The following is a 115343-nucleotide window of genomic DNA, read 5'->3' as shown; positions in this document are numbered from 1 at the left end:
TCTGTGGAACATACCGCACAGAAGTTAAAAGAACTCTGCCAGAGGGCAGGGGAACGTATCATCGGCGTGGAACCAATGCCTTACAGCGGGATTCCTGATTTAAAAAAGGCTTGGGAAGTGGTTAAGATGTGCGGCTGTAACAATGCTAAAATCATACTGGACACCTGGCACTGGGTCCGGGCGAACCAGCCCTTTGATCTTTGCGGTGTTCCGGGAGATGCCATTGTTTCCATACAGATCAACGATGTCCATGACAGAGCATATGCGCCTTCCGTCTTAAGGGACGAATCCATGCATGACAGACTGGCACCCGGAACCGGTTTTGGCGATACAGCCGGCTTTATAAAAATGGTAAAGGATGCCGGGGTATTGCCAAAGGTTGTAGGTGTGGAAGTTATTTCCGATTTCTATATTGCAAAGGGAGCAAAAGCTGCCGCTGAGGAGACATATGCCGGTGCAGTCAACGTTTTAAAAGAGGTATGGCCGGAACTACTTGACAACTAAAGGGGAGAGATACAGTGAAATTTGAGAATATGTTCACACCGGTTACCATCGGTCCTGTTACGGTTAAAAACCGTTTTGTGGTCCCGCCCATGGGAAATAATTTTGCAAATGGGGCTGGAACCCTCAGTGACCGCTCCAGAGATTATTATGAAGCCCGTGCAAAAGGAGGGTTTGGCCTTGTTACCGTAGAGGCAACCGTGATTGACAGGACAGCAAAAGGGGGACCAAGAAAGCCCTGTCTTTATGACGACAGTGTGATACCCAGTTTTAAACTGGTGGCAGATGCCGTTCACGCCTGGGGGGCAAAAATATCCGTTCAGCTTCAGCATGCAGGTCCGGAAGGGAATGCAAAGCTGGCAGGATATCCCATAAAAGCGCCAACTTCCATCGCCAGCCATACAGGAAAGGATGTTCCAAAGGAGATAACCACTAAGGAACTCTACGCTCTTATTGAAGAGTACGGAGATGCAGCCCTTCGTGCTAAAAAGGCAGGCTTTGACTGTGTGGAAGTACATATGGCACACGGCTATCTGGTCAGCAGCTTTATATCCCAGAGAACCAATAAACGGGTGGATGAATTCGGAGGCAATTTTGAGAACCGCATGCGTCTGTCCCGGCTGATTCTGGAAAATATCAGGAAAAAGACAGGGGACAGCCTGGGCATTATCTGCAGAATTAACTGCAGCGATGATATACTTGGCGGAATATCCTTACAGGATGCGGCAACAGTAGCCGCGTATTTAGAAAACTGCGGAGCCGATGCCATTCATGTATCCAGGGCAGTCCATATCCGTGATGAGTTTATGTGGGCACCAACCTGCATCCATGGAGGATTTAATGCGGATTATGTTACTGAAATTAAAAAGGCAGTTCAGGTTCCGGTTATTATGGTAGGACGGTTTACAGAGCCTTATTATGCAGAACTCATGGTGAAAGAGGGAAGAACCGATCTTGTGGCATTCGGGCGCCAGAGCATTGCTGATCCGGAGCTGCCGGTAAAAGCATTTAAGGGAGAAATGGAAAGTCTGACACCGTGTATTGCCTGTCTTCAGGGCTGTGTAGCCAATATGTTTCAGGGAAAACCCATCGAATGTCTGGTAAATCCCAGAACAGGCAGGGAAGCAGAACTGGAAGCTGCGGCAGTTAAGAAAAAGGTTCTGGTGATTGGCGGAGGTGTTGGGGGTCTCTATGCTGCTTACATTGCCGCACTAAGAGGCCATGAGGTGACTCTTTGCGAAAAGAAAGAGGTGTTAGGAGGCAATATGCGCCTTGCAGCCTATCCACCGGGAAAAGGTGACATCGTGGGTATGGTGCGAAATTACATCGTACTTTGTCAAAAGGCAAATGTAACGCTTCTAACCGGCATGGAGGTGACAAAGGAGTATATAGAGGAAAATGCTCCCGACGCTGTCATTGTTGCAACTGGTGCCAGCCCTCTCATTCTTCCAATACCGGGAATCAGGGATTCTTCCATTCTCTCAGGAGATGATGTGCTTTCAGGGGAAGCGCAGTGCGGACAGAAGGTACTGGTTGTAGGTGGTGGAATGGTTGGATCGGAGCTGGCAGCGTTCCTTGGAGAAGCAGAGCATGAGGTCACCGTGATTGAACTGAGGGATAAGATAGGAGCGGATGTAATCAGTGAACACCGGAAATATTTAATGAAGGATTTCAGTGATTACAGTATTACTACCATAACCGGTGCAAAAGTCAGTGAATTTCATAAAGACGGAGTGTCCTATACACTGGAAGACGGCACCCAGAATTGCATAAACGGATTTGACTCGGTCGTTCTTGCCATGGGATATCGGAATTATAATCCATTTGGAGAAGATGTTGACAAGCTGGCAAAAGAAGTGTATGTTATCGGTGATGCAGTGAAAGCAAGAAGAGCGCTGGATGCCACAAGAGAAGCATACGAGGCAGCAAAAAATATCTGATAATAAGGAGAGCAAAGATGGAAAAGAGAATTTCTGGAAGAACAGGTTTAATGGGATTAATTGGCTCACCGGTAGGACATTCCGGTTCCCCCGCTATGTACAATTACAGCTTTGAAAAGCTGGGACTGGACTATGCATATCTTGCTTTTGATATCAAGGTAGAAGAGGTAGAACAGGCAGTTGAGGCCGTAAAAACCTTAAAGATGAGAGGCTGCAACGTAACCATGCCCTGCAAAACAGAAGCATTAAAATACATGGATGAGCTGTCTGATGCAGCTCGTATTATTGGCGCTGTCAACACCATTGTAAATGAAGACGGAAAACTGATCGGGCATATAACAGACGGACAGGGATTTGTAGATAATTTAAGAGATCACGGCGTTGAAATAAAAGATAAGAAGATTACCATATGCGGAGGCGGAGGCGCAGCGACTGCCATACAGGTGCAGTGCGCCTTAGAAGGAGCAAGGGAAATCTCCATTTTTAATATTAAGGATGCATTTTTTGAGAGAACTCTGGAAACAGCAGAAAAAATCAGACAGGAAAGACCTGGCTGTACAGTCAGCGTATTTGACATTTCTGATATGGAAACCATGAGAGAAGAAATGAAAACCAGTGACATTTTTGCCAATGCTACAATTGTAGGCATGAAACCCATGGACAATGAGAGCGTGGTAAAAGATGTTACCATGTTTTACCCGGGTCTGGTAGTGACAGATGCGGTTTATAATCCAAAAGAAACGAAAATGCTTAGAGAAGCCAGAGAAGCAGGCTGTACCTGCATTGACGGGCAGGGAATGCTTGTCTGGCAGGGGGCAGCAGCCTTTAAGCTTTATACAGGACAGGAAATGCCTGTGGAAGGTGTAAAGGATCTGCTCTTTCGCTAACGGAAAGAGAGTTATAAATGAATAACAAAAGATACTATCCGACTGCATTTGCCTTATACTTTTCATTTTTTATCCATGGAATCGGAGCTTCCATACTGAGTCAGTATAAGACGAATTTTGCCAAAGCCTGGGGTGCCGGACAGCTGGCTGACGGAAGCTATGATGTAAGCAGGGTTGTTACCGTTATTGCAGCTCTCGGACTTGGAAGGCTGCTGGCACATTTTGTGGCCGGACCATTTTCAGACCGCTATGGAAGAAAGTTAAGCGGACTGATCGGGGTAGGGTTATATGTCATATTCTTTGCAGGAATTATTCTGTCACCCAATATGGCAGCAGCCTACTGCTTTGCCATTCTTGGAGGAGCGGCAAACTCCTTTTTAGATACCTGTGTCAGTCCGACCTGCATGGAGATCTTTGTCAATAACGGTTCCATAGCCAACATGTTTACAAAATTTTCTATGTGTGTCAGCCAGTTTCTCCTACCTTTTTTCATTCTTTTTGTAGGGAATGCAGGACTTCCGTACACCACACTGTTTATCATCTGCGGTGCAGCGATTCTGGCAGACGGCTTATTAATCCTGTTACTCCCATTCCCGGAAAGGGAGAAGAAAGGGGGAAATGGTGTAAAAACGAAACAGGAGCGGATGAAATTTACGCCTGTTTCCATCGCTGCAATCTTAATCGGTTTTACCAGCTCCTCCACATTTATGCTGTGGTTAAACTGCAATAAAGAACTGGGGCAGCTGTATGGAATGACCAGTCCATCTCTGATTCAGTCCTATTATGCGGCCGGCACGGCTGTTGCAATTATCGTAACGGCATTCCTGATTAAAAAGGGGTTAGGCGAGAAGACGGTTCTGATTTTATATCCCGCTGTTTCTACCGTCATGCTGCTTTTATGCTATTGGATCAGAACACCCCAGATTTGTATTATCGGAGGTTTTGTAATAGGATATGCAGGAGCAGGCGGTGTTCTTCAGCTGGCTGTGGCAACTACCATTCAGTTCTTCCCTGAGAATAAGGCAACTGCAACCTCCTTTGTGATGATAGCCTCTTCCGTGGCTAATTACACCATCTTGTCTCTGGCAGGATATTTGACCAGAATCGGAGGAAGCGAAGGACCCAGAATGATTCTTCTGCTGAATGCAGGTGTTACATTCCTGGGCGTTATGCTTGCGGTTTTTATAAAGGGAATGGAAAAAAGACAGAAAGCAAGATAGAGATAATAAAGACTCTGTCAGGAGCAGCAGTGCAGCAGTTCCTGACAGAACCTGAAAAATGAAAAGTATGTGTTCAATTTCAGACACATTCTTTTTTTAACCTTGAATGTTAAAAAAATAACAAAATACGGGAGGTAATATGAATTCGGAGAAGAAAGAACTGGCATTTATTCCAATGGGGATTTTTAAACTAAGAATTCCTTTTATCCATTATAAACTGGAAAAGGTAGAATTCATTCAGGGATTGATCGTAGGAGCGACCGCTCTTAGCGCGATCCCATATATGACAGAATATTTAGGGCTTCCATATGAACTGGCGTGGAGCTGCATTATTTTGGAGGCATTTTTATACATACTTCATGCAAACCTGGGCGATCCCGTGATTCCTGGCTGGATAACAGCAACATTGCCTCTCACACTGGCTTATTTAACTTCATACGAAATGGGGGCGGAGAGGATTCAGGCGATGATTGCCCTGCAGCTGCTGGTTGGGCTGGTATTTATATTTATGGGAGTGACAAAACTGGCTGAAGGCTTTATTAAAAATATTCCTCCGTCTATCAAAGGAGGAATCCTAATGGCAACTCCCATCACAGTTTTACAGGGGCAGCTATCTCCTAAGGGGCAGCTTAGAAATTTTCCGATAGCGGTTGGTGCTGGTGCTTTACTTCTTGCAATTATCAGCTTCTCCTCCTCTTATCAGGAGAAACGGAAAAAATACAAAGTCCTTGATATCATTGCCCAGTACGGAAACTTATTTCCCTATCTGATCGCCATGGTAATCGGAATCGCAGCAGGTGAGCTTGCCATGCCTCATGTGGAAATCGGCACATTTATCAAAATACCCATGTTTAAGGAAATGCTTCAACAGGTAGGGGTGTTTGGAGTGGGTTTTCCGGGAATCCGGATGTTTTTAAGTGCACTTCCTCTTGCACTGATCTGCTATGTAATCGCGTTCGGAGACTTTGTAACGTCTGAGAGTCTGATTAAAGAGGCAAAAGCAGAACGGGACGATGAAATCATTGATTTTAATTCCAGCAGATCCAATTTAATCAGCGGAATCAGAAATATAATTCTTGCCATCTTTGCCCCGTTTCCCCCACTGGCAGGACCTTTGTGGGTGGGAATGACGGTTTCTGTGAGCATCCGTTATAAGGAGGGAAAAGAGGCAATGAAATCTCTTCTTGGTGCAATGGGCTCCTTCCGACTTGGAACGTTAATCAGTGTTATCTGCATTCCTGTAGTTACACTATTAAAACCGGTATTTCCGGTTGGTGCAGGAATCACCCTGATCTTTCAGGCATTTGTCTGCGGAAGAATTGGCATGGAATACTGTGAGACGGATCTTGATAAAAGCATCGCAGCCATTATGGCAGTGGTTCTCGCCATGCAGGGCTCTGCCTGGGCGCTTTTAGTGGGATTTGGGCTTAACATTGTCCTTAGCAACTGGAGCGTTCCGGGAGTGAAAAAAAGAACAGCAATCGAATAGAGAAAACAGAGATGCCGGTTGGTTTTTCCCAACCGGCATCTCTGTTTTCTACAGGAACTCTTTGCGCTCCAGTGTATTTAATAAATTGCGTCCTTCCTGAATTCCGTCTATGATTCTTCGCGCCCGGACGCTGTCTCCGATGTTGATGATCTCTGCATCGGTATCATCAAAGGCCTGATGAAGATCATTGATGACCGGCGTGTTGGCTCTCATGCCAAGGCAGACAAAGCCATAGTCAAAGGGAAGCTCTGTTTCCGTCCCGTTCTGGCTGATGAGGAAAGAAGACTCCCGGACTTCAGTCAGTGTGGCTCCTGTTAACTGGACTACTTTATATTTTTTCATCATTGCATTGATTCCGCTTTTTGAAACAGGATCTAAGTCTTTTCCGATATCCGGCATCATTTCCACGATGAACACCTTTGCACCTCTGGGTGCCATATATTCCACCACATCAAGACCAACGGCACCTCCCCCAACAACCACTACCTGTTTCCCAGTCAGATCATGGGGATAATCAGGAATGTGTCCGATCATACCGGTTATGGAAGAAATGCGGCTGTCATCTTTGTCTATGTAATCAAAGAGTCCCTTAATGGGTGGTAGAAGAGGATTGGAGCCGGTGGCGTTTACGATAATATCCGGATTCAGACGTTTCACCCGATCCACAATGGCATCTTCTCCAGTAAAAAGATACAGGTTATGAAGATTTTTGGCACGGTTAATTAAGTAAGTTGGGAAATCATTCAGTCTTACCTTATCGGGAATTTTGGAGATCTCGGCTGCCAGTCCACCCAGATAATTCTTTTTTTCTATAAGAAAAACATTACACCCTACCTCTGCTGCAGTGCAGGCTGCCTCAAGACCTGCCGTCCCTCCTCCGATTACAACTACATTGCAGGGTTTCTTTACTTTGTTTTTCTCATAGGATTCCCCTTCATTCACACTGGGATTAACAGTACAGCGGATGGGGCGGTTGATGCCGATGCGGTTTCCTGCACAGCCGATGTTACAGGAGATACATTTATTAATAAACTCTTCTCTGCCGGTATAGGCTTTGTTTGCCCAGGAGGGATCTGCAATCAGACCTCTTCCAATTCCAATTAAATCGGCATCTCCTTTTAGAAGAATTTCTTCCGCTATCTGGGGATTTCGTATGTTTCCCATGGTGATACATGGCTTGTGATACCGGGCTTTTACTGCTCTTGCCATATAGGAGCGCCATCCATCCTTTAGGTAATTGGCATCAATCTGAAACTGAATGGAACCGTTTAAACCGCAGGATACATCATATACATCTACAAATTCATCAAAGTACTGTAAATATTCCAGTGTGTCTTCCAACGTGTTTCCACCCTCTAAAAGTTCATCAGCACTGATTCTTGCAAAGATAGGATACATAGATCCCACTTGTCTGCGCACTTCCTCAAATACCATCCGTGGAAGGCGTGCCCGGTTTTCAGCAGTGCCGCCGAATTCATCTGTCCGGTCATTGGTGAGAGGGGAGAGAAACTGACTGAGTAAGTAGGAGTGGCCTGCGTGGATTTCAACCGCATCAAATCCGGCAATCTGAGCCCGTCTGGCTGCCTGTCCGAATTTGATCACGATATCATCAATTTCTTCCCTGTTTAAGGGGCGGGGTAATTCACCGCCTGTTTTAGAAGGGATATCAGATGCAGACACTGGCTGCATATTGGTTCTTGCAGACTGTGCAGAAGCTCCCGCATGATTGATCTGTATGGCAGCACAGGCTCCCTGCTTATGAAGTTCTTCACAGAGCTTATAATAACGGGGGATATAATTGTCATGATCAATTCTGATCTGAGTGGTTCCATTGGAGCCTGACGGGTAATCTACGTTAGCATTTTCTACGATAATCAGCCCCGTTCCGCCCATTGCTCTCTGCCTGTAATAATTGATATGCAGAAAACTCATTTCTCCATTCTGCTCTCCATAGTTGGTTCCCATAGGCATCATGGCAATCCGGTTTTTGATTGTCATATTTTTAACAGTTAAAGGACTAAAAAGCTGTGAATATTTGGATTTCATATAATTTCTCCCTTTTCCTATAAATAAAAGTGATCTTAGATTCTCCTTCTATTATAAGCGTTGGGGAATGAAAAAACTAATTGATGAATTTGTAAGTATATATAAAAAATATTTATGGATTCTTCATGGAATTTTCCCTGTTTTCCTCTATAAATTGGATAAAGCGTGAGACAATGGGTGTCTGATACTGATTTTTTAAATAGGCCATATAAAAGCGGCGCTCCCAACTGGGATTTTTAATGGATATTTTTTTAACAGACAACTGGTTTAATTCAAACATATCCGGAACAATGGCAATTCCAAATCCTGCGGCAACAAATCCTGCAATTACCTGATCTTCCTCGATCTCCAATGCGATATTGGGAGTCGCGTTTATTTTTTGAAACAGGCTGTCCACAATGGAACGAAGTCCGCTTCTTGAGTGGAAAAAAATCTGGGGATAGGGCAGTGTTTCTGAAAGATCTGCTTCGGTCCGGTCTGCCAAAGGGTGGTCTGTGGGAACGATAAGAACCAGATCCTGGGCAGCCACTGGAACGAATTCAATATCTGGTTCATCCTTTGCATAAGAACTAAAAACCACGTCACAGGTTTTATCTTTCAGCATGGGGATTAAATCTGCAGTGATGCCGTCATGAAAATGAAAGGTGGCATTTGACCCAGCCTCCGTCTTTAAGTAACTGGAAAGGGTGAGGGGAATGTAATTGATTCCCAGAGTTCTTAAAAATCCGATCTCAATCAGACCCTCTCCCCGCCCGATCAGCTGCATTTTTAATATTCCGGAATCCAGAATGGATAAGGAGTGTTCCACATCAGATAAAAAATCCTTTCCGCATTTTGTAAGGACAATATTCCGTCCGTCTTTTTCAAATAGAGATACGCCCAGTTCGGTTTCCAAAGATGAAATGGCATAACTTAAGTTGGGCTGGGTGGTGTTTAACTGTGCAGCAGCCTTTGTATAGTGTTCCAGGTGCGCAAGTGTAACAAAATAGCGTAAATGATAAAGGTTCATGGCATCCGTAATTCCTTTTCTGGCCATTGCCGGCCCGTTTTTCAAAATAATGATAATGAAATTATAACATAAAACAGACAAAATCGGGCAATTCATCCTGAGTCAGGATTCAAATTATAAAAATACACAAAAAGTATTTACATAATTGGATAAATATGGTAATGTTTACTTAATTAATAAAGACTGAATTGATTTAAAAACAAATTAATAACTAGGTGTTACTGTATCAGCAGATACAGGCATGACTGGTGATATTTACATGTTTGCTTAAACAACGTGTAAGTATGATCAGTTTTTTTATTTTTATGAGTTATTAAACCATGGAACCATTGGGGAGAAGGCCAATCCCGTAATGAGTATAAATACATTTAAAAGGAGGAAATACATGAAAAAGATCAAGTGCACCAGAAGATGTCTGCTTTTATCTATGGTGCTGATGCTGAGTAGTACTGCATTTATGACTGTTGCAAGTGCAGATACAGTAAAGGCATCCGATGCAGAGCCTGATAAGGCAGTTACGGTGGAGAATGTCACTCTCCATACATATGTGGGGGATGATGGTCAGGAAGTACAGTCCATCACCTATCGGCTCAAGAATATTTCGGCGTTAGGCAGCATTGCACCCGATGATTTCAACATAACGATTGGAAGTGAAAGCTATCTGGTCAATGATATTATGATAATGGGTAACAATGTTAAACTTTACGTTGATCCATTCCGGTATCTTGGTAAAACGGTATACAATGAAAAAATGCAGCCAACCCATTATGACTTTTCCATTAACAGTACCATTGCTGGGCTAGACTTGAAAAAGGGAGATCCCTGTCAGATAAAAACAAGAACAGCAGATGATTTTGTGAAAGGAACGTTTAAAGGCAGCAACGGAATGGAACTTCCCTATTGGCTTTATATGCCTGCCGGTTCTGCAAAAGTGCCGCTTATGTTGTGGGAACATGGAGGCGGGGAAGTCCTTTCTTCCTCCTTTGAAGGAGCTAATATTTTAAATAACAGGGGAGCTGTTTCTTGGATAGAGGACGGATACCAGACGGCGGTTCTTTCCTTTCAGTTTCCGGAAAACTACAGTTTTGGGATCTCAGAAGAACCAGACCAGCTTAAGATAATGCAGGATTATAATGATGTGATACACGAGTTTATTCAGGATCTGATCAATCAGGGAAAGATTGACTCAAAACGGGTTTATATCAGCGGGGCTTCGTCAGGGGGCGGTGCGGTTTTGCGTTTTGTTATGCAGTATCCTGACTTTTTCGCAGCAGCCCTTCCCATTTGTGCAAAGGATACCTTAATACCTATATCCAAGCCCTATGGACTTGCATATAAGTTTGAAGGCAGTCTGGCGCTTACGGATCAGGATTATCGAAAATGCTATCAGGATATCTCTGATTTAATAAGTCATTCTGATATAACCAATGTTCCCATGTGGTTTGTACAGGCGGAGAATGATCCGATATGCACCAGCTATACTTCTAAAATTTTGTATCAGGTATTAAAGGATAAAGGAGCCGAAAATAATAGAATCACCATGTACAGTGATGAAGAAATGAAACAGGCGGGGCAGATGATATACCATAGTTCCTGGGTTCCTGCATTGAAAAGCAGAGAAATCATGGACTGGGTTTACAATCAGAAAAAGTAGTAGGGATGAAACCTTACTAAATATAAAAAGGAGAAGGAAAATATGGCAAGCAAGTACGATGGATTAGCAAGAATCATTATTCAGAACGTTGGGGGGAAATCCAATGTTATCAGTCTGACCCATTGCATTACCAGACTGCGTTTCAAATTAAAGGATGAGTCAAAAGCAAACACGGAGATCCTAAAAAACACCGATGGGATTGTGACAGTCATGAAAAGCGGGGGACAGTATCAGGTAGTCATCGGCAATCATGTGCCAGATGTTTATGAGGTAGTCTGCAAAATCGGCGGGTTTGGGGAAGACACCCCGGGATCAGACGAAGAAAAACCGGAAAAACAGAAGCTGTTTTCTGCCCTGATTGATACCATATCAGGGGTATTTCAGCCGATCCTGGGTGTGTTCTGTGCAACCGGACTTATTAAGGGAATTCTGGCAATACTTACGTTTACCGGAGTGCTCACAGCAGAAAGCGGAACGTATCAGCTCCTTTATGCAGTAGCAGACGGCTTCTTTTACTACCTTCCGGTAATTCTGGGATATACCGCTTCTAAAAAATTTGGGTTAAATCCATTTACAGGTATTGCACTTGGCTGTGCACTGGTTTATCCTAAAGTAGTGGCACTTACTTCCAAGGATGTAATGGAAGTATTGTTTGCCGGATCCATGTTTGAATCCAATATTTATGCTACATTTATGAAGATTCCCGTGATTATGCCCAAAAGTGGTTATCCGTCTTCCGTAGTACCCATCATTCTTGCTGTATATGTAGCGTCTAAGATTGAAAAGTTCTGGAAACGGGTGATCCCGGATGTAATTAAGAATTTCCTGGTTCCCACACTGACTCTGATGATTGCAGCACCTTTAACCTTTGTTGTGGTTGGACCTCTTGCAAATTCCATTGCAGCAGTCATTGGTTACCTGACCCAGGCTGCTTACAATGCAAGCCCTGTTTTAGAAGGTGCCATTGTAGGTGCGTTCTGGCAGGTACTGGTAATTTTCGGACTTCACTGGGGACTGGTTCCTGTCTATATTATGAATCTGAATACACAGGGATTCGACAGCTTCATGCAGCCCTATTTTGCAGCTTCCTTTGCACAGACAGCAGTCGTAATGGCAGTTATGTTTAAAACAAAGGATAAGAATTTAAAGAGTCTTTGTATTCCGGCAACAATTTCCGGTTTGTTCGGTGTAACGGAGCCTGCTATTTATGGAATCTCTCTGCCAAAGAAAAAGCCATTTATTATCTCCTGTGTGGCAGCTTCCATTGGCGGTGCAATCATCGGAGCGGGGAATGTTAAGAAGTATATGTCCGGGGCTTTGGGAATTTTTGGTTTTCCTGCTTATATCAATCCTGCAAACAATGATACATCCAGTGTACCCTGGGTAGCAGCCGGTGTAATTGTTGCAATGGTGATTGCATTTGCAGCCTGTTTCATTCTCTACCGGGACGAAGAAAACAGGAAGGTTTCTAACTGAGTCCCGTAATATAACAGAAAGAAAGGAAAGATAAAAACGATGAGAAAAGATTTTTTGTGGGGAGGCGCAACCGCAGCCAACCAGTGTGAGGGCGGTTATTTGGAAGGTGGAAAAGGTATGGGTACAGTGGACGTTGTTCCATGGGGTGAAAACCGTTTTCCCATTATGTTAGGTGAGATGAATTATAAGGATCTGCCTGACGACTCCTATTATCCATCGAGAGAAGCCATTGACATGTATCATCACTATAAGGAAGACATTGCGCTTTTTGCAGAGATGGGCTTTCGATGTTATCGTTTTTCTCTTTCCTGGTCCAGAATTTTTCCCACTGGGGAAGAAGAAATGCCAAATGAGGAAGGTCTTAAATTTTATGAGGAAGTAATTGATGAACTGTTAAAATATAACATCGAGCCGGTTATCACCATCTGTCATTTTGATGTACCCTTAGCTTTGGCAGATAAATATGGCTCCTGGAAGAACCGTAAACTGATCGACTGTTTTGTTCATTACTGTGACGCGATTTTCCGCAGATTCAAAGGAAAAGTCAAATACTGGATCACCTTCAATGAGATTAATATGCTTTTGCACCTGCCATTTATGGGAGCAGGAATCCTCTTTGAGGAAGGGGAGAATGTAAACCAGGTCAAATATCAGGCGGCTCATAACGAATTGGTGGCATCGGCTATGGCAACCAGACTTGCTCATGAGATTGATCCGGAGTGTAAGGTTGGCTGTATGCTGGCAGCAGGAAATTTTTATCCCTACAGCTGCAATCCGGAGGATGTCTTTAAAGCCATGGAAAAGGACCGGGATAACTATTTCTTTATCGATGTTCAGGCCAGAGGCCAGTATCCTGCCTATGCAATGAAATTTTTTGAAAGAGAAGGAATTACCCTCAATGCAGAGGAGGAAGATTACCGGATACTAAGAGAAAATACCGTTGATTATATCTCATTCAGCTACTATTCTTCCCGTTGTGCCTCAGCAGATCCGGAAATCCTAAAGAAGTCAACAGCCGGAAATGTAATGAAGAGCATTAAAAACCCCTATTTAAAGGCGTCTGACTGGGGTTGGCAGATCGATCCCCTGGGACTTCGTATTACCTTAAACACGCTGTATGACCGTTATCAGAAACCGCTTTTTATCGTGGAGAACGGACTTGGTGCAGCTGATCTGATGGAAGCAGACGGCAGTGTGTCAGATGATTATCGCATTGATTATTTACGGGAGCACATAAAAGCCATGATGGATGCGGTGGATCTGGATGGGGTGGACTTACTGGGATATACTCCATGGGGGTGCATTGACCTGGTAAGTGCGTCTACAGGAGAGATGAAAAAGCGGTATGGATTTATCTATGTAGAGAAAGACAATGAGGGGAATGGTACCTTAAAACGCAGCAGAAAAAAATCATTTTACTGGTATCAGAAAGTAATTGAAACAAACGGAGCTTCATTAGAATAAAAAACATGCCTGGGCAGAAACTAAAGTGCCCAGGCATGTTTTTTGATTCAGTTAATCACGGATATCTGATTCCTTCCTGCATTCTTTGCCTGATAAAGGGCAACGTCAGAACGTTCCATCAGACTCTCCAGAGTATCGGTATCCAGATGGAAAAAGGTTACTCCTACACTGATGCGAAGGGGAATCCGTTCCTTATTTTCCGTATAAAATTCCAACTCCTCAATTCGTTTGCATAATAGTTCAGCCGCCGCCACAATTTCTCCTTTACTAAAGCCAAGAATCAGTGCGGCAAATTCCTCTCCGCCAATCCGTCCCAGTAAATCCTGCCCTTTCATAAGTTTCTGGCATTCTTCTGTTACCATGCAGATTGCCCGGTCCCCTATGTTATGTCCAAAAGAGTCGTTAATGGTTTTAAAACGGTCGATGTCGATCATGAGAAATGCAGCTTTCTGACCGTGTTCTTTGATAGTTAAAAGCCTTTTATGAGCTGTCTCCAGAAAGCTTCTTCGGTTCATAATACCCGTTAGCATATCGGTTCTTGCCTGGATTTTAAGTTCCTGTTCTGTTTTTTTGCGATCGGAGATATCTTCTAAAGTGGAAAGAAACTGAACGATTTCCCCATCTTCATTTAAAATAGGAGTCAGAATTATATTCTCCCAGATAAAATCCCCATTCTTTTTCTTATTTACAATTTCACTGCTCCACTGTTTTCCTGAGAGAATTGTATTCCATAGAGTATGATAAAACTCCCGGTTGTGATAACCAGATTTTAAAATTCTTGGGTTTTTCCCTAAAACTTCCTCTAACTCATATCCCATAAGCTGTAAAAAAGTCGGATTTGCATATTCAATTTTTCCCGATGTATTGGTAAGAATAAAAGACATGGGACTCTGTTCCATAATTGCCTGAAACGTATCCTCACTTTTTTTCAGCTTCTGTCTTAATTCCTTATTAGAGGTGATATCACGGATTACACTGATGATGTATGTACTATTTTGAAATCGGGTAATCTGTGAGGAAATCAGAGCAGTTAATTCGTTTCTTTCTTTGGTAAGAATCGTGATTTCCAGATTTTTGCAGCTGCCCTCCTTATTAAGGATATCAAAAAAGCGGTCTCTGTCACTAAGGTTTTTCCAGAACTTTAAATCAAGTGTTGTTTTTCCCAGAGACTCCTCTTTCGTATATCCGGTTAATAATGAGTAGGTTTCATTTACATCGATTATCTTTCCTGTGGGAAGCTCAGAAATAAATACGGTATCAGGGATTGTTTTAAATATAAGACCAAAACGTTCCTCTGCATACGTTCTGTCCGCATGTTCTCTCTGGACAGTCATGACAATAAAGCAATAAGTCCATAAAAGGATACCGGCAATGGAGAGAAAGTAGCTCATAAAGGTAAAGAAGGAAGAGAAGTTGTAGTTGCGTGTTTCATTGAAAAAGGTAAGTAAAGCCCGGATGACGAAAAAGGTACCATAAGGAACACATGCTGCTGCAATGAGACTGGTGGCAGGACGGACAGAATCAATGGCATGACTGTTTAATATCTTCCCATTATGAAAGGAAACAATAGCGAAAGTGAGGCAAAATACAACAATCCGATAGCTTTTGTTTTCATAAAGAAAGGAAAACCAGAAATAACCAGCAAAAAACAGAATCGAAAGTAACAGCAGTTTCTTTTTCGCTACCGGTAAGTCTAAAAACCTTGAAAAGCCAATGTTCAATGCCAATATGGAAAAATAAAAGAAGATATTGGAAAAGAATACCAATAGATTTCCATAGTGGGAAATATACTGGTATGCATAAAGCAGTCCGCAGACGGCTGAAAAAATACAGCTGAAAAGTAAGTAGTTCATTCCGGGATAAATTTTAATAATGCGGAAAACAAACAGCATAATGAGCACTTGTATGAAGCTGATATAAAAATAAACAATGGCGATGGTAGGGATATCCAGAATCATAGCTGCTGCCTCCATTCTAGTTCAATTAAACCAATTTTAATATGTTTTATTATAAAAAGCAACTGGATGTATGGTATTAAAAAGTTCTTAAATTCTAAAATTTCTAGTTTCCGCATATGAATGGAGAAGGGGAGGTGGAGGAATGAAAAATACTTTAGTTCTATATGAAAGCAAATATGGATTTACCAAAATGGCGGCCTGGCAGGCGGCTCTCGTACTGGGACCCGGGAAATGTATGCGGTTTTCTGAATTTAACAATAATAAACAGGAATGGGATCTTGTTGTTTTACTGATTCCGGTCTATTATGAAAAACTGGATGAGGAAGCAGTTGAAAATATAAAAAATAATCTTGACCGGTTAAAAAAAGGAAAAGTAGTACTTTTTTGTACCTGTCTGGTGAAAGAATATGCGAAAAAATATCTGCAGCCGGTGAGCGACCTCCTTGGAAGCAGCGTTGTATTTCAGGAAGGAATCCCGGGGAATCTGATTTTAAAACAGCTGGATCAGGAAGATCGGGGCCGAACGGCATCATTTTTTAAATCAGCAGGACTTAAGGAGCAGGATTATCTTTGTTTTGATCAGAACTGGTATGTTGACACACTGCTTGGCATAAAGGCGTGGAAGGACAATCCCACAGAGGCAATGGATGAAAAAAAAATCCTTGAATTCTGTGAAGAATTCCTGTTAAACCATAATACCTGCTCATTATCAACCGGATATGGGAAAAGGGTTCGCGCCACACCCATCGAGTATCGGTATAAGAATGGATTTTTATATATTTTAAGTGAGGGCGGAGAAAAGTTTGCTAATATTCTGCTGAGTCCCAATGTCTCTGTGGCAGTTTTTAATGAGTTTCAGGGAATGAACCAGTTAAGAGGGATGCAAATCAAAGGCACGGCGGAAATAATAGAAACGGGGAGCGAAGAGTACTGTGATTTTCTCACTATGAGAAAATTAAAGGTTGAAAATGTGATGAAACTTCCTTCCTCTCTTTATTTGATAAAAATTACAATAAAAAGGATTGAATTTTTGTGGTCAGGCTTTCGGGAAATGGGTGTTGACGTAAAACAGTTTTTAACCTTTTCTGATCCGTCTAAATAAAAATATACAATAAGTATATACTAAGTACAAACGATGAAGGATAAAGGAGGCAAAAAAGATGAAACAGTTAATTGACTGTGCAGACCAGTATATCAGGCAGTGCAGAATCAAGGATTTTGCATTATTAAAAATTTGTCTTTGTGCAGTGGGCATTATAATCGGACTTTCCATTCCGGAGAAAAAGAGGAAGTGGCCTCTTGCAGCGGCAGGTTTTGTATTCGTCATCAGTTATGTCATGCTTATGGCAGAATTCATAAAGATCTATATGGATGAAAGGTGAAAGGAATCAGATAAAAAGCCGGTTATATTAGTTCTTAGGAAAGCTGATGTAACCGGCTTTTTCTGTACATATTCAGTAATAAATTTCCCGATGACCATGGATGCTTTCGGACAGGGAACGTTTCAAATAGTCCCCGGCCCCTTTAAAGTTCCTTTCTTCTATCATGGTACACAGCTCGTTTGTGTTTTCATAAAGAGCTGGGATTCCATATAAGGCACAGAAACGAAGCCAGAGCGTGCAGGTCAGGGATTTGAATGAGCGGAATATCAATGGAAGAAGGGAATTCCCGGAAAACAGTGCCAGATGATGATGAAAGTCAAAGGCGGATTCCGCCGCGTCCTGCGGGCAGGAGGCTCTGCCAATGGCTTCTGTAAGACTTCGCAGTTCTAAAAGCTCTGCATCTGTGATGACTTTCGACCCAAGATCGATGGCAAGGGTATCAAGGGCAATTCTAAGCTCTAAAATAGACCGGATTTCTTCTTTTCGCAGCACCCCTCCATTGTAATTGACAATAGAAAGAAAGGTATCCATAGTTCCTTCTTTTCGGTAGTCCGCTATAAAAATCCCCTGTCTCTGGCGAATGTCAAGAAATCCTTTTTCTGCCAGAGCGATTACGCCCTCGTTGACTACGGATCTGCTGATCTGCATGGTGGCCGCCAGCTCCCGTTCCGGAGGCAGCCTGGTTCCAATTGGGAGCCGTCCGGATAAGATTTGAGATTCCAGTTCCTTTACGAACAGTTCTTTTAATGTAGGTGCATTCAGCTTTTTAAATTCCATATCATAGTTCCCCCTGTTTGTATGTGATTGTTCCTGGTTCAGCCAGGTACCACAATTCTAATTATATGGTAATTTTGTATAAAAAGCAATGAAAATTACTGTGAAAACCTCTGGTTTTCAGTTAAATATTAGGAAGATTTTGACAAAAGTGAAAACAGAGTGTTAAAATATAAACAAAGAAATAATATAAATTGGGGGTAGAAACATGTTTGTATTTCAATCAGCGAAGGGTGGAATCCCTGTCACTTATCTTCTCATGTGGTTTTTGGTATTTGCTTCGCTATTCTTATTAAATGAGGTGTCACGGCGCTATAAAATGATTGGTCTGCTTTTCTTTTTCGTCATGCCCGCCGTATTATCCGTCCTCTGGTTTACAGTGCTGAAAAAGAGTACCTATACAGACTGGTTTCATCTTGCAAAGGTCTATTCTGCCACGGCAGGCTGCATTGGTTTCTGGTTAATCAGGCATTATGAAAAAACAAGAAAAGACAAAACCGTATTCCGCCTGTGTGACAGCCGGATTGCTCTTTGTTTTCCTCCGTTAATCCTGGCGGTTAATATTATGGAGGCAGTGACAAGAGATATCGAAGTTGGAATGACGTACCATACCATAGCCCAGGATGCAACAGCGGATGTCTCTGTGCTTTTAATGGGAGGCCCCTGGAATTTTATGAATGCAGCGGCAGGGATCTTAAATATCATTACCATAACCGGCTGGTTTGGTATCTGCCTCAGGAAAGTGACGGAGAAAGACAAGAGTAAGGATATGCTTTGGCCTGACATGCTCTGGTTCTGGATCGCAGCCTATGATATATGGAACTTTGCTTATACCTATAACTGTCTGCCTCACCACGCCTGGTACTGCGGTCTGGCACTTTTACTGGCACCCACTCTTTGTGCATTTACGGTAGGAAAGGGAGCATGGCTGCAGCATCGTGCCCAGACGCTTGCGCTCTGGTGTATGTTTGCTCAGACCTTCCCAGGATTTCAGGATGTGGGACAATTCCGGGTGGACTCGTCTTATAAGCCAGGTATTTACTTTGCAGTCAGCCTGATTGCGTTGTTAAGCAATGCAGCAGTGGCAGTCTATATGGGGATTAATATCTGGAAAAAGCACCGAACCCCCTATGGACCTGAACTTTATACAGATTTGAAATCGTATCAGGAAGTGAAAGCGTTAGCAGAAACAAAAGCAACCGTATAACAAATAGAGCGGGAGGATTGGTATGCATGAACTGGGAGTCATGTCGGAAGTGGTCCGGATTGTGGAAACTGTAGTCAGGGAGCAGAGTCTGACACAGGTTGAAAGCCTTGTGCTGCAAATTGGCGAGATGGCTTCTGTGATCCCCTATTATGTAGAACAGTGTTATCCTGCCGCTGTTAATGGGACTATACTGGAAAACACCCGTCTTGCTATTGAAATTCTCCCTGCCAGTGGACGCTGCAGTGAATGCCATAAAATGTTCCATGTCACAGAAGATTATTTCAAGTGTCCGTTCTGCCAGAGTTTCTCCTGGGAACTGTTAGAAGGAAGGGAATTTTTAATAAAGGAGATTGTGGCATTTTAACTCCATATGATTCACATCAGTAAGATTGTATTGGAATTTATACCTTGTTAAAATATTGACATTTCATTGTGACAGGCGTATATTTGACGTAGCATAAACGATAAATTTTTACTGATTGATGAGAGGAGACTACTATGCTGAAATTAATGAGATCACCTTTAAAATACGTACAGGGACAGGGGGCTTTGTCAGCCGTTTATGAAGAAACAAAGAACCTTGGAACATCATTTCTGTTTATCTGCAGCAACAGCGGATATAAAAACTGCCATGAAAAGATTGAAAAAAGCTTTGAGGGAAAAGAAGCTGAATTGAAATTTGAGATATTCGGTGGAATCAGTTCCATAGGCGAAGTAGAGCGGATGCAAAAAATAGTCAGAGAAAATCAGATAAACTGTGTGGTTGCAGTTGGAGGCGGTTCTGCCATTGATACCGCAAAAGCAACAGCTCATTATGAGAAACTGCCGGTGGTAATCATACCTACCGTGGTTGCAACCGATGCACCCTGTACCGGCTTGTCCGTAATCTATAACAATGACGGAAGCTTTTCCCATTACATATTTTATCCAAAGAATCCTGATGCAGTAATTGTAGATTCTGATATTATTGCGCATGCACCTGTTAAATTCCTGGTTGCAGGAATGGGGGATGCACTGGGAACTTATTTTGAAGCGAGAGCCTGTGAGAAGGCAAAAGCACCCAGCCTGGAAAACGGGGGAATTACAAAATCCGCCATGGCTCTTTGCAAACTTTGTTATGAGACTCTTTTAGAAGATGGATATAAGGCGCTGAAGGCGTGTGAGAATCAGATTGTAACACCTGCCCTGGAAGCAATTATTGAAGCGAATACTTATTTAAGCGGTGTAGGCGCAGATAATGGCGGTCTGGCAGTCTCTCATTCCGTATACAATGGATTTACAGCGCTGGAGGAATGTGAAGCCACGATGCACGGCAGTGTGGTAGCTTTCGGAACTTTGGCTCAGCTGGTATTGGAAGATGCCCCGAAAGCAGAGTTTAATCAGGTGCTGGAGTTCTGCGTCAGTGTAGGTCTTCCGGTGACCTTAAAAGAAATTGGTGTAACAGAGAAAGAGAGAGTTCATATCGCTGCTAAAAATGCATGTGCCGAAGGCGAAAGCATTCATAATATGATCGGAGATGTAACTCCTGGGCAGCTTTATGATGCTCTCATTGCTGCCGATGTGCTTGGTCAGGAATATCTGGCAAAAAGAAAGTAAAAAATCAGATAGATAAAAAAGAAGATCCTGCAGTCAGTCCCACAAGTAAGGGGCAGGCTTTGGATCTTCTTTTTATTTGAATATTTTCGATAAAAATTACCAACAATAAAAGTGCATTCAGGGTCAAAGAATGAAAGCTGTCCCCGGGACAGAACAGAAAGGAGTTAGAAAATGGTAGCAGAAGTAGATAGAGAGGGCTGCATCGAATGCGGGCTCTGCGCTTCCGTATGTCCGGAGGTATTTCGTATGGGTGATGATGGTCCGGCAGAGGTATACGTTGAAACCGTCCCAGAGTCATCAGAATCATCGGCGGTTGAGGCACAGGAAGGCTGTCCGGTCTCTGTAATTAAAGTAGAAGAATAATCACTGAAGACACCTCTTTCTGAAACCAAGCAAAGAATCAGACTGAGGTGTTTTTATTACTTTATTATAAAATGGAAAAGGAGAACTGTAATGAGTGAATACATCAATAACCGCCAGATGAGACAAAAGACAATCAAAGACATTATCCGGCAGCTTCATGAGGGAAAGACTGTAGATCAGGTGAAATCCCAGTTTGAACATGTATTTCATGGAGTATCTGCCACAGAGATTTCAGAAGCGGAGGGTGCTTTAATTGCGGAGGGGCTTCCTGTAGAAGAAGTGCAAAAATTATGCGATGTCCATGCGGCTGTATTTAAGGGGTCAATTGAGGAAATTCATCAACCAGAAGAGCCGGCACTGATTCCTGGTCACCCTCTCCAGGTACTGGTCCGGGAAAATAAGAAAATCTCTCACATACTGGAAAAGGAAGTCCGGCCATATCTGTCCCTGACAGCACTGGAGGGATCCGGGGCAATCGATCAGTTAAAGGCGGGTGTGGAACAGCTGAAGGATTTAGACGTCCACTACAAAAAGAAGGAGAATCTTTACTTTCCCTATATGGAGAAATATGGAATTACAGCGCCTCCCAAAGTCATGTGGGGAGTGGATGACGAAATCAGAGCCCAGGTGAAAGAAGTTTCAGCCCTTCTTAACAATGGTTCCATACAAAAAGAGACTCTGATGCAAAAAGCTCAGGATATGGCTGATAAGATTGAAGAAATGATATTTAAAGAAGAAAATATCATGATCCCCATGCTAATGGAAAACCTTACACAGGAAGAGTGGAAAACCATTGCAGATGGAAGCGGCGAAATCGGCTATATAATTGAACATGTGCCAAAGTGGGAGCCAGGAGAAGTTCAAAAGGAAGAGAAAGTTTCTGTCTCTGCAGAAGATGGAATCGTAAAGCTGCCTTCCGGGGAAATGAACATCGAAGAGCTGACTGCCATGCTTAACACACTTCCTTTTGATATCACATTCGTTGATAAAGAGGATAAAGTGAAGTATTTTTCAGAAGGAAAGGACAGGGCATTTCCAAGAACCAGAACGATTATCGGTAGAAATGTATCCAACTGCCACCCGCCTGCAAGTGTCCATATCGTAGAAAAAATCGTAGAAGATTTTAAAAATGGGGGGAAGGATCAGGAGGATTTCTGGATCAGAATGGGAGAAAAATATATCCTGATTCGTTATTATGCCGTTCGCAGTATAGATGGTGTATATCTTGGAGTATTGGAAGTCACTCAGGATATTGGACAAATTCAGAAAATTACAGGAGAAAAAAGATTGATGTCTGAATAAATGTAAAAAATAAAAGAGTACAAGCCGTAATTCGTTTGAAAATTGTGGGATGCTTGTGCTCTTTTATCAATTAAATAGGAGAAAATGCCACAGTATATTTGGTACTGCGGTTACAAAAATATGTATTTTTCGACAATATATATTATACGACTAATATATATTGTTTGTCAAATAGGAAGTAATTATATAAATTAATTATTTAAAAATATAAAGCAAAATAATTGACAAAATAATCATTCTGTAATTTAGCTTATAAACATGAGAACGCCGTCATAAATCACGTCATAAAAAATGTTAAAAACTGGATCCCATCTCTCTAAATAAGCTTCTGTCATGTATGGGGTGAAATACGATTATATGATAAGATCGCCGTCTATATTTCCGTCATTAAGCTGTTTATTGTATGTATAACCTGTATTATCCATAGAAAACCGCAGTACCAAATATACTGCGATCAGTAGTCTGGTACTAGCTGCAAAAGATAAAACAGGGAGGAAATTAAATGAAGAATTTTAAGGATTACAGCATTTCCCGAAAACTGCGGACCGGTTTTTTATGTCTGACTCTGATTATGCTTATTGTGGGAGGGGCGGGAGTTGCCGGACTTTTCAGGATCAGCGCAATGGATACATATTTGTATGAAAAGCAGACAGCGCCAATTGAAAACCTGATGGAAGCCGTTGAAGGACTGTATCAGTTTCGAATTGATTCAAGAACCATGGTTATTGTAGCAGGTGACAACGGGGAATTGGATAAGCTGGAACAGGATTTTAATAACGATAAAGAAAAATTTCTAACAAATATAAAAGAGTATCGGAAGACAATAACTAATCAGGCATCTTATGCACTTCTTGATGAATCAGTAGATCTTTTTAATAATTCTTTTGAGCCGGCTATCCAAAATTGCCTGAAAGAAGCGCGAAATGGGAAAAGTAAGGAAGCATATGCCGAACTTTTAAAGGAAACCGACAATATCCAGAAAATGTTTGATAATTTTGATTTACTCATTGATAACCGCATGAACGAGGCTCATAAAACAAACAACGACAATCGTTTTACTGCTGACGTTCTGATTGCAGTTTTAATCTTTGTGGTAATCTTTGGCGCATGTTCCGGAATGTTTTTAGGAAACAAAATTTCCGGAATGATCAGCCGTCCCATCACCCGGGTTGTGGATGCTGCAGGTCGTATTGCACTAGGACATATTGATGTTGATCTGGGAAATATCGATTCAAAAGATGAGACCGGGCAGCTTGCAGATGCTTTTATGCAGATGACAGGCAGTATTAAAAAACAGGTAAATGCAGCAGAAGACATCAGCAATGGTGATTTCACCATACAAGTTCCGCTTCGTTCTGATAAAGACGTTCTGGGTCTTGCATTACAGAAAATAAGAAACGATTTAAGCAGGACTCTGCTGTCCATCAGTGTGGCGGCAGACCAGGTCAATGAAGGCTCCGCTCAGGTGGCATCAGCAGCCCAGGCACTTGCATCAGGAACCACGGAACAGGCCGCTACGGTGGAAGAATTGAGCGCATCGGTAAACAGCATAGCAAAGGAAGCAGAACAGAATGCAGAAAATGTAAAGAAAGCTACGATTCATATTGCAGATACCGGAGAAGGTTTAAAAGAAGGCAATGTATACATGCAGAAGTTAAACTCTGCAATGAAAGATATTGGAACTTCTTCAGAAAAGATATCCAGTATCACGAAAGTCATTGAAGATATTGCATTCCAGACCAATATTCTTGCTTTAAATGCGGCAGTGGAATCAGCCCGCGCGGGAGAAGCCGGAAAGGGGTTTGCCGTTGTGGCTGATGAGGTAAGAAACCTTGCAGGTAAATCAGCAGAGGCTGCAAAGCAGACTGCAGATTTAATTCGCGATTCTGTGAGAATTGTATCTGAGGGAGAAAAGCTGGCAGAAGAAACAGCCAGACTGCTCCTTGGAGTAGGAGAAAAATCGGAGCTTGTAGGACGGTCAGTAGGAGAAATTGAGAAGGCTTCAGCCAAACAGGCACTGATGATTGATGAAATTAACCAGGGACTGTCCCAGGTATCTGCTGTCATTCAGACCAATGCAGCTACTGCGGAGGAAAGTTCTTCTTCCAGCGAAGAACTGGCGGCACAGGCTCACTTACTTACCCAGGAAGTGGAGAAATTCCGATTACAGTAAAAGAAGAATTCTTTTAAGGAAACGGCAGTTTAACAGCTGCCGTTTTCCGCTATGGTTTAGAATGTAACAACTTTTGGTTCAGAAGTGAATGAAGAAATGGTAGCAGTTGCATTCTTCAAATATAAAACTGCAAAGATTCCATCGTCTACGGAATACATGCGGCTGAGTGCAGCCTTATTGTCCTCCATCATGGCAGCTCTTGCTTCCCTGTGGTCATCCCACACTGCTTCGGCTTCCAGTCTGATCCATGTTCCCTTATTCATAGCGGAAATTTCTATTTTAGGATTTTTCTGCATCTGATCAAAAACTTTTTTCTGATTGTTGGTTGTGATGTAAAGTCTGCCTTCAAATTCGCAGACAGCACCAAAGGGACGAACACGGGGCTGATCTCCCTCTGTGGTTGCCAGGTAAAATGTTCCGCATTCTTTTAAGTAATTGAGGATTTCGTTCATTGCTCTTGCTCCTTTCGTATGACCATGATATAATTTGTTTACGAGATTATTATATCGAGTATGAGAATTTTGTAAACTACGATATTTTATGATACCTAGTATCAAGGAGGATACCTATATGGATAAAAAAGATTTATTTGGACTGTGTCCTTACGTTACCTCTCAGAAGATCCTTTCCGGCAAATGGTCCATATATCTTCTCTATTTACTAAAGGATGGACCGGTGCGTTTTAATGAACTGAAGCGAATGATGCCGGAGGAGATTACCCATACAACTCTTTCCAGACAGTTAAAATCCCTGGAAGAGGAGGGACTGATTGTCAGAAAAGAGTATTCCCAGATTCCGCCAAAGGTAGAATACTTTTTAAGTGAAATCGGCAATAAATTTGATAAAGTTCTTCTGGCACTAGGAGAATGGGGAGAGGAATATATTGAATTTATAAAAGAAAAGGCATAAGAATTGCTTTACAATCACCCATAGCTGTATGTATAATGTAAAAAATTATACTAACGGATATTTTAGGGAGAAGCAAAATGAGAGAACTGAAAGAAATTAGAAACGATTTAAATCAATGTGACCTTCAGATTCTGGAACTTTTAATGAATCGGCTTTCCTGCATCGAGGAGGTCATAGAGTACAAGAAAGCATACGGGCTTCCTATTTTTCAGCCGGAGCAGGAAGAGGTTCAGCAGGAGACTCTTATCCGTGCGATAGGTGAACATGGTTATAAAGAGGAACTCCTTGGAATTTTCCGTCAGATTGTGGAAGAAAGTAAGAGTGTGCAGAGTAAGAGCCTGTTTCATTATAATATCGCCCTCATTGGTTTTATGGGAGCAGGCAAAAGTACAGTGTCCAAATACTTAAAAGATATGCTGGCTATGAACGAAGTGGATGTTGACACAAAAATCGTGGAAGATCAGAAGATGCCGATTAAGGATATATTTGCAAAGTACGGAGAAGAGTATTTTCGCAACTGTGAGAGCAACGCTATCATTAGTTTAAAGGACTGTCAGCAGACGATTATTTCCTGCGGCGGCGGTGCGGTAATCAGAGAAGAGAATGTGAAGAACCTAAAGAAAAACAGCAGAATCGTGCTTTTAACGGCCAGTCCTGAGACTATCCTGGAAAGAGTGAAGGATAGTGATGAGCGCCCCATATTAAATGGGAATATGAATGTTGAGTATATTAAGGGACTGATGGAGAGACGGGCCAGCCTCTACCAGAGCGCGGCTGATATTGTAATAGAAACAGACGGAAAAGATATTGTAGATATCTGTGAGGAACTCATTCAGTCACTGATGAAACTGGAAGCAGCAATTTAAGAATTATTTAAAAGAGTTGAATCTTTCATGCAGGTACTGCGTATGGCGTCTTCATGGGAAGACAAGGTGGAAAAAGTTAATGAAACCCTGGATTTTATGAATACATATGTAGTTGAGCATTTCCGTGATGAAGAAGCCTTTCAGCAGGAAATCGGTTATCCGGGCGAAGAAGAGCATAAGAAAGTTCATGCTGATATGGTAAATTACGTGATTGCTGTAACAGAGGAATATAAAAGCAGCGGATACGATGAGCAGCTCATACAGAAGTTTGCAGGAAAGCTGATGGCATGGCTGATTAATCACGTGGCATCAGAAGATCAGCGGATTGCTGCCTATGCAATTTCGAAAGGGGTGGACAAGCATGACTGATTTGTACACTCCATTTTTAGAAGCGACCCGCAATGTTTTTCATCTAATGCTGGATATATCAAATATCTCTGACCAGCCGGCAGAGTGGTTTGGGAATGAGGAAGAGTTAGATGTTTCCATCGGTTTTATCGGAGATTTAAAAGGAGAGGTTATCTATCGTCTGCCTCATCAGACATCTCTTGGCATTGTAACCATCATGAGCGGCATGGAGTTTGATACCGTGGATGAATTTGTAACCTCTGCCATATCAGAAATAGCCAATATCATCAGTGGAAATGTACTTACCATGCTTGCGGAGAAAGATTTGACCTGCGATATCCTTCCACCTGTATTAAAAAGCCAGGACGGCGGAGAAGATTATGAATTTCGAACCAACATTTTAATCAATTCAGAAGTAGGAGAAGTCTGCCTGGATATCAGACTGGAACCGGCTAAATAATGAATCACTGCATGTTGTGCACGCGTATCTCACTTGAACCAGTGGAATACACGTGTTTTTTTTGTGTCCAAAAACCATCTACACAACTTCTACATATGCTCCTGTTATTCTTCTATCAGAAATGAAAAAGGAGGATGCGTAATGGGAAATGCAATCAGAACGAAAAAATTGCGTATCGGCGGAATGACCTGTGTCAACTGCCAGAATAAAATTGAAAAAAAATTGCGTAACACAGCTGGAATCGAAAAAGCCGAAGTGAGCTATAACACGGAAACGGCTCTGGTCACTTTTGATACGGATATTATTTCCTATCAGAGTATAACTGGAATCATTGAAAATTTAGGGTATCGAGTGATAACGGATCAGGGGCCGGAAAGAAAAGATACAACCAGGACTGTGGGCTTTTTACTGATTATTGCTTCCCTGTATCTGCTTTTAGAACAATCCGGTCTGTTAAATCTCCTGGTCCCCAGTCAGCTGGCAGATAAAACAATGGGATACGGAATGCTCTTTATAATCGGTCTTATTACCTCCGTTCATTGTGTGGCAATGTGCGGCGGCATTAACCTTTCTCAGTGTATTCCAAAAAGCGGACAGGAAGAATTAAATCAGGGGCGGCTTGCAGCTTTTCGACCTGCGTTTCTTTATAACCTTGGGCGTGTTATTTCTTATACGGCCGTGGGTTTCCTGGCAGGAGGTCTGGGAGCAGCCGTAACCTTTTCTAATACCTTTCAGGGTGTTTTAAAGCTGGCAGCAGGAATCTTTATGGTAATTATGGGCATCAACATGCTGGGAATCTTTCCCTGGCTTCGCAGACTAAATCCCAGAATGCCAAAGTTTATTGCAGTTAAAATTCAGAAAGAAAAATCAAAAAGCAGCAGTCCGTTTTTGGTAGGCCTGTTAAATGGACTGATGCCCTGTGGACCACTGCAGGCCATGCAGATCTATGCTCTGTCAACCGGAAATCCATTTTCCGGTGCACTTTCCATGTTCCTGTTCAGTATTGGTACCGTTCCCCTGATGTTTTTTCTGGGAGCTTTATCAACGGTTCTTTCAAAGAAATTTTCAAACAGAGTCATGACTGCCGGTGCAGTTTTAGTGGTGGTACTGGGACTATCCATGTTTACACAGGGAGTCAGTCTGGCAGGAATCAGTCCATCTGCGATATTACCTGGGCTGGAAGGTATCAGTGGAAATCAGCAGGAAAGTTCAGGCCAGATAAAAATAGAAGACGGTGTGCAGGTGATTAACAGCACCTTAAGTCCGGGACGGTATCCAAATATCAAAGTCCAGGAAGGAATTCCTGTAAAATGGATTATAGATGCGCCTGCAGGAAGTATAAACGGCTGTAATAACCGGATGCTTATAAGGGAATACGGCATCGAATATTCCTTTCATACAGGAGAAAACGTGGTGGAATTTACGCCGGACAAAACTGGAAAAATCCCATATAGCTGCTGGATGGGGATGATACGTGGTTCTATTAATGTTACAAAAGAGGGAGAGACAGATGGCGGACAGCAATCAGAAAGTCAGGGAGTATTAAAAGAATATGCACCTCAAAAACCGGTTCCGGCCGGTTATAGCATACCAGTTGATGATGTGGTTGTTGCTGAGGAATCCACGGATGAGAATGGGAAGCCCGTACAGAAAATCACTCTTGAACTCACCAGTCAGGGATTTAAGCCTGCGGTCGCAGTGGTAAAAGCCGGAGTGGATACAGAATGGACATTCATTGACAACCGGCAGGATATGGACTATGGGACCAATCTTCTGATCCCGGATTTTGCTACGGAACTGTATCTTGAAAAGGGAGAAAATACCCTTTATTTTGTACCAGATAAAAGCTTTGACTTCTCTACCGGGGACAATTCCTTTTATGGATATATAAAGGTGGTAGATGATTTGGAGAACGTGGATCTAAACGCAGTAAAGGATGAGGTGAGTAAATTTCAGACTATGATATGGCCTGAGGACACGTTTCAGGGGTCCGGAGGATCATGCTGCGGATAATCATGCTATGGATAATCAGGTTCTGACAGGAATGGGAAAGGAGATTAATTTATGGGATTATTATACAGTCACTGGCACTGCATACTGCCGGCAGCGGCTCTGATCGCAGGATTATTTTTTATGAGAAGAAATGAAAATAAAGGAGAATAAGGATGGAGGCAAATAGAAGATTAATACTAAAAACAGCGGTGGTGGCTGCAATGTCATTGCTGGTACTTACTGCATGCAGCTCCAATGCTGCAACCAAAACACAGGAAACGGCAGCTTTAAAATCGGAAAACAACAGTAAAAGTGCACAGGCAGACACAGATCTTGTAATTCCAGTTTCAGATATCTCAGAAAAGGTGTCCTTTTATCCGGTAGAAGCAGATGGAACGAAGATGGAAGTTTTGGCAGTGAAAGCGCCTGACGGTACCATACGAACTGCATTTAATACCTGTGAAGTATGTTACGATTCCGGGCGGGGATACTATAAACAGGATGGAAATGAGCTGGTGTGCCAGAATTGTGGTAACAGGTTCCCTATGAGCCGGGTGGAAGTGGAAGCCGGAGGCTGTAATCCATGGCCTATATTCGATCAGAATAAGACCGTGACGGATGAATCAATCACGATCTCTTCTGACTTTTTGAAGGAATCCAAACAGATATTCGCTAACTGGAAAAAAACATATTAAATTAATCAGGACATTTCATGGAGCAGTTTACGGTAACACCATTCTGGGTTAAGTAATCTGCTCCCCATTTATACATGGCTTCAAGGATGGGGCGTATGCTGATTCCAAGATCAGAAAGAGCGTATTCCACCTTTGGAGGGACGACTGGATAGACGGTCCTTATAATCAGATTATTCTCTTCCAGCTCTCTTAACTGCTGGGTCAGCATCTTGGGCGTTGCCTGGGGAATCAGTTTTCTCAGTTCTCCAAATCGTAAGGTGTGGTCGATCAGATGCCAGAGAATCAGGGCTTTGTATTTTCCTCCGATCATATCCAGGGTTGCATCCACCGGACAGTTGTAGCCGGCACAATCAATTGGGGGCATAGTGAATCCTCCTTTAGTATCTTTTTGGGTACTATATCACTAAAAAGTGCATACTTGCAATAGTTGCGATATCTGCCATAATAATATCATGAGTACTCAAAAACTTCAAGAGGCGTCAGCCAATTAAAAGAGGTGAAATATATGGAAAATAAAACTTTAGATATAAGAGGCATGACCTGCGCGGCCTGTGCCCAGAGAATTGAAAAAACAGTAAAGAAACTTCCGGGAATCAGTCAGGCATCTGTGAACCTTGCAAGTGAAAAGCTTTTTGTAGAATATGACAGCAGCCTGGATTTATCTGATATTAAAGCCGCCGTTTCTAAGATTGGATATGAAGCGGCAGAAAAAACGGAATATTCAGACGTAACCATTCCCATTGGCGGAATGACCTGTGCGGCCTGTGCCAGACGGGTGGAAAAAGCCGTGGGAAAGCTGGAGGGTGTGGAAAGCTCCTCAGTAAATTTCGCAACAGAAAAAGCAACCATCGCCTATGATCCCCGGAAAGTAAGGTTATCCGCCATTAAGGCAGCCATTGAAAAGGCAGGATATCAGGCTCTGGAAGTGAATAAAGCAGATGCTGCGGACGAAGACAGATTAAGAAAGCAGCAGGAGATCAAAACACTGTGGACGAAGTTTATTACTTCAGCAGTATTCTCCCTTCCATTACTATATATTGCGATGGCACCCATGATCAGCTTTATCCGCCTTCCATTTCCATCAGCCATTGAGCCAATGAACTATCCCCTTGCCTATGCTCTGACGGAACTTATTTTAACAGCCCCTGTCATTGGGGTTGGATATAAATTTTATACCATTGGGTTTAAGGCACTTTTTCAGAGAAGTCCCAATATGGATTCACTCATTGCAATCGGAACAACAGCAGCTGTTTTATACAGCATTTATAATACATTTCAGATCGCTGCCGGACATTTTATGGCAGTAGATGCCCTTTATTTTGAATCAGCAGGTGTAATTATTACCCTGATTTTACTGGGCAAATCCTTAGAGGCGGTATCCAAAGGAAGAACCAGTGAAGCCATTAAAAAGCTTATGGGTCTCGCACCAAAAACGGCCGTAATTCTGGAAAATGGGCAGGAAAAGGAAATCCCCATTGACGAAGTGGAAATCGGCGATGTGATTCTGGTAAAGCCAGGTGATAAGATTCCGGTAGACGGAACTGTTACAGGCGGACACACTTCCATAGATGAATCCATGCTCACCGGAGAAAGTATGCCGGTGGACAAAAAAGAAGGAGATCCGGTTTACGCCGCTTCCTTAAATACCACAGGTGTGATCCAGTTTAAGGCTGAAAAAATTGGAAGTGATACAGCGCTTGCCCAGATCATCAAACTGGTAGAAGATGCCCAGGGGTCAAAAGCACCCATTGCCCAGATGGCAGACATCGTTTCCGGATACTTTGTACCAGTTGTCTGTGTCATTGCCCTGCTTGCAGGAGTTGGCTGGTACATCGGTACAGGAGGAGATTTAAAATTTGCACTCACCATCTTTATTTCCGTACTGGTAATCGCATGTCCCTGTGCACTGGGTCTTGCTACACCCACTGCCATCATGGTAGGTACGGGAAAAGGAGCGGAGAACGGAATCTTAATTAAGGGCGGAGAAGCTTTGGAGACCGCTCACAAAATAAATACCATTGTATTTGATAAGACAGGAACCATTACAGAAGGTAAACCAAAAGTGACAGATGTACTTCCGGCAGGCAGTGTTTCAAAAGACCGTCTCTTACAGCTTACCGCATCGGCGGAGAGAGGTTCTGAGCATCCTCTTGGTCAGGCAATTGTCCTTGGGGCAAAGGAATCAGGACTTACCCTTTTGGAAGCGGAGGAGTTTGATTCGCTGACCGGACGGGGAATCAGGGCCCGTCTGGAGGGAGAAGATATTCTTGCTGGAAACAGAAAACTGATGGATGAACAAAACATCTCCCTTGCAGGTATGGAAGAGATTTCAGATAAGCTGGCAGAAGAAGGCAAAACTCCTATGTATGTAGCAATCAATGGGGAACTGGCGGGAATTGTAGCGGTTGCCGATGTTGTGAAGGAATCCAGCCGTGCAGCGATAGAACGGCTTCATAAGATGGGAATCCAAGTTGCCATGATTACCGGAGATAATAAAAAGACGGCTGCAGCCATTGCCAAGCAGGTAGGAATTGACCGGGTTCTTGCTGAGGTTCTACCCCAGGATAAATCCAATGAAGTGAAAAAGCTTCAGTCAGAGAACCGGAAAGTAGCCATGGTGGGAGACGGAATCAACGATGCACCTGCGCTGGCTCAGGCAGATATCGGAATCGCCATCGGTTCCGGTACGGATGTTGCCATGGAATCAGCAGATATCGTATTAATGCGGTCTGACCTGATGGATGTGCCGGCAGCAATTGATTTAAGCAAGCACACCATTCGTAATATTAAACAAAACCTTTTCTGGGCATTTGGTTATAATGTAATCGGAATTCCCATTGCAGCAGGTATGTTACATTTACTATTTAACGGCCCTCTTTTAAACCCCATGTTTGCAGCAGCTGCCATGAGCCTTAGCTCTGTATCGGTGCTGACCAATGCGCTGCGGTTAAAGAGGTTTAAGCCAGACACAGGAAAGAGGTGACAGAACCATGTTAAAGAACAAGAAAGTGTTAACCGCAATTGCCGCTGGTGTACTGGTGATTGCAGCAATTATATTTCTGACGGTAGAAAGTGCCGGAGGTACCCTTGATGTAGTTGGTAAAAGGTCGGTACAGTCCTTTGATATGGTATTAAATGCCATTCCTGATCAGGTGAGTAAGGAAGATGGGGGCAAAGGCTTTTCCCTGACTGCGACCGACGGGGGAGCCCGCTTTATCTGGAACGGAGAAACGGATGAAAGCTCCCGTTTTGACGTAAAACTTCAGGCAGATGCAGCACCATTTATCCAGGCAGGCCTGGATACCGGAAAGCTTCCAAAGGATTACGAGATAAACGACAATGTTATAACCGTAGGCGTGAAGCTGAATGATGGAAGCTTCACTGGTACAGAAGAATCCGCCCTTTCCTCTTATGAGGGACTGGTGAAAAATGGCCGCAGCCTGATTAATTACCATACGGATATGGATCATTTTGGAGTAAAGCTGGGCGGTGGAAATATGTTTGAATGGGCAAAAGACTTAGAGATCAGTGCTGCAACAAAACAGGCACAGGATAAGGACATTGTGTTTGTTCTGTCGCCAGAACCGTTGATCGCGGCTGGCGTTGACCCTGAAAAAGTGGAAGGCTGGCTCTACGCACCGGTTCCGGTAATGGAAAACGGAAAGAAAATGCAGGTCAATAAGTTTTTAAAGCCTTTTAATATACAATAAATTATAATCATGGAGGAAATTGAAATGGCAAAGACAGTAATAAATGTAGATGGAATGGCATGTGAGCATTGTGTAAAGGCAATAACCGGAGCAGTAAGCGGGTTATCCGGTGTATCGGGAGTAGCGGTTGATTTAGCTGCAAAAACCGTGACTGTGGATCACAATCCCGATGAAGCATCGGTAGAAAAAATCAAAGCTGAGATTGAAGACCAGGGATATGATGTAGTAGAATAAAGAAAGACGGGAACCGGAATATGACCGGTTCCCTCTTTTCATACGTAAAGTTTTTAAAATTGAGGTGACAGGAAATGAACAATAACTGCAGGCACGTGCTGGTAGTAGATGATGAACCTAAAATTCTGGAAGTAGTATGCATGCTCTTGGAAAGCAAAGGATTTAAGACATTCCCTGCCGAAACTGGGAAGAAGGCACTGGAAATATTTGATACGGAGAATCTCTCCCTTGTCATACTGGATTTAATGCTGCCTGATATCTCAGGAGAAGAGGTCTGCTCCGCCATCCGTAAAAAATCACGGATTCCAGTCATTATGCTGACTGCCAGAGTGGAGGAAGAGGATGTGGTAAGCGGGCTGGAGCTGGGAGCCGACGACTATATCATGAAACCCTTTGGTTTAAAGGAACTGTATGCCAGAGTGGAGGCGGTATTAAGACGCACAGAAGGTGATCTGTTACCCCTTGTGAAACGAAACTCCTGGAGAGACGGAGATCTGGTAGTTGATTTTGAGAAAAATGAGGTAAGAAAAAAAGGATCAGGATTGACACTCACACCAAGCGAACTGAAGATATTATCTGCCCTCATTAAATATCCCGGTAAGGTATTTACCAGGGAGGAACTGATTGATACTGCTCTTGGCAGAGACTTTGCCGGTTATGACAGAGCCATTGACAGCCACATTAAAAATATCAGAAAGAAAATAGAGGATGATCCGAAAAATCCTGACTATGTCTTAACGATTCCCGGGCTGGGCTATAAGTTTGGAGGCTGATGCATATGAAAACCCTGAGAAAACAGCTTTCCCTGACCATACTTTTAACCCTGCTCATTACCATTGCACTGATCGGACTTGCCTCCAACCTGCTCATTAACCGGGAATTTGAAAAATACATTGCCAAAACCGGCCAGGAACGGCGGGACAATATTGTAGATGAACTGGAAAGCCAGTATGATGAGTTCAAAAGAAGCTGGAAACTGGATTACGTTCATGCAATCGGTATGAATTCCTTATATGACGGATATATCATAAAGCTATACGATGCAGATGGGAATATGGTGTGGGATGCAGAGAATCATGACATGAGGCTTTGCGGCCAGATCATGAATGATATTTCCGCACGCATGAAAGAACGGGGGGCGAAAGGCGGTTTTGTCGATCACACCTATGAGTTGACACAAAACGGGAAAAAGACAGGTTCCGTTTCCATTAAATATTACGGACCGTTTTTCATGAATGAAGCCGATTTTAATTTCATCCGTGTGATGAACATCGTTTTGCTTGTCATTGGAGTTTTATCCAGTATCTGTTCTGTTGTGGTTGGCTGTGTATTAGGAAGCAGGATATCCCGCCCAGTCACCAAAACTGCCTATATTGCCAAGCAGATCTCCATGGGAAATTACGAACTTAAATTTGAACCAGGTACCAGGATAAAAGAGCTTGACGATCTGGGCATAGCGATCAACCATTTATCCGGAGCATTAAGTGAGCAGGAGCGGCTGCGCAAACGGCTGACTGCCGATGTTGCTCATGAACTGCGGACTCCTCTGACTGCTCTTGGTTCTCATCTGGAAGCGATGACAGAGGGGTTGTGGGATGCGACACCGGAACGCTTAAAAAGCTGTCATGAAGAGGTAAAACGGCTTGGAACTCTGGTAGCTGATTTAGAACAGCTGGCAAGGATCGAAGGGGATGGCTTTTGCCTGAAGAAAGGTTCCATGGATTTATATTCGGCAGTCTGTCAGGCAGCAGAGAATATGACGGGAGAAATCAACAAGAAGAAGCTGGCTCTCAGTATAAAAGGAGAACCGGTTTTTGTGGATGGTGATAAAAACCGAATGGGACAGGTATTTTCCAACTTACTTTCCAACGCCGCCAAATACACGCCGGAAGGCGGCAGTATCCGAATCAGCGTATCTGAAACAAAGGAGAACGGAGTCGTAATCATAGAGGATACGGGAATCGGAATCAGGAAAGAAGAGCTTCCTCTTATCTTTGAACGCTTTTACCGGACGGATCAATCCAGAAACCGGAAAACCGGAGGTGCCGGAATCGGTCTGACCATCGTAAAATCCATTGTGGAAGCCCATGGCGGTACCATAGTGGCAGAAAGTAAAGAGGAATCGGGAAGCTGTTTTACAGTCTCGATTCCTAAGTCAGGATCATAGTTTATAAATATCCTTCCGGTCCCTGTTCTTTTAAAGTAAACCGATTCTTATTAAAATTGAGTATTTCTTCTGCCTGGAGTTTACTCAGTTCATTGGACAGGGCACTCCGGTCTACGGAAAGATAATCAGCCAGCTGCTGTCTGTTAAATGGAATATCAAATGTGGAAGAATTGCTCTTTAAAGACTCTGTGGAGAGGTAGGAGAGCAATTTTTCCCTGATTGTCTTTTTTGACATGTGCTGCATCTTTTTCGTCAGAACCAGGTTTCTGCCGGCAATTGCCGATAGAAAGTTCTGGATCAGCCGGGTGTGAAAGCCACAGGCAGAGGTGCATACAGTTAAAATCTTATTAAAATCCAGGAACATAATCTCGCAGTCAGAATCTGCAACTACGCTCATTTCTATGGGAACGGATGAGATGCAGGCATAGGTTTCTGCAAACAGCGTTCCAGGCATCACTTCTGAGATGATACTTCTCTTTCCCCAGAAATCTTCCTGTATAATAAGGGCGGTTCCGGAAAGAACCATTCCCACGGAATGAATGTAATCACCGCTTCTTATAATAAATTCATCTTTTTTATAACACTTCATTCGTGCAGATAAGCATTTTAACATGCCTCTGATTTCATCAGACGAGACACCAGAAAACAAGCTTGATTTTTTTAAAACAGGTAGAAATTCTTCCATATGATTGCCCCTCCTAAGTATGTTAATGGTACTTTCCATATATCCATTTTTCCATTTTTAAATAATATTTTTAAAATGTTGTTAAAACAACAGAAATGATGATAATATTATATTATAATCACTTTAGAAAGACAAGAACAAAATAAGGAGGGAGACAAATGACAGAGAAACTCTTAAAAAATATAGCACAGGAAGAAATTATAAAGTTAGCAGATTTAGTTGAGATTCAAAAGGGCCAGATCGTAAGTAAGACTCTGGTACAGAATCAGTCAGTCAGCGTCACACTGTTTGCCTTTGATAAAGGAGAAGAGATCAGTACCCATGAATCCAATGGAGATGCCATGGTTACAGTCTTGGAAGGAACAGGAAAATTCACGGTAGACGGAGCAGAGTTTATTTTAAACGAAGGGGAAACCCTGGTCATGCCGGCGAAAAAGCCTCATGCTGTATACGGGCAGGAAAGTTTTAAGATGTCTTTGGTAGTAATATTTTAAAGAAAGGCAGTACAAAGAAATGGAAAATCAAATGTCCGGTTTATTAAATGAGCTGACTGGATCGCTCATCGGTCTGGCAAAAGCGTGTAAGATGAATATCCGCCAGACAGCCGTAACCAGACTTCTGATGGAAGGTTTCATCACAACAATTGCCGATGCAGGCTTTGATGATCAGGCCCTGTCAGACATGCTTTTAAGGGTCAGAAGAGAAAAAGACAGGATCGCACCCGGCTGTGCCGTTTGTAAAAGTGTCTGCGGTAATACTTCTGATTATGACATAAAAAACATCTGGGCAGCTGATGAAGACATTCGTTTTTTAAAGTACCTGATTTTATCCTCTGTCAAGGGAATTGCAGTTTATGCTCTTCCTGCCTTGGTAAAGGGAGATCAAAACGAAAAAATAAATGAATTCTTTTACAAAGCTTTGTCTATCATAAGCTATGACTTAACAATGGAAGATCTTCTTCCGGTTGCAGAAGAAGCGGCAGAGATGAATCTGCTCTGTAAAGAAGCAGATATAAGCCCTGAAAGTCCCTTTATTATAATACCGGATTATGAATCCATGAAGAAGCTAATTACACCTAATATACTGGCAATCCTGGGAGAAGATCATAAAATTCCCCTGATTCCCATGCCAGAGGAAGATTTAAGAAAAATAACCGAGAAATTAACAACATTCAATTAACAGGAGGAAGAAATAATGATAACGAAAGAAATGTATATTGGAGAAATTTTAAGAAGCAAACCGGAAGCAGCAGAAATTTTAATGGGCTGCGGAATGCACTGCCTTGGCTGCCCGTCTTCTCAGATGGAATCCTTAGAGGATGCCTGCATGGTTCACGGACTTGATGCGGACGAAGTATTGGAACAATTAAACAAATAGAGAAAAGAGGAATGAAATGAGTGCATTTTTAGGACCGATTCACACCTGGTTATATAATAAAATCCTGCTTCAGAATGCAATGACAGATGCTATTGCCGCTTACGCAGAAGAAAAGGGCTGGACAAAGGGATTAAACGAGAAGCTGGCTTCCAGATACGGAACTCTGGAAACAGGTAATTTAGAGGATAACATCAATACCGATAACATTCACGGATGGCTTCAGGAGCGGGTAAGCCTGGTAGAAAACCGCCTTGCTTATGCTGTTACAACTATTTTAGAAGAAGATTCCACACGTCTTGATGAAATGAAACAGGCAGTTAAGGAATTCGGAAAGAGCCACAGCGCAAGTGGGAATTTATCTGTAAAACAGGCCTATGATCATCTGGAAAATACGTTATTAAACGGTATGCCATGTGACAGAGTGAATCAGCTTGTAAAGGAAGAACCGGATCTTCTGGCTTATCGCCAGGCAGTGGAAATACACCAGCCATACTGGGATATGATCCACGGAGATGTAATCAACTACTATGAACTGAGAGAAGCCCTGATCCAGGGAATGTTTGAAGGTTCAAGTGTACAATTTGATCATACTGGAAATCAGGAGTATGAATTAAGGAGCCGCTAATGAATGGAATCGATATTTTAATGAAGGAACATGAAAATATTCTGGCTTTCAACGGTTTTTTAAGAAAGATCTGTGCTGGTATCGTTGAGGGCGGAGAAGTAGACGGAGCTCTGCTTAGAGAATGCATTGACTTTGGCAGAAATTATGCAGATAAGCATCATCATGGAAAGGAAGAAAAAATCCTGTTCCGCATTATGATGGAGAATATGGGGCCTGTTGCCGATAAGCTGATCCGTAACGGAATGCTGGTGGAACACGATCTGGGAAGACTGCATCTTACTCAGCTGGAAGCCGCAATCGAAGAATATGAAAAAAATCCCGTCACAGACCATAAGCTGGATATCATTTCCAATGCTGTAGGGTACGGTGCATTGTTACAGCGTCATATAGACAAAGAAGATCAGGCTGCCTATGCCTTTGCTGCCCGCGCTCTTCCCGCAGATAAAATGAATGATGTGGATACAGAGACAGAGAACTTTGAAATTCAGGCAAGAAAAGACGGAGTACAAGACCACTACGAGAACTGGCTTCGCAGCAAGCTGGCATAATAGTACCCGGCTTCTATCATACAAAAGAGGGGAATGTTACCCATGGAATTAAAGCATTATTTAGAGCAGCATGACAGAATCAGAGAAGAGCTGGCAGAACTGAAAAAACTTCTGGCAAAGCAGGATCTGGAGCAGAATGCCACAGAGCTGGCATTTCACGTCAGCGGCCTTGCCGGTAAGTTAAATATTCATCTGACTTCCGAAGATCAATATTTATATCCTTCCTTTTTCCGGGGAAGTGATGAAAATCTGGTAAGAAAAGCCCGTGAATACCAAAATGAGATGGGAAATCTTCTGGCTGTTTTCACAGATTTCAAAAACAGCTTTAATACAAAAATAAAAATACTCTCTGACAGAGATGGATTTTTAAACGAATCAAGAGGAATCATACAGTCCATCGAGCAGCGTATGGAGAAAGAAGAAAAAGATCTGTACCGGCTGGTATAAAAAGCGGAGTGGGGTAAAATAACTGGGATCAGTTGTTTTATTCCATTCTTTTTTTGTGTTTAAAAATACATGCTGCAATGGATTATTTTTGATATAATGGATTGATACAGGAGGTGACGAAATGAAACGGAGACAGGAAAGCATCATCTACCAGCTGGCAGTCAGTGAAGGTCCGCTAACCACGGATGAACTGGCCAAAAGACTGTCTGTCAGTGCCCGCACTGTAAAGTATGAGATGATAGAAGTAAAATCCATTTTGCCAAAGTATGGAGCAGAACTTTTTGCCAAGCGCAATGAGGGATATTCCATCCTGGTGAAAGACCGGGAATTGTTTGACCGGTATTTTGAACCTCTCTCGCTTCAGTCCAGTCTGACCAATAACTTCGGTTCCGATGACAATGCAAGATTTCTTTATATTGCAAGAAAGCTGGTTTCTTCCTCCCGCTTTGCAAAGCTTGAGGACATTGCAGATGAGCTTTATTTATCAAGAAGTGCCATAAGAGAAGCGGTCAATCATGTAATGAATTTTTTGAAAAGCTATCACCTTGAGACGGAAAGCAAGCCTGGCCTTGGGATACGTGCCTTTGGTACAGAATATCACATGCGGATTGCCATGACAGAGTTGTTCGCTGTCCATTTTCATAAGGTTTTGTTAGACAATGCCGGAATGGAGTATGCCAAGTGGACGGAATGCGGATACGAGGAACGGCAGGATATCCGGCACGTTTTTCTTAAAGTGTTAAGAGAATCCCGGATCAAAGTGACAGACACCAATACCCAGCGCCTCGCCATTTATTTTATTATTGTCAGGAATCGCTGCAATGCGGGTTACCGTTTAAAGCTGCCGGATGTCTGGAAAGAAGAAGTGAAAGGATCAGACGAGTTTGCAGTAGCCAGTGAGATTTACAACAAATTAAAAAGCAGCTTTCCAGGTTTTGATTTACCGGAAGAAGAGACGGTATTTCTGGCAGTATATCTGATGTCCTGCAGGGATATGTGGAATGTAGAGCAGCCCCGGGAGGAATACGCTCTTTTTTATGAAGATGCCCGGAATATGATGAAAGAACTTGAGGAATATATGAAACATACCTGCGGAATTGATCTTCTTCGTTTTCCCTGGGCAGAAAAAGAACTGTTAAGCCTTTTGATCTCCCTTTTCATCAACATCCATTTTGGTCTGGAAGGGCAGTACCGTTTCTGGTATGATTACGAAAATCAGGCGTTTAACAGCCCTGTATCAGCCGCACTGGCCTGTACAGCGGCAGGTTTTTTGCAGGATCGTCTGAATGTTACCATTTCGGTGTCATTTTATTCTCAGATGGCTTCCCTGCTATTTAAAATGGCATCTCTCACCGAATATGACATCAGACCCCAGAGACTGCTTTTAGTCAATTCCAATGGATTAGGCCTGAATGAAATTATTCAAAAAAGAATCGTAAAAAGATACCAACATCTGGTGGAGTCCTTTACAATCGCAGAACTCTATGAGATCCGTGGAATGAATCAGGAGGAGTATGATGCTGTATTAACGGATACCAGCGAGATCGCCTATCACTATGATCTTCCCTGCTGTGTCATTCATACCTTAAGCAGCGAAAAGGAAATGGATCTGCTCTTTAACCGGCAGTTAATCAGGGCATACCAGACAGAAGCACTGATTCCGCCTTCCATTCAAATCGAAATCAACAAAAATTACCGTTATACCGATGAATTGCAATTCCTTCAGTTTCTTGCATTCCGTCATGGGAAAACTGCTTTGGAAAGGGAGAGGATTCAGGAATATTTAGAAAAAGCAAGCCTTTACGATACCGGGTATTTATCGGCGAAATCTGTGATGCTTTATCTTCCCGTCTCCCTTTGTGAAAAAGAGTGTATGGAACTGTACTGTCTGGCTGAATCCGGTACCTGGAGAGGAAAAGAAGTGGAGTATCTGTTGTTCCTTTCTGCAGACTGGAAGGGTGACTGGAAGAGAGTGAAGGCGTATGAGAACAGTTTTAGAAAGCTGTTTTCTGAGAATTCTAATATGAAAGCCTTTTCTGAACGGGGAAGGCCTGTATTGTTTGAGATGATTGAAAAATGCATCAAATATGAATAACAAATCCATGCTGAAAATTGCACTAATTCCAATCGTGAATTAGTGCTTTTCACTTATTAAGTACAAATGTGAGCATAGAAAAAAGGAAGTTTAAGTATTATAATAAAGTTATCAAAGGAGGAGAGAGAAGATGAAACTATTCGTATCGTCACATGGTCATCTGGCAAGCGGTTTAAAAAGTTCCATGGAGATATTGTATGGCAGATGTGACAACATTACTGTTTTTGACGCATATGTGGATGAACGTTCCGTTCAGGAGCAGCTGGAGAAGTTTTTTGAAACGGTTAATGGAGGAGAACAGGTTTTGCTTATCTCTGATCTTTACGGAAGCAGTGTGAACCAGGCCATGAGCCTGTTCCTTGACCGGCCGGATACCACGTTAATTGCCGGTGCAAACCTGGCGCTGATGATCGGGCTGGCTGGCAGAGAGTGTATTACAAGAGAAGAACTTAATGAATTGATAGCACAGAGCAGAGAAATGCTTTGTATTGTAGATCTGGAAAAAGAGACAATTTCCCAGGAGGAAGATTTTTTTTAAAAGGAGCGTGAAATTATGATCGTAATGATTAGACTGGATGAAAGACTGATTCATGGACAGGTAGCAATTAAATGGTCCCAGCATACGGGCGTGGACAGGATTGTGGTGGCTGACGATGAGGCAGCAGCAAATCCCCTGATTCAAAAATCCTTAATGATGGCGGCCCCGCCCACAGCAAAAACGGCAATTAAGGATGTGGATGCAGCCATTGAACTGTTAAAGAATCCCAAGGCAGCAGATCATAAGATTCTTGTAATTGTAAGCAATCCCTCTGCACTCCTGAAAGTAGTGACACAGGTTCCGAATATTCCTCTTGTAAATGTAGGAAATTACGGAAGGATTGCACCGAAAGCGGACGGAGAGCAAAGGAAAACCTACCGGAAGAATTTATATGCATATGACAATGAGATTATGGATTTAAAGAAGGTGGTGGAAACAGGCATCAAATGTAATTACCAGACAGTTCCGGATGATAATCCGGAGGAACTATTAAAAGTAATCAGCTAAGGAGGGAAGGATTATGTCCGTTATGACAGTTGCAATCATTGGTACTCTTACGTATTGGTTTTTCTATGTTATGGATCCTTATATTTTATCATGGCAGTGTTTGAACCGTCCCATTGTGGTGGCTCCGATCCTGGGACTTTTACTGGGTGATTTTCATACCGGCATTATCATGGGGGCATCCTTAGAGTCTATATTTATGGGGATCTCAGCCATCGGAGGTTCTGTTCCTGCAGATGCGCTATCCGCCAGTATTGTTGCCGTTTGCTACACCGTATTAACTGGCTCTGATGTGGAAACCGGACTTGCCATTGCCCTTCCCATCGGAACTGTTATGGCTTCCTTATCAAGTATTTTCTTATCGGTCAGTTCCGCATTGGCACCTTATTGGGAAAGACTGGCTGTATCCGGGAAACCAGGCAGCTTTCTTGCTCAGAACCTTGTATTTTCCGGTCTGATTTATCCGCTGCCCAATATTATTATCATATTCCTTGGCATTGCTTATGGAGTAACTGGTTTAAACCAGGCTTTAAATGCACTTCCTGCATTCTTTATGACAGGCCTTACCGCTGCCTCCAGTATGATGGTTGCAGTGGGATTTGCAATCCTGATTTCCATGATCTGGTCAAAAGAGGTAGCCAGTTTCTTCTTTGTAGGTTACATTATGGCGAAGATTTTAAAAATGGATTCCTTATCAATTGCCATTATCGGAGCTGCCATTGCAATTACCATGTTCTTCTATGAAAAGCAGTTGATCGATATGAAAAATATGAAGGTGGCGGCTGCCGAACAGAAGCCATCTGAGGAAGAGGAGGATTTCTTCTAATGGAAAAGAGATTATTGGACAATACAGAAAAGAAAGTATTAAAATCCATGTTTATCCGTTCTCACTTAACCTTCCTTTCTTTCAATATGACAAAGATGGAGGCCAATGGCTTTACCACTACTATGCAGCCAGCCATTGAAGAGGTTTATAAGGATGATCCGGATGGAAAAAAAGAGGCATATGCACGCCATCAGAACTTTTTTAACACCCACGCAGTTCCCTTCTCCTTTATCGCAGGATTATCCTATGCCATGGAGAAAGAGCACAAAGAAAAGAATTCCGTAGACGGAAAAACCATTGAAAGCATCAAGGCGGCTTTAATGGGACCAACGGCTGGTATGTTTGATTCCCTGTTCTTTAACTGTCTTAGAATCATTGCAGCCGGAGTAGCCATTGGACTTTGTTCACAGGGAAATTTCCTGGGAGTTCCGATTTTCATTCTGCTTTATGGAGTGACCCAGTCTGTATTAAAATATTTCTGTGTGAAATTCGGATATATCTATGGAACCTCATTTATAGACCAGGTTTTCAGCTCCGGATTAATGCCGGCTCTTAGAAAGTCAGCTTCTATTTTAGGAGTCATGATGGTTGGAGCCATGACAGCGGGAATTGTCAATGTTCCACTGAACTGGACGATTCACATGGGCCAGACCTCTGTGGTGGTGGCAGATGTGTTAAACTCCATCTTTCCAGGTATTTTAAGCATCATTCTGGTACTGTTTTTGATGAGTCTCATTAAAAAGGGAAGACGTCCGGTGCAGTTGATCGTTGGAATCTTCGCCATTGCCTTTATCGGAGCCTTTATTGGGATTTTCTAATCTAGAAAGGACAGCGAATGATAATCAAATCAAAACGAATTTATATGGAGGATGGTTTAAAGGATGGGTTCCTTGTAATTGAGGAAGGAAAAATAAAAGAATTTATAAAAAGCACTGACGCAGAGGACGTGATTGATTATGGAGACATGAGGATTATACCGGGAATTTTTGACACCCACAATCACGGAACCTGTGGCTACGGGCTGATGGATAAAGGAACAAGGGAAACATTAGCCGGATACTTAAAAGGCTGTGCATCCCAGGGGATAACCGGTGTATTCCCCACCGCCGGTCTTTCCATGATCTCTGCTGTCGCCGACGCGGCGGCAGAGAATTTAAAAGGAGCTCAGATACTGGGGATACACAGCGAAGGACCGTGGTTAAACCGCACGGGAGAAAAGGGAATTAAGACAGGCTGGCCGGAGGTGTCAATTGATACTGCAAAGCAGATGGTTACTGATGGAAAGGGACTGTTAAAGCTGGTTGCCCTTGCTCCAGAGATTCCGGGAATTGATCCGGTGATCGAATATTTTTTATCAGAAGGAATTACCCTTGCTCTTGCACATAGTGACGCCAATTATGAAGATGCGAAAAGAGCCTATAAAAAGGGGTTTTCCGTATCGACTCATACAGGGAATGTTATGACTGGCATGCACCACAGAGATGTGGGGGGGCTGGGAGCGGCGCTTTTGAATAATGAGGTGTCAAGCGAGGTGATCTGTGACGGGATGCATATCTGTCCGGAGATGCTTCAGATTTATTTCAGGATTAAGAAACCGGAACATTTCATGATGATATCGGACTGTACCCCGTTTTCCGGTGCTCCGGAAGGAAGTTATCTGGGCTTTGAACAGGGGATGACGATCAATGTATCGAGAGATGGGTTTGTGTTAACAGATACCGGACGTCTGATGGGTTCCAGCCAGCCTGTTCTATACGGGGTAAGTGTATTGACAGAAAAACTGGGAATGCCCATGGAAACAGTTTGGCCCATGTTTTCTTTAAATCCCTGTAGAAAGTATGGCTTTGACAAAGAGAAAGGCTCCATAAGAGCAGGGAAAGATGCAGATTTTACTGTCATAACCGATGATTACCGGGCTGCTGCAACATTTGTCATGGGCAGGAAGGTATACGATATGGATGAAGGGCCTGTTTTTAATCCGGATTTCTTAAAGGAATGGGGAAGGGAGGAGATACCGCATGAGTAAAAAACTGATTGTATCAGCCGATGATTTCGGATTTAGCAAAGGTTATAACTACGGGGCAGTGAACGCTTACCGGGAAGGGATCGTTACGGTACTCTCTCTTATGAGCAATATGGAAGCAGCGACTCACGGTGTGGAGCTTGCAAAGAAAGAGGTGCCGGAGGCAAATCTGGTTGTCCATACAAATTTTGTGCAGGGAAAGCCGGTGTGCAATCCGGATTTGATTCCATCACTTGTGGATAAAAACGGGGAGTTTTACCGCTCTTATAAATGGAAAAGGGAGGATGAATCAGACCAGAAATGTCTGGGGGATATTGTGGTGACTGCAGAGGATTGTTATAAGGAAACGGCTGCCCAGATAAAACGGTTTAAAGAACTGACCGGACATCTGCCCAATCATTTTGAAGGTCATTCAGTCATTAATAATAACATCTGCAAGGCATTTCATCAGGCTGCTGCAGAGTTCCAGATTCATTGCATGACAGAACCGGAGGTGGAGACAGACCGGTGGTATCCGGTCCATGAGATTATGACGGGCAATCCTATGGCTATGGAAATTTTAAACAGAGGTTGTACGCCCCAGGATTTTATTGAAGACCGGTTTGGGATTCTGTCCAGCCCCTTTGAATTTAATATCATTCATCTCCATCCGGGATATGTGGATGCATATATTTTGGATCACTCATCTCTGACAACAGCAAGATGCAGGGATTTGGAGACAGCCTGTGATCCTTCGGTGAAACAGTGGCTGAGGGATCATGATGTGGAGCTGGTGGATTTTACGGCCGTATATAAGTAAAGAAGGAAGAATAAAGATCATCTGCGGACAGAGGTTTCCTGTATCATTGGGGGAACCTTTGTTTGCGGGTGGTCTTAATTTATAATACCGGTGGTTTTATTCATTCGATATTCTTTGGGACTGCAGTTGTAGTGGTCCTGAATTCAATTTCTTCCTGAACCAGCTGGTTTTTATATACATTAATCAGCTCGGCTAAAAGCAAACTGAACTTTAATGAACATTTGTCAAGAACTGTTGATACAACCATAGAAATACCGGATGCTGATTATGCATACTCCTATGACGCATTTTTCAATACGCTGTATCAATTTGAGAAGAAAGAATCCGGTTTAGAAGCGGTTACAGTAAATACGATTGATGGATATGAGGATAAATGTGGGACTGTATCGTATGAGACGGTTTTTACTGTTTTACCCCTTAGTATTTAGCTAATCTATTGTGCATTAAAAACTTCATATTGATAGTTACTAGAAAATCTGGTATCTTAGATGTATAAATAGGAATTTGTAAAAGGAAGGTTTGATTTGGAAGACATACTATTCTTGATAATTATGGGTGGAATTGGTTTGTTATTTGTGTATTTAGGATATCTTCTATGGATAAAAGAGAAGATAAATATTATGCATGATTATCATTATACAAAAGTTGACGAAACTGATAAGAAGGCGTATACACGAATTATGGGAATTGGGATGATAGTGATAGGCATTGGAAGCTTATTGTCTGGCATGGCAAGCCTGTTTATTGGCGGTGCGAAAAGCGGTATTGTGTTTGGTGTCTCCTTTGCAATTGGTATCCTCATGATGTTATATGGGCAAATAAAATATAATCATGGATTATTTTAAACGCATCTTAGTCTGTCGTCGGGTAAATATCAAGTTTAATAATAAGAAAATATTTGAAGCTACTAACTATGAAATATTAAGTTAATAGCTTTTTTATGCGTCAAAACCCGAATTTAACGTATTAGGCACATTGGAAACTTAATATTGATGGTTAGCAGTTATTGATGTATCATGAAGTCATATAATCGGTATTTATATTATTTTAAGTTAGGAGAAGATGAATTATGAGTATTGGAATAGGCATTTATGTAAAAAACAGTAAAGAAGCTGTTGATTTATATTGTAATGCATTTGGACTTGAACTAGGATATCATGTACTAAATGAAGACGGAAATTACTTTCATTCGGAATTGTTGAAAGATGATGTTCCTTTTCTCGCTGTTGCAGAAGCAAACGATGCGAATCTTCCCAATGGTACGAACTTGTCGTACATTAATCCTGTTGAGATGGGGTATACTGTTATGTCAGATGATGAGTTTTATCGAGTTTATTCAATCTTGAAAGAGGAAGGTAAAGTTATAATTGATATATGTTCATTTCCCTGGAGTCCTTTAGCAACTGTTGTAATGGATAAATATGGGGCGAGATGGTATATAACTTTGCCGCAGTATCGTCCAGCGGGTGAAGAGAGTTTGTTATAAGTATTGATAATGGAATAGGGATGAAAAGTAATCAAAAATGAGAATTTCGTTAATAAAAGAGTGAAAAGGAATAACAATTAAAGCGTATCAATTCCAGTATAATAATGTAAATTATAAACTACTAACTATCAGTATTTAGCTGGTGGTTTTTTTATTGCAGTAAATCCGGATAATTAGTATTTAACATATTATCGAACATTGAAAACTTAATATTGATAGTTAGTAAGTATAGTGGTATTGTTATAAAAGACTATAATATTGTTATATATAATATGCGATTAAAATTAGCTGCTATCTATTTACGAACTTTGCAGTGTATTACTAGTTTGCGTTAAAATTACTATTCAAATATTAGTATTATAAAAGATCTTTTATTACTTATTTGTCCCTTATTCAAAACGAAAGGAATGATAGAAAAATGGAATTGATTAAAAAATATTTTTGGTTTGCTTTTAGCGCTATTATTCTGATTTTTCTTGTTCTTTATTTCATTTGGAATAATATGAACTTAAGTGGGGACTGGATAGTTAAGGCGACTGAGATAAATATTGAATGGTATGACTATCAAGGTATTCGGCATTTAGATAAATTATCAAACTCAGAGAAAACCGGTAAACGGTAAAACATTAGTACCTAGTTCCTGGTTAGTTTTTTTGAGATAATGTCTATAGCTTTAAAAAACTACATGCTTTTGGGAGGTACTTAATCTATGGATAAAATCTCACATGAAATGCGGCTTGCCCAATGGACTTCCATTATCCGCGAATGTAACAGCAGCGGATTATCTAAGAAATCCTGGATAACTGCAAATGGAATTGACGAGAAACAATTCTATTATTGGCAGCGTCGTGTCAGGGAAGAAGTCTTTCAGGAACTGCAACCGTCCCTTTCTCCTGCACAAACCTTTGTTGAACTAAATGTACCCTCATCAACTATCTCTCATATACAACGGCCGGAGGCAATCCTTCGTATTGGGAATTGCGTTCTTGAATTCCAAAATACATTATCACCGATACTTCTTCAGACGATTATGCAGGTAATGATTCATGCTGAATAATGCTACCGGATTTAGTAAGATCTACATCGCCTGTGGCTACACAAATCTACGGCTTGGCATAGATGGTCTTTCCTTAATCGTTAAGGAACATTTTAAGCTGGATCCATTCGTTCCGGGTATCCTTTTCCTGTTTTGTGGGAGACGCTCCGACCGGATTAAAGGTTTGCTTTGGGAGGAAGACGGATTTCTGCTGCTTTATAAACGATTGGAGGCAGGGCGCTTTCAGTGGCCAAGAACCAGTGATGATGTAGCGGATATCACTCCTGAGCAGTATATCTGGCTGATGCAGGGACTTACAATTGATCCTCAAAAGGTAATTCCTAAAGTTACACCCTCATCTCCCTTATGATTTTTATGCAATTCGTAGAAAATTAAAAATATTTCATGGGGCTTACCGCCTTTCACATCGGAGGTTATCCACAGCCCTCTTCACAGCCGGGGAATAATCACCCAATACATTTTTGAGTGTTCCTGTGGCGGTGGATAACGTTCCGGAAATCCTTTGATTTTACTTCATTTTTATCTCTTTTCTAAGCTGGCATCTTTCGTCATTATGACGAAGTCTCTTTTCCGTGCTATTCGCTTTTTAACCCGCTTTTGTGTATAATAGAATCATCACAAAAGCGGAGGTTCCCATGGCATCCAAATATACAGAAGACGAATTGAATAAATGCAGTAAGAAGGTTCTTATTAATCTCTTTCTTGCCATGCAGGAACAGATGGAGCAGTTAAACCGAAATATGGAGCTTCTGACGGAGCAGGTGGCTATTGCTAATCAGAAACGCTTCGGACGATCCTCCGAAAAACTGGAAATCGATGGTCAGCTTTCCATGAAAGAATGTTTTAATGAAGCTGAATTGACTGCCGATACTGCTCTCATCATTTCAGAGCCTGAAATGGAAGAGGTCTGTCCTCACCCCTACAGACGCAAAAAACACAAAGGAAAACGTGAGGAAGATTTACATGACATTGAAACAGAAGCTGTGCCTCATGAACTTTCCGAAGATCAGCTTACCGAGCTCTTTGGAAAAGATGGCTGGAAGCGTCTCCCGGATGAGGTCTATAAACGGCTCACATTCACTCCTGCATCTTTTAAAGTAGAAGAACATCATGTGGCAGTTTATGCAGGGAAAGATGATCAGACTATTATAAGGGCAGACCGTCCTATGGACTTACTCCGTAACAGCATCGTAACCCCCTCCCTTGAGGCAGCTATTATGAATTCTAAATATGTGAATGCAATTCCGCTGTATCGTCTGGAACAGGAATTTGCGAGAAACGATGTTCACATCCCACGTCAGACCATGGCTAACTGGACGATTTTATGCGCAGAAAAATATCTCTCCCTACTATGGGATTATCTCCACAGCGAATTGCATAAATGTCCGGTAATTCAGGCAGATGAAACGCCAGTTTTGGTTAACAAAGATGGAAGAGGTGCTGGATCCAAAAGCTATATGTGGGTTTACCGTACTGGAAAAATGTACGGATCCCCTCCCATTGTACTCTATGAATACCAGAAAACCCGTAACACCAGTCATCCCCGGGAATTTCTGAAGAATTACAAGGGAATCTGTGTTACGGATGGGTATCAGGTCTACCATACACTAGAGAAAGAACGGGAAGATCTGATTATAGCGGGGTGCTGGTCTCATTCTCGGCGTAAATTTGCCGATGTAGTAAAGGCCGTCGGGAAGGATAAGGCCAAGGATACCCTTGCCTATCAAGCTCTAAAACAGATCAGTGCCATTTACAAGATTGAAGAAGATCTTGCAGAACTCTCACCCGAGGAACGTGTAAAAAGGCGTCAACTCAGTGTTAAACCACTGGTGGAGGCTTTCTTTGCATGGATAAATGAAAACCGTGATAAAGTACCACCAAAATCGGAGACAGGTAAGGGTTTTACTTATTGCCTGAATCAGGAGAAATATCTAAAAGTATTTTTGAAAGACGGTATGGTTCCTGCAGATAACAATGCTGCAGAGCAGGCAATTCGTGGATTCTGTATTGGAAAAGCCAACTGGCACATGATTGATACCATCAACGGAGCAAAGGCAAGTGCAGTTATCTATAGCATTGCTGAAACTGCAAAAGCCAACAACTTAAAGCCTTACAATTATTTCGAATATTTGCTGACAGAAATCCCGAAACATCAGGAAGATACCAGCCTGGATTTCATGAAAGAATTACTTCCATGGTCAGAATCACTTCCAAAAGAATGCCTTAAAACAGTAGTTAATAAATAATAAAGTACGTGCCGCCAGTAATGGCGGCATTATTGTAAAGGTACGAATGGTTTACCGTTTACGAAAACCGGATTAGCCAAACAATTAGGAAATATAAGTGTGAAACGCAAATTATTTACCTCTCCCGAAACTCGGGCTGGGGAAATAAACTATAGTATATACTGTTATGGGGTAAAAGAAGTCCAATATACGGTAAAAGGTTCAGGAATAATAATTGTTCAGATTATGAACTTCCCATACCAGTATTCTATTTGGAAAATAAATCAAGAAAAAACTGATGAAATAATAAACTATATAAAAGATATAAATAATAAAAGAATTAAAAATTTAAGTATACAGTCTAAGTGAACAAAAATTATTAAAACGTGGATTGTTAAGCACAATGCGTAAATATTAAATTATATAAATAAAATTACTAACTATCAGTATTAAGCTGGTAGTTTTTTTATGCAGAAATTTAATACATAAAACTGAAACTTGAAGAAATAATGTTCCTTGATAATTGAATATTGATAGTTGGTGGAATAAGTTATATAATTTGTATGAGGTTTAATTATAGAACGTAAGGAGTATTATTATGGGGCAGTTGGCTATGGATAGTTTTGTGACGATTATTAATCTGATTATATTGGCTCTAATATTAATCGTTATAGGAGTAGGCATATATGCTTTATTCCTAGCTATAAAAGCGTTAAAAATTTATATAAAAAAGAATTCATAACATCTTACATGACAAGAAATATGAGTGCCAACTATCAATACGGTAGTTAGTTTTTTATTGCAATTAATTAGGTAAACGAGGTTTTAAAGAAGTGATATCATGAGATTTTACAGCTTGGTAAAAAAACAATAATTCCATTTTATATCTTCGTCTTGAAATTCCCCAATTTAACGAGAAACCGCCCCAGGCATTGCTTTTGGCGGTTTCCGTCTGTGTTGCTCAATGACTGAAAACCAGCCATTTTTCAAACGCCCCTTATTCATTCATATCATGGTTTAATAATACCATATGTAGGTGATCTTCCCATTTTCCATTAATTTTTAAGTACTGTGGGGAAAGACCTTCTTCCTGAAAGCCGAGCTTTTGCGTCACCTTCAAAGATCTGATATTTCGTGGCATAATACTGGCTTCAATCCGGTGAAGACCGTAGTCCTGAAACATAATTTCAATTCCTTTTTTCACAGCTTCTGTCATATAGCCCATATTAATTTCATCTTTATCCAGATTATATCCAAGAAAGCAGGAGAGGAATACTCCTTTTACAATATTGCTGAATGTCAGGGCGCCGATCACCTTGTCTTCTTCCCCTTTTTTGGAGATCCACAGTTTTAATGCATTACTGTCTGCGATTTGGTTTTCCAGCTGTTTTTCCTGATATTCCGTGGTGTAATATTCCTCCGGTCTTACAGGTTCCCATTCCGATAAGAATTCCCGGTTTTTTATATAATAGTCCGTGATCATGGGTGCAAATGACAGTTCTGGTGTTCTTAATAAAAGCCGTTGGGTTTCATAAAATGTTGACATGTTTTCCTCCTGTTGTATTAAAAATTCGGAGTAAAAGTATAGCATGATTGGGAGGAAGTGTCAAGGGAATTTAAAAGATGACCGTTATGTCTTGAAATATTAAATAGAAGATAATGATACAACTATTTGTTATGCAATAGCTCGTGTGCCAACCTCAAAAATATTAAAGAGATGAAGGTGTATTATTTGACTGATGATTTTGTACCGATCATATTAAAATGATTTTATTATATAAAAGAATTCAAAGTATAATCTTTATAAGAATTCACCTTCCATATTGTGAAAAAACAAAATTTAGAGTACAATAGACAAGTATGGAGGAGAGTAGCAAATATGAACGAGAACATGGAATATCACACACATAAAGCAGAGGATGGAACTGAATACACCCATTCCCATTTACCCGGACACCCTCATAAGCACACCAATACAAAGGTGGTTATGAATCGGCTGTCCCGTGCGATCGGACATTTGGAATCTGTGAAACGTATGGTCAGTGAGGAACGAGACTGCAGCGAGGTTCTGATCCAGTTATCAGCTGTTATATCAGCACTGAATCAGACTGGAAAGGTGATTATCAAGGATCATATTGAACATTGTATTGTGGACGCGGTGGAATCAGGAGACAAGCAGGCTATTGAGGATTTGAACAAGGCAATTGACCGTTTTATTAAATAAAACAAATTACCGACTGCGGGAAACCTTATCCAGTAAAAATGAATTGCCCAAACACACTTTTCGAAGTATAATTACTTGAAGTGTGTTTTTTTATACCAACAGGCAGAAAATGTAGAAAGAGGTAGATTCATTTGTTAAATCAGTTTTCCAGAACCCAGCTGTTACTGGGGGAAGACGCTATGAAGCGTCTGTCAGAAGCGAAAGTTGCAGTATTTGGAATTGGCGGAGTGGGCGGATATGTGGTGGAAGCCCTGGTAAGAAGCGGAGTCCGTTCCTTTGTTCTTGTTGATGATGATAAGGTATGTCTGACCAATATTAACAGGCAGATTATAGCCACCAGAAAAACGGTTGGCAAATATAAGGTAGAAGTAATGAAGGAGCGGATCTTAGAGATCAATCCTGATGCTGAGGTGGAGATGCATAAATGCTTCTTTTTACCGGAGAATGCAGGAGATTTTTCCTTTCAGGACTATGATTATGTAGTGGATGCGGTGGATACGGTAACAGCCAAGCTTCAGCTTGTGATGCAGGCAAAAGAGGCGGGTGTTCCGGTTATCAGCTGCATGGGTGCAGGAAATAAGTTAGATCCCACCAAGTTTGAGGTCGCTGACATTTATAAAACATCGGTTTGTCCCCTTGCAAAGGTTATGAGAAGAGAGTTAAAAAAGCGGGGAGTGAAAAAGCTTAAGGTGGTTTATTCAAAGGAAATACCAACCAGGCCCATCGAGGATATGTCCATCAGCTGCCGGACAAACTGTATCTGCCCTCCTGGAGCTGCCCATAAGTGCACAGAGAGAAGAGATATTCCCGGAAGTCTGGCATTTGTGCCGTCTGTTGCAGGTCTGATCATCGCTGGAGAGGTCATTAAAGACCTTGCAGCCGGGCAGCAGAAAGCGTAAAAGGAATAGGAGATAAGGATATGGATTCAGAATACATGGATACTTGTGAATGCAGTCTGTCATTACAACAGCTGGAGCAGATGGATCAGTCAGAATATGTTCTGGTGGATATCAGAGAGGAACGAGCCTATCAGCACGGGTTTATCCCTGGTGCCATTCACATGGAGATGGAGGCAGTCTCAGCGGAAGATTGCGACCTTCCCAAAGAGAAAAAGATTGTTTTGTATTGCTTAAAGGGTGTAATCAGCGAGGAAGCGGCAGAGACTTTAAGAGAAAAGGGATATACGGCATACAGCCTGGCAGGAGGTTACGGAGCGTGGCTCATTGAGACCATGAAGAAAGAAGAGCAGGGTCAGAGCAGGCTGGAAGAGATTGAAAAGAGTATCAGAAAGAAATTTCACAAGGAACTATTCAGCAAATTTGCCAAGGCGATCAATGAATATGAACTTGTTAAGGAAAATGACAAGATAGCCGTGTGCATCTCAGGCGGCAAGGACTCTATGCTGATGGCGAAGCTGTTTCAGGAGATCCGGCGCCACAACAAGTTTCCTTTTGAACTGGTATTTCTTGTTATGGACCCGGGCTATCACGAAACAAACCGTCAGGTGATTGAAAACAATGCCAGACTTTTAAATATTCCCATTACCGTATTTGAAACACAGATTTTTGATGCAGTCTATGAAGTGGAGAAGTCCCCCTGCTATTTGTGTGCAAGAATGAGAAGGGGGCATTTATACAGCAAGGCGAAGGAACTGGGCTGCAATAAGATTGCACTTGGCCATCACTATGATGATGTGATTGAGACCATTCTTATGGGAATGATGTACGGAGGCCAGATCCAGACCATGATGCCAAAGCTGCACAGTACCAATTTTGAAGGTATGGAGCTCATCCGTCCGCTGTATCTCATCAGAGAAGACGATATCAAACGGTGGCGGGATTACAATGACCTTCATTTCATCCAGTGCGCATGCCGGTTTACTGATACCTGCACCACCTGCAGGACAGATGGAAATACCGGTTCCAAGCGGGTGGAGATTAAGAATCTGATCAGTCAGCTGAAGGAGACTAACCCCTATATTGAAGGCAATTTATTTAAAAGTGTGGAGAATGTTAATTTAAGCACCATCATTGCTTATAAAAAGGATGGGGCTGTTCATCATTTTCTTGATGATTATGATGAAAAAAAGACTGGTAAAAAAGAAAATCCGGAAGAAAATTAGAAATAGGCTTGAAAAACATATTAACCTTGTGGTAAATTATGAATAGGAGGTTATGCATATGAAAATTTCAACGAAAGGCCGTTATGCCATCAGACTCATGATTGATCTGGCAGAGCACAATAACGGAGAATTTATCACACTGATGGACATTGCCCAAAGGCAGGAGATATCAGAGAAGTATTTGGAATCCATAGTCTCTATTTTAAGTAAGAATAATCTCCTTATCTCTTTAAGAGGAAAAGGCGGCGGCTACAAGCTTGCCAAGGATCCGGAGCTTTATACTGTGGGAAGCATTTTGCGGCTTACAGAAGGATCTCTTGCGCCTGTATCCTGTCTGGAAGGGGAGACCAATAACTGCAACAGAGCAGGTCAGTGCCAGACTCTGGAGATGTGGGAAGGACTTAATAAGCTGATTAATGATTACTTTGACGGGATTACCATCGCAGATTTGATTCATAAGAATGACTATATGAATAATTATGTAATATAGGAGAAGTGGGTATATTGTTTAAAGATTTTGTTGGAAAAGTTTTGTATCATTGTTATATATGTAATAACGGAAGGCAGACATCGAAAGGTGTCTGTTTTTTATTTATGCAGGAAAATATGTATCATTACATATCTGAATCCTGGATAAAGTGAGATTAAGGCTTTAGTCATTGTTGGTTTTGCGGATCTTACAAGATCAACTGCAGCAGAGCCGGTCAGTAGGATAGGTTTTTCGTTGCAGAAGGTTATATCAAATTGACCAACCGACCAATCCAGAAACAGGAGAAATCACGCACATAAGTTACGGAACAATTGAATCGGGCGCTCCCATTAAGTGGATTACGAAATAAGCATTAGCTTCGGGTAGCTTTTAATTAAAAGTAGAGAGATGAATACTCCATGATCAGAAAAACGTCAAAGTTATCATCTCTCTGTTTTTAAGAATTATAGAAAGTTGCTTCGCACGTAAGATAAAAATGTTTTTTCCAATGGGTTCATCTGAAGATTATCTCTGTGAAGCAATAGGTTATAGCGCATCATCTTTGGCTTCAGTGAGTAGTATTTGATATGTTCCCGGTCATTGGAGCAGGAGACAGGAAAAAAGCCGACACCGGAACCATTTGCTACCATGTTGCTGATTGTTGCCATACTATTGGTTTCGCAGATGGCATCAGGTCTTATTTTAATCTCTTCAAAAAGTTTCTCTGCAAGAATGCGCGTTGCATATTCTTTTTTTGATAGTATAAAATTATCATTTCTTATAAAATCAGCAAATTCTTGTTGGGATATTGATTTTTTATTTTGTCTCATTGCGAATAAATGACTGGTTGGCATGCCAAAAAGTATCTCCTCGGTCTCCAGAATTTCCGCCTGGATTTCCGGGGGGAGTATTTCAGTACAGGAGGCTAAGGCAAAATCCAGTTTACCGCTCATAATCTGTGTAAATATTTCCCTGATACTTGTTTCAGAAATTTCTATCGTTACAGAAGGAAACATATTTTTTATTTCTGGAACGATTGCCGTAAGAAGCCGTATTCCCCACTGGGAACTGACGCCAATCGAAATATGTCCCCGCTTATTCAGACTCTCCATACTCTTATAGAGTCTGTCTTTAATCTGAACTACTTCTTTTGCAGCATTTACATAAAGTTCGCCTGCCGGTGTCAGAATCAGTTCGCCTTTGGCACGAAAAAAAAGGGGGGATCCTATATTTTGCTCCAGTCTGGAAAGATATTGGCTTAGAGAAGATTGTGAAACAAATAACTTTTCTGCCGCTTTTGTCATGTTTTTATGCTGTGCAATTGAAATTATGTAGTTTAAATGCTTAGTCTCCATTATAAAACCCCTTCTCCTTAAAGAAAAAAATTAATAATAAGATAATATTATTATGTCGATCTATTTTAAATATTTGTGCTTGCTCAATGGTGTTGTTATAATATTATTGTAACAAATGCATAAAACATTGCGGCACGGGCTCTTTTTCATTCCTCTATTATACAAAGACAGGCTGTGCTTTGCAATGCTTGCATTGAAAAAGTAAAAAATTAACAATGTATGGAGGACAAAATGAGAAAAAAGGCATTAAAGATTCTACTTGGTATGGCAGCGGCAGCTTTTATTCTTACCGGCTGCAGTAATGGAAAGAGCACATCAGCAGCCAAAGACAGTACAACTGCTGATACAGCTGGTTTGGCAGCGGAAAGCGGTGCGTATACGTTTGATGGTACGATAACCATCATCTGCCCTGTAAAAGCGGGGGGAGACACGGACCGGAACGCCAGGGTGCTGGCTCAGTACATGCAGAAGTATCTGGGGGTTAACGTTGTGGTTAAAAATGTGGATGGAGGAGCTACCGTCATGGGGCTGCAGGAATGTCTTGATTCGAAACCTGACGGAAAGACACTTGTAGTGAACGGTACTGATTTATTTGTTCCTTATATGCAGGGCAGTTCTAAAATTAATATTGACAGCTTTAAAACAGTAGGTATCCCGGTTATTGATAACACTACAGTACTGGCAGTAAACGCAAAATCAGGCTGGAAGACGCTGGAAGATTTACTGAATGCTTCAAAAGCAGCGCCGGACACAATAGAATATGGCGGTAAGATTGGTGCTACCAATCAACTGTGCGGCATTGCCATGAATAAGGAATGGAATTCTTCATTAAAATTCATTGATGTTGGAAATAATGCAGCAAAAATGACAGCACTTCTTGGTGAGCAGACGGATGTGATCAACATCTCCTACGGTCTTGCAACCGATTATTTCTCTACCGGTGAATTTATTCCGCTCTGCCTTCTTGGAAGCGAAAAAAATGATCTGATCAGTGCTGTCCCCCTTTCCGAGGAATATGGCCTGAGTAATGTGGATTTCAGTAAATTCTTCTGGGTTGGTACAAATCCGGATACACCGGACAATATTGTTCAGGCACTTGCAGATGCTATGGAAAAAGTAACTCAGGATGAAGAATTTATTAAGACAATGGAAAGCTATTATCTGACAGTAGACTGGATGCCGCGGGATGAAGGCAGAGACTTCGCTAATTCTATGTACGAAAAGAATATGAAGCCATATACAGAAGAATTCTTATCCAACCAGTAAGGCGGTGTAAAGGAGAAATGATTGTGAGTGAAAAAAAGAAGAATGTATATGCTGGAATAATATTGCTGCTGTTTGCAATATTCATATATGCGGTTTCCTTCTGGATACCGGAATCAAAATCTGATATATTGGGATCACGTTTCTTTCCAAGATGCACAGCTGTTTTCATGGGAATCTTGTCAGGAATTTTAACTCTGACATCCATTGGCTTAGGAAAAAGCAAAGAAACGGAAGATGGACTTGTACAGCAGGCAGGTTTGAACCATTCGCTGCTCTTAACATGTCTTGCCTTGATTTTGTATTATTTGATTATACTGCAGTTGGGATTTGTCATCACTTCGATCGTATATCTGTTCTGCCAGTGCCTGATTTTGTTACCGAAAGAAGATTACAAGAATAGAAAAAAAATGATGCTTACACTGGTGATATCCGTTGTGGTACCTGTTGCAATTAATTTCATTTTCTGGAAAGTTTTTATGATTGCCCTGCCAGCTGGAAAATTATTTATGCAGATCTGATAAGTAAGCAAAGAGAGGAGAAACTTGATTATGGAACTGCTACAAGGATTCCAGACAATTTTTGCATTTGACACGTTATTCTTAATTTTTGCGGGGGTTGTGGGAGGATTGATTATCGGGGCCCTGCCTGGATTATCCGCCTTTACTGCACTGGCTATCATGCTTCCGTTTACGTTTGGAATGGAAGCAGTGAATGGTATTTCTTTTTTGATGGCTGTTTATGTGGGGGGCTGCTCCGGCGGTTTAATCTCAGCTATATTGCTCGGAATACCCGGGACACCATCTTCGATTGCAACCTGTTTTGACGGATATCCCATGGCAAAGAAAGGAGAGGCAAAGAAGGCTCTTGGTGCAGCGATTTTGTTTTCCTTTATAGGGGGCTTAATCGGAGCTGTGGTGTTATCCTTTGCAGGTCCTCATATTGCCAAGGTTGCTTTAAAATTCAATTCCTATGACTATTTTGCCATTATATTATTTTCTCTCACCACCGTTTCGGCATTATCAGAGGGAAGCATTGTGAAAGGACTTCTGTCCTGTCTTCTTGGTATCACATTTGGTTTCGTAGGAACCGACAGCTTAAGTTCTTATTACCGCTATACGTTTGGTATCAATAAACTGGCGAATGGATTCAATCTGGTTCCGGTTTTAATTGGTCTGTTTGCAGTATCTCAAATCATGCTGACGGCCAGAGAAAAGGCATCCTCTACAAAGGTGGTTGGAATTTCGGATATCAAACAGAAAGAAGTCAAAGGATTTGGATTCAGCTTTAAAGAGTTTTTATCTTATTTGAAAACAGCTATTCCCAGTTCCATCATTGGTTTGTTAATTGGCATACTACCCGGACTTGGCGGAAATGTAAGTAATCTTCTTGCTTATTCTTACGCAAAAAAGACCTCCAAACATCCGGAAGATTTTGGAACAGGAGTTGTAGAAGGTGTGGTTGCTTCTGAGACAGCAAATAATGCAACAGTGGGAGGGGCTCTTATCATATTGCTGACACTTGGTATCCCGGGAGATAATGCCACATCAATGATTATGGCAGGATTTCAGCTTCATGATGTTACACCCGGTCCGCTGCTTTTTAAAACAAGCGGAGTGCTGGTGTATGCCATACTGGCGGCTTTTATCGTTGCAAATGTCGTATTCTTTCTTGTGGAATATTACGGACTATCATTGTTTGTAAAGATGCTGTCCATTCCATCTACACTGCTGCTGCCCATCGTAATCGTTTGCTGTTTTGTAGGATCTTATTGTGCAAATAATAATAGTCTGGACATTTTAATTATGGTATTATTTGGATTCCTGGGATATGTACTGAAGCGGAATAAATTTCCGCTGGCTCCCCTGGTGGTGGGCTTTATTCTTGCCCCATCACTGGAAACATATTTAAGGCGTTCTCTGATGAGGACGGAGGGAAGCTTTCTGCCGTTTGTGCAGTCGCCCATAGCAGCCGTCTTTTTGATTCTTACAGTTGTTGCCGTTGGTTATACCGTTTATGGAGAAATTAAGAAAGTACAGGAAACAAGTAAGGAGAACGTGAAATGAGATTAACATATGAAGAAATTAAAGTTGAAATAAAACGGGTATTTGTGAAATATGGTATGAGTGAAGAAAAAGCAGAGGTTTGTTCAGAAATTCATACGGATTCCACCTATGACGGAATTTACTCTCATGGTACGGGCCGGGTTGCGCGCTTTGTAAGTTATATAAAAAATGGCTGGGTCGATATTCATGGCGAACCGACGCTTGAAAAGGAACTGGGAGCCATTAAAATTTATAATGGAAATATGGGGCCGGGAATTCTCAATGCAATGTTCTGTGTAGAGGAAGGGATTAAGCTGGCTGCAGAATATGGAATCGGCATGGTTGGTTTAAAGAATACAACTCACTGGATGCGAGGTGGAAGTTATGGCCTTTATGCTGCGAGAAAGGGCTTTATTTCTATAATGTGGACTAACACCGAATCTGTCATGCCGCCCTGGGGCGGAAAGGAATGCAGATTGGGAAATAACCCTTTTGTGATGGCGATTCCGGGAACCCAGGGGGAAGAACCCATGATGCTTGATATGGCAATCTCCCAATATGCCTACGGAAAGCTGGCAATGACCCGTCTGGAGGGGAAAAAGCTTCCCCTTCCAGGCGGCTTTGACAAAAATGGAACTATCACCGATGATCCGGGTGCAATTGAAGAAAGCAGGAGAATCATGCCCATTGGTTATTGGAAGGGATCCAGTTTCGCCTTTATGCTGGACATTCTTGGAACGATTCTCACAGATGGACAGGGAGCTGCTGATTTAGATAAGATAGGTAAGGGAAGCTGCGGAGGTGCCTCTCAGGTTATGATTTTAATTGATCCATCAAAAACTACAGATGCGCAAAAGATGAGTGCAGAAATAAAAAAGGCAGTAAATCATCTGAAAAGCGGGGAACTTTCTGAGCATTCCAACGGAATTTTCGCACCAGGAGATGACTTTATCCGTTTCCATCAGGAGCATGATGAAAAGGGAATCTATGTGGAAGACAGCATTTGGAATGAAATCAAAGCATTGTAGAAAGGAACCGGCATGAATCATTGGGATATTGAAAATGAACAAAGAATCATGAAAGGTTTAGAACAGTTTGATACGCCGACTATTACAAACGCAGTTGCGACCTATGCCGGGGACAGGCAGACTTGTCTTGGACTTTATCACCCATTTGAAATCAACTGGTATACGGATCAGAACCTAAAATGTCTTTATCCGGAGCACGGCGCCAGATGTGCCCATGTGGTAACTGTGACTTATTCGCCTAAAGATCCGGGATATGACAGATTGGAGTTCGTGGATCTGCTAAAAGCAGTTGAAGAGGCACCGAAACCTGTAATCCTGGCCATGAAACAGTGCGGACCCGATAACATAAGATCGAAAAATGCTCTGTTGGGTGGAAACATGCTGACTGCACTGAAGCGGCTTGGCGTAACCGGAGTTTTAGGTGATGGACCAGCCAGAGATATGGAAGAAATGAGAGGGTTAGAGGTTCAGTGTCTTTTTCCCGGCTTGACGGCTGGTCATGGAACCGTTGCCATAGCGGCGCTAAATACTCCAATTTCTATCAGCGGCATGGATGTCTGTCCGGGAGAGGTGATACATATGGATCAAAATGGTGCGGTAAAATTTCCGAGAAAGTATCTGAGGGAGGTTTTGGAAAAGACAAAGCTCATAACCGGTATGGACCAGGAACGCCAGAAGTTAATGGGTGAAACAACAGATCCGGTAGAGCTGGCTAAGCTGATGAAAACTGTTTACGCATAGAAAAGGCAGGTTAAAAAAAGACAGAAAGGTTAATTTGTATGGGAATAAAGGTATTAATACCACAAATGATTGCACAGGAAGGAATGGAGTATTTAATCGACCATGGATTTGAGATAAAAATCGGTTCAGGTGCAGAAGAGGAAGATTTAATCCGGGATATAGCAGATTGTGATGCAGTGCTTTTGCGTACTGCCGCCATGACTGAAAAAGTGATGAAGGCCGGAAAAAAATTGAAGATCGTGGCACGCCATGGTGCAGGTTATAATAATGTTGACATAAAAGCGGCATCAAGGCTTGGCATTGCTGTTACAAATACACCTGATGCCACAACAACATCTGTTGCAGAGTATACGATTGGTGCCATGCTGGCGGTAACAAAGCGATTATTTCCATGCAGCGAACAGATGAAAAACGGAAATTTCCTTTTTAAGAATTCTAATAAGGGAATGGAGCTCAAGGGGAAAACACTTGGAATCATAGGATTTGGAAGAATTGGAAGACAGACGGCCCAAATCGCACATGACGGTCTTTCCATGAAAATAGCTGCTTATTTAAATCAGCCATCATTTGATATACCGGAGTATGTAAAAATACTGAGCTGGGAGCAATTGTTTCGGGAGTGTGATGTAATATCCCTTCATGTTCCTGCGACAGCGGAAACCATTGGATTCGTAGGCGAAAAAGAATTCGCATGGATGAAGGAAAGCGCTTATTTTATTAATTGTTCCAGAGGTGAGGTAGTGAAAGAAGGCGAGCTGATTCATGCCCTGGAAGCAGGAAGTATCGCCGGTGCTTTTGTGGATGTATTTGAGACGGAACCGCCTTTAAGCACGAATCCGCTTCTTCATATGCCGAATACAGCGGTTACGCCCCATATGGCCTCCAATACTGAAGACTGTATGGCTGCAATTGCGGTTCAGGCAGCCGAACAGATTAAACACTTTTTTCATGGCGGGGGACCGTTGTGGAGAGTGAATGATTAATTTAAGAGACAGGTAGTATAATATGAACTTGAAATGAGTCTATAGTATGATAAGATGTTGGGTGGCAGGCTTATATTTTTAGGCCTGCCGCCCTTTTTTGTGTAGCAGTCTTTAATAAACCACATGGTATACAGCAGTAGTTATGCGGAAGATATTAATAGCGGTGCTTATTTTCCCAAGGAAGATAGTATATGTTTCAAAATGGTAGATATTTATGAGTGAAAAATAATCAATGTGTAGTGGGGCATCAGCGAATTCCTCACCTTTTTGTACGTCGCTTATTGATACCTAATTCCCAGCAATAATTCCATTATTAACACAACCCCGCAAGCCGTCAATGAAACAAAAATCAACGACTTCCCCCTATAAGCCATTACCACAGCCGCCGCCAATGCCGCCGCCGCAGACCAGATGCTCCTGGTAGCTGTTAAAATCGCCGGAAAGGTCATCACGGATAAGGTTACATAAGGAACGTAGAAGAGAAAGGACCGTACCCATGTGTTTTTTATTTCCCGCCGGATCAAAGTCAGGGGAAGTACGCGGATAGCGTAAGTCACGATAGCCATTACCAGTATGTATACATAGATACGGTCATTCATAACAATCCTCCTCTTTGGCTGGAAATGGAAATAAAGATGCAGCTACACCTGCAATTACAACTGTCAGAAGAATAAGTCTCATACCAGAAGAAATCATACGCAGCCATGGAAGCCAGGAAAACAGGAAACTGAGAATCATGGAAGCAGCCACTACCCACGCCAAAGTACGGTTATCCCTTGCGGGAGGTACGATAATCGCAACAAACATGGCGTATAACCCCACGCTTAATGCACTAATAATCCGGTCTGGAAGCAGGCACCCTGACACTGCACCGAAAGCAGTTCCAAGTGTCCAGCCAGGTACGGCTGCAGACAGGAGTCCATAACAGTAGAGTGGATCTAATTTACCGGATTTGCAGACTGAAACACCAAAAACTTCATCTGTTACGCCGTATCCAATAAGAAGACGGTGGAAAAAAGGAGTATCTTCTTTAAATTTCTGGGACAGGGAACAGGACATTAAGCTATATCTTAAATTGATCACAATCTGAGCGAGAGCCAGTTCTCCAAGGGATGCCCCTGTTTTAATAATCTCAAGTCCGGCGAACTGTCCTGCTGAGGTTAAGTTGGTAAGTGACATCACGATGGCCTGCCATGGTGTAAGACCCGTATTAGCTGCCATGATGCCGAAGGTAAAGGATACTGCAAAATACCCAAGCCCAATAGGAATCCCGTCCTTTAGCCCGGTAGTATATTGTAAGCTGCGCTGATTCATAAAAATCCTCCGTAACAGGGCTTGTAACCCTTTGGTAAACTAAGAAAAATATACCACGGTTCTTTACATCAGTAAAACAAATGTTTATAATGGAAACATTAGGAAAACTGATGGATAAGGGGGCGGATGAATGAACCGATACCGGGCAGTCGTTAAAATTGCAGAATGTGGGGGATTTACAAAGGCGGCCAGAGAGCTGGGCTATACACAATCCGCTGTCAGCCAGATGGTTCAGTCTCTGGAAGAGGAGCTTGATACAGTTCTTTTTGTACGATCAAAAAAAGGTGTAACACTGACTCCGGACGGTGCAGAACTTATGCCTTACATAAAAAACATCTGTCATGCATACAGGGAATTGGTGGAAAAACGAAGTGAGATAGAAGGAATTCAGAATGCTTCCATCCGTATTGGAACATTTGCCAGCGTATCCTGTCACTGGCTTCCGGGACTGATGAAAGGATTCAAAGAAAAATATCCATCTGTCAGCTTTCAGCTTTATCAGGGAGACTATACGGCAATCGAGGAGCTGGTGAAGGAAGGAAGCGTGGACTTTGGTTTCATTAATCCCCAGGCAGTAACGGATCAGGAATTGAAAACCATTCCCTTAAAAAAAGATCCCATGCTTGCAGTTCTTCCCATCAACCATCCCCTGGCGGCGAAAGACAAGATTCCTATTGAGGAATTGGCGCAGGAGCCATTTATATTACTGGAAGAGGGAAGCTTAAATGAACCTATGGAATATTTCCAGCAGCATGGAATCAAGCCCAACATTCAATATATTGTTCATGATGATTATACAATTATGGCGATGATTGAAAAAGGACTGGGTGTTGGAATTCTTTCCGACTTAATTTTAAACAGGGTGGATTATAAAAATGCTGTAAGAAATATGGAACCGCCGCTTAACAGAACCATTGGAGTCGTATTTAAGGATCAGAGGATTTTACCTGCTGCAAGCAGGCAGTTTCTGGACTTTTTGACAGATGCATACAAAGAATTGGAATGAGTATGGAAAATACCTTTTTCCGATTCTGGGAATCTGGAAAAATAATTACCATGTATTACCACTGGAAAAATGGAAGTGAGAGTGCTATCATATTCTTGTAACACAAATGTAATAAATTTGTAACAAACCCATAAGGAGGAAATAACATTGAAGAAACTAAAGGCAATTGGATTGATTACGTTAACCTTAACAAGCATGCTTCCATTAACAGCAAACGCAGCGGTGAATAACTCTTACAAACAGTGCTATGGCGGAAGAAACGTGACTGCAATTTATGGCTCCTGCAATGCCAGTGACTTAAAGGCGAAGCTTCAGCAGCTTGGGATCAACTCAAACAATTTTGACTGGTCAAGTTTAATCAACGGCAATGGTAATAATAATGGAAATTGCAATAATGGTAACGGAAGCAATACCAATAATGGAAATACAAACAATGGTAATACCAACAACGGAAATACCAACAACGGCAATACCAACAACGGAAATACCAACAACGGCAACACAGACAATGGCAACACCAACAACGGTTCCACAACCAACAAGACCTACACACAGCAGGTTGTTGATCTGGTAAATGCAGAAAGAGCAAAAGCAGGACTTGCACCTCTTACCATCGATGCGAACGTAGAAAAAGCAGCGAATGTAAGAGCCAACGAAATTCAGACCTCTTTTGATCATGTACGTCCTAACGGCGGCTCCTTCTCCACTGCATTAAAAGAGCAGAGCGTTAACTTCCAGGGCGCAGGCGAGAACATTGCCTGGGGACAGAAGACACCGGAAGAAGTTATGAATGCATGGATGAATAGTGCAGGACACCGCGCTAACATTTTAAATAAGAACTTTACACATATCGGTGTTGGCAATTTACAAAACAGTGCAGGTACACAGTACTGGGTACAGTTGTTTACATACTAATAAAATAAGTCCTCACCGGACTCCATACATTAGGCTCTCCTCCAGACTTTCGGTTTGGCGGGGAGTTTTTTAATTTGTGGATAGAAATTTACTTTTCACCAGTTCCATAAAACGCAGCAATTCCGGGTTTAAATATTTATTCTGATGGTAGATTATCTGGTATTCCCGTTTCAGTTCAATTTCCTTAAGGGGCAGGGCAAGAAGTGTTCCCTTTTCTAAGTATTCAGCCACCTGGCGCTCTGGCAGTATGGCAATTCCAAGATTGGTATGAACTCCCCATATGATAGCTTCGTTGCTGGTGCTCTCAAGGACAGGGCGGAGAATGAAATCATGGAGGTGAAAGGCAGCTTCAGCCAGTTTTCTGGTCTGGCTTCCGTTTTCTCTCAAAAGAAAGCGTTCTTCCCTTAAGTCCTCCAGTGTAAGGTTTTCCTTTTGGGCAAAAGGGTGAGAAGGGCTGCACACCAGCACTAACTGTTCTTTGGCAAACGGTTCCGTCAGAATTTTATCTGAGCTGCTGACTCCTTCTGTGAGAGCCAGATCCAGCTGGTTTTCAAGAATAGCAGCTTCTATTTTGTCTGAAGTGTCAACTTTTAGGTAAGGCATGGGAATCTGATTGTCTTTCGTGAAACAATGAATGATTTCGGGCATCAGACAGGCTCCGATGGTGCTTGAAAATCCGATGCGCAGCGGAGTGGTTTGATTCTGCTTTTTAAACTCCAGATCCATTTCCAGATAAAGAGAGGTAATGTGGGACGCGAATTCGTACAGATGACGGGCTGCGCTGGTTTTTTGAATGCCCCTTCCAACCCGCTCAAATAACTGGATGGAATACTCATTTTCCAGTTCCCGGATTGCAAGGCTTACGGCTGGCTGGCTGATATTCAGCTTATTGGCGGCAGCAGTAATGCTTTCTTCCTTATAGACGGTGACAAAGATCATCAAGGTTTTAATGGACATGACTTCCTCCTGACTGATATCATATTTACATACTGGTAATATATGATATATAAGTAAAAAAATATGGTTCTAGGGGAATAGATAAGGAAATTCTACCATATAGATAAAGAAAAAACAATAACATACTTTACAAATATGTAAATGGGGATTAAACTTCCAGATAACACACGGAGCATGCGGAGGTTCATAAATGAGAAAACGAGGAAAAAAGCGGGCAGCAGCCCTTGTGCTGATGATAGCGGCAGCAGGAATACTGGCAGGATGTGCTAAGCAGACGGATTCCGGAAAAGATGGAACAATTACAATTACCAATGTTTCTTATGATCCCACCAGAGAGTTTTATCAGGAGTACAATAAAATCTTTGAAGACTATTACAGAGAAACCTATCAAACCGGAGTAACTGTGGTCCAGTCTCACGGAGGATCAGGGGGTCAGGCACGTTCCGTCATTGAAGGAGCAAAAGCGGATGTGGTGACTCTGGCGCTGGCTCATGACATTACCATGATTGAAAAGTCTGGTCTGATCGATTCCGGGTGGATTAAGGAATTTGAGGGTAATTCATCACCTTATACCTCTGCAATCGTATTTCTGGTGAGAAAAGGAAATGAAAAAGACATAAAAGACTGGTCTGATTTAGCCAAACCAGATGTTGAGGTAATTACCCCGGATCCCAAGAGCAGCGGCGGTGCCTGCTGGAATTTCCTGGCTGCATGGCAGTATGCAAAGGTCACATATCAGGGAGATGAGGAGAAGATGAAAGCCTTTGTGGCAGACCTTTATAAAAATGTTTCCGTCATGGATTCAGGAGCCAGAGGAGCCACCACCACATTTGTGGAAAACGGGCAGGGAGATGTATTGATTGCCTGGGAAAATGAAGCCATTAATACGGTGAAAGAGTACCCGGATCAGTATGAAATCATCACCCCCAGCATCAGTATTCTTGCAGAACCCAGTGTGGCAGTAGTGGATGAAAACGCCCGCAAAGACGGAGCAGAGAAAGCCTCAGAGGAATACTTGAAATACCTTTATTCCGATAAGGCCCAGAGGCTGATCGGGGAATATGGATACAGACCCTCAAATAAAAAGATTCTGGCTGAATTCTCTGGAAAATTTGATCTTAATGTAAATCTTTGCACCATTGACGATTTTGGCGGCTGGGATGCTGCTTATGAGACCTTTTTTGCAGACGGAGGAATCTTTGATGAGATTTACGCCAATTAGAGGGAGGAACCACACATGACGAAACAGTTAGATCGGGCAGGAAAAAGCCAGCGTGTCATACCAGGATTCGGACTGAGTATGGGGATCACTCTTTTCATGCTTTCGGCCATTATACTTATTCCCCTTGCATCAGTCCTGGTATACTCCTTCCAGTTATCACCCCGGGAATTTTTAGAACTGATTACAAAGACCAATGTGGTGAATGCGTTTAAGACCAGCCTGCTATGTTCTCTTTTTGCTGCATTTGTCAACAGTGTGTTCGGTTTGATTCTCGCCTGGGTTCTTGTCCGGTATGAGTTTCCCGGCAAACGGATTATGGATGGAATCATTGAACTTCCCTTTGCCCTTCCCACTGCAGTAGCAGGAATCACACTGTCTAAACTGTATTCCGATACCGGGGTTATGGGCGGATTCCTTGGGCTTTTGGGGATAAAAGCGGCATATACCAAGATCGGGCTGACCATTGCCCTGATTTTTATCGGAATCCCATTTGTGGTCCGGTCCATTCAGCCGGTTCTGGAGACACTTGATCCACGGTATGAAGAGGCAGCGGCAATACTTGGAGCAGGAAAGTTCCACACCTTCCGAAAGGTAATTCTGCCGGAGCTTGGACCTGCGCTTTTAACTGGTTTTGGTCTTGCCTTTGCAAGAGGAGTGGGGGAATACGGCAGCGTGATCTACATATCAGGCAACAATGCCAGGAATCAGACGCAGGTGGTTTCCTATGTGATTATGCAGAAACTCAATTATGTGGATTATCCCGGAGCAACGGCAATTGCTCTTGTGATGCTTTTTTTATCCTTTCTGATTTTGCTGCTAGTAAATATGGTTCAGGTACATCAGGCAAAGCGTACCAGCTGTTTATAGGAGGGAACATGTATGAAGATAAAAGGTAAGTGGATTCTCATAGGAATCAGTGGGGTATTTCTTTTTTTCATGCTGGTTCTGCCTCTGATCTCTGTTATCATTAATTCCCTGAAAGAAGGAATGGGCTTCTACTTTCAATCACTGGCCACCCCTACTGTAAGATCGGCGTTTGGGGTTACTGTGCTGGCAGCTGTGATTGCAGTCGTCGTTAATACCATCTTCGGAATTGCTGCAGCGTGGCTGATAACCAGATTTTCTTTTAAAGGAAAACAGATTCTCTCAGCAGTCATTGACATACCATTTTCCATTTCCCCTGTTATTGCAGGGCTTGCTTTTTTAATGACATTTGGAAGAATGGGCTGGGCAGGCGGTCTGATTGCCAGACTGAATGAGGCTCTTGGAACGAATATCCAGATCGTATTTGCCGTTCCGGGAGTGGTGCTTGCCACTGTATTTGTCACATTTCCATTTGTATCAAGGGAAATTATACCGGTACTTCTGTCTGTAGGAAAAGAAGAGGAAGAGGCGGCAGCGCTTATGGGGGCAGATGGCTTTACCATATTCCGGAAAATAACCTTTCCTCATATCCGCTGGGCCCTTCTTTATGGGGTAATTCTCTGTACGGCAAGAGCACTTGGAGAGTTTGGCGCTGTCCATGCTTTGTCAAAGACCAGAGGAGAGACATTTACCCTTCCTCTGGAAATCGATGCCCTCTATCTTTCCAATTCATCGGAGTCCATTACCTCGGCATTTGCTGTCTCTTCCATTCTGGTTCTTATGGCAGTAGCAGTGCTGATCATACGAAATATAGCAGAGCATCAGGCAAAAAAGAATGAGGAAAACCATTAATGTGAAGTCAGGAGGGTCTTATGTACATAGAAATGAGAAATATTGAGAAATCATACGGAGATTTTAAGGCTTCCAAAGAGGTAAATTTTGGACTTGAAAAAGGAACACTGGCAGCCCTTCTTGGACCTAGTGGAAGCGGGAAAACAACAATCCTTCGTATGATTGCTGGTTTTGAAACACCGGATACCGGTGATATCTTGATCGATCAGAAACGAGTCAATGATCTGCCTGCTGCAGACAGAGGAATCGGTTTTGTATTTCAAAATTATGCACTGTTTCGATATATGACGGTCTATGAAAATATTGCTTTCGGTCTGGAAGTGAAAAAGATTAACAAAAAGCTGATTAAAGAGCGTGTCATGGAACTGCTTTCCTTAACTGGCCTGGAAGGATTAGAAAAGCGCTATCCCAATCAGCTTTCCGGCGGACAGCGTCAGAGAGTTGCATTTGCCAGAGCACTGGCACCAAGTCCGGGACTATTGCTCCTTGACGAGCCATTTGCAGCAATTGATGCAAAGGTGCGTCAGGAACTTCGCAGCTGGTTAAAGGAGATGATTCATAAGGTGGGTATTACCAGCATCTTTGTCACCCACGATCAGGATGAAGCAGTGGAGGTAGCAGATGAAATTATTGTCACCAATCAGGGGAGAATCGAACAGATTGCAAATCCGTTTGAAATTTATAAAAATCCGGCTACTCCCTTCGTCGCTGAGTTCATCGGGCAGTCCGCCAGAATGGATGGATATCATAAGCTGAAAGGATTTGAAAAGGGTGATTTTACAGGGGCAATTATACGGCCGGAATTTGTGGAAGCATTTAAAAGTGACAATTTGAAATTTCAGGATGTGATGAGATGTTCGGAAGAGGGAATCATTGAAGATATTTCATTCCGCGGAAATTATCTGGAGGTCCGTCTGAATGTAAACGGAGTTTCCTTAACAACCCGCAGATCCTTAGAACGGCGTCCTGTTTCCGTTGGAGAAAAGATGCATGTGATTGTTTACCGGATTTATGCTTACGATGACAAGAAAGCGTATCTGCTGGAAAATTCACTGTTAAACGGAGCCAATATCGTCACATTCTGACATAGAAAACAGAGATCTTACAGAGGAGTCAAAAATGAGTATAAGGTTAAAAAGGGAAGTTATGACGGCAGATGTCCTGATCATAGGGGGAGGGACGGCTGGCTGTTATGCGGCGCTGACTCTTTCAAACCATTCAGATTTAAAGGTCATCGTTGCCGAAAAAGCAGGGATTAAGCGGAGCGGCTGTCTGGCAGCAGGGGTAAATGCTATTAATGCCTATATTACTGACGGGCAGACTCCTGAGGATTATGTGGATTATGCAATGAAAGATGCGGCGGGCATTGCCAGAGAAGATCTTCTGTTAACGGCAGCCAGGAGATTTAATAAAGTGACCGCTGATTTAGAACGGCTGGGGCTTGTGATCCTAAAGGATGAAACGGGCAATTATGTGACAAGAGGAAAACGCAATATTAAAATTAACGGAGAAAATATAAAGCCCATTCTTGCTGATGCCGTATTGCAGGCACCAAATGTCACGGTTTTAGAACACGTAAATATGACTGATCTCCTTGTGACTGGCAGTGAAGTAAAAGGAGCAGTGGGGTTTCATATGGAAGAGACCACCGCTTATGAAATCCGGGCAGCAGCAGTTATTGTGACTACCGGAGGTGCGGCTGGTCTTTATAAACCCAACAACCCGGGTTTCTCCCGTCATAAGATGTGGTACCCTCCATTTAATACAGGTGCAGGTTATGCCATGGGAATTAAGGCAGGTGCAGAAATGACCTCCTTTGAAATGCGGTTTATTGCACTCCGATGCAAGGATACCATAGCACCTACCGGAACCATTGCTCAGGGAGTCAGAGCGAAACAGATCAATTCAAAAGGTGAGATTTACGAAGAAAAATACGGAATCACCACTAGTGAACGGGTCTATGGAACCGTAAGGGAAAATCAGCTTGGCAATGGCCCCTGCTATCTTCACACAGAGGGAATTGAAAAGGATACAGAGGAGGATTTACTGAAAGCATACTTAAATATGGCGCCCAGCCAGACTCTTCGGTGGCTGCAAAGCGACAGGACCCCTGGAAAAGAGGATGTGGAAATAGCCGGAACCGAGCCTTATATCGTTGGAGGGCACACTGCAAGCGGTTACTGGATTAATACCAACAGGGAAACCACTGTAACCGGTCTGTATGCAGCAGGTGACGTAGCAGGCGGCTGTCCCCAGAAGTATGTGACCGGCGCCATGGCAGAAGGGGAAATCGCCGCACTTGATATTATTAAAAAAGGCCGGAGAATAGATGATTCCTATGAGGCTTTATCCTTTGCTGAGGAAACGTTCCGGGAGTATGAACGCATTTTAAATGGCTCAGAGGCTGTTTTTACAGCAGAGGAACTGGAAGAAGCCATGCAGAAGGTGATGGATGAGTATGCAGGAGGGATTTCGGTCAATTATCAGTATAATGAAAAGCAGCTGAAGCTTGGGGAAGAAAAAATACTGGAACTCACGAAACTGACCAGATATATCAATGCCTCCGACATGCATGAGCTGATGTTTGTCTACGAGCTGCTGGAACGCCTGGTGGTATGCCGGTCAGTGATTGCCCATTTAGGTTTCAGAAAGGAGACCAGATGGCACTCCTTCCAGGAAAATCTGGATTTTCCTGGGTCAGATGAGGCTTACCATAAATTTGTTAACTCCACGATGAAAGACGGAGCACTGGTTTTAAGACTCCGTGACATAGGAAAGGAGACCAATTATGAGCATACGGATATCTAAAGAAGCATGTGTGGGTTGTCTGGCATGCACCAGAGTGTGTCCGGGGAGTCTGATAAAGGAAAAAGACGGGAAAGCATTTATAAAATATTCCAGAGACTGCTGGGGATGCGCTTCCTGTGTAAAGGAGTGTGGGTTTGGAGCCATTGATTTTTACTTAGGAGCTGATATGGGTGGAAATGGTACGGTAATGAACGTATCAGAACATGGTGATCTCCTTCTTTGGAAAGTCACAAGACCCGATGGTACCGTCCGCATTATTGAGGTCAACGGTAAGAATTCGAATAAGTATTAGAGGAGAGATGATTATGAGCAGATTAACCCATCTGGATGAATTGGAAGCAGAGGCAATATATATTATCAGAGAGGTAGCCGCCCAGTGTGAGAAGCCGGTTATGCTCTATTCCATTGGAAAGGACAGTTCCGTCATGCTTCATCTGGCGCTAAAGGCTTTTTATCCGGAAAAACCGCCTTTCCCATTTCTCCATGTGAACACCACCTGGAAGTTTAAAGAAATGATTGAATTCCGGGACAGAACAGCGAAGGAACTGGGAATTGAGCTGCTGGAATATATTAATGAAGACGGCGTCGCACGGGGAATCAATCCATTTGACCACGGTTCTTCCTATACTGATATCATGAAAACACAGGCATTAAAGCAGGCATTAAATAAGTATGGATTTACTGCAGCTTTTGGCGGAGGCAGACGGGATGAGGAAAAAAGCAGGGCAAAGGAACGGATCTTCTCCTTTCGGAATGCTGCTCACGCCTGGGATCCTAAAAACCAGAGACCGGAGATGTGGAAGCTCTACAACACAGAAATTTATAAAGGAGAGAGCATCCGGGTATTTCCTATTTCCAACTGGACGGAAAAGGACATCTGGCAGTACATAAAACAGGAGAATATCCCCATTGTTCCATTGTATTTTGCAGCGGAAAGGCCAGTGGTTTATCGGGATGATGATATTATTATGGTGGACGATGACCGTATGAGGCTATATCCCGGAGAGGTTCCCCAGCTTAAAAAGGTTCGTTTCCGGACGCTGGGCTGTTATCCCCTTTCCGGCGGCGTTCTTTCAGAGGCGGTTACCATTGATCAGATCATTGATGAAACGTTAAGTTCCGTAGAATCAGAACGGACCAGCCGGGTGATTGACAAAGACGGCGGAGCCGCCAGTATGGAAAAGAGAAAAAGGGAGGGCTATTTCTGATGAACGGATTGCTGAAATTTATTACTTGCGGAAGTGTGGATGATGGAAAATCCACTTTGATCGGTCATATACTCTACGATTCCAAGCTGCTGTATGCAGACCAGGAAAAAGCGCTGCTGCTTGACAGTAAGGTGGGTTCCAGAGGCGGTGAGATTGATTATTCCCTTCTTTTAGACGGTCTGATGGCAGAGAGGGAGCAGGGAATTACCATTGATGTGGCATACCGGTATTTTACAACGGAGAAGCGAAGCTTTATTGTTGCGGATACACCGGGACACGAAGAATATACAAGAAACATGGCGGTAGGAGCTTCTTTCGCCCAGCTGGCAATCATTCTGGTGGATGCGAAGCAGGGGGTTCTGGTACAGACCAGACGCCACTTAAGAATCTGTTCCCTTATGGGAATCCGTCATTTCATCTTTGCAGTGAATAAGATGGATTTGGCAGATTACAGCCAGGAACGATTTGATGAGATCAGCCGGAGCATCAGGGTTCTTACTGAGGATTTGTCTTTAAAACATGTAACGATTATTCCTGTCAGCGCTACGGAAGGGGATAATGTAACTGTAAAATCAGATCATATGCCCTGGTATCAGGGAGTTACCCTCCTATCCTGCCTGGAACAGACAGAGGTTACTGAGGATGCTGGAAACGGTTTTTATATGCCAGTACAGAGAGTGTGCAGGCCTGACCATGAATTTCGCGGATTTCAGGGCCAGGTGGAATCAGGAACCGTCACGGTGGGACAAAGCCTTACGGTACTTCCGGGAAATGAAACTGCAAAAGTAAAGAGCATCCTGGTGGGAGACCGGTCCGCTGACCAGGCGGCCGTGGGTCAGGCAGTTACCATACAGCTTGACAGAGAAGTAGATGTGAGCCGGGGAAACGTTCTGACTGATCAGGATCATCTGCCTGTAAGCAAAGAAGTGAAAGCTTCCATCTTATGGATGGATGAAGTGCCGCTTAAGGAAGGAAACGATTATCTGCTGAAACTGGGAACAAGAATGCTTCCTGCAGTGGTCAAACGTATTGAGTACCAGGTGGATATTAATACAGGAGAGCATTTACCTGCTGATGAGATTGGTAAAAATGAAATTGCGTCCTGTCTGCTTGAATTTTCCCAACGGATACCGGTTGATGAATTTAAAAAAAATAAAACACTGGGAGAGCTGATTTTAATAGACCGGATCAGCCATATGACATCAGCCTGCGGAGTGGTGGAGCAGGTGGAAAACGGCGACGAAAAACCATACTTTGAAAAAGGCGGATTACGGGCAGGCGGATATATTTTTGAAGAATTCTATTTTAACCTGGAAAATGCCTTCCTCTCCAGACAGAAGACAAAAGAGACCACCTATCGTCAGGGCGACGTCGTTTCTGTTTCGGGAGACAGCTTCCATTATCCCGACTTTTTTGATGTAATATCTTTGGATGACTCCGTGGCAGTACTTGTGCGTAATCAAACAATCCTGGATATCATAAGCCTTGATGATTATAGTTATTCGGGATTACCAATACTTGATGAAAGAGGCTTTGCCTTAAAAATCAGTTCCAAAGAAGATTTGTCAGACTGTCTTCGTGAATTTAATGATCTGGGAGCTGATAATAAAATCGCTTTTCATAATAAATGGTCTAAATTCGAAACGTTCCGACGGATTGTATGTAACGAAAATTTCTGGATTATTTAATTTGACGTAAAAATAGCCTGCAAACTTAAAATTTACAGTTTGCAGGCTATTTTTACGTCTAAATATGGCAGCATTGATTACATATTTTTTTAATAGTTTAATTGGACATAATGTACAAAAATGGCGCAGTATACTTGATACTGCGTGGTGAAAATTTGTGAAAATATAATATATTTTTATTATACATCACACGAAATTATTTGTCAAATATTAGTATATTATGTAGAAATATGTATATTAACAAAATTATTGCAGCGATTTCAAGCCTGATCTGGGTCGTTTTATTAAAAACATTTAGTTAAGCCGTCAAATCATTGGTCATTTTAATTAAAAGTTTTATGTGAGAAACAGAGAATAAATGTATTGAAAAAATTTATATCTATACATAGAAATATATTTTAATTCCGTCATTCTACGCGTCCGGCTCATAAAATATGCTGATAATAAAAGGGTTTTCTCTGACATTACGCAGTATCAAGTATACTGCGACTATTACAGGCGTGCATTTTATACATTAACTTCAATCACGGTTTTGCAGTAATTTTAAAAAAAAACCAGATTAAATGAAGCCTGAACGCCCAGAAATAAGTTGAAAAAAAGGAGAAAACTATGTCGGAGCATACTTCTGAAAAAAGCGGGAAAAAGGTTCACAAATATGGTTTAAAAAGTCTGCTGACTAAAATACTTTTTTTTGTTGGAATCCCTGTCATTTTGTCTTTTTGCATTGTAGGTGCTGTCATCTTGTTTCTGGTTAAATCCAGTGTGGAAGAAATGACGGAAAAAGAACTGACTGCAAGAACACAGGCAGCGGCTGAGGAGATGGAAGGTTATTTTAATCAATACAAACATAAAGCCGGTCAGCTGTCAGACACAACCGCATTTCAAAAGTTCTTTCAGGATCTAAAGCCTGGAACCAATATATCTTCAGCACCCGGATTTGATGATATCAAACAGACTATGGTTCGGTCATATGAGAAGGATAAGGAATCCGTGGTAGCATTCTGGGTTGCAGATATTGATTCCAGCCAGCTGGCACAGTCAGATGGCTTTGTTTCAGATCAGACCTATCGTGTGAAAGAACGTCCGTGGTATCAGCTTCTTGTGAATTCCGGTAGTACCATTATGACAGAGCCTTTTGAGGATTTTGCTACCAAGGCTCAGATTGTAAGTATTATAGCACCTGTCTTTGCGGCAGATGGGAAAGAAATCATCGGAGCGGTAGGAATTGACTTTACTCTTGATGGATTGGTAAAAACAATTGGTTCATACCAGCTTGGAGAAACCGGATTTTACATACTGACTTCAAAAGAGGGACAGGTAATCTTTCATCCGGACAAGGATATGGTAAATAAAAAGATAGCAGATCTTAATATTTCCCAGAACATGAAAGATGCCCTTTCTTCTTCCACAGAAGGATTTCAGTCCTTTACTTCAAATCAGTCGGAAGTGGAAGGATATGTACGTAAAGTAGGGGATACGGGCTGGACCGTAGCCGCAGGACTTCCGGTAAAAGAGTTTTATGAGGGATACAGGGCGATTGCGGCATCCATGATCGGAGTTTTTGCGGTTGCATTACTTGTGGTAATCGTCATGGTTCTGATTATTTCCAATATGATTGTTGCACCTCTTAAAAAGCTGACGAAAACGGCCAACCTGATTGCAGACGGCAGACTGGATATATCGGCAGATGTAAGCTCCAATGATGAAACAGGACAGATGGCTCTTGCACTTAACCGCACCGTGGTCCAGTTAAACAGGTATATCGGATATATCCATGAGATCACTCAGGTGCTTCAGGTAATGGCTGATGGGAATATGCAGATAGAGCTTCATCAGGATTATAAAGGTGAGTTTGCTCCGGTAAAAGAAGCGCTTTTAACCATTTCCCAGTCTTTAAACAGGACGTTAAAGCTCATTCAGTCCAGTGCTGATGAGGTGGGAATCGGAGCAGATCAGGTATCTCAGGGAGCTCAGACCCTGGCCTCCGGTTCCGCGGAGCAGGCGGCAACCATTGAAGAATTAAGTGCTTCCATTGAATCAATGTCTGATCAGGCACAACAGAATTTAGAGCTGGTAAAGAAAGCTGCGGGTTCCGTTTTAGTATCGTCACAGGGACTTTTAAAGAGTAATGAATTTATGGAACAGTTAAGCTCAGCTATGAGGGAGATCAGCAGCTCTTCCGATAAAATAAACAGCATTACAAAAGTAATTGAAGACATTGCTTTCCAGACCAATATTCTTGCGCTGAATGCAGCGGTGGAAGCTGCAAGGGCAGGAGAAGCAGGAAAGGGATTTGCAGTAGTAGCGGATGAAGTCCGTAATCTTGCTGAAAAGTCAGCCGAAGCAGCCGGCCAGACGGCTGCCATTATTGTACATTCTTCAGAAACCGTATTAAAGGGAGAGAAACTGGTGGTTATTACTGCAGAAACATTAAATGAAGTTGCGGTAAACTCTGGTTTTGTAGAAAGGGTTATTGGAGAAATTGAAGCTTCCTCCAAATCACAGGCGGAAGCAGCAATACAGATGTACCAGGCTCTCAGTCAGGTATCATCAGTGGTACAATCCAATGCTGCAACTGCAGAGGAAAGCTCTGCTTCCAGTGAGGAACTGGCAGCTCAGGCACAGACACTTCGGGATGAAGTGGGAAGATTTAAACTTAGCTGAGAATATTACTAATGAGAGGATACATATGAAAAAATTTAAAAACTACAGTATTTCAAAAAAACTCATTACAGGGTTCCTGACCGTTACTTTTATCATGCTTTTAGTTGGTGCAGTGGGTCTCCTTGGTATGGCGCGCATTGATGCAATGGATACTTACATGTATCAGGTAAAAACTGCTCCCATGAATGATTTGATTCTTGCCATCGAGAACTTATACCAGATAAAATCTGATTCCAGAGATATGGTGATCCAGACAGGAGACAGCCAGAAACTAAGTGAACTGGAGCAAAACTATAAGACAAAAAAAGAAGAATTTTTAAATCATGCAGCAGCATACAAAAAATCCATTGATCCGGCAGATTCAGAATCTCATGGAATTATTGACGAGGGTGTAAAACTGTTTACGGATATTTACGATCCAGCAGTATTAAAGTGCCTGGAGGCTGCTAAGGGAGGAAATCAGAAAACGTCATCTGCCGCACTTACAGAGAGTTCTGATCAGATTCAGACCATTTATGATGACTTTAATACCCTGATCAGCAACCGTATGGACGGAATCCGTTCCACCAGTGAAAATAATGACCGGACTGCCGCATTTGCCTCTTTTATTCTGATCGCTTTCGTAATCATGGGAGCAGCCGCAGCCATATATCTTGGAATGAGGATTTCTAAGATGATCAGTGAGCCAATTGGTCATGTTGTGGAAGCAGCAGACAGAATCTCACTGGGTTATACAGATGCGAATCTGGGTGACATTGATTCAGAGGATGAGACAGGAAAACTGGCAGATTCTTTTAAACGTATGTTAGAGAGCATCCGCAGCCAGACTGCTGCAGCAGAGAACATCAGCCGGGGTGATTTTACCCGGGAAGTTCCCGTAAGATCAGAAGGTGATGTCCTGGGACTTGCACTGGAACGGATTAAAAATGATTTAAATCAGACACTGCTTACCATTCGTACGGCTGCCCAGCAGGTTCACACCGGAGCCGAACAGGTATCTTCCGGTGCTCAGGCGCTTGCTTCCGGTGCCACCGAGCAGGCTGCTACCATAGAAGAGTTAAACGCCTCTGTGACAGGTGTGGCCAGACAGGCAGAACAGAATGCCGGGAATGTGGAAAAGGCCACTGTTTACGTCCGGGAAGCAGGGGATGGTGTAAATGAAGGAAACATACATATGCAGAAACTCAATGATACGATGAAAGAGATCGGAGCTTCCTCTCATAAAATTTCCAGCATTACAAAGGTAATTGAAGATATTGCGTTTCAGACCAATATACTTGCTCTCAATGCGGCAGTTGAATCTGCCAGAGCGGGAAGTGCGGGAAAGGGGTTTGCAGTGGTGGCAGATGAAGTCCGCAATCTTGCAACCAAATCTTCTGAGGCTGCAAGACAGACGGCAGAACTGATTGAACAGTCTGTTAACAGAATTACAGATGGAGAAAAATATGCATCGGAAACAGCTGTGATTTTAAAAGTCGTATCCGAAAAAGCATCTTTAGCGGTTTCTGCCATTCATGAGATCTCAGAGGCCTCATCCAGTCAGGTTCTGGCCATTGAAGAGATTAACCAGGGTCTTACCCAGGTGTCCTCCGTCGTTCAGACCAATGCCGCAACTGCCGAAGAAAGTTCAGCTTCCAGTGAAGAGATGGCGGCACAGGCAGAAATGCTCAACCAGGAAGTTGGAAAATTCAGTCTTAGTGACGGTGAACCTGTAATAAACCGGTATGAGAGTCCTGCTTTTGTGACCTCTGCAACGATTGATTATAGCAGCGACAAGTATTAAATCAGATGATTTTCCTCCATTGTTGATAGATATTATCAATAATTTTGTCGAAAATTGTAAAACCATTTTGACACATTTGAAAAAAAGGAATATACTGGATGTAAAAAAGAAGGGGGAGTAATCTCCCTCTTTTTTGCTCCGGAGATTTAAAGCACCAAGATGTTTACTTTCCGGATTATTTAACGGAGGAGGCGTAAGTATTTATGAAATACTTAAAAAGCAAGCTTATAGTTTTTGTTTCATCGTTATTGGTTTTAACAGTAGGGTTTTTAACTGCGATCACTTCTATTTTTAATTATCAGAGTTCTCTTGCAGAAGCAAAGAAAAATTCATCCTATCTGGCGGCATCCTATCAGCAGGGAATTGATTCTGTACTTGACATCTACCGGAACCAGATTAAGATTACTGCATCAAAGAGTTTTTTAACAGACGGAAAAACTTCTGCAGCAGAGCAGAAGCGTCTTCTGGAAGAAGAAGCACAGGCAGCCGGGTTTGCTTATATTACTATCGCTGATTCCAATGGGAACAATGATAAAGGAGACCAGATTGGAGATCAGGAGTTTTTTAAGCAGGCAGCCAGCGGAGTAACTTATATTTCCAGTCCGTTTGTCAAGGAAGATAATAATTTAGTATTTTATATCGGAGCTCCTATTGGCAGCACTGGAAAAGTGCTTTACGGTCTTCTCCCCTATAAAGCGTTCAGCGATGAACTGACAAAGATTAAAATTGGAGAAAGCGGATATGCATTTGTGGTAGATAAGGAAGGAAAAACTGTGATTCATCCGGATGCCGGCAACGTAAGTAATCCGAAAGATTACTTTGAAATGGCAAAGCAGGATTCCTCATATGAGCCAACCGCTAAGATTTTTAAGGCCATGATGGATGGGAAGACAGATACGGGATTCAGTTATTACAACGGGGTCCGCCGTCTGGTGGGATATACTCCTCTTAGTGGTCCGGAGGGCTGGTCCGTGGCTGTGACGACTCCATTGACTCAGATTGAAGGAAATGTCCGCTTTACTCTGCTGATGAGTGTGATTACCGGTCTGATTCTTCTTGCAATATCCATTCTGATTATAAGAGTCTTTGCACAGCGGATCACGAAGCCGATTCTTGAGGCAACTAAGCGCATTGAGCGTCTGGCTCATGGCGATTTACAGGATGATGTGGAACTTACCAAAGGAAAAGATGAAAGCGCCCGCCTGATTCTTGCACTTCACAATACCATCAGAGAGCTTCGTTCTTATATCATGGATATTTCCCATGTGCTGAATGCTGTGTCTAATAATGATCTGACGGTTACCAGTTCGGTGGAGTACATGGGAGATTTTGTTCCCATTCAGACAGCCCTTAATAAGATCCTGTATTCCCTTAACGCCACATTGAAAAACATCGCCTGTTCAGCAGAACAGGTTGGTGCAAGCTCCGCCCAGGTCGCTTTGGGAGGACAGAATCTGGCTGCCAATTCCACGGAGCAGGCGGCGACCACAGAGAGCTTAGTTTCATCTCTGGAGACGGTCTCCGGTCACATAAAGGATAATGCCCAGTATTCCCTTACTATTAAGGATATGACGGAGTCAGCAATTCTTGAGACCAGACAGGGAGATGAGGAGATGAAGAAGCTGCAGGAATCCATGGCAAGCATTGATTCTTCCTCCAAAAAGATCCAGGAGATCATACATATTATTGATGATATTGCATTCCAGACCAATATTCTGGCATTAAATGCCGCCATAGAGGCAGCCCGTGCAGGGGAAGCAGGAAAAGGATTTTCCGTTGTTGCAGATGAGGTGAGAGAGCTGGCTGGAAAAAGTGCAGATGCTGCAAAGCAGACTACTGATTTAATCCACAGCACCATGGAATCCGTTGCCCAGGGAAAACGAAACACAGAGTCCACTGCTGAAGTATTTGAAAAAATTGTGGAGCAGACCAATACAATTGATACACTTGTATCCAAGGTATCCCAGTCATTAAAGAGACAGTCGGACAGCGTGGCCCAGTTAGAAGACGGTATGCTAAAGATTTCCATGGTTACCCAGTCTAACTCAGCGACAGCAGAAGAAAGCGCTGCTACCAGCGAAGAATTGTTAAGCCAGATGCAGATGTTAAAAGAGCTGATTATGCAATTCCAGCTTTCTGATGCAAGTGACCAGCTTTAAATTCTTTCTAAATGAATAAGAGGTGCCCTGATAAACAGCTGATAGCTGCTTATCAGGGTATTTTTTTGTGCCAGTCAATTTCCGTTAAAAAATAATTGACAAATAGTTTTCATCATAGTATTATACATATATAAATAGTATGTTTATAGGGAGAATAAAAATGAATCATTTATTTATGGTTGTACGGGAAAATATGAGGCTGTGTTGTTTTTGCTGTAGATGCTTCGCAAGAAGAGATACGGTTTTTTCCAGTGCGCATATGAATATCTGATTTCCTGCAAATTCCTGTGACAGACCAGACATGGAAAAAAGGGGGCAGATGGGCGTTCATCTGCTTCCTTTTTTCATGAAATCAAAGGAGATACCAATATGGACTTTGAATTTATACGTGCGTATGCGCCGCTTTACGCCAGTGCCGCAGTCTTAACACTGACCATTGCATTTTTTGGAATTTTACTGTCAGTTGTGATCGGTCTGCTGTGCAGTCTGGTAAAGATTTTTAAAATACCGGTATTAACAGCCATTGTGAACGGGTACATAGAAATATCAAGAAATACACCCTTGTTAATCCAGCTGTTTTTCCTGTATTTCGGTCTGCCTAAGATTGGAATTGTATTAAGTTCAGAGACTTGCGCCATTACAGGTCTGGCTTTCCTTGGAGGAAGTTATATGGCAGAAGCATTCCGTACCGGAATTGAACAGATTCCAAAGATCCAGACAGATTCCGGTTTAAGCCTGGGTATGACGGGGCTTCAGATATTCCGTTTCATTATACTTCCCCAGGCGATTGCAACTTCCGTTCCGGTCTTCTGTGCCAATATCATTTTCCTGATAAAGGAAACATCTGTATTCAGCGCAGTTGCTCTTGCAGATCTTATGTTTGTGGCAAAGGATCTGATTGGTATTTACTATAAGACAGACGAAGCACTTTTTATGCTGGTCATCTCGTATTTACTGATTCTTCTGCCAGTATCCGCTTTTTGTACCTTATTGGAAAGGAGGGTGCGGTATGCAGAATTTGGGAATTCAGATCCTGTTTCAGGGAAATAACTTTTTAAGGCTGTGGGAAGGTTTGTGGGTTTCACTAAAGCTTGCGGTTATATCAATGTTTTTTTCTGTCTGCCTGGGGATGCTGTTTGGCATGGTAATGACCAGCACGAAAAGGCCCGTACGTTTTCTATGCCGTCTGTATCTTGAGACAGTACGGATTATGCCCCAGCTGGTACTTTTGTTTCTTGTTTATTTTGGAGCAGCAAAGCATTTAAATGTGAATTTATCAGGAGGAACCGCCGCAGTGCTGGTATTCACCTTCTGGGGAACTGCCGAGATGGGAGATTTAGTCCGAAGTGCACTGGAGTCCATACCTGTTCATCAGTATCAAAGCGGTTACGCCCTTGGCTTTGGTAAGATAGGCGTTTACCGCCATATCATCATATCCCAGACCATTCGCCGGCTTTTACCTTCCATGATGAATCTTCTGACAAGAATGGTTAAGACCACATCGTTAGTGGTTCTGATCGGCGTAATTGAAGTGGTTAAGGTGGGAAAGCAGATTATTGACGCCTCCCGCTATACAGTTCCGGATGCAGCTCTTTGGGTTTACGGCGTTATCTTTATCATGTATTTTGCAGTCTGTTATCCATTTTCCAGGGCAGCGGCTCTGTTAGATAAGAAATTGAGGGATTGATTATGAATGTGGAAGAAATTTTAAAAACGGAGCAGCTGAATAAGTCCTATGAAAATGGATTAAAGGTACTAAACGATATTACATTTTCCCTGAAAAAGGGAGAAGTGTTTGTAATAATTGGCCCTTCCGGCTGCGGAAAAAGCACCTTTTTACGATGTTTAAACATGCTGGAGCCAGTGGATTCCGGCACCATTCGTTTTAAAGACCGTGTCATTGACAGGGCGAATAAAGATGTTTATGAGTTGAGGCAAAAAATTGGAATGGTATTTCAAAGCTATGATTTATTTCCTCATCTGACCATTCTTGATAATATACTTCTGGCTCCCATTAAGGTTCAAAAGAGGGAAAGATCAGAAGTGACAAAAGAGGCTGAGGAACTTTTAAAACGGGTCGGTCTGTCAGACAAAACAAATGTCTATCCCAGACAGCTGTCAGGTGGGCAAAAACAGAGAGTTGCCATAGTGCGGGCGCTTATGATGCATCCGGAGATCCTTCTCCTGGATGAGATAACGGCTGCTTTGGACCCGGAGATGGTCCGGGAAGTTCTGCAGGTAGTGCTGGAGCTTGCAAGAGAGGGAATGACAATGGTGATTGTAACCCATGAGATGGAATTTGCAAAAGCAGTTGCAGACCGGGTTTTGTTTATGGATCAGGGTGTAGTCGTAGAAGAAGGAAGTCCGGAGGAGTTTTTTAACTCTCCCCAAACAGAGAGAGCAAAGCAATTTTTAAATATGTTTCATTATGAAGCTCGATAGAAAAGGAGGATATTATTTATGAAAAAGGGATTATTAAGTGCATTACTTGGAATTACCATGGCAGCGGGGCTTTTAGCAGGCTGCAGTCAGGCAAAAGCACCGGCAGGAGCACCGGCACAGGAGGCTTCTCCCTCAGCAAAAGCCAGAACTCTTGATGATATTAAGAAAGCCGGTACCATCCGCATCGGAGTGTTTAGCGATAAGAATCCATTTGGATATGTGGATTCCAACGGTAAGATCCAGGGATATGATGTTTACTTTGGAAAAAGAATTGCAAAAGATTTGTTTGGCAGTGAGGATAAGGTGGAATTTGTCTATGTGGAAGCAGCAAGCCGTGTGGAATACTTAAAATCTGCCAAAGTTGATGTCATACTCGCTAATTTTACAGTGACTGATGAAAGAAAAGAACAGGTAGATTTTGCACTTCCTTACATGAAGGTTGCGCTGGGAGTGGTATCACCGGATAAGGCTCTGATCTCTGATGTTTCCCAGTTAAAAGATAAAACCTTAATTGTAGTAAAAGGCACGACTGCAGAGACTTATTTCTCCCAGAATCACCCGGAAGTAAAGCTGTTAAAGTTCGATGAGTACCAGGAGGCATATGATGCTCTTGCCGACGGAAGAGGGGATGCATTCTCCACAGACAATACGGAAGTTCTTGCATGGGCGATTCAAAACAAGGGATTTACGGTAGGAATTGAATCCATCGGAAATCTTGACACCATTGCTCCTGCAGTGCAGAAAGGCAATACGGAACTTTTAGAATGGCTGAATGGGGAAATTAAAGCTTTAGCAGGGGAGCAGTTCTTCCATCAGGATTATAAAGAAACCTTAGAACCTGTATACGGAGATGAAATCGATCCGGAGAATCTGGTAGTGGAAGGCGGTCAGGTTTAGATCTGACAGATGATAATTTTCACCCATGAGAGAAGAAATGTTCGTTATTGAGAAAAAATAACCGGCAGGGCGTGTTGACGCCCTGCATTTTTTGTATGATAATAACATCGTTATATAACAGTGTTATAAAGGAGAATAAATGAGTACTCAGGGAAATGGAAATGATACACGCCTCGCTATCCTGGAAGCGGGGAAACAGGAATTTTTAAAGTGTGGTTATGAAGGTGCTTCCTTAAGACGGATTGCAAAAGAGGCCTGTGTGACAACAGGAGCGATTTATGGGTATTTTCCGGGCAAGGAGGCGCTTTTCGAGGAATTGACCGGAGATGCAGCAGACGGACTGATGGAAAAATACAAAGCGATGCATGTGGATTTTGCCGCGCAGCCTCCGGAAAAGCAGGCGGAAGCCCTTGATGTGATTTCCGATGAAACTGTTCCATGGATGGTGAATTATGTTTATGACCGCTTTGATCTGTTTAAACTGATCTTCTGTAAAAGCAGCAAAGAATACTGTGACAGTTATTTAAGTGAGCTGACGGAGATTGAAGAAGCCTCAACCTGGGAGTTTGTAAAGGCAATGAAGGAATTGGGGCATGATGTCATGGAGATAGACAGCACCATCATTCATATTTTAGCACGGTCGTTTTTCCAACAGCTCTGGGAGTTTGTAGCTCATGATGTTCCCAGAGAGAAGGCTCTGTCTTATGGGCTGGTACTTGGAACCTTCCAGCATGCGGGCTGGAAAAAAATTATGGGGCTATAATGCTCCATATTATTTTGAATAAGAATTAGCTTAAACTAACTAATGACTGATTAAAATCAGTCAGAGGAGGAAAAAAGGTGGAAGAAAAAAAGAATCTGATGACAGAACTTCCGGTTACCGGAAAGGTCACGCTCCTTACATTTGCAGGGAATTACAAATATTTAACGTGGCTGGGGTGCCTTCTGTCCGGAATCAGTGCCGTAATCGGGCTGTTTCCCTATGTATTTATGTGGAAGGCGGTAAAAGCTGCAGTTACCGCCTGGCCGGATGTCCGGGCAGCAGGAGAGATGATCACTTATGGCTGGTATGCTGTTGGGGCAGCACTTGGCAGTATGCTGATTTATTTCGGCGCACTTTTGTGCACCCATTTGTCCGCATTCCGTACAGCCAGAAATATGAAGACAGTTGCACTTCATCATTTAACAAAGCTGCCTGTGGGTTATGTCAAACGTATGGGCAGTGGAAAACTGCGCCGGATCATTGACGACGGAGCCGGACAGACCGAGACTTATCTGGCTCACCAGCTTCCCGATCTGGCGGGTGCAATGGTGACACCAGTGGCTGTTTTATTTCTCCTGTTATTTTTTGACTGGAGATTTGGACTGATCAGTTTATTGCCTATGGCAGCAGGGCTTTTTGTTTTGACCCGAATGCTGATGGGAGATATGGAAAATTCCATGGCACAGTACCAGAATGCACTGGAGGATATGAACAATGAGGCCGTGGAATATGTGAGAGGAATTCCGGTTGTAAAAACATTTCAACAGAGTATTTTTTCCTTTAAAAACTTTCATGAGTCCATATTACGTTATAAAAACTGGGCAGTCAACTATACCGTTTCTTTGCGGATTCCCATGTGTGCCTATACTGTAAGCATCAATGGTATTTTTGCTTTTCTAATTCCGGCAGGTCTTGTTCTGACCGCAGATTTAAGCTATGGAACTTCTTATCTCAAAGTGGTTCTGGACATTCTGTTTTATGTTTTGTTTACACCGGTCTGCGTTACCATGATGGATAAAATCATGTGGACCAGTGAGAATACGTTAAAAGCAAAGGATGCCTTAAACAGGGTGATGCTTATAATAGAAGAACCGCCGTTAAAAGAACCGGAACACGGGGGAATTCCGAAAGATTCATCCGTGGAATTTAAGAACGTTACCTTTTCCTATGAAAAAGGAAAGGAGGCCGCTTTGCATAATGTATCGTTTAAAATACCCCAGGGCGCCACTGTGGCAATTGTGGGACCTTCGGGTGGAGGAAAGACCACGGCAGCCAGTCTTATTCCCCGTTTTTATGACGTTGACAGCGGAAGTATCTGTGTGGGCGGAGTCGATATCAGGGAAATGAATACGGAAAAACTGATGGAGAAGATCAGCTTTGTTTTCCAGGACAGCCATCTTTTTAAAGATACCATACTTAATAATATCCGTGCTGCAAGGCCGGAAGCAACAAAAAAAGAAGTGGAACAGGCGGTAAAAGCAGCCTGCTGTCAGGACATTATTGACAAATTCCCCGATGGGTATGAGACTGTGGTGGGGACCAGAGGCATTTACTTATCAGGCGGAGAATGCCAGAGAATCGCCATAGCAAGAGCTGTGTTAAAGAATGCCCCCATTGTTCTTCTTGATGAAGCCACGGCATTTGCTGATCCTGACAATGAATATCAGATCCAGAAAGCATTTGAAACTCTGGTGAAAGGGAAGACAGTTTTAATGATTGCCCACCGTCTTTCCACTGTCCGCGGTGCAGACAAGATTTTAGTGATGAATCAGGGACGGATCGAAGAAGAAGGAAATCATGAGGAACTGATTCAGAAACAGGGGCTGTATGCTGCTATGTGGAAGGACTATCAGACCTCAGTTTCTTGGAAAGTAGGTGAAAAACATGAGTAAGTATTTACAGAGACGGTTTGCTCTTAGTGAACAGGGAGGGAAAGATCTGACTAAGGCAGTATTTGCCTGCGCAGCGGCAAATCTGGGACTTATTTTTCCCATGGGACTTTTAATTCTTTTTCTTGAGAAACTGCTGATGCCTGTAACAGGAGGAAAGGGAGTACAGATAGGGATTTTGGGATTTATGGGGCTTAGTCTGCTCTTTCTGATTCTTATTTTTATCCTTCAATATATACAGTATAATAAAACCTTTCTCGCTTCGTATCAGGAAAGCGCTAATTTGCGTATTCGGCTGGCGGAGAAATTAAGAAAGATTCCGCTGTCTTTCTTTGGTAAAAGAGATCTGGCAGATTTAACAACTACCATAATGGGGGACTGCGCCTGGATGGAGACTGCATTTTCCCACTTTATACCAGAACTTATGGGAGCCCTGCTTTCCACTGCCTTAGTGGGACTGGGAATGTTTTTCCTGGATGTGAAAATGGCACTGGCACTTTTATGGGTAATTCCTGCAGCATTTATGCTATCAGCGGGCACCAGACCTCTCATTGACCGAATGGAACGGAAGGAAAAACAGAAAAAACTGGCAGCTTCCGATGGAATTCAGGAGTGTATAGAAAATATTCAGGATATAAAAGCCAATAACCAGCGGGAAACGTATTTAAAGGATCTGGTTTCAAAAATCATTGCGGTGGAGAAAGGAACTGTCCGAATGGAAGTATTAAACGGCAGCTTTGTGACGGCCTCCCAGATGGTATTACGCCTTGGAATGGCAACAACTGTTCTTACGGGTGCATTTCTCATGACAGAGAGAAAGCTGGATCTCATGGTATTTCTTATGTTCATGGTTGCAGCTACCCGTATCTACGGTCCCCTCACCGGCTGCTTAAATAATTTATCGGCTGTCTATTCCACTCTGCTGCAGGTGGAACGAATGAGAGCCATTGAGGAGGAACCGGTACAGGAAGGGGAAGAAATCAGGGTACTGGGTGGATATGATATTGTGTATGATCATGTGGGATTTTCCTATCATCAGAATGAAACCGTGTTGGAGGATATTTCCTTTTGCGCCAGACAGGGGCAGGTTACCGCTCTGGTTGGCCCTTCCGGCGGCGGAAAAAGTACGGCCGCAAGACTGGCAGCACGTTTCTGGGATGTGGAAAAAGGAAGCGTTACCATTGGGGGAATGGATGTAAAGGGGATTGATCCGGAATATCTCTTAAAACATATCTCTGTGGTATTTCAGGATGTGATGCTTTTTAACAATACAGTTATGGAAAATATCAGGATCGGCAGAAAGGATGCAACTGACAAAGAAGTCATGGAAGCAGCGAAAGCGGCTCAATGCATGGATTTTATTCACCGGCTGCCGGAAGGTTTTCAGACCAGGATCGGTGAAAATGGGTCAGCACTTTCTGGTGGAGAGCGACAGCGGCTGTCCATTGCAAGGGCGTTATTAAAAGATGCATCAGTGATTATACTTGATGAAGCCACAGCTTCCCTTGATGTGGAGAACGAATCTCTCATACAGAGCGCCATATCAAACCTGATTCGGAATAAGACCGTTCTGATTATCGCCCACCGGATGAGAACAGTTGCCCAGGCAGATAAAATAGTGGTATTAAAAGACGGCAAAGTGGCTGAAGAGGGGAGTCCCCAGGTTCTATACAGGAAAGGCGGAATCTACCGTCATATGACGGACTTACAGAATCAGAGTCAGAACTGGTCAATCGGATAGAGGAGGATTTTGTTGTAAGATTGTGGGATTTATGGTATAATTACCATGCAAAATCACAGCAGTCATAAGAAAAAGGAGGGTATTCACATGAAGTTTTTAAAGTGTAATCATTGCGGAAATATTGTAGCGGTTGTAGAAGAAAAAGGCGGTACAATTACCTGTTGCGGAGACAACATGCAGGAGATGAAAGCCAATACCACAGATGCAGCCACTGAGAAACATGTGCCGGTTATTGAAATTGATGGTCAGAGCGTTACGGTTACGGTTGGTTCTGTAGAGCATCCCATGCTGCCTGAACATTTCATTGGCTGGATCGTATTAGAGACAAAGATGGGCAACCAGAGAAAGATCTTAAATCCTGGTGACAAACCAGTTGCAAAATTCATGATGTGTGAAGGCGACGAGGTTGTGGCAGCCTATGAGTACTGCAATCTTCACGGATTGTGGAAAGCAGAGAAATAAATAGAATTAAAAAGCTCACAGACCTTTGGTCCGTGGGCTTTTTGGTCATATCCAAGGAAACAGGAGAGTACCTTCATGAACAAGAAAGAAGCAAGTGAATTAAAAAAGCTTTTTACCCCGGCAAACTGCACCATCAGCCGGATTTGCGGCTGCTATGTAGATGCAGAAAAGAACAAACGGACAGAATTAAAAGAGGCATTTCTATCTCTTCCGGAAGAAGAAGCATTTAAATATTTTACCATTTTTAAAAGTGCCCTTTCCGGTACACTGGGAAAAAATCTGGTGAATATGGAATTCCCTCTCCATACGGAAGAAGAGGGAGGAACCCAGAATTTTCTGTTAAAATTAAGGGACAGCCAGTTAAAGGATGACGGCCTCATTGAGGAATTTTACGATAAGGTGATAGCAAGCTATGATTACGGTGAGAATTATTACATAATCCTGATTCACTGTGCCTATGACATACCGGCGAGATCTTCGGATGGAATCGAGATGTATGATGCATCCGATTTTGTATATGAATTTATTCAGTGTACCATCTGTCCGGTGAAGCTGTCAAAAGCAGGCCTTTGTTATAATTCCCAGGCCAATGTAATTGAGAACAGAAACAGAGACTGGATTGTGGAAGCTCCCGAAACCGGCTTTTTATTCCCGGCATTTACAGACCGCAATACGGATATTCATGGACTTGTCTATTATTCCAAGAATCCGGAGCTGCTGCCGGAGCGTCTCATCGATGAATTGTTAGGCTGTGTGATTCCAATGACAGCAAAGAGCCAGAAAGAAACCTTTCAGACGATCATTGAGGAAACTCTGGGAGAGAACTGCGATTTTGAGACGGTAAAGAACATTCATGATACCATCAATGAAATGCTGGAAGAGACAAAGGACGAACCGGCACCCTTTACCATTGATAAATATCAGATGAAAAAGCTGTTGGAGAACAACGGTGCTTCCCAGGAAAAGCTTGAGGAATTAGAACAGCGGTTTACCCAGGATGAACAGGAGAAAAATTCCGGATTTCTCGCCTCCAATATTGTCAATGCAAGAAGCTTTGAAATCAAGACCACGGATGTGAGTATCAAGGTGGCCCCGGATAAGACCTATCTTGTGGAAAACCGCATGATTGAGGGGCGTCCCTGTATCGTGATCGGGATCAGTGAGCATGTGGAGATCAACGGAATAACAGTAAGACCCATTGGGGCCGAACATAAAGAAGAAGAGGAAACGTAATCCTCTTCTTCTTTCCCTGTCCGGATCCCTGTTAATTAATTTAATACATTGCCAGTTGATTCTCTTGCGGTATTCATCATGCAGTAAATGATATAGAATGCGACAACAAGCTCTGTTACAGGCATAGCTGCCCACAATGCATCACTTCCAAAGAATACCGGAAGGAGCATGATAAGAGTTCCGCTGATAAGAACACCCCGTGAAAGTGAAATTATAAATGAAATTCCCGGTTTCATTACTGACTGAAAATAGTATGTCGAAAAAACATTAAATGGCAACAGCAAAAATGATAAGCAATAGCAACGGATAATCAACGGAGCAATCTTAAGAACAGATTCTGTGGGTGCCATAAAGAATCGTACAAACGTATTGGGAATTGACATGGTTAATGTAATCCACACACAGCTTACAACTGCAACAGTAATAAAACTGTAACGCAGCAGCTTGCGAATTCGATCCTGCTTTTGTGCACCATAATTAATGGATAGAATTGGCTGAGCTGCCTGACCGACACCATAAGCGCAGCATTGCACAAATGTACTGATATTAACAATGACGCCATAGACTTGCAAGTGCATCTGTTCCTGAATATCTCATAATCTGACGATTAAACAGCATTGTCAGTATCCCCATTGCAATGTCAATAAAAAATGTGGAAAAGCCAGCTGTAAAAATCTGCCTTGCCTTTGCGTATAACTGGGTTGGTCGTATCAGCTTAAGTGAATGTCTGCTATTAAAAAAATGTGTCAGCATAACAATCAGTGTTATGCTTGCACTGAAAGCTGTTGCAATACCGGCTCCCAATATACCCAAATCAAACGTGAATACAAGTAAATAATCTCCCGCTATATTAATTATTCCTCCCAGCATGACAGCTTTTGTAGCCAGTCCTGGGTTTGAATCATTACGTAAAAAAGCAGAAAGCATCTGAGTAAAGAGAAATACTGGAACCGTATATTTTATTGGGATTAAGTATTTTTTTGCCAGGGGGAGCAAGGTATGATCTGCACCAAATAAAAGCAGCAGCTGATCCTCAAAAAATATCAGAGAGATCCAGAGGATTGCAGACAATAAAGCCGTAAAAATCACCGCTGCTGAAAAATATTCATTTCCACGTTCAGAATTATGGCATTTCCCCCGGCTTGTACTGAATAATATAGAGCCTCCGATTCCCGTAAGCAGACCAAAACTATAGAGAATATTCCAAACAGGAGCGATTACCGCCATGGCTGCAGAGCCAGAGGGTCCGTGGTATTGCCCGACCATTATCATGTCTACCATGCTGTAAACCGATGTAATTAAGGCAATGAAAATACCCTATTCAACCCGTTCCTGTGTGCAGGTTGCAGCTCTTCCGATGAATGCCGGAGTTGAGATTGAAGTACTCTGTGCACGTGGAACAATCACGCCGGCAGACTGCGGCTGTTGCGAATAACAACCTGTTCCTGGCCTCGTTTCTTCCTCATTGCCATGTTGGTTATGAGAAAGTAACGGGGTCTTTCCGTTTGCTGCATGCTGAAGCAGTCCAAAATATTTTGCCTATCTGTGCTTCCTATGCTATACTGTAAGAAAACTACAGTGAGGAATGAATCGTGGCTGAGAGAACATTTGGCTGGGTACAGGAAGCCTATACCCTGGACAATTTAAAAAATGTGGTATCCGTATTTGTACCGGATTCCAATATAAACCGGCTGCTGAAAACGGATAAAATTCCAAGACTCATTCAGGAAGAAGACAAAAGAGAAGAGTTTATAAAAGAACTGGACCAGGAGAAAATCCGCATTCCCTATACCCATCTAAAAGGAAAAGGAACACCAAAAGGGTATACCAGAAGCAACGCGCCCTGTTCCGGTATCATACAGGCGGTTTTGCCTGGGCAGAGAAAAGAATATCAGTCTGACTGGCCGGCTGATTCCTTTTTAAGATGGGCAGTCAGTCTTGGCTTTCTGGACTATGACAGGACGTCTGATGAATGCTCTTTATCTGATTTAGGAAGGCAGTATGCAAAAACAGATGCTGGAAGCAAAGAGGAAGAAGATGTATTAAAAGATGCGCTTCTTTCCTACCCTCCGGTATGCAGAGTGCTGTCCCTTCTGATGAAGGAAGGTCATATGACCAAATTCGAGATAGGTGCCAGGCTTGGTTTTATTGGAGAAGCTGGTTTTACTTCCATTCCACAGTCTATGATTTTAGAGGGACTTGCGGCAGCAGAAGAGAAGGAAGAAAAGACAAAGCTGCTTCAGGATACGGAAGGAACCAGCGACAAGTACGTCAGAACCATTTGCAGCTGGCTGATTTTTGTAGGCTGGATAAGGAAAGTTCCAAAAGAGATACCCGGCCTGTACGGACACAAGGAAGATACAGAGGTAATTCCCCAGTCGTATCAGCTGACACTGAAGGGAAGAACCATATGCAATCATATAACAGGAGTATCCAGATACAAAAAAGTACCTAAGCGGGTGATGTGGGATATGCTGGCGACCAAGGCAGCAGACCGGGAATACTTAAGAAACCGGCGGGCCCATATCATATTGTGTCTGGAAAAGTCACCCCTCACCCCTATGCAGATTCAGGAGTATTTAAGACAGAAGGGGATAGAGGAAGAGGCAGAAACCATACTTGATGATATCAAGAGTCTGGAAAATATCGGGCTGCAGGTCCAAAAGACCAGAGATACATACCGGATTACAGATGAAATTACGGGACTTTTATTTCCGGAAACCCAGTCTTTCATTCCAGTAAAATCCCAGGTATCCATACTGAAGGATTATTTACGATCCTACTTGTCACATGTGGACCATAAGTATTTAATTCTGCTGGATTTAGGCTTTGACGGCACCTCCGACCGGGATTATGAGATTCAGACAGCCCAGCTTCTTACTGCGGAGTTGTCCTTTCTTGGAGGAAGACTTGGAGATACCAGAAAGCCGGATGTCTGCATTTACTACGAAAACAACGGTCTGATCATCGACAACAAGGCTTATGGAAAGGGATATTCCCTTCCCATCAAGCAAGCTGATGAGATGTACCGATATATAGAAGAGAATAAGGAACGAAGTGAGCTGATTAATCCCAACTGCTGGTGGAACATCTTTGATGAGGGAGTGAAAACATTTCGCTTTGCCTTCCTGTCCGGAGAATTTACCGGAGGTTTTAAAGACAGATTAAACCATATCTCCATGCGTTCCGGTATCAAAGGGGCAGCAGTGAATTCCGCAAATCTGCTTATCATGGCAGAACAGTTAAAATCAGGTACAATGAGCTATGAGGAATTTTTTCAATTGTTTGATCATAACGATGAGATTATATTTCCACACCTATCAATACAGGGAGGTTTGATACTATGACACTGGGAGATTATCTTCCTTTTTGGAACAAACTTACAGAGAAACAAAGAGAAAAGCTGTCATCAAAATCGAAAAAAATAAGATTTGAAAAGGGAATGCTGGTACACGGGGAATCCGATGAGTGCAGCGGTTTTCTTCTTGTAACAGAAGGTCAGTTAAGAGTGTTTACCATATCGGATGAAGGACGGGAACTGACTTTATACCGGCTGTTTGAACGGGATATCTGTCTGTTCTCCGGGTCCTGTATGGTGAAGAACATCCAGTTTGATGTAACTGTGGAAGCAGAACAGGATACAGTAGTGTTCCAGATTCCAGCTGATATCTATCGTGATTTAATGGAAGAATCAGCCGTAGTCTCAAACTTCACCAATGAACTGATGGCATCCAGATTCTCCGATGTGATGTGGCTGATGGATCAGGTGATGAACAAAAAGATGGATGGAAGACTGGCTGCATTCTTACTGGAAGAGTGCAGGCTGAATGATACGTTGGAGCTTTCCATTACCCATGAGCAGATCGCACGCCATTTAGGCACTGCCAGAGAGGTGGTAACCCGTTTGCTTCGTCTGTTCCAGGGAGAGAGTCTGGTGAAGGTAACAAGAGGGACCGTAGAGCTTCTTGACGAGAAAGGGTTAGAGGTGCTGGCAGCCCATAGTTTAAGATGAACCTGTATGTACTATTTAAAGAACATGAAAAATAAACTTGCTTTCTTTTATCTGGAACGTTATATTATAAAAAGTTTATAAAAATTTTATAATAGACAGAGGATGAAGAAATGAAAGATTTGGTACCTCAGTTTTTTTTATCAATGAAGCATTATACGAAGGAACAGTTTTTGAAAGACTTCGTATCCGGAATCATTGTAGCGATTATTGCCCTTCCGCTTTCCATTGCCCTGGCATTAGCAAGCGGTGTTACACCGGAGCAGGGGCTTTACACCGCCATTACAGCCGGTTTTGTGATCTCTTTTCTGGGAGGAAGCAAGGTTCAGATTGCAGGCCCCACCGCTGCATTTGCATCTATCGTGGCAGGGATTGCAGCGAAAAACGGCTTTGACGGGTTGGTTATGGCAACCATTCTGGCAGGAATTTTTCTGCTTATCATGGGATTTTTGCGGATGGGAAGCCTGATCCGCTTTATTCCATATACCATTACCACAGGATTTACCACAGGAATCGCTGTTACTATATTCATTGGCCAGATCAAGGATTTTATGGGACTTACCTTTGGGCATGCCCCAATCGAAACTCTCGGAAAAGTCAGTGAGGTGGTACACAGCATTGGTACGCTCAATCCCATGGCTCTTGCAGTGGGATTTACAGCCCTCATCGTTTTAGTTGTATGGCCCAGATTTTTTAAGACCATACCGCCGTCACTGATTGCCGTCATCCTTACGGCGGGTCTGGTAAAAGTGTTTCATCTTCCGGTAAATACCATCGGGGATTTATACACCATATCATCGGAACTTCCCACCTTTCATCTTCCTGTATTTTCTCTTGCCATGGTACAAAAGGTAATGCCGGATGCAGCGACCATAGCGGTTCTGGCAGCGGTAGAATCCTTATTGTCCTGCGTAGTTGCAGACGGAATGGTAGGAAGCAGACATAATTCCAATATGGAGCTGGTTGCCCAGGGAGCCGGTAATATCTGTTCCGCTCTTTTTGGCGGAATTCCAGCCACTGGAGCCATAGCAAGAACTGCTGCAAACATAAAAAACGGCGGAAGAACGCCTGTAGCAGGCATGGTTCATGCAGTGATGCTTCTTCTGGTTTTAGTATTTTTAATGCCTTATGCGGCGTTAATTCCCATGCCGGCTATCGCAGCTATTCTTTTTATAGTAGCTTATAACATGAGTGAGTGGAGAGTCTTTCTTTCCATCGTGAAGACAGCTCCCAAAAGCGACTGGTCCGTGCTGCTTGTGACCTTTGTATTTACTGTTGCATTTGATCTTGTAACAGCCATTGCAGTCGGAATTTTATTTGCTTCCCTGCTGTTTATGAAACGTATGGCTGATGTGACAGAAGTAAGCAGCTGGAAGTACTTAGAGGATGAAGAAAACAGCAGCGAATCCATAGACTTAAAACCTGTGCCAAAGCATGTTGCAGTCTTTGAGGTAAGCGGTCCCATGTTCTTTGGCGCTGCGGAAAAGATTTCCCAACTGATTATTGAGGAGGGGAAACGGGTTATGATTCTTAGGATGAGAAGTGTTCCGGCAATGGATGCAACGGCTTTAAAAAGCCTGGAAAAACTGTATCACAATTTAAAGAAAAAGCATGTGACCCTTATTTTATCCCATGTTAATGACCAGCCTATGTCCATGATGGAGCGGGCGGGATTTTTGGAGTCCGTGGGGAGAGAGAACCTGGCGGGTTGCATTGATGAGGCGCTTTTGATGGCAAAGGCCATGTGATTTGACTGTTAGAATCATAAACCAGAGGAGTAAAGCAGAATATTCTGTTTTTGCATCTCTGGTTTTTCTTTATTCTGCCTATTGGCTGAAAACCAGTGATACGTTGAGAGATAATAAAAAATAAAAAAAAGATTGACAACTTAATCAGATAAGATTATAATTCAAAGCATATAAACATATAACTTTAATAGGGAATGCGAAGGAGAGGTAACATGCATATGAAAGATTCTGTAGTTAATACCAAGAATTTTCAATTTACAAATCAGATGAGTTGTTATTGTAAAGCTGAGTTCGAGTGTAAGAATACAGTTTGTTTTTCTATGCATTAGAATACCTGAGTCCGTTACTGAGGGGGGTGGCAGGTACTTATATTGTACCTGTTTTTTTTATAAATAAATGTTAATGAGAAAATTAGATCAACAACATTCAAATACCGCCCGGGGCTAACACCAGTCAACCATTATGAAATGAGAGAAGGTGATTCCTATACCCTATGCAGATTCATCAAAGTCGGATAAAGATTACCTTCATCTGATCAATGAGATGGCGAGAGATGTAAAATATGGTTCCATAACCATAACGATTCAAGACGGGAAAATCGTACAGATTGAAAAAAATGAAAAGATCAGATTAAAGGACTGACTGGACAACCGGAGGTTCTGATGAGCAAACTTATGCATATCAGACGAAGGTTGTCTTTTTTGTTATCAATTTTTGAAAGTGAGGTAAAGATGGCCGATACATATCAGAAACTAAAAAGTTTCCACCCATGCTTTGGGGGAAACAGAAACAATACCGGAAGGATTCATCTACCTGTAAGCCCTGGATGTAATATATCCTGTAAATTCTGTGACAGAAAGATTAATGATCATGAAGAAAGACCAGGAGTAACGTCACAGGTACTTACACCCCAGGAAGCCATGGAAGTTCTTGAAAAAGCATTAAAGCTGTGTCCGGAAATTACGGTTGCCGGAATTGCAGGACCAGGTGATACACTGGCTACGGATTATGCACTGGAAACATTTCGTCTGATCAGAGAGAAATACCCCAGGCTGATTAAATGTATGAGTACCAATGGACTTCTTCTTTCTGAGCGGGCAGAAGAAATAATAGAAGCAGGAGTGGATTCTTTAACAGTTACGGTGAATGGTGTAGATCCTGAAATCGAGGCAAAGCTTAACCGCCTGATCATCTACCACGGTAAAGTATATATAGGAGTCGAGGCGGCCGCGATCTTAATTGAGAACCAGTTAAATGGGATTGAAAAAATTGCGGCTGCGGGAATTACAGTTAAAGTAAATACCGTGCTGGTTCCAAGCATTAACGGAGAGCACATTGAAGACATTGCCAAGGCAGTAAAAGAAAGAGGGGCACAGATTTATAATCTGATTCCGCTGATTCCCCAGTCAGATTTGAGAAATGAGCAGGCTCCTGTATGCAGTCAGATTGAGGAGGCCAGAGCCCTGGCTGGAAAGCATATTGATGTCTTCCGCCATTGTCAGCATTGCCGTGCAGATGCGGTAGGGCTTTTGGGTGGAAAGGATTACGGAGATTTAATATATCAAAGAAGGATTGTGGGAAGTGATACATTTTCTCATGGCTGATATTGAAAGAGGGTTGGATTTCTATGATTTACAAAATTGCAGCAGCGTCGTCAGACGGAAAGGTAATTAATCAGCATTTTGGAAGAACAGAAGAATTTCACATTTTAAAAGCAGACAGTTCCGACAGAACTTTTTGGTATCAGGAGACCAGAACGACGGCTCCAGTCTGCAAACAGCAGGAGCACGATGACGGGGAACTAAGAACAGTGGCAGATCTACTGGGAGACTGTGATTATGTTCTGGTAAGCAGAATTGGTGAAGGAGCCAGATCCGCTCTTGCAGAAAATGGAACATGGGCCTTTGAATTGCCCGGACTGATTGAGGATTCTGTACAAAGACTTCTTTCTTATATAGAAGTCCAGAACTTATTTAAGAAAGAAAAGAAAGGATGAAAGCGCATGAGTGAAAATTATTCAGGAATCCGGGAAAGCCGTCCAAACCGGTATAACGATCTGGGTTCCACAGGAAGTCAGGCAGAGAAAGATTTTAAAAACGGCTGTTTAAAAAAGGCAGACCGAAGCTTTGCCCAGGGACTTCAATGTCAGCAGATTAACAGTATGGCAGCACTTATGTCACTGGAGGATTCCGTTTTTATTGCCCATTCCCCACAGGGGTGTGTGGGCTGTACCTCTCTGGCAGTGGACCAGTACCGGGTTGGGCAGGCGCACCGGGGAGTAAAAAACATCAAAAACCCGCGAATTATCGTATCAAATCTGGATCAGAACAATGTAATTTTCGGAGGTGAGGATAAGCTTAAGAAAGCGGTTAGCGATGCAATCCAGCGCTATCACCCCAAGCTGATTTTTGTATTTGCTTCCTGTGCTTCCGGTATTATTGGGGATGATATTGAGGCGATTTTAAGAAAAATACAGGAAGAGACACAGGCTCTTCTGATTCCCATTCATTGTGAAGGCTTTAAATCCAAAATATGTGCTTCCGGATTTGATGCGGCGTTTCTATCCATTAACCAGTACATATTAAAGAAGGAAAAACTGGAGAAGAAAAAAGGATTAATTAACTTATTTGCTCCGGTCTCCATCAGCTATTCCGATCAAAAGGAGATGGAACGTATGCTGTCCCTTCTGGGGCTTCGTGTAAACTACATTCCATTTTACAGTTCACTGGAAACAATAAAGGAAATTCCTGCTGCAGAGGCATCTACTTCTATCTGCAAAGTCTTTGCAGATGAATTTATGAAGACTCTTTATGAGGATTATAAGATACCCTATTCCCACACGGTTATGCCCATTGGTGTAAGGAACACGGATATCTGGTTTCGGGGAATTGCCGGAATTGTAGGAAAAGAAAAAGAAGCAGAAGAAATGATCCAGAGAGAACATGAAAGAATTCTTCCTTTAGTGGAATCCATAAAAGACCGGCTTAAGGGCAAACGGGTATTTATCTGCGGCGGAACCGGACGGTCATTTGCAGCGGCAGCCTTAATTGATGATTTTGGAATGGTGCTCGTAGGGCTTGAGGCTCCGACCTATGATGAAGACGCACAGGCAGATATTGAATATTTAAATACCATACATTCGGACTATGTGATTGATATCGCAAATATGCAGCCCTTCGAGCAGGTGAATCTGGTAAAGAGGTTGAAGCCTGATGTTTTTATCGGTGTTCCGGAGTGGGCTGCAAAGCTTGGAATTCCCACAACCCATGTTCTTGATATGAAACGCCCCACCATGGGCTATGATGGGCTTTTGTTTCTGGGAAATAAAATAGCAGACCAGCTTGAAAACCCAGGCTTTAACGTAAAGCTCTCCCAGCATGTAAAGCTTCCATATAAAGAGAGCTGGTATGAAAAAGATCCATTTCAATACATAATCGGAGGTGAGTGAGATGTCTCAAGTGATAGAAAATCCCAGAGGGGGCTGTGTGCTGGCCGGAATTAATTCCGTTTTGGGAGCCCTTGACCGGGTATGCCCCATTTACCATGCAGGACCGGGCTGTTGTATGCAGACAACTGCTTCCGATCCCGGACAGTCCGGAAATAAAAGTTCCTGTTTTGTCAGCAGCGTTTCCATTCCATCCAGCAATATGCTGGAGCGTGAAGTGGTATTTGGAGGAACTCAGAAACTGAAAACCACCATTGAGGGGGCGGTTGAAATTATTGATGCAGACGCCTACTTTGTACTGACTGGCTGTACGGCAGGTATTATAGGAGATGATATTATGAGCGTGACCACTGAATTCAGAGAAAAGGGAATCCCTGTTTTTCCCATTGAAACTCCGGGATTTGCAGGAGACAGCAATTTAGGCTATGAAGTAATATGGAATACCATGATTGACCAGGTGATTGAACCGACGGAAGAAAAGGAAGAAAATCTTGTTAATCTGTTTGGAATTATTCCATACCACGATCCATTCTGGAGTGGAAATTTAGAAGAGATTTCCCGAATTTTAAAAAAGCTTGGACTAAAAGTCAACACTTTTTTTACGGAACAGCAGGGGATGGAAACTATAAAGTCCTGTGCAAGAGCATCCTTAAATATTATCATCCATCCCTGGATATTAAAAGGGCCTGCAGAAAGATTTGAGGAGAAATTTCATGTTCCTTATATCCGTTATCCAGGACTTCCAATTGGAGCCAGCGATACCAAACGTTTTATTTTGACAGTGGCAGAAGCATTAAAGCTTGATGACCGGCTGGTAAATCAGGTTCTGGAAGAAGAGGAGGCTTAAGTTTACCGGTATCTGGCTCAGGCCATAGGAACATTGAGCTGGAAGAAATTTGCAGTAGTTGCCGACGGATCAACAGCGGTGGGCATTACCCGCTACTTAGCCAATGACTATAGTTTTACGCCGGTGCTTGTCATTATTTCAGAGCCTCTTTTCAGACAGGAAGATAAAGAGAGAATTGTCACAGAACTTATGACGCTGGAATATGCAAAACCGCCCAGAGTCGTATTCTGCGCGGATCAGTATGAGATCAATCAGGAACTTTTAAAGCAGGAGGACATTTCTCTGATCATCGGAAGCAGCAATGAAGAGGAGGTCAGTTCTTTAAAAGAAGTTCAGAATATAGTTGCAGCATTCCCCATTAAGGATCGTTTGATTTTTAACAGTGCCTATGCCGGTTACAGGGGAAGTTTAACATTGATAGAAGATTTATACGACAATTTATAATTGAGAACAGGAAAGAGAGGTCAGAGCAATGGGACAGATCAGACAGATTGCCATCTATGGGAAAGGGGGAATCGGAAAATCCACGACGACACAGAATTTAACAGCAGGATTGGTGGAACTTGGGAAAAAGGTTATGGTTGTTGGGTGTGATCCAAAAGCAGATTCTACCAGACTGCTTCTTGGGGGGCTGGCGCAAAAGACCGTGCTGGATACCTTAAGAGAGGAAGGAGACGGAGTGGTTCTTTCCCGAATTTTAAAAGAGGGGTACGGGGGAACCAGATGCGTGGAATCCGGAGGTCCGGAACCTGGCGTCGGCTGTGCAGGAAGAGGTATTATTACCTCCATTGGCCTATTGGAGAATTTAGGCGCCTATACTGAGGATCTGGATTACGTGTTTTACGATGTGTTGGGAGACGTAGTCTGCGGTGGTTTTGCCATGCCCATAAGAGAAGGAAAAGCAAAGGAAATCTATATCGTTGCCAGTGGGGAGATGATGGCACTGTATGCAGCAAATAACATTGCAAAAGGCATTAAGCGGTACGCAAAAACAGGAGGTGTCCGCATTGGAGGCATTATCTGCAACAGCAGAAATGTGGACAGAGAACTGGATCTGCTACGGGCATTTTCAAAGGAGCTTGGAACAAAGCTTTTGTATTTTGTTCCAAGAGATAACATTGTGCAGCATGCGGAGATTAACAGAAAAACGGTTATTGAATACCGGCCGGATTCCAATCAGGCCAATGAATACCGCAGTCTTGCCCAGGCGATTATCGATAATCAGGATTTCACAATCCCTACTCCCATGGAGCAGGAGCGGTTAGAAGAAATATTGCTGGAATTCGGCCTGATGAATATTAAGGATGATTATAAAATCTAATAACGTTTATGAACCCTGAAAGGAGAATCGATATGGCTGCCATACATCAATCAATTACGGAACTCATAGGAAAAACGCCTCTTCTGGAACTGGTCAATTACGAAAAAAAGCTGGGACTAAATGCGAAAATCATTGCCAAACTGGAGTATTTTAATCCCAATCAGAATGTGAAGGACAGAATTGCCAGGGCAATGATCGAGGATGCAGAGGAAAAAGGATTATTAAAACCAGGTGATACCATTGTGGAAACAACCAGTGGAAATACGGGAATCGGTCTGGCAGCCATAGCGGCCAGCAAAGGCTATGGGTTCCGGGTATACATACAGGATCAGGTAAGTGAGGAGCGGTTTAAGAATATCAGAGCTTTTGGAGGAGAAACCATTAAGCTTTCAGAAGTAAAAGAAGTGAAAGCGGTTCTTGATGAAACAGGCGGCGATTTTGTGGCGGCGATTAAAGCTCTTGAGGAAAAAGTTTTGTCCAAAGAAAGCAATATCTTCTTCGTAAATCAGATTGAGAATCCAGCCAATCCGTCCGTTCATGAACAAACCACAGGTCCTGAAATATGGGAAGATACCGATGGAACGGTGGATATACTGGTAGCCTGCGTGGGCACAGGAGGAACCGTGTCAGGAGCAGGTAAGTATCTAAAGAAAAAGAACCCGGATCTTAAGATTATTGCAATCCAGCCGGGGCCAGGGTCTCTTCCCAATGAGTCGGATCCATTTCCTCCCGACATAACCGGTGTTCACCCTTTTGAAGGAGTACCGGAGGAACGGATTCCAAAGAATATGGATCGTTCCATCTACGATGAAAAGGTGGAGGTGGAAACGTACCAGGCATATGAAACAGCCAGAGACGTGGCAAAAACCGATGGGATTTTAGTTGGAACCTCTTCTGGAGCAGCCATTTATGCGGCGGTTCAGATTGGGAAAAGGGAAGAAAACAGAGGAAAAAATATTGTGGTCATTCTGGCTGATACCGGTCTTCGCTACCTGTCAACCAAACTGTTTGAATAAAGTATAAGGCTAAATGGAGGTTTAAAAATGGCATTTCAGTTATCAGGTTCCAATCTTGGAACCAGAGAGAACCGGTTGGGTTCCATAACCGGGTATGTGGGAGATTTAGAAGACCTTGCAAGTCAAAGCAAATGCGGAACCCTGAATGGATGCAGCCGCTGCTTTTCCCAGTCCAGCACATGTTTATCCGGCTGTGCACTAGGCCAGCTTGGAGGAATCCGGGATGTGGCGATCATTCATCATGGCCCGGCAGGCTGTTCGGCAACAGCCAGTTCCCAATATATTGTTACCAATCAGGTCGCAGCAAAACGAGGCGTAGTTAACAGCTCTGTGTACATCGGAACGGATATGGATGAGAATGATACCATCTTTGGATCCACAGATGCATTGGCGGAAATTATTCTTGAAGTAAACAGACGGTATCATCCAAAAGCAATTTTTGTCAGCAGCTCCTGCGCAACAGGAATCATAGGAGAAGATATTGACAGCGTGGTGGATGAAGTGAAAGAAGCAATTCCTGTGCCGGTCATTGCAGTCCACTGTGAAGGCTTTAAATCCCGGATATGGGCTACCGGCTTTGATATTTCCGATCATGCTGTTCTAAGCGGAATTGTAGAGCCTCCCAGAAAAAAGCAAAACACCATTAATTTTAAAAATTTCTATGAAAGTGCCAGAAATGAAATCATAGAAATGTTTCGGAATTTTGATCTGGAACCGGTTTTCCTCTATGCAAATGCTACGGTAGAAGAGTTGAAGCATCTATCAGAGTCAGTTGCAACCACCTGTATCTGCGGGACGCTGGGAAATTATCTTGGAAATGGTCTGGAGGAAGTTTATGGAGTTCCCTATATCAGGACGATTAACCCCCTTGGAATTACCGGATTTGAAACCTGGCTTCGTGAGATTGGAAGAGTTGCGGGAAAACAGCCCCAGGTAGAACACTATATTGAGGAGCAGAGAAACATTTACATCCCTCAGATTGAGGCGGTAAAAAAAGAATTAAAAGGTTTAAAGGCCGTTCTTGGAATGGGGCCTGGTTATACCTTTGAAGTAACCAGAGTGCTGAACGAACTGGGAATAGAAGTGGTATGGGCACTGGCGTGGCATTATGACAAACGGTATGAAAATGGGGAGATCCCGCCCGCCATGAGCTATCTTCTGGAAAATGATATTAATTTCGAAGCCAGCGTGGCAGATCAGCAGAATTTTGAAGTTATGAATATTTTAAATAAATTCCGGCCGGATTTATACCTTTCCAGACATCCGGGCTCCACAGTATGGGCAATCAAGCAGGGAACACCGGCTGTTTATGTGGCAGATGAGTATATGATTTTCGGTTATAAACATACTCTGGAATTTGCTCATGCAATTTTAGATACCATCCGCAACCGAAGCTTTGAACAGAATCTGGCAAAGAGGGTGAAGCTGCCGTATACCGACTGGTGGTATCAGCAGGATGTAGGAAGTTTCTTAGAGGAGGCAATCAGCTGATGGCAAAAATTCTGGATAAACAAAGATATAAATGTGCAATGAGTGCAATGCAGACAGTTCAGGCAATTGAAAGAGCAATTCCTGTACTTCATTCAGGACCCGGCTGTGCACAAAAACTATCCGGTTCCACAGGCAGCTCCGGATATTTCTCTCCCAATATTTACCCATGTACCAGCATCAATGAGCGGGATGTGGTCTTTGGCGGAGTAAAGAAGCTGGAATCGACCATCCGTCACTCCCTTGAAGTAATTGATGCAGACTTATATGTGGTATTAACCGGCTGCATTCCGGAGATTGTGGGAGATAACACTGAGGAAGTGGTATCTGGATTCAAGGAGGAAGATAAGCCTGTGATTTATGCCTTAACTGCTGGATTTAAGGGCAATAACTACAAAGGTCATGAACAGGTCATTGATGCGCTGACGGAACAGTATTTAGAACCGTCTAAGATCAGGATTAAAGGGCTTGTTAATATCTGGGCAGACGTTCCATATCAGGATGAGTTCTGGCATGGAAATTATAAGGAACTGGAACGACTGGTGAAAAAACTGGGATTAACCCCCAATATTATATTTGGATACAATCGGGGAATTGAGAATATTAAAAAGATTCCTGCGGCTGAGTTTAACTTACTGATCTCTCCATGGGTCGGGCTTACGAATATGAAGAAGATGGAGCAAAAGCTTGGGATTCCATATCTGCATTATCCAACCCTTCCAATTGGTGCATTTGAAACCAGTAAATTCTTACGTGAAATCGGAACATATGCGGGAGTGCCGGAAGAAAAAGTGGAAGCGGTTATATCAGAGGAAGAGTCGTCTTACTATTACTACATTGAACGCTATGCAGATCTGTTTCTGGAAACCAGAGTCATGTCAAAGCAGTTTACCGTAGTGGCAGATGCCCAGTATGCGCTGGGGATAACAAAATTTCTGGTTAATGACCTGGGGCTTTTTCCGGCTAAGCAGTTTGTTGTAGATGATACACCCAGGGAGTATCAGGAAAAGGTCCGCTCCTATTTTAAGGATTTAAATTACAACATAGAGGCGGAAGTCAGCTTTGATACCGATGGATTTAACATTCACAATGAGATTAAAGCCCATGACTATCATGGATACCCCCTGATTTTAGGAGGTCATTGGGAAAAGGAGGTCGCGAAGCAGACCAATGCTCATTTTTTAAATGTATCATGGCCGGTGAATGAACGTCTGATCATGAACAGCTATTACACAGGATACGAAGGCGGTCTTAAACTCATTGAGGATATCTATTCCGTTGCAAAAACAAGATTCAACTAGTTTAAGAAGGAGGAAATTATATGTCCTATAAAATTGCAGCAGCCTCAGAAGATGGTGAACAAATTAATTTAAATTTTGGAGCGGCACAGCGATTTCTGATCTATGAAGTAAATGAATATGGAGTATGGACGCTGTTGGAAGAAAGAAGCGTACTGGAGGGACTGGAAGGTGTTTCTGGTTGTGGCAGCCAGAGCTGCAGCGGCGGGGTAGGCGGCTGCCATGGATCAGGAGCTGTCAGTCTGAAAGTGGATCTCCTTTCAGACTGCAGATGTATTGTATGTAAAAAGATAGGGTTTCCCATACAGAAGCAATTTGAAAAGAAGACGATCAGTACATTTGAAATATCAGGAAGCTTAAATGAGGTATTGGATAAAATAACCCTTTATTTTAACAGATCCGATCATCATCAGACCTTAAAAGGCATCGCTAAACAATGAGCAGTAAGAAAGGATGAGGGCAATTATGAAAAGAAAGAAATATGTTGCGGCAGTATCGATGCTAACCATATTAAGTGTGGCAGCACTTGCAGGGTGTGGAAAAAAGGAAGCGGCATCTGAGAGCAAAGGTAAAAAGATCGTAGTGGGAACCGGCAATTCCTACGAGCCTTATTGCTATCTTGATGATAAAGGAAATCTTGCAGGCTATGAATATGAAGTATTAAAAGCAGTGGATGATCTGCTCCCACAGTATGAATTTGAGTATAAAACATCAGATTTCGCCAATGTGCTGATCTCTCTTGATGCAGGAAAAATCGATCTTGCAGCCCATCAATATGAGTGGAATAAGGAGCGGGATGAGAAGTATCTCTTTGGAAAGGAGCCTTACACCACCTATGTCACATACATCACTGTGGCTGAGAATCATCCGGATATCAAGTCCCTTGATGATTTAAAGGGAAAGAAGGTAAAGAGTTCTGCCGGTTCCAACACATCCTACATATTGGAAACTTATAACAAAGATCATAAGGATAATCCCATAAAGATTGAATATGTCAATAACTCCACAGATGAAGAGACCATAACCGGACTGTTAAACGGAGTATGGGATGCCACAGTTATGACAAAGAGGGATGCAGATAAGTTAAATAAAAATTACGGAAAAACAGCTATTAAAGTAACAGGTGATCCGGTTCAGACTTCCTCCACATATTTTGTTTTTTCGAAAAAAGACACCGAATTGCAGGGAGCAGTTGACGGGGCATTAAAGCAGTTAAAGAAAGACGGAAAACTGAAACAGTTATCCATGGATGTAATCGGCGGTGATTATACAGAAAGTGAGTAAGAAATATGGGGAAACTGTTTGAATGGAGCCGCTTTCTTGAAAATATTCCTAAAATACTTCCATATCTGACTGTGACCTTTTCCATTGTATTTTATGCGACCATTTTCGGAGTCCTCTTGGCGGTATTCATTGTGCTGATCCAGATTAAGAAAGTACGGGTGCTTTATCAGATCAGTAAAGTCTATATTTCTTTCATGCGGGGCACCCCCATGCTGGTTCAGCTGATGCTTATTTATTACGGCCTGCCCGCTATCATTGATCCGCTTTTGGGTACCAGCATCAACCGGGACTGGAGTGCAGTTGTGTTTGCTTATGTGACGTTTATATTAAACCAGGGAGCATTCCTTTCTGTGATTTTTTACAGTGCGGTAACATCAATCCCTTATGGCCTGACAGAAGCTGGTCTCAGTGTAGGTCTGACGCATTATCAGACATTTATAAGAATCATACTGCCTCAGATGATACGGGTTGCCCTGCCGCCCTTTGGTTCAGATCTGGTGGGATTGTTTCAGGGATCTTCACTGGTTTTTTTAATCGGTGTCACAGATATTATGGGAAGGGCTAAAACAATCGGATCAGCCACGAAGCATGTTTTGGAAGCATATGTGTTTGATGTAATCATTTATATCATAATCAGTCTGGCAGTCCGGCTTTTGTTCTGGTACTTAAACAAAAGGCTGGATTACTCAAATGTAAATAAGACAGGCAGAAAAGAGGGGACTCCATGGATTTCAACATAAATAACTTTGCGGAAAGCTTTATTTACGGAATGAAATATTTCCCCAATACTCTGCGCCTGGTGTTTATCCCCCTTAGTGTGGGTCTGATACTTGGAACGGTGGCAGCACTAATACGGGTTTATAAAGTGCCGGTGCTTAGTAAAATCCTTGCTTTCGTGATTACAGTATATCAGGGAGTTCCAATTATCGTAGCGCTAATGATATACAATTTGATTTTTATGATGAAATATAATGATTTGGCAGCATTCCTGCATTTAAAAGGGACAATTGCAGATGTGGATCAGATCTGGATCGGAATCTTCGCACTCAGTCTGACGGCAATATGTTCCGTATCAGAAGCCATAAGAGGGGCTCTGCTATCCATCGATAAAGGGCAGGATGAAGCCGGATATTCGGTAGGTCTGACAAAGATACAGACGATTTACCGGATTATCCTTCCCCAGATGATCCCCGTTGCAATTCCAATGCTTACCAATCATGTGATTGGGTTAATTAAGGCATCCTCCGTAGTCATGGCAATCGGGATTATTGAAATCGTTGCAGGAGCTACGATTCCAAGCTCAAGAACCTATTCATTTTTTGAGGGGTATGTGGCTGCTGCGCTGATATACTGGATATTTACAGTCATGATTGAATATTTAGCAAAAATATTGAAAAAGCATACCGGAAGATTCAGGAGGAATCTTTATGATTGAAGTGAAGCATGTGAAAAAAGTATTTGGCAGACTGGAAGTTCTAAAGGATGTTTCTGTTAAGGTAAAAGATGGTGAGGTGGTAGTAATCCTGGGACCAAGTGGTTCCGGTAAAACCACACTGCTGCGCTGCATTAATTTTCTTGAGAATGCTGATAGCGGGGAACTTACTGTGGGAGATATCCAGGTTGATTTAAAAAAAGCCTCAAAAAAAGAGATTCTTGCCATAAGAAGAAAAACTTCCTTTGTTTTTCAAAACTACAATTTATTTGCAAATAAAACCGCAATTGAAAATGTAATGGAAGGGCTGGTAACTGCAAGACGTGTACCAAAGGAGATTGCACAGAAGCGGGCAAAGGAAGCGTTAAACTGGGTAGGGTTGTCTGATAAATATGATTATTATCCTTCCCAGCTTTCCGGAGGCCAGCAACAGCGTGTTGGAATCGCCAGGGCATTTGTCCTGGATCCGGAAGTAATTCTCTTTGACGAGCCCACCTCCGCCCTTGACCCGGAACTTGTAGGGGAGACACTTGAGATTATTAAGAAAGTGGCTGAAAAGGGTATTACCATGATCGTGGTGACCCATGAAATGTCTTTTGCTCAGGAGGTGGCTGACAAGGTCATCTTTATGGATGGCGGTGTTGTAGTAGAGGAAGGGCCTCCAGAGGAAATCTTCACAAACCCTAAAGAAGAGAGGACAAAACAGTTTTTATCCAGAATCATTTCACTGGAACCTATTTATACCATATAGTGGCGGGAAAAGTACCTGCCAAAAGAAAGGAGATATAAATGCTGCAGATTAAAACCCCTGATATTTATATAAGTGAACCTGGCGCCATAGAATTCCTTGGCTCTTATATCTCAGAACATGGCAAACGGGCTCTTATTATCTGGTCGAAAACTGCCAGAGAGGTTACGAGGGAAGCTGTGACGGAAAGCCTTAAGTCACAATCCATTGACATGTCAGAGTATTTATTTGAAGGCTATCCTACTCTGGAAAAAGCAGGTGAGCTGGCAGAACTGGCGAAAGAGAACGATATTCCGTTATTCATAGCCATAGGCGGCGGCAAAGTCATGGATGTAACAAAAGCTGCCGGAGATCTGGCCAATATACCAGTCATATCAGTTCCTACAATTGCTGCCACCTGTGCAGCCTGGGCAGCGTTATCTGTTCTTTATACAGACGAAGGAAATTTTGATCAGTTCTGGCGTAATAATCATTCCCCCAAAGCAGTGATTGCGGATACGGATATTTTAGCCGGTGCCCCCATCCGGTATTTAAGGGCTGGCATTGTTGATACCCTGGCAAAATGGTATGAGACAACAGTTTCTTATGACAGCGAAATCCTTGACTTTTCCTACATAAATTCCATTAATACTGCACGGCTGGCATTTGAGTTTTTGAATGAGTATGGCACAGAAGTAATAAAAAATGCTGAGGAAAATATCGTTGATGAATACACCGTTAAGACTGTAGATGCAATCATTTTTCTTGCAGGAAATGTAGGAAGCTATGTGGGAGAAAAAGCATTTTCAGGATTTGCCCACCCTTTTTACCACTCATCCCGTATCATTAAAGAGACCAGAGATACGCTGCATGGGGAATTGGTGGCATTCGGTCTTATCATGCAGGCCATACTGGAACGAAAGAGTGAGGCTGAAATTTCTGAAATTGTATCTAGGTTTAATGAATTAAAGGTTGCATTCACCCTGGAAGAGATCGGTATATACGAACAGATCGAAGAAAAGCTGCAGATCATATCGGACAGAATATATGAGTTATTTGGAGGTATTCGTATACTGGCAGATCATGAGGATGAACGGGCACTGATTGATGCAGCCTATCAGGCAGATGAATATGTGAAAAAGTATGGAAGGGAGGCGGCATATGCCAATGGTTAGGGAACGGCCCGGAGTGGATAAAATAGCTCCATACCAGGCTGCTAAGTCACTGGAATCAATAAAAAGGGAGTATGGTCTTAGTCGGGTTATAAAACTTGCCGGTAATGAAAATCGTATGGGCTGTTCTGCCAGAGTGGGAGAAGTGTTAAATGAGCTGAGCAGCCAGTTTGCTTTTTACCCGGATCCCAACTGTACCATATTAAGAGAACGGTTAAGCGCCTTTCACCATGTGGAGTCTGAGAATCTGATTTTTGGGAACGGTTCCTTTGAGCTGATTTCGCTGGCAGCACATGGGTTTCTGGGAGAAGGGGAGGAATCCGTGATACCAGATCCATCCTTTGGCTGGTATCGTAATGTTACGCTGCAGATGAATGGAACGCCTGTTATGGTACCTTTAAAGGATTTTACCATTGACACAGACCGTATTTTAGAGACCATTAATGAAAGAACCAAGATCATCTGGATCTGTAATCCCAATAATCCAACGGGAACCATTTTAGCCGAAGATCAGCTGAATAATTTTATTAACAGGGTTCCAAAACATGTACTGATCGTACTTGATGAGGCTTATATCGATTTTACCGAAGAACCTTATTTCAATACCATTGATTTAATTAAGGAGCATAAAAATATAATCCTTCTCCGCACGTTTTCAAAGCTGTATGGCCTGGCATCCTTTCGTATCGGATACGGAATTGGAGACAAGGAATTAATTGAACGGATCAACAGGGTAAGAAGTCCCATCAATGTGAATTTTTCCGCGCAGAAGGCGGCTGAGGTAAGCCTTGATGATGATGCGTTTAAAAATTCTGTCCTGGATAATAACAGAAAAGGTCTCAATCTGTATTATACAGAGTTAGAGAAACTGGGATTTCCATATATCCGGTCCAACGGCAATTTTTTACTCATTCAAACAGGAAAAGAGCCAGTAGAAAACACGTTTTTGCAAAATGGAATTATTGTCAGAAATGCCGGTGAGTTTGGGCTTGATGGCTGGATCCGCGTCTCAGTCGGGACATATGAAGAGAATGAAAAAGTAATTGAAGTACTGAAAACAATAGCAGAGAGTCAGACTGGCAGGAGGATGAGCGATTATGAAACAGAAATTTAGAAAGGGACTATTGGGAGTTATGACGGCCCTGCTGGCAATATGTTTAACTGGCTGCAAAACTGCTTCTGCTGAATCAGTACCGGCATCTTCGGAAAAAATTCACCTCCGCTATGGAATTACCGGCTGGAAAACCACGAAGCATTATTAAAGGCAGCAGGGCTGGATGATTTTAAAGGATATGATGTAGAATATTTTGTTTTTCAGGGAGGAAATCTCTGCATGGAGGCATTGGCAGCCGATCAGATTGATTTTACAGGCACCAGTGAAATTCCCCCCATATCCGCCTCCATGGCACAGAACGGCGGTAATTTTAAAATAGTATTGATTAACAGCAGCAGTCCGCAGAATCAGGAAGTAGTTGCTCTGGAAAAATCGGGGATAAAGTCAATCGCTGATTTAAAAGGAAAGAAGGTGGGCTATATTAAAAACACAACGGCTCATTATTTCCTGAATGAAATGTTAAAAAAAGAAGGGCTTTCCTGGAAGGATATTGAACCAGTTGAAATAACAACTGCTGATGGTGTCACCGCTTTAACAGGAGGCCAGATTGATGCATTTGCCAGCTATGGAAACTCTATTAATGCTTCAAAAGCCAATGGCGCAGTTACAATTGCTTCTGCAGTTAATATTCTGTCCGGTAACTTCCCTTTTGAGATATCAGATCCCGTGTTAAAAGATGAAGCAAAAGTGGATGCAATTGCAGACTACTTTGCAAGAGTGCAAAAGAGTTATGATTGGGCAGAGGGTCACCTGAAAGAGTGGGCAGAAATTCAGGCTGAGCCAACCGGAAATACGTACGATGAGGCTTATGATCTTTTAAAGAGAACCTATGATGACAGAGGTTATTTATATCATTTTGTGGGAATTGAGGATCAGGTGGTACATTCAGAACAAAACGTTGCTGATTCTTTTTATGAGCTGAACGTACTGGATCAAAAGGTTGATGTGTCATCATTCTACGAAAAATCATTTTATGAGAGATATAAGAAGGCGCTGGCAGATTTAAAATAAAACGGAGAGTGAATATGGACTGGAAAAAGACAGGAAACCTACTTAAGCCGCTGGTCCCTTGGCTGATACCGGCGTTAATCATTATTTTGTGGTATTTGACAACTTTGCCAGGCATGAATGATACACTGATGCCATCACCGGATAAGGTTTTAAAACGTACGTTGGATATGATTGAAAACGGACAGCTTTTAGACTATATAACGGTCAGTGCAGGACGTGCAGGAAAAGGACTTTTGCTTGGCGGGTTAATTGGACTTTTACTTGCATTTATGACAGGATTAAACCGTGGATTGGACTTGACGCTCAACACAACCATTCAAATGCTTCGGACCATTCCGGTTCTTGCCGCCATATCATTAATGATTATCTGGTTTGGAATAGGCGAAAGAGTCAAAGTTTATATGGTTGCTTTCGGCGTGTTTTTCCCAATCTACATCAATACCTATCATGGTATTAAGACAATTGATAAAGGGCTAATGGAGATGGGAAGGGTTTACGGTTTTTCAAAAGTTAAAATATTTACTGAAATTATCCTCCCTGGAGCGCTTCCTTCCATATTAGTCGGCTTTAAACTATCCCTTGGAACCATGTGGCTTTTACTGATAGCCTCGGAGCAGATTGCTACTGATGCAGGAATTGGTTATATGGCGATGTCTGCGCGGGAACTGATGCAGATGGATAAGATACTCCTTTCCATTATTTTGTATGCCATACTGGGAAAACTGTCTGATGCAGCAGCTGGATTTCTGGACCGGAAACTCATTCGCTGGAGGGAAGTATAAAATATGGAAGAAAAACAAAATGGATATGGAATTAAAATAGAGAGTTTATCAAAAAACTATGGACCTTTAATAATCCTTAATGACATTAATTTAGAGATAAAACCAGGAGAATTTGTCGCAATTGTAGGCAAAAGCGGCTGTGGAAAAAGTACGCTTTTACGGCTGATTGAAGGCCTGGAAGTTCCTTCTGATGGGAGTATTACAGTCAATGGTGTGACAAAAACAGGGGTGGACAGTAACATTCGGTTTGTGTTTCAGGAACCAAGGCTTCTTCCCTGGAAGAAAGTATCAGAAAACGTTCGCCTTGGAAGCTACGGGCATAACCAGGAATTAACCAAAAGGGCTTTAAGCAGTGTGGGACTAATGGATAAAAGTGACTGCTGGCCCCATGTACTGAGCGGAGGACAGAGGCAGCGTGTTTCACTGGCAAGAGCTCTTGCCGGTCAGCCAAAAGTACTTCTCCTTGATGAGCCGCTAGGGGCATTGGATGCGCTC

The 115343-nt window shown here is 42.6% G+C and carries 118 protein-coding genes and 1 pseudogene (2 of these 119 running past the window's edge); 105 read left to right on the top strand and 14 right to left on the bottom strand.

Annotated features, from left to right (window positions below; genetic code table 11):
- The 5 genes from ABS301_RS01635 to ABS301_RS01615 all read left to right on the top strand — a co-directional run.
- A protein-coding gene (locus tag ABS301_RS01635; RefSeq protein WP_349670523.1) for a sugar phosphate isomerase/epimerase family protein crosses the window boundary here: on the top strand, window positions 1–504 show its 3' portion. The gene continues 333 nt to the left of window position 1, outside the view; the window shows 504 of its 837 coding nt (coding positions 334–837); its start codon lies beyond the left edge, outside the window; its stop codon occupies window positions 502–504.
- Between the two features lie 14 nt (window positions 505–518).
- Entirely contained in the window at window positions 519–2441 is a 1923-nt protein-coding gene (locus ABS301_RS01630; RefSeq protein WP_349670522.1) for an oxidoreductase, read from the top strand.
- A gap of 17 nt (window positions 2442–2458) precedes the next feature.
- Window positions 2459–3328 carry a shikimate dehydrogenase gene (aroE, locus tag ABS301_RS01625; RefSeq protein WP_349670521.1) on the top strand — a complete coding sequence of 290 codons (870 nt, stop codon included), beginning with the start codon at window positions 2459–2461 and terminating at the stop codon, window positions 3326–3328.
- A gap of 17 nt (window positions 3329–3345) precedes the next feature.
- The gene (locus ABS301_RS01620; RefSeq protein WP_349670520.1) at window positions 3346–4548 is read left to right on the top strand and encodes an MFS transporter; all 1203 of its coding nucleotides are present in this window, start codon (window positions 3346–3348) and stop codon (window positions 4546–4548) included.
- A 139-nt stretch (window positions 4549–4687) separates the two neighbouring features.
- Window positions 4688–6037, top strand: coding sequence for a hypothetical protein (locus ABS301_RS01615; RefSeq protein ID WP_349670519.1), 1350 nt, complete (start codon window positions 4688–4690; stop codon window positions 6035–6037).
- 48 nt (window positions 6038–6085) lie between these two features.
- Here ABS301_RS01615 and ABS301_RS01610 read toward each other — a convergent pair whose 3' ends face one another.
- Together ABS301_RS01610 and ABS301_RS01605 are read right to left on the bottom strand one after the other, a co-directional pair.
- The gene (locus ABS301_RS01610; protein ID WP_349670518.1) at window positions 6086–8083 is read right to left on the bottom strand and encodes an oxidoreductase; all 1998 of its coding nucleotides are present in this window, start codon (window positions 8081–8083) and stop codon (window positions 6086–6088) included.
- Window positions 8084–8195: 112 nt separating this feature from the next.
- Window positions 8196–9119, bottom strand: a complete 924-nt coding sequence (locus ABS301_RS01605; RefSeq protein ID WP_349670517.1) for a LysR family transcriptional regulator — start codon at window positions 9117–9119, stop codon at window positions 8196–8198.
- Between the two features lie 358 nt (window positions 9120–9477).
- Here ABS301_RS01605 and ABS301_RS01600 point away from each other — a divergent pair, with 358 nt between their 5' ends.
- The 3 genes from ABS301_RS01600 to ABS301_RS01590 are packed head-to-tail and all read left to right on the top strand — an operon-like array spanning window position 9478 to window position 13686.
- Window positions 9478–10746: a carboxylesterase family protein gene (locus tag ABS301_RS01600; protein WP_349670516.1), complete on the top strand. Its 1269-nt coding sequence runs from the start codon at window positions 9478–9480 to the stop codon at window positions 10744–10746.
- 42 nt (window positions 10747–10788) lie between these two features.
- Window positions 10789–12222: a PTS transporter subunit EIIC gene (locus ABS301_RS01595; RefSeq protein ID WP_349670515.1), complete on the top strand. Its 1434-nt coding sequence runs from the start codon at window positions 10789–10791 to the stop codon at window positions 12220–12222.
- A gap of 39 nt (window positions 12223–12261) precedes the next feature.
- On the top strand, window positions 12262–13686 hold the full coding sequence (locus ABS301_RS01590; protein WP_349670514.1) for a 6-phospho-beta-glucosidase: 1425 nt from the start codon (window positions 12262–12264) through the stop codon (window positions 13684–13686).
- Window positions 13687–13733: 47 nt separating this feature from the next.
- On the opposite strand, the gene ABS301_RS01585 is transcribed toward ABS301_RS01590, so the two are convergent.
- Window positions 13734–15644 (bottom strand): sensor domain-containing diguanylate cyclase, encoded by a 1911-nt coding sequence (locus ABS301_RS01585; RefSeq protein WP_349670513.1) that lies wholly within the window; start codon window positions 15642–15644, stop codon window positions 13734–13736.
- A gap of 142 nt (window positions 15645–15786) precedes the next feature.
- On the opposite strand from ABS301_RS01585, the gene ABS301_RS01580 reads away from it, so the two are divergent.
- Complete coding sequence (locus ABS301_RS01580; RefSeq protein ID WP_349670512.1) at window positions 15787–16746, top strand: pyridoxamine 5'-phosphate oxidase family protein; 960 nt, start codon at window positions 15787–15789, stop codon at window positions 16744–16746.
- 58 nt (window positions 16747–16804) lie between these two features.
- Window positions 16805–17026, top strand: coding sequence for a permease of phosphate ABC transporter (locus ABS301_RS01575; RefSeq protein WP_104438625.1), 222 nt, complete (start codon window positions 16805–16807; stop codon window positions 17024–17026).
- Window positions 17027–17098: 72 nt separating this feature from the next.
- On the opposite strand, the gene ABS301_RS01570 is transcribed toward ABS301_RS01575, so the two are convergent.
- On the bottom strand, window positions 17099–17803 hold the full coding sequence (locus ABS301_RS01570; RefSeq protein ID WP_349670511.1) for a FadR/GntR family transcriptional regulator: 705 nt from the start codon (window positions 17801–17803) through the stop codon (window positions 17099–17101).
- Between the two features lie 205 nt (window positions 17804–18008).
- Here ABS301_RS01570 and ABS301_RS01565 point away from each other — a divergent pair, with 205 nt between their 5' ends.
- The 6 genes from ABS301_RS01565 (at window position 18009) to ABS301_RS01540 (ending at window position 24441) form a co-directional block, all read left to right on the top strand.
- On the top strand, window positions 18009–19007 hold the full coding sequence (locus ABS301_RS01565) for a DUF5692 family protein (protein WP_349670510.1): 999 nt from the start codon (window positions 18009–18011) through the stop codon (window positions 19005–19007).
- 22 nt (window positions 19008–19029) lie between these two features.
- Window positions 19030–19371 (top strand): hydrogenase maturation nickel metallochaperone HypA/HybF, encoded by a 342-nt coding sequence (locus ABS301_RS01560; RefSeq protein WP_349670509.1) that lies wholly within the window; start codon window positions 19030–19032, stop codon window positions 19369–19371.
- A 134-nt stretch (window positions 19372–19505) separates the two neighbouring features.
- Window positions 19506–20603, top strand: a complete 1098-nt coding sequence (locus ABS301_RS01555) for a glycerol dehydrogenase (protein ID WP_349670508.1) — start codon at window positions 19506–19508, stop codon at window positions 20601–20603.
- A 171-nt stretch (window positions 20604–20774) separates the two neighbouring features.
- On the top strand, window positions 20775–20966 hold the full coding sequence (locus ABS301_RS01550; protein WP_349670507.1) for a ferredoxin: 192 nt from the start codon (window positions 20775–20777) through the stop codon (window positions 20964–20966).
- Window positions 20967–21056: 90 nt separating this feature from the next.
- Entirely contained in the window at window positions 21057–22268 is a 1212-nt protein-coding gene (locus ABS301_RS01545) for a DUF438 domain-containing protein (protein WP_349670506.1), read from the top strand.
- Window positions 22269–22770: 502 nt separating this feature from the next.
- Window positions 22771–24441, top strand: coding sequence for a methyl-accepting chemotaxis protein (locus ABS301_RS01540; RefSeq protein WP_349670505.1), 1671 nt, complete (start codon window positions 22771–22773; stop codon window positions 24439–24441).
- A 56-nt stretch (window positions 24442–24497) separates the two neighbouring features.
- Here ABS301_RS01540 and ABS301_RS01535 read toward each other — a convergent pair whose 3' ends face one another.
- Window positions 24498–24893, bottom strand: coding sequence for a pyridoxamine 5'-phosphate oxidase family protein (locus ABS301_RS01535; protein ID WP_349670504.1), 396 nt, complete (start codon window positions 24891–24893; stop codon window positions 24498–24500).
- Window positions 24894–25011: 118 nt separating this feature from the next.
- On the opposite strand from ABS301_RS01535, the gene ABS301_RS01530 reads away from it, so the two are divergent.
- The 6 genes from ABS301_RS01530 to ABS301_RS01505 all read left to right on the top strand — a co-directional run bounded on the left by ABS301_RS01530 (window position 25012) and on the right by ABS301_RS01505 (window position 29711).
- A complete protein-coding gene (locus ABS301_RS01530) occupies window positions 25012–25350 on the top strand; it encodes a winged helix-turn-helix transcriptional regulator (protein WP_170823788.1) in 339 nt (112 codons plus the stop codon).
- Between the two features lie 77 nt (window positions 25351–25427).
- On the top strand, window positions 25428–26216 hold the full coding sequence (locus ABS301_RS01525; protein WP_349670503.1) for a shikimate kinase: 789 nt from the start codon (window positions 25428–25430) through the stop codon (window positions 26214–26216).
- Between the two features lie 27 nt (window positions 26217–26243).
- Window positions 26244–26585 (top strand): bacteriohemerythrin, encoded by a 342-nt coding sequence (locus ABS301_RS01520; protein WP_349670502.1) that lies wholly within the window; start codon window positions 26244–26246, stop codon window positions 26583–26585.
- On the top strand, window positions 26578–27024 hold the full coding sequence (locus tag ABS301_RS01515) for a chemotaxis protein CheX (protein ID WP_349670501.1): 447 nt from the start codon (window positions 26578–26580) through the stop codon (window positions 27022–27024). Before ABS301_RS01520 ends, ABS301_RS01515 begins: the two co-directional genes overlap by 8 nt.
- 141 nt (window positions 27025–27165) lie before the next feature.
- Window positions 27166–29037: an urease accessory protein UreH domain-containing protein gene (locus ABS301_RS01510; RefSeq protein WP_349670500.1), complete on the top strand. Its 1872-nt coding sequence runs from the start codon at window positions 27166–27168 to the stop codon at window positions 29035–29037.
- 152 nt (window positions 29038–29189) lie between these two features.
- Complete coding sequence (locus ABS301_RS01505) at window positions 29190–29711, top strand: Fe-S-containing protein (protein WP_349670499.1); 522 nt, start codon at window positions 29190–29192, stop codon at window positions 29709–29711.
- Between the two features lies 1 nt (window position 29712).
- Here the strand turns inward: ABS301_RS01505 and ABS301_RS01500 are convergent, their stop codons facing one another.
- Window positions 29713–30075 (bottom strand): winged helix-turn-helix transcriptional regulator, encoded by a 363-nt coding sequence (locus tag ABS301_RS01500; RefSeq protein ID WP_502877924.1) that lies wholly within the window; start codon window positions 30073–30075, stop codon window positions 29713–29715.
- Between the two features lie 141 nt (window positions 30076–30216).
- On the opposite strand from ABS301_RS01500, the gene ABS301_RS01495 reads away from it, so the two are divergent.
- From ABS301_RS01495 to ABS301_RS01475, 5 genes are all read left to right on the top strand, one after another.
- Window positions 30217–32694, top strand: a complete 2478-nt coding sequence (locus tag ABS301_RS01495) for a heavy metal translocating P-type ATPase (RefSeq protein WP_349670498.1) — start codon at window positions 30217–30219, stop codon at window positions 32692–32694.
- A gap of 7 nt (window positions 32695–32701) precedes the next feature.
- Window positions 32702–33421, top strand: coding sequence for a hypothetical protein (locus tag ABS301_RS01490; protein ID WP_349670497.1), 720 nt, complete (start codon window positions 32702–32704; stop codon window positions 33419–33421).
- 24 nt (window positions 33422–33445) lie between these two features.
- Window positions 33446–33655 (top strand): copper ion binding protein, encoded by a 210-nt coding sequence (locus ABS301_RS01485; RefSeq protein ID WP_277408183.1) that lies wholly within the window; start codon window positions 33446–33448, stop codon window positions 33653–33655.
- Between the two features lie 74 nt (window positions 33656–33729).
- On the top strand, window positions 33730–34428 hold the full coding sequence (locus ABS301_RS01480; protein WP_349670496.1) for a response regulator transcription factor: 699 nt from the start codon (window positions 33730–33732) through the stop codon (window positions 34426–34428).
- A 5-nt stretch (window positions 34429–34433) separates the two neighbouring features.
- Window positions 34434–35822 (top strand): HAMP domain-containing sensor histidine kinase, encoded by a 1389-nt coding sequence (locus tag ABS301_RS01475; RefSeq protein WP_349670495.1) that lies wholly within the window; start codon window positions 34434–34436, stop codon window positions 35820–35822.
- Window position 35823: 1 nt separating this feature from the next.
- Here the strand turns inward: ABS301_RS01475 and ABS301_RS01470 are convergent, their stop codons facing one another.
- On the bottom strand, window positions 35824–36507 hold the full coding sequence (locus tag ABS301_RS01470) for a Crp/Fnr family transcriptional regulator (RefSeq protein ID WP_349670494.1): 684 nt from the start codon (window positions 36505–36507) through the stop codon (window positions 35824–35826).
- A gap of 158 nt (window positions 36508–36665) precedes the next feature.
- On the opposite strand from ABS301_RS01470, the gene ABS301_RS01465 reads away from it, so the two are divergent.
- From ABS301_RS01465 to ABS301_RS01360, 22 genes are all read left to right on the top strand, one after another.
- Window positions 36666–37001, top strand: coding sequence for a cupin domain-containing protein (locus tag ABS301_RS01465; RefSeq protein ID WP_349670493.1), 336 nt, complete (start codon window positions 36666–36668; stop codon window positions 36999–37001).
- A gap of 19 nt (window positions 37002–37020) precedes the next feature.
- Complete coding sequence (locus ABS301_RS01460; protein WP_349670492.1) at window positions 37021–37686, top strand: anaerobic carbon-monoxide dehydrogenase catalytic subunit; 666 nt, start codon at window positions 37021–37023, stop codon at window positions 37684–37686.
- Between the two features lie 15 nt (window positions 37687–37701).
- The gene (locus ABS301_RS01455) at window positions 37702–37884 is read left to right on the top strand and encodes a DUF1858 domain-containing protein (protein WP_170823777.1); all 183 of its coding nucleotides are present in this window, start codon (window positions 37702–37704) and stop codon (window positions 37882–37884) included.
- A 16-nt stretch (window positions 37885–37900) separates the two neighbouring features.
- Window positions 37901–38509, top strand: coding sequence for a hypothetical protein (locus ABS301_RS01450; protein ID WP_349670491.1), 609 nt, complete (start codon window positions 37901–37903; stop codon window positions 38507–38509).
- Window positions 38509–39057 (top strand): hemerythrin domain-containing protein, encoded by a 549-nt coding sequence (locus ABS301_RS01445; protein ID WP_349670490.1) that lies wholly within the window; start codon window positions 38509–38511, stop codon window positions 39055–39057. Before ABS301_RS01450 ends, ABS301_RS01445 begins: the two co-directional genes overlap by 1 nt.
- Before the next feature lie 42 nt (window positions 39058–39099).
- Window positions 39100–39504 carry a hemerythrin domain-containing protein gene (locus ABS301_RS01440; protein WP_349670489.1) on the top strand — a complete coding sequence of 135 codons (405 nt, stop codon included), beginning with the start codon at window positions 39100–39102 and terminating at the stop codon, window positions 39502–39504.
- A 121-nt stretch (window positions 39505–39625) separates the two neighbouring features.
- Window positions 39626–41599 (top strand): BglG family transcription antiterminator, encoded by a 1974-nt coding sequence (locus ABS301_RS01435; protein WP_349670488.1) that lies wholly within the window; start codon window positions 39626–39628, stop codon window positions 41597–41599.
- A gap of 130 nt (window positions 41600–41729) precedes the next feature.
- Window positions 41730–42137 carry a PTS sugar transporter subunit IIA gene (locus ABS301_RS01430; protein WP_349670487.1) on the top strand — a complete coding sequence of 136 codons (408 nt, stop codon included), beginning with the start codon at window positions 41730–41732 and terminating at the stop codon, window positions 42135–42137.
- Between the two features lie 15 nt (window positions 42138–42152).
- Window positions 42153–42644, top strand: a complete 492-nt coding sequence (locus ABS301_RS01425; RefSeq protein ID WP_349670486.1) for a PTS sugar transporter subunit IIB — start codon at window positions 42153–42155, stop codon at window positions 42642–42644.
- A 13-nt stretch (window positions 42645–42657) separates the two neighbouring features.
- A complete protein-coding gene (locus ABS301_RS01420; RefSeq protein WP_349668636.1) occupies window positions 42658–43467 on the top strand; it encodes a PTS mannose/fructose/sorbose/N-acetylgalactosamine transporter subunit IIC in 810 nt (269 codons plus the stop codon).
- Window positions 43467–44285, top strand: a complete 819-nt coding sequence (locus ABS301_RS01415; protein WP_277408171.1) for a PTS system mannose/fructose/sorbose family transporter subunit IID — start codon at window positions 43467–43469, stop codon at window positions 44283–44285. The genes ABS301_RS01420 and ABS301_RS01415 overlap by 1 nt, the downstream gene beginning before the upstream one ends.
- 17 nt (window positions 44286–44302) lie before the next feature.
- Window positions 44303–45493, top strand: coding sequence for an N-acetylglucosamine-6-phosphate deacetylase (locus tag ABS301_RS01410; RefSeq protein ID WP_349670485.1), 1191 nt, complete (start codon window positions 44303–44305; stop codon window positions 45491–45493).
- Window positions 45486–46289 (top strand): ChbG/HpnK family deacetylase, encoded by an 804-nt coding sequence (locus ABS301_RS01405; RefSeq protein WP_349670484.1) that lies wholly within the window; start codon window positions 45486–45488, stop codon window positions 46287–46289. Before ABS301_RS01410 ends, ABS301_RS01405 begins: the two co-directional genes overlap by 8 nt.
- A gap of 221 nt (window positions 46290–46510) precedes the next feature.
- Window positions 46511–46717, top strand: a complete 207-nt coding sequence (locus ABS301_RS01400; protein ID WP_349670483.1) for a hypothetical protein — start codon at window positions 46511–46513, stop codon at window positions 46715–46717.
- 96 nt (window positions 46718–46813) lie between these two features.
- On the top strand, window positions 46814–47134 hold the full coding sequence (locus tag ABS301_RS01395) for a DUF3784 domain-containing protein (protein WP_349670482.1): 321 nt from the start codon (window positions 46814–46816) through the stop codon (window positions 47132–47134).
- A gap of 224 nt (window positions 47135–47358) precedes the next feature.
- Window positions 47359–47775: a VOC family protein gene (locus ABS301_RS01390; protein ID WP_349670481.1), complete on the top strand. Its 417-nt coding sequence runs from the start codon at window positions 47359–47361 to the stop codon at window positions 47773–47775.
- A 418-nt stretch (window positions 47776–48193) separates the two neighbouring features.
- On the top strand, window positions 48194–48397 hold the full coding sequence (locus ABS301_RS01385; protein ID WP_349670480.1) for a hypothetical protein: 204 nt from the start codon (window positions 48194–48196) through the stop codon (window positions 48395–48397).
- A gap of 87 nt (window positions 48398–48484) precedes the next feature.
- Window positions 48485–48832: an IS66 family insertion sequence element accessory protein TnpA gene (gene tnpA / locus ABS301_RS01380; protein ID WP_277405558.1), complete on the top strand. Its 348-nt coding sequence runs from the start codon at window positions 48485–48487 to the stop codon at window positions 48830–48832.
- Complete coding sequence (gene tnpB / locus ABS301_RS01375) at window positions 48822–49181, top strand: IS66 family insertion sequence element accessory protein TnpB (protein WP_277405559.1); 360 nt, start codon at window positions 48822–48824, stop codon at window positions 49179–49181. Before tnpA ends, tnpB begins: the two co-directional genes overlap by 11 nt.
- Window positions 49182–49467: 286 nt before the next feature.
- Window positions 49468–51078, top strand: coding sequence for an IS66 family transposase (gene tnpC, locus ABS301_RS01370; protein ID WP_349670479.1), 1611 nt, complete (start codon window positions 49468–49470; stop codon window positions 51076–51078).
- Between the two features lie 99 nt (window positions 51079–51177).
- Entirely contained in the window at window positions 51178–51426 is a 249-nt protein-coding gene (locus ABS301_RS01365) for a hypothetical protein (protein WP_349670478.1), read from the top strand.
- 229 nt (window positions 51427–51655) lie between these two features.
- Complete coding sequence (locus ABS301_RS01360) at window positions 51656–51799, top strand: hypothetical protein (RefSeq protein WP_349670477.1); 144 nt, start codon at window positions 51656–51658, stop codon at window positions 51797–51799.
- Between the two features lie 255 nt (window positions 51800–52054).
- On the opposite strand, the gene ABS301_RS01355 is transcribed toward ABS301_RS01360, so the two are convergent.
- Window positions 52055–52603 (bottom strand): GNAT family N-acetyltransferase, encoded by a 549-nt coding sequence (locus ABS301_RS01355; RefSeq protein WP_349670476.1) that lies wholly within the window; start codon window positions 52601–52603, stop codon window positions 52055–52057.
- Window positions 52604–52936: 333 nt separating this feature from the next.
- On the opposite strand from ABS301_RS01355, the gene ABS301_RS01350 reads away from it, so the two are divergent.
- The 4 genes from ABS301_RS01350 (at window position 52937) to ABS301_RS01335 (ending at window position 55893) form a co-directional block, all read left to right on the top strand.
- Window positions 52937–53281 (top strand): metal-sensing transcriptional repressor, encoded by a 345-nt coding sequence (locus ABS301_RS01350; RefSeq protein ID WP_349670232.1) that lies wholly within the window; start codon window positions 52937–52939, stop codon window positions 53279–53281.
- A 131-nt stretch (window positions 53282–53412) separates the two neighbouring features.
- Window positions 53413–54180, top strand: a complete 768-nt coding sequence (locus ABS301_RS01345; protein ID WP_349670233.1) for a tRNA threonylcarbamoyladenosine dehydratase — start codon at window positions 53413–53415, stop codon at window positions 54178–54180.
- Window positions 54181–54200: 20 nt separating this feature from the next.
- The gene (locus ABS301_RS01340) at window positions 54201–55403 is read left to right on the top strand and encodes a rhodanese-like domain-containing protein (RefSeq protein ID WP_349670475.1); all 1203 of its coding nucleotides are present in this window, start codon (window positions 54201–54203) and stop codon (window positions 55401–55403) included.
- A 58-nt stretch (window positions 55404–55461) separates the two neighbouring features.
- Window positions 55462–55893, top strand: coding sequence for an RrF2 family transcriptional regulator (locus ABS301_RS01335; protein WP_104438582.1), 432 nt, complete (start codon window positions 55462–55464; stop codon window positions 55891–55893).
- Between the two features lie 443 nt (window positions 55894–56336).
- Here the strand turns inward: ABS301_RS01335 and ABS301_RS01330 are convergent, their stop codons facing one another.
- Entirely contained in the window at window positions 56337–57227 is an 891-nt protein-coding gene (locus ABS301_RS01330) for a LysR family transcriptional regulator (protein ID WP_349670474.1), read from the bottom strand.
- Window positions 57228–57458: 231 nt separating this feature from the next.
- Here ABS301_RS01330 and ABS301_RS01325 point away from each other — a divergent pair, with 231 nt between their 5' ends.
- The 6 genes from ABS301_RS01325 to ABS301_RS01300 are packed head-to-tail and all read left to right on the top strand — an operon-like array spanning window position 57459 to window position 63287.
- Window positions 57459–58493 carry a tripartite tricarboxylate transporter substrate binding protein gene (locus ABS301_RS01325; protein ID WP_349670473.1) on the top strand — a complete coding sequence of 345 codons (1035 nt, stop codon included), beginning with the start codon at window positions 57459–57461 and terminating at the stop codon, window positions 58491–58493.
- 23 nt (window positions 58494–58516) lie between these two features.
- Window positions 58517–59011 (top strand): tripartite tricarboxylate transporter TctB family protein, encoded by a 495-nt coding sequence (locus ABS301_RS01320; RefSeq protein ID WP_349670472.1) that lies wholly within the window; start codon window positions 58517–58519, stop codon window positions 59009–59011.
- 30 nt (window positions 59012–59041) lie between these two features.
- Window positions 59042–60556, top strand: a complete 1515-nt coding sequence (locus ABS301_RS01315; protein WP_349670471.1) for a tripartite tricarboxylate transporter permease — start codon at window positions 59042–59044, stop codon at window positions 60554–60556.
- Window positions 60553–61563, top strand: coding sequence for a 3-dehydro-L-gulonate 2-dehydrogenase (yiaK, locus tag ABS301_RS01310; protein WP_349670470.1), 1011 nt, complete (start codon window positions 60553–60555; stop codon window positions 61561–61563). Before ABS301_RS01315 ends, yiaK begins: the two co-directional genes overlap by 4 nt.
- Before the next feature lie 12 nt (window positions 61564–61575).
- Window positions 61576–62304, top strand: a complete 729-nt coding sequence (locus ABS301_RS01305) for an RraA family protein (protein WP_349670469.1) — start codon at window positions 61576–61578, stop codon at window positions 62302–62304.
- 38 nt (window positions 62305–62342) lie between these two features.
- A complete protein-coding gene (locus ABS301_RS01300) occupies window positions 62343–63287 on the top strand; it encodes a hydroxyacid dehydrogenase (protein WP_349670468.1) in 945 nt (314 codons plus the stop codon).
- A gap of 278 nt (window positions 63288–63565) precedes the next feature.
- Here the strand turns inward: ABS301_RS01300 and ABS301_RS01295 are convergent, their stop codons facing one another.
- Together ABS301_RS01295 and ABS301_RS01290 are read right to left on the bottom strand one after the other, a co-directional pair.
- Window positions 63566–63886, bottom strand: coding sequence for an AzlD domain-containing protein (locus tag ABS301_RS01295; protein WP_349670467.1), 321 nt, complete (start codon window positions 63884–63886; stop codon window positions 63566–63568).
- Window positions 63879–64601 (bottom strand): AzlC family ABC transporter permease, encoded by a 723-nt coding sequence (locus ABS301_RS01290; protein ID WP_349670466.1) that lies wholly within the window; start codon window positions 64599–64601, stop codon window positions 63879–63881. The genes ABS301_RS01295 and ABS301_RS01290 overlap by 8 nt, the downstream gene beginning before the upstream one ends.
- A gap of 130 nt (window positions 64602–64731) precedes the next feature.
- On the opposite strand from ABS301_RS01290, the gene ABS301_RS01285 reads away from it, so the two are divergent.
- Both ABS301_RS01285 and ABS301_RS01280 read left to right on the top strand, forming a co-directional pair.
- Window positions 64732–65607 (top strand): LysR family transcriptional regulator, encoded by an 876-nt coding sequence (locus ABS301_RS01285; protein ID WP_349670465.1) that lies wholly within the window; start codon window positions 64732–64734, stop codon window positions 65605–65607.
- A gap of 147 nt (window positions 65608–65754) precedes the next feature.
- Window positions 65755–66522, top strand: a complete 768-nt coding sequence (locus ABS301_RS01280; protein ID WP_349670464.1) for a CAP domain-containing protein — start codon at window positions 65755–65757, stop codon at window positions 66520–66522.
- Between the two features lie 69 nt (window positions 66523–66591).
- Here the strand turns inward: ABS301_RS01280 and ABS301_RS01275 are convergent, their stop codons facing one another.
- Window positions 66592–67479, bottom strand: coding sequence for a LysR family transcriptional regulator (locus tag ABS301_RS01275; protein ID WP_349670463.1), 888 nt, complete (start codon window positions 67477–67479; stop codon window positions 66592–66594).
- Between the two features lie 190 nt (window positions 67480–67669).
- On the opposite strand from ABS301_RS01275, the gene ABS301_RS01270 reads away from it, so the two are divergent.
- The 20 genes from ABS301_RS01270 (at window position 67670) to ABS301_RS01175 (ending at window position 92154) form a co-directional block, all read left to right on the top strand.
- On the top strand, window positions 67670–68701 hold the full coding sequence (locus ABS301_RS01270) for a sulfate ABC transporter substrate-binding protein (protein WP_349670462.1): 1032 nt from the start codon (window positions 67670–67672) through the stop codon (window positions 68699–68701).
- Window positions 68702–68716: 15 nt separating this feature from the next.
- The gene (gene cysT, locus ABS301_RS01265; protein WP_349670461.1) at window positions 68717–69568 is read left to right on the top strand and encodes a sulfate ABC transporter permease subunit CysT; all 852 of its coding nucleotides are present in this window, start codon (window positions 68717–68719) and stop codon (window positions 69566–69568) included.
- A 12-nt stretch (window positions 69569–69580) separates the two neighbouring features.
- The gene (locus tag ABS301_RS01260; protein ID WP_349670460.1) at window positions 69581–70417 is read left to right on the top strand and encodes a sulfate ABC transporter permease; all 837 of its coding nucleotides are present in this window, start codon (window positions 69581–69583) and stop codon (window positions 70415–70417) included.
- Between the two features lie 20 nt (window positions 70418–70437).
- Complete coding sequence (locus tag ABS301_RS01255; protein ID WP_349670459.1) at window positions 70438–71502, top strand: ABC transporter ATP-binding protein; 1065 nt, start codon at window positions 70438–70440, stop codon at window positions 71500–71502.
- 34 nt (window positions 71503–71536) lie between these two features.
- Window positions 71537–73225, top strand: coding sequence for an adenylyl-sulfate reductase subunit alpha (locus tag ABS301_RS01250; RefSeq protein WP_349670458.1), 1689 nt, complete (start codon window positions 71537–71539; stop codon window positions 73223–73225).
- Complete coding sequence (locus ABS301_RS01245; protein ID WP_349670457.1) at window positions 73206–73517, top strand: ferredoxin family protein; 312 nt, start codon at window positions 73206–73208, stop codon at window positions 73515–73517. Before ABS301_RS01250 ends, ABS301_RS01245 begins: the two co-directional genes overlap by 20 nt.
- Window positions 73518–73530: 13 nt before the next feature.
- The gene (gene cysD, locus ABS301_RS01240; protein WP_349670456.1) at window positions 73531–74433 is read left to right on the top strand and encodes a sulfate adenylyltransferase subunit CysD; all 903 of its coding nucleotides are present in this window, start codon (window positions 73531–73533) and stop codon (window positions 74431–74433) included.
- Entirely contained in the window at window positions 74433–76121 is a 1689-nt protein-coding gene (locus tag ABS301_RS01235; protein ID WP_349670455.1) for a sulfate adenylyltransferase subunit 1, read from the top strand. The genes cysD and ABS301_RS01235 overlap by 1 nt, the downstream gene beginning before the upstream one ends.
- A gap of 609 nt (window positions 76122–76730) precedes the next feature.
- Entirely contained in the window at window positions 76731–78785 is a 2055-nt protein-coding gene (locus ABS301_RS01230) for a methyl-accepting chemotaxis protein (protein ID WP_349670454.1), read from the top strand.
- Between the two features lie 25 nt (window positions 78786–78810).
- Entirely contained in the window at window positions 78811–80568 is a 1758-nt protein-coding gene (locus tag ABS301_RS01225; RefSeq protein WP_349670453.1) for a methyl-accepting chemotaxis protein, read from the top strand.
- Between the two features lie 203 nt (window positions 80569–80771).
- Entirely contained in the window at window positions 80772–82727 is a 1956-nt protein-coding gene (locus ABS301_RS01220) for a methyl-accepting chemotaxis protein (protein WP_349670452.1), read from the top strand.
- A 369-nt stretch (window positions 82728–83096) separates the two neighbouring features.
- Window positions 83097–83777, top strand: a complete 681-nt coding sequence (locus ABS301_RS01215) for an amino acid ABC transporter permease (protein WP_349670451.1) — start codon at window positions 83097–83099, stop codon at window positions 83775–83777.
- Window positions 83737–84414 carry an amino acid ABC transporter permease gene (locus ABS301_RS01210; RefSeq protein ID WP_349670450.1) on the top strand — a complete coding sequence of 226 codons (678 nt, stop codon included), beginning with the start codon at window positions 83737–83739 and terminating at the stop codon, window positions 84412–84414. Before ABS301_RS01215 ends, ABS301_RS01210 begins: the two co-directional genes overlap by 41 nt.
- A gap of 2 nt (window positions 84415–84416) precedes the next feature.
- Complete coding sequence (locus ABS301_RS01205; RefSeq protein WP_349670449.1) at window positions 84417–85169, top strand: amino acid ABC transporter ATP-binding protein; 753 nt, start codon at window positions 84417–84419, stop codon at window positions 85167–85169.
- 18 nt (window positions 85170–85187) lie between these two features.
- Window positions 85188–86066, top strand: a complete 879-nt coding sequence (locus ABS301_RS01200; protein WP_349670448.1) for a cysteine ABC transporter substrate-binding protein — start codon at window positions 85188–85190, stop codon at window positions 86064–86066.
- 139 nt (window positions 86067–86205) lie between these two features.
- Complete coding sequence (locus tag ABS301_RS01195; protein ID WP_349670447.1) at window positions 86206–86829, top strand: TetR/AcrR family transcriptional regulator; 624 nt, start codon at window positions 86206–86208, stop codon at window positions 86827–86829.
- A 98-nt stretch (window positions 86830–86927) separates the two neighbouring features.
- On the top strand, window positions 86928–88721 hold the full coding sequence (locus tag ABS301_RS01190) for an ABC transporter ATP-binding protein (RefSeq protein ID WP_349670891.1): 1794 nt from the start codon (window positions 86928–86930) through the stop codon (window positions 88719–88721).
- Window positions 88714–90459, top strand: coding sequence for an ABC transporter ATP-binding protein (locus tag ABS301_RS01185; RefSeq protein WP_349670446.1), 1746 nt, complete (start codon window positions 88714–88716; stop codon window positions 90457–90459). The genes ABS301_RS01190 and ABS301_RS01185 overlap by 8 nt, the downstream gene beginning before the upstream one ends.
- A gap of 87 nt (window positions 90460–90546) precedes the next feature.
- The gene (locus tag ABS301_RS01180) at window positions 90547–90921 is read left to right on the top strand and encodes a desulfoferrodoxin family protein (protein WP_277408111.1); all 375 of its coding nucleotides are present in this window, start codon (window positions 90547–90549) and stop codon (window positions 90919–90921) included.
- 75 nt (window positions 90922–90996) lie between these two features.
- On the top strand, window positions 90997–92154 hold the full coding sequence (locus ABS301_RS01175) for a DUF4317 domain-containing protein (protein ID WP_349670445.1): 1158 nt from the start codon (window positions 90997–90999) through the stop codon (window positions 92152–92154).
- Window positions 92155–92189: 35 nt separating this feature from the next.
- Here ABS301_RS01175 and ABS301_RS01170 read toward each other — a convergent pair whose 3' ends face one another.
- Complete coding sequence (locus ABS301_RS01170) at window positions 92190–92726, bottom strand: MATE family efflux transporter (protein ID WP_349670444.1); 537 nt, start codon at window positions 92724–92726, stop codon at window positions 92190–92192.
- Window positions 92701–93426 (bottom strand): MATE family efflux transporter, encoded by a 726-nt coding sequence (locus ABS301_RS01165; protein ID WP_349670443.1) that lies wholly within the window; start codon window positions 93424–93426, stop codon window positions 92701–92703. The genes ABS301_RS01170 and ABS301_RS01165 overlap by 26 nt, the downstream gene beginning before the upstream one ends.
- A 34-nt stretch (window positions 93427–93460) precedes the next feature.
- On the opposite strand from ABS301_RS01165, the gene ABS301_RS01160 reads away from it, so the two are divergent.
- From ABS301_RS01160 to ABS301_RS01045, 24 genes and pseudogenes are all read left to right on the top strand, one after another.
- Window positions 93461–93589, top strand: a complete 129-nt coding sequence (locus tag ABS301_RS01160) for a RidA family protein (protein WP_349670442.1) — start codon at window positions 93461–93463, stop codon at window positions 93587–93589.
- A 157-nt stretch (window positions 93590–93746) separates the two neighbouring features.
- Window positions 93747–95501, top strand: coding sequence for a restriction endonuclease FokI C-terminal domain-containing protein (locus ABS301_RS01155; protein ID WP_349670441.1), 1755 nt, complete (start codon window positions 93747–93749; stop codon window positions 95499–95501).
- On the top strand, window positions 95498–96166 hold the full coding sequence (locus tag ABS301_RS01150) for a Crp/Fnr family transcriptional regulator (protein ID WP_349670440.1): 669 nt from the start codon (window positions 95498–95500) through the stop codon (window positions 96164–96166). Before ABS301_RS01155 ends, ABS301_RS01150 begins: the two co-directional genes overlap by 4 nt.
- A gap of 110 nt (window positions 96167–96276) precedes the next feature.
- The gene (locus ABS301_RS01145) at window positions 96277–97911 is read left to right on the top strand and encodes a SulP family inorganic anion transporter (RefSeq protein ID WP_349670439.1); all 1635 of its coding nucleotides are present in this window, start codon (window positions 96277–96279) and stop codon (window positions 97909–97911) included.
- A gap of 477 nt (window positions 97912–98388) precedes the next feature.
- Complete coding sequence (locus ABS301_RS01140; RefSeq protein WP_349670438.1) at window positions 98389–98553, top strand: YezD family protein; 165 nt, start codon at window positions 98389–98391, stop codon at window positions 98551–98553.
- A gap of 20 nt (window positions 98554–98573) precedes the next feature.
- Complete coding sequence (locus ABS301_RS01135) at window positions 98574–99515, top strand: radical SAM protein (RefSeq protein WP_349670437.1); 942 nt, start codon at window positions 98574–98576, stop codon at window positions 99513–99515.
- 23 nt (window positions 99516–99538) lie between these two features.
- A complete protein-coding gene (locus ABS301_RS01130) occupies window positions 99539–99907 on the top strand; it encodes a NifB/NifX family molybdenum-iron cluster-binding protein (RefSeq protein WP_349670436.1) in 369 nt (122 codons plus the stop codon).
- Window positions 99908–99913: 6 nt separating this feature from the next.
- Window positions 99914–101359: a nitrogenase component 1 gene (locus ABS301_RS01125; RefSeq protein WP_349670435.1), complete on the top strand. Its 1446-nt coding sequence runs from the start codon at window positions 99914–99916 to the stop codon at window positions 101357–101359.
- 1 nt (window position 101360) lies between these two features.
- Window positions 101361–102647: pseudogene (locus tag ABS301_RS01120) on the top strand (nitrogenase component 1).
- Between the two features lie 37 nt (window positions 102648–102684).
- Window positions 102685–103524: a nitrogenase iron protein gene (gene nifH, locus ABS301_RS01115; RefSeq protein ID WP_502877928.1), complete on the top strand. Its 840-nt coding sequence runs from the start codon at window positions 102685–102687 to the stop codon at window positions 103522–103524.
- 32 nt (window positions 103525–103556) lie between these two features.
- Window positions 103557–104540 (top strand): PLP-dependent cysteine synthase family protein, encoded by a 984-nt coding sequence (locus ABS301_RS01110; protein ID WP_349670433.1) that lies wholly within the window; start codon window positions 103557–103559, stop codon window positions 104538–104540.
- A 27-nt stretch (window positions 104541–104567) separates the two neighbouring features.
- Window positions 104568–106031, top strand: coding sequence for a nitrogenase component 1 (locus ABS301_RS01105; protein ID WP_349670432.1), 1464 nt, complete (start codon window positions 104568–104570; stop codon window positions 106029–106031).
- Entirely contained in the window at window positions 106031–107329 is a 1299-nt protein-coding gene (locus ABS301_RS01100; protein ID WP_349670431.1) for a nitrogenase component 1, read from the top strand. The genes ABS301_RS01105 and ABS301_RS01100 overlap by 1 nt, the downstream gene beginning before the upstream one ends.
- Window positions 107330–107349: 20 nt before the next feature.
- Complete coding sequence (locus ABS301_RS01095) at window positions 107350–107766, top strand: NifB/NifX family molybdenum-iron cluster-binding protein (RefSeq protein ID WP_349670430.1); 417 nt, start codon at window positions 107350–107352, stop codon at window positions 107764–107766.
- 25 nt (window positions 107767–107791) lie between these two features.
- Window positions 107792–108610, top strand: coding sequence for a transporter substrate-binding domain-containing protein (locus ABS301_RS01090; RefSeq protein WP_349670429.1), 819 nt, complete (start codon window positions 107792–107794; stop codon window positions 108608–108610).
- A gap of 5 nt (window positions 108611–108615) precedes the next feature.
- Window positions 108616–109350, top strand: a complete 735-nt coding sequence (locus tag ABS301_RS01085; protein ID WP_349670428.1) for an amino acid ABC transporter permease — start codon at window positions 108616–108618, stop codon at window positions 109348–109350.
- Entirely contained in the window at window positions 109335–110045 is a 711-nt protein-coding gene (locus ABS301_RS01080) for an amino acid ABC transporter permease (RefSeq protein ID WP_349670427.1), read from the top strand. The genes ABS301_RS01085 and ABS301_RS01080 overlap by 16 nt, the downstream gene beginning before the upstream one ends.
- Window positions 110038–110793 (top strand): amino acid ABC transporter ATP-binding protein, encoded by a 756-nt coding sequence (locus ABS301_RS01075; RefSeq protein WP_349670426.1) that lies wholly within the window; start codon window positions 110038–110040, stop codon window positions 110791–110793. Before ABS301_RS01080 ends, ABS301_RS01075 begins: the two co-directional genes overlap by 8 nt.
- A 38-nt stretch (window positions 110794–110831) precedes the next feature.
- The gene (locus ABS301_RS01070; RefSeq protein WP_349670425.1) at window positions 110832–111944 is read left to right on the top strand and encodes an iron-containing alcohol dehydrogenase family protein; all 1113 of its coding nucleotides are present in this window, start codon (window positions 110832–110834) and stop codon (window positions 111942–111944) included.
- A complete protein-coding gene (hisC, locus tag ABS301_RS01065; protein ID WP_349670424.1) occupies window positions 111931–113055 on the top strand; it encodes a histidinol-phosphate transaminase in 1125 nt (374 codons plus the stop codon). Before ABS301_RS01070 ends, hisC begins: the two co-directional genes overlap by 14 nt.
- A complete protein-coding gene (locus ABS301_RS01060; RefSeq protein WP_349670423.1) occupies window positions 113039–113203 on the top strand; it encodes a hypothetical protein in 165 nt (54 codons plus the stop codon). The genes hisC and ABS301_RS01060 overlap by 17 nt, the downstream gene beginning before the upstream one ends.
- The gene (locus tag ABS301_RS01055) at window positions 113128–114066 is read left to right on the top strand and encodes an ABC transporter substrate-binding protein (protein WP_349670890.1); all 939 of its coding nucleotides are present in this window, start codon (window positions 113128–113130) and stop codon (window positions 114064–114066) included. Before ABS301_RS01060 ends, ABS301_RS01055 begins: the two co-directional genes overlap by 76 nt.
- 14 nt (window positions 114067–114080) lie before the next feature.
- Window positions 114081–114848, top strand: a complete 768-nt coding sequence (locus ABS301_RS01050) for an ABC transporter permease subunit (RefSeq protein WP_349670422.1) — start codon at window positions 114081–114083, stop codon at window positions 114846–114848.
- Window positions 114849–114851: 3 nt separating this feature from the next.
- Window positions 114852–115343, top strand: partial view of an ABC transporter ATP-binding protein gene (locus ABS301_RS01045; RefSeq protein ID WP_349670421.1) — the 5' portion only. Its footprint extends 261 nt past the window's final position; the window shows 492 of its 753 coding nt (coding positions 1–492); it begins with the start codon at window positions 114852–114854; its stop codon lies beyond the right edge, outside the window.

This window comes from Lacrimispora sp. (assembly GCF_031982545.1).
In the GTDB taxonomy this organism is placed as follows: Bacteria; Bacillota; Clostridia; order Lachnospirales; family Lachnospiraceae; genus Lacrimispora.
This window is presented reverse-complemented; position numbering and strand designations above follow the sequence as displayed.

Bases quoted from the DNA above. Each gene is read 5' to 3' on its own strand.
- aroE (WP_349670521.1), top strand. From the start codon at position 2,459: ATGGAAAAGAGAATTTCTGGAAGAACAGGTTTAATGGGATTAATTGGC.
- ABS301_RS01620 (WP_349670520.1), top strand. From the start codon at position 3,346: ATGAATAACAAAAGATACTATCCGACTGCATTTGCCTTATACTTTTCA.
- ABS301_RS01615 (WP_349670519.1), top strand. From the start codon at position 4,688: ATGAATTCGGAGAAGAAAGAACTGGCATTTATTCCAATGGGGATTTTT.
- ABS301_RS01610 (WP_349670518.1), bottom strand. From the start codon at position 8,083: ATGAAATCCAAATATTCACAGCTTTTTAGTCCTTTAACTGTTAAAAAT.
- ABS301_RS01605 (WP_349670517.1), bottom strand. From the start codon at position 9,119: ATGGCCAGAAAAGGAATTACGGATGCCATGAACCTTTATCATTTACGC.
- ABS301_RS01600 (WP_349670516.1), top strand. From the start codon at position 9,478: ATGAAAAAGATCAAGTGCACCAGAAGATGTCTGCTTTTATCTATGGTG.
- ABS301_RS01595 (WP_349670515.1), top strand. From the start codon at position 10,789: ATGGCAAGCAAGTACGATGGATTAGCAAGAATCATTATTCAGAACGTT.
- ABS301_RS01590 (WP_349670514.1), top strand. From the start codon at position 12,262: ATGAGAAAAGATTTTTTGTGGGGAGGCGCAACCGCAGCCAACCAGTGT.
- ABS301_RS01585 (WP_349670513.1), bottom strand. From the start codon at position 15,644: ATGATTCTGGATATCCCTACCATCGCCATTGTTTATTTTTATATCAGC.
- ABS301_RS01580 (WP_349670512.1), top strand. From the start codon at position 15,787: ATGAAAAATACTTTAGTTCTATATGAAAGCAAATATGGATTTACCAAA.
- ABS301_RS01575 (WP_104438625.1), top strand. From the start codon at position 16,805: ATGAAACAGTTAATTGACTGTGCAGACCAGTATATCAGGCAGTGCAGA.
- ABS301_RS01570 (WP_349670511.1), bottom strand. From the start codon at position 17,803: ATGGAATTTAAAAAGCTGAATGCACCTACATTAAAAGAACTGTTCGTA.
- ABS301_RS01565 (WP_349670510.1), top strand. From the start codon at position 18,009: ATGTTTGTATTTCAATCAGCGAAGGGTGGAATCCCTGTCACTTATCTT.
- ABS301_RS01560 (WP_349670509.1), top strand. From the start codon at position 19,030: ATGCATGAACTGGGAGTCATGTCGGAAGTGGTCCGGATTGTGGAAACT.
- ABS301_RS01555 (WP_349670508.1), top strand. From the start codon at position 19,506: ATGCTGAAATTAATGAGATCACCTTTAAAATACGTACAGGGACAGGGG.
- ABS301_RS01550 (WP_349670507.1), top strand. From the start codon at position 20,775: ATGGTAGCAGAAGTAGATAGAGAGGGCTGCATCGAATGCGGGCTCTGC.
- ABS301_RS01545 (WP_349670506.1), top strand. From the start codon at position 21,057: ATGAGTGAATACATCAATAACCGCCAGATGAGACAAAAGACAATCAAA.
- ABS301_RS01540 (WP_349670505.1), top strand. From the start codon at position 22,771: ATGAAGAATTTTAAGGATTACAGCATTTCCCGAAAACTGCGGACCGGT.
- ABS301_RS01535 (WP_349670504.1), bottom strand. From the start codon at position 24,893: ATGAACGAAATCCTCAATTACTTAAAAGAATGCGGAACATTTTACCTG.
- ABS301_RS01530 (WP_170823788.1), top strand. From the start codon at position 25,012: ATGGATAAAAAAGATTTATTTGGACTGTGTCCTTACGTTACCTCTCAG.
- ABS301_RS01525 (WP_349670503.1), top strand. From the start codon at position 25,428: ATGAGAGAACTGAAAGAAATTAGAAACGATTTAAATCAATGTGACCTT.
- ABS301_RS01520 (WP_349670502.1), top strand. From the start codon at position 26,244: ATGCAGGTACTGCGTATGGCGTCTTCATGGGAAGACAAGGTGGAAAAA.
- ABS301_RS01515 (WP_349670501.1), top strand. From the start codon at position 26,578: ATGACTGATTTGTACACTCCATTTTTAGAAGCGACCCGCAATGTTTTT.
- ABS301_RS01510 (WP_349670500.1), top strand. From the start codon at position 27,166: ATGGGAAATGCAATCAGAACGAAAAAATTGCGTATCGGCGGAATGACC.
- ABS301_RS01505 (WP_349670499.1), top strand. From the start codon at position 29,190: ATGGAGGCAAATAGAAGATTAATACTAAAAACAGCGGTGGTGGCTGCA.
- ABS301_RS01500 (WP_502877924.1), bottom strand. From the start codon at position 30,075: ATGCCCCCAATTGATTGTGCCGGCTACAACTGTCCGGTGGATGCAACC.
- ABS301_RS01495 (WP_349670498.1), top strand. From the start codon at position 30,217: ATGGAAAATAAAACTTTAGATATAAGAGGCATGACCTGCGCGGCCTGT.
- ABS301_RS01490 (WP_349670497.1), top strand. From the start codon at position 32,702: ATGTTAAAGAACAAGAAAGTGTTAACCGCAATTGCCGCTGGTGTACTG.
- ABS301_RS01485 (WP_277408183.1), top strand. From the start codon at position 33,446: ATGGCAAAGACAGTAATAAATGTAGATGGAATGGCATGTGAGCATTGT.
- ABS301_RS01480 (WP_349670496.1), top strand. From the start codon at position 33,730: ATGAACAATAACTGCAGGCACGTGCTGGTAGTAGATGATGAACCTAAA.
- ABS301_RS01475 (WP_349670495.1), top strand. From the start codon at position 34,434: ATGAAAACCCTGAGAAAACAGCTTTCCCTGACCATACTTTTAACCCTG.
- ABS301_RS01470 (WP_349670494.1), bottom strand. From the start codon at position 36,507: ATGGAAGAATTTCTACCTGTTTTAAAAAAATCAAGCTTGTTTTCTGGT.
- ABS301_RS01465 (WP_349670493.1), top strand. From the start codon at position 36,666: ATGACAGAGAAACTCTTAAAAAATATAGCACAGGAAGAAATTATAAAG.
- ABS301_RS01460 (WP_349670492.1), top strand. From the start codon at position 37,021: ATGGAAAATCAAATGTCCGGTTTATTAAATGAGCTGACTGGATCGCTC.
- ABS301_RS01455 (WP_170823777.1), top strand. From the start codon at position 37,702: ATGATAACGAAAGAAATGTATATTGGAGAAATTTTAAGAAGCAAACCG.
- ABS301_RS01450 (WP_349670491.1), top strand. From the start codon at position 37,901: ATGAGTGCATTTTTAGGACCGATTCACACCTGGTTATATAATAAAATC.
- ABS301_RS01445 (WP_349670490.1), top strand. From the start codon at position 38,509: ATGAATGGAATCGATATTTTAATGAAGGAACATGAAAATATTCTGGCT.
- ABS301_RS01440 (WP_349670489.1), top strand. From the start codon at position 39,100: ATGGAATTAAAGCATTATTTAGAGCAGCATGACAGAATCAGAGAAGAG.
- ABS301_RS01435 (WP_349670488.1), top strand. From the start codon at position 39,626: ATGAAACGGAGACAGGAAAGCATCATCTACCAGCTGGCAGTCAGTGAA.
- ABS301_RS01430 (WP_349670487.1), top strand. From the start codon at position 41,730: ATGAAACTATTCGTATCGTCACATGGTCATCTGGCAAGCGGTTTAAAA.
- ABS301_RS01425 (WP_349670486.1), top strand. From the start codon at position 42,153: ATGATCGTAATGATTAGACTGGATGAAAGACTGATTCATGGACAGGTA.
- ABS301_RS01420 (WP_349668636.1), top strand. From the start codon at position 42,658: ATGTCCGTTATGACAGTTGCAATCATTGGTACTCTTACGTATTGGTTT.
- ABS301_RS01415 (WP_277408171.1), top strand. From the start codon at position 43,467: ATGGAAAAGAGATTATTGGACAATACAGAAAAGAAAGTATTAAAATCC.
- ABS301_RS01410 (WP_349670485.1), top strand. From the start codon at position 44,303: ATGATAATCAAATCAAAACGAATTTATATGGAGGATGGTTTAAAGGAT.
- ABS301_RS01405 (WP_349670484.1), top strand. From the start codon at position 45,486: ATGAGTAAAAAACTGATTGTATCAGCCGATGATTTCGGATTTAGCAAA.
- ABS301_RS01390 (WP_349670481.1), top strand. From the start codon at position 47,359: ATGAGTATTGGAATAGGCATTTATGTAAAAAACAGTAAAGAAGCTGTT.
- ABS301_RS01385 (WP_349670480.1), top strand. From the start codon at position 48,194: ATGGAATTGATTAAAAAATATTTTTGGTTTGCTTTTAGCGCTATTATT.
- tnpA (WP_277405558.1), top strand. From the start codon at position 48,485: ATGGATAAAATCTCACATGAAATGCGGCTTGCCCAATGGACTTCCATT.
- tnpB (WP_277405559.1), top strand. From the start codon at position 48,822: ATGCTGAATAATGCTACCGGATTTAGTAAGATCTACATCGCCTGTGGC.
- tnpC (WP_349670479.1), top strand. From the start codon at position 49,468: ATGGCATCCAAATATACAGAAGACGAATTGAATAAATGCAGTAAGAAG.
- ABS301_RS01360 (WP_349670477.1), top strand. From the start codon at position 51,656: ATGGGGCAGTTGGCTATGGATAGTTTTGTGACGATTATTAATCTGATT.
- ABS301_RS01355 (WP_349670476.1), bottom strand. From the start codon at position 52,603: ATGTCAACATTTTATGAAACCCAACGGCTTTTATTAAGAACACCAGAA.
- ABS301_RS01350 (WP_349670232.1), top strand. From the start codon at position 52,937: ATGAACGAGAACATGGAATATCACACACATAAAGCAGAGGATGGAACT.
- ABS301_RS01340 (WP_349670475.1), top strand. From the start codon at position 54,201: ATGGATTCAGAATACATGGATACTTGTGAATGCAGTCTGTCATTACAA.
- ABS301_RS01335 (WP_104438582.1), top strand. From the start codon at position 55,462: ATGAAAATTTCAACGAAAGGCCGTTATGCCATCAGACTCATGATTGAT.
- ABS301_RS01330 (WP_349670474.1), bottom strand. From the start codon at position 57,227: ATGGAGACTAAGCATTTAAACTACATAATTTCAATTGCACAGCATAAA.
- ABS301_RS01325 (WP_349670473.1), top strand. From the start codon at position 57,459: ATGAGAAAAAAGGCATTAAAGATTCTACTTGGTATGGCAGCGGCAGCT.
- ABS301_RS01315 (WP_349670471.1), top strand. From the start codon at position 59,042: ATGGAACTGCTACAAGGATTCCAGACAATTTTTGCATTTGACACGTTA.
- yiaK (WP_349670470.1), top strand. From the start codon at position 60,553: ATGAGATTAACATATGAAGAAATTAAAGTTGAAATAAAACGGGTATTT.
- ABS301_RS01305 (WP_349670469.1), top strand. From the start codon at position 61,576: ATGAATCATTGGGATATTGAAAATGAACAAAGAATCATGAAAGGTTTA.
- ABS301_RS01300 (WP_349670468.1), top strand. From the start codon at position 62,343: ATGGGAATAAAGGTATTAATACCACAAATGATTGCACAGGAAGGAATG.
- ABS301_RS01295 (WP_349670467.1), bottom strand. From the start codon at position 63,886: ATGAATGACCGTATCTATGTATACATACTGGTAATGGCTATCGTGACT.
- ABS301_RS01290 (WP_349670466.1), bottom strand. From the start codon at position 64,601: ATGAATCAGCGCAGCTTACAATATACTACCGGGCTAAAGGACGGGATT.
- ABS301_RS01285 (WP_349670465.1), top strand. From the start codon at position 64,732: ATGAACCGATACCGGGCAGTCGTTAAAATTGCAGAATGTGGGGGATTT.
- ABS301_RS01275 (WP_349670463.1), bottom strand. From the start codon at position 67,479: ATGTCCATTAAAACCTTGATGATCTTTGTCACCGTCTATAAGGAAGAA.
- ABS301_RS01270 (WP_349670462.1), top strand. From the start codon at position 67,670: ATGAGAAAACGAGGAAAAAAGCGGGCAGCAGCCCTTGTGCTGATGATA.
- cysT (WP_349670461.1), top strand. From the start codon at position 68,717: ATGACGAAACAGTTAGATCGGGCAGGAAAAAGCCAGCGTGTCATACCA.
- ABS301_RS01260 (WP_349670460.1), top strand. From the start codon at position 69,581: ATGAAGATAAAAGGTAAGTGGATTCTCATAGGAATCAGTGGGGTATTT.
- ABS301_RS01255 (WP_349670459.1), top strand. From the start codon at position 70,438: ATGTACATAGAAATGAGAAATATTGAGAAATCATACGGAGATTTTAAG.
- ABS301_RS01250 (WP_349670458.1), top strand. From the start codon at position 71,537: ATGAGTATAAGGTTAAAAAGGGAAGTTATGACGGCAGATGTCCTGATC.
- ABS301_RS01245 (WP_349670457.1), top strand. From the start codon at position 73,206: ATGAGCATACGGATATCTAAAGAAGCATGTGTGGGTTGTCTGGCATGC.
- cysD (WP_349670456.1), top strand. From the start codon at position 73,531: ATGAGCAGATTAACCCATCTGGATGAATTGGAAGCAGAGGCAATATAT.
- ABS301_RS01235 (WP_349670455.1), top strand. From the start codon at position 74,433: ATGAACGGATTGCTGAAATTTATTACTTGCGGAAGTGTGGATGATGGA.
- ABS301_RS01230 (WP_349670454.1), top strand. From the start codon at position 76,731: ATGTCGGAGCATACTTCTGAAAAAAGCGGGAAAAAGGTTCACAAATAT.
- ABS301_RS01225 (WP_349670453.1), top strand. From the start codon at position 78,811: ATGAAAAAATTTAAAAACTACAGTATTTCAAAAAAACTCATTACAGGG.
- ABS301_RS01220 (WP_349670452.1), top strand. From the start codon at position 80,772: ATGAAATACTTAAAAAGCAAGCTTATAGTTTTTGTTTCATCGTTATTG.
- ABS301_RS01215 (WP_349670451.1), top strand. From the start codon at position 83,097: ATGGACTTTGAATTTATACGTGCGTATGCGCCGCTTTACGCCAGTGCC.
- ABS301_RS01210 (WP_349670450.1), top strand. From the start codon at position 83,737: ATGCAGAATTTGGGAATTCAGATCCTGTTTCAGGGAAATAACTTTTTA.
- ABS301_RS01205 (WP_349670449.1), top strand. From the start codon at position 84,417: ATGAATGTGGAAGAAATTTTAAAAACGGAGCAGCTGAATAAGTCCTAT.
- ABS301_RS01200 (WP_349670448.1), top strand. From the start codon at position 85,188: ATGAAAAAGGGATTATTAAGTGCATTACTTGGAATTACCATGGCAGCG.
- ABS301_RS01195 (WP_349670447.1), top strand. From the start codon at position 86,206: ATGAGTACTCAGGGAAATGGAAATGATACACGCCTCGCTATCCTGGAA.
- ABS301_RS01190 (WP_349670891.1), top strand. From the start codon at position 86,928: ATGACAGAACTTCCGGTTACCGGAAAGGTCACGCTCCTTACATTTGCA.
- ABS301_RS01185 (WP_349670446.1), top strand. From the start codon at position 88,714: ATGAGTAAGTATTTACAGAGACGGTTTGCTCTTAGTGAACAGGGAGGG.
- ABS301_RS01180 (WP_277408111.1), top strand. From the start codon at position 90,547: ATGAAGTTTTTAAAGTGTAATCATTGCGGAAATATTGTAGCGGTTGTA.
- ABS301_RS01175 (WP_349670445.1), top strand. From the start codon at position 90,997: ATGAACAAGAAAGAAGCAAGTGAATTAAAAAAGCTTTTTACCCCGGCA.
- ABS301_RS01165 (WP_349670443.1), bottom strand. From the start codon at position 93,426: ATGATAATGGTCGGGCAATACCACGGACCCTCTGGCTCTGCAGCCATG.
- ABS301_RS01160 (WP_349670442.1), top strand. From the start codon at position 93,461: ATGAAAATACCCTATTCAACCCGTTCCTGTGTGCAGGTTGCAGCTCTT.
- ABS301_RS01150 (WP_349670440.1), top strand. From the start codon at position 95,498: ATGACACTGGGAGATTATCTTCCTTTTTGGAACAAACTTACAGAGAAA.
- ABS301_RS01145 (WP_349670439.1), top strand. From the start codon at position 96,277: ATGAAAGATTTGGTACCTCAGTTTTTTTTATCAATGAAGCATTATACG.
- ABS301_RS01135 (WP_349670437.1), top strand. From the start codon at position 98,574: ATGAGCAAACTTATGCATATCAGACGAAGGTTGTCTTTTTTGTTATCA.
- ABS301_RS01130 (WP_349670436.1), top strand. From the start codon at position 99,539: ATGATTTACAAAATTGCAGCAGCGTCGTCAGACGGAAAGGTAATTAAT.
- ABS301_RS01125 (WP_349670435.1), top strand. From the start codon at position 99,914: ATGAGTGAAAATTATTCAGGAATCCGGGAAAGCCGTCCAAACCGGTAT.
- ABS301_RS01110 (WP_349670433.1), top strand. From the start codon at position 103,557: ATGGCTGCCATACATCAATCAATTACGGAACTCATAGGAAAAACGCCT.
- ABS301_RS01105 (WP_349670432.1), top strand. From the start codon at position 104,568: ATGGCATTTCAGTTATCAGGTTCCAATCTTGGAACCAGAGAGAACCGG.
- ABS301_RS01100 (WP_349670431.1), top strand. From the start codon at position 106,031: ATGGCAAAAATTCTGGATAAACAAAGATATAAATGTGCAATGAGTGCA.
- ABS301_RS01095 (WP_349670430.1), top strand. From the start codon at position 107,350: ATGTCCTATAAAATTGCAGCAGCCTCAGAAGATGGTGAACAAATTAAT.
- ABS301_RS01090 (WP_349670429.1), top strand. From the start codon at position 107,792: ATGAAAAGAAAGAAATATGTTGCGGCAGTATCGATGCTAACCATATTA.
- ABS301_RS01085 (WP_349670428.1), top strand. From the start codon at position 108,616: ATGGGGAAACTGTTTGAATGGAGCCGCTTTCTTGAAAATATTCCTAAA.
- ABS301_RS01080 (WP_349670427.1), top strand. From the start codon at position 109,335: ATGGATTTCAACATAAATAACTTTGCGGAAAGCTTTATTTACGGAATG.
- ABS301_RS01075 (WP_349670426.1), top strand. From the start codon at position 110,038: ATGATTGAAGTGAAGCATGTGAAAAAAGTATTTGGCAGACTGGAAGTT.
- ABS301_RS01070 (WP_349670425.1), top strand. From the start codon at position 110,832: ATGCTGCAGATTAAAACCCCTGATATTTATATAAGTGAACCTGGCGCC.
- hisC (WP_349670424.1), top strand. From the start codon at position 111,931: ATGCCAATGGTTAGGGAACGGCCCGGAGTGGATAAAATAGCTCCATAC.
- ABS301_RS01060 (WP_349670423.1), top strand. From the start codon at position 113,039: ATGAAACAGAAATTTAGAAAGGGACTATTGGGAGTTATGACGGCCCTG.
- ABS301_RS01050 (WP_349670422.1), top strand. From the start codon at position 114,081: ATGGACTGGAAAAAGACAGGAAACCTACTTAAGCCGCTGGTCCCTTGG.